This window comes from Clostridia bacterium (assembly GCA_035628995.1).
Taxonomy (GTDB): Bacteria; Bacillota; Clostridia; order Lutisporales; family Lutisporaceae; genus BRH-c25.
The window spans coordinates 1-115343 of the sequence record DASPIR010000026.1; the positions used below are offsets into that span (position 1 = coordinate 1).

Consider the following 115343-nt stretch of genomic DNA (forward strand, 5'->3'; position numbering starts at 1 on the left):
ATATATCTACTTTTACAACTATGAGCGTATCCAATTAAAAACTAAACTGACACCATACGAAAAACGGTGTCAGTCTGCTTAATTTTATGAAATTCTGCGATAGGGCTTTTTATTTGTGTCCGATTAACGGGTATCAGTTCAATAATTCAGCAGGGGGTTTTGTTATGAAAATAAGTGCGTAGGGTCTATATTTGGAGCAATTAAAAAGTGTTTGACTTAGAGTTAACTCCAAGTGATAAGCTATTAAAGAGAGAAGTTAATTCAATTAAATAAAAATATAAAAGAAGAGAGGAATATGAAATGATGAATCTGAAAGATAAAAAGGGTTTGATAGCCTATTATTCTCGAAGGGGAAATAACTATGTCAGTGGAAGGATTGTAGATTTACCAATTGGCAATACTAAAACAGCTGCAAAGATGATTCTGGAAATAACTGAAGGAGATATGTTTCATATAGAAGCAGTCAAGCCATATCCTAAGGATTATACAGAAACAACAAAAATAGCACAAGACGAACTACATACCGATGCCAGACCAGAGCTTACCAACCATGTGCAAAACATGGATTCTTATGATGTGATATTCTTGGGCTATCCCAACTGGTGGGGAACGATGCCGATGCCGGTATTTACGTTCCTAGAACAATATGATTTTTCAGGAAAAACAATTGCTCCATTCTGTACCCATGAGGGAAGCGGATTAGGTCATAGTGAGAGAGATATTAAGAAGCTATGTCCTGAAGCAACTGTGCTGAAGGGGCTAGCTATTAATGGCTCCCGTGTGAGTGAAGCAAAAAAGGATATCGCAAATTGGCTGGATAAAGCGGAAATTCTATAGGAGCTGTAAGGCTTGACATATTTCAATATGAATATCAGGAGGAAAAAGCAATGACAATTGCTGAAGTGAGTAAGAAATTTGGCCTTTCACAAGATACACTGCGTTATTATGAGCGCATTGGATTGGTTCCCAGCATTGGCCGGAGCAAAAGCGGAATTAGAGATTATTCGGAAGAGGACTGCAGATGGATTGAATTTATCAAATGCATGAGGAACGCAGGTCTTCCGATTGAAGTGTTGATTGAGTATGTTACGCTGTTTCAAAAGGGTGATGAAACCATTGCTGCTAGAAAAGAACTTTTAACTGAGCAGCGTAAGCTATTAGCGGAAAAAATGGACGAGATGAAGAAGACGTTAGAACGCTTAGATTATAAGATTGAAAGTTATGAACGATTGGTGGTTGAAATTGAAAAAGAGCTAAAGAAATAGTCTACACACAAGGACATACCATCCCTGTGGAGTATTTTGCTGTTGGGTAGAGTAAAAATTAGAGCGAAAACTTTAAATTTTTTTATAAGATGTTAATATTAAATTAGCCACACTTATAATAAGATTATTGGTATAGTTAATCGTGATTGATAATCATCCAGTGAATAATGGCAGGTCTCATGACTTATACAATCAGACACCAATCCTGCCTTTGTTAATTTAGTTGCATAAATAATAGCTTCGATACCTCATTCTAAAAAGGTTAAGCTATCATAATCGCATATGAATAAAAAATAAAGCAAAACAGTCTATGTAAAAGGAAGGTGCAAATTTTGAGTAAAGTATACCTAATCAGAAATTCAGAATCCAATTATGAACAGCTTGGAAAAGACGCCTTGGAACTACTGAAAAAAATAGTATCAGAAACTGGGCATAGGTTTGAAAAAGAAGTGCCTATCAAGGTGCATTTTGGTGAAAAAGGGAATAAGACTTTTACTCCGGCAAGATGCTATGATGAAACCATAAACTATCTGAAAGAAAACGGAGTGTCTCCGTCCTATATAGAAACAAATGTCTTATATAGAGGGTCAAGGACTACTACAGAGAAGCATATTGAGACAGCAAAATCTCATGGCTTCACACAGATTCCAATTATCATAGCAGACGGAGATATTGGAACAGAGTACCATGAAATAGAAATTAATAAAGAGTATATACATAAATGCAAAATAGGTAAGGAATACGGAAATTACAAACAGTTTATTGTTATGAGCCATTTTAAAGGGCATGTAGCAGCGGGATTTGGTGGTGCGCTAAAGCAGCTTGCTATGGGCTTTGCTGCTAGAGGCGGGAAACTGGAACAGCATTCCGGAATATCCCCTGTGATAGATGAAGAAAAATGTATCTCTTGTGGTATTTGCGTGAATAAATGCAACTATGGTGCTATCCAAACCCCAGACACTGCCGTAATTGATGAAAGCAAATGCATTGGCTGCGCAGGAGGTATTGCTGTTTGCCCTCAAGGTGCAATTGAAAACACTTGGGGAGGATCATATTTTCTTGAGAAGCTTTCAGAGTATGCCTACGGAGCTTCAAAAGATAAGGATATCATATACATTACCTTCGTTCACAATATCACCAAGGAGTGTGACTGTGCTGGTACGCATATGAAGCCAATTGCGGCTAATATTGGCATTCTTGCCGGAAAGGATCCTGTTGCCTTAGATACAGCATGCCTGGACATGGTTCAGAGAAACAGCGGAGAGAAGCTATTTGAAAAAGGTAGAAAATCTCTTCAACATGCAGAAAAAATTGGATTGGGCACAATGCAATATGAGCTTATTGAAATCAATGCCTGCTAATGGTTGCAGGTAAGATGTTTAAAAGGTTATTCAGTCTGAATATAAACATATGCTAACAAGAACACACCATCCATACAGAATCTGTCGCGAGGCTTGAGAGGCTGTAAGGCTTATAAATGAAGGGTTGCGGTGAATTGACGTCTTTAAGGTTTATTTCTTTGAAAAAAAAATTGCAAATGCAGACTATTTGTTCTCTTTTTCTACTGCTATAATGCAATAGTACATTAATCTGATTTGGAGGGGTATTATATTATCAAAGAAGGAATTGCCAAAGGAGGTAAACATATGAGCTCCTATGTGCTTGGTTTTCGGGACATTGACAAGACAAAAATCATGGTTGTTGGGGGGAAAGGCGCGAACCTGGGGGAACTTTCCAGGATTGAAGGAATACGCGTACCAGATGGCTTTTGTATTTCTACTGAAGCCTTTAAAAGAATCATTGGGGAAACGTCGTCGATTAACGAATTACTTGATCAGTTATCGCATCTTATGGTGGAAGACCGGGATAAAATCGGTGAACTTAGCGGTGAGATTCGCAGGGTCATGGTCGGGATAGCCATTCCTCAAGACATTAATGAAGAGATCACTCGCCTTCTCTCCAGGCTTGGAGAAAAAAATGCCTATGCAGTACGATCCAGCGCAACTGCAGAGGATTTACCGACGGCTTCCTTTGCAGGCCAGCAGGATACGTATTTGAACATTATCGGAAAGGAGGCAATCCTAAAGCATATCAGCAAGTGCTGGGCCTCGCTATTTACCGAGAGGGCAGTAATTTACCGCATTCAAAACGGCTTCGACCACCGTAAAGTCTACCTGTCTGTGGTTGTTCAGAAGATGGTCTTCCCGCAGGCGGCAGGAATTTTGTTTACTGCCGATCCCGTCACTTCTAACAGGAAGGTATTATCCATTGATGCCAGCTTCGGACTTGGTGAGGCCTTGGTCTCCGGCCTGGTTAATGCTGATATCTATAAAGTGCGTAACGGCAAGGTTATCGATAAGAAGATATCAGCCAAGAAGCTGGCTATTTATGCCTTAAAAGACGGCGGCACGAAAGAACAGGATATTGAGCCTGAGCAGCAGAATAGGCAAGCGCTGAGGTTTGAGCAGATTTTGCAGCTTGAGCACATGGGTAGAAAGATCGAAGAACATTTCGGCTGTCCCCAGGACATCGAATGGTGTTTGGCTGAGGATGCATTTTATATTGTCCAGAGCCGGCCAATCACTACCTTATACCCCATCCCTGAAGCGAATGATGAAGAAAATCACGTTTACGTATCTGTAGGGCATCAACAAATGATGACAGACCCCATGAAACCATTGGGACTGTCTATATTCCACTTAACATCTGTTGGACCCAGGTTTAAAGCTGGTGGAAGGTTGTTTGTTGATGTCACACATATGCTGGCTTCACCTGACAGCAGAAAAATGTTATTAGATGGCATGGGACAACACGATCCCCTCATGAAAGACGCACTCATGACCATAATAGAGCGAGGAGATTTCATTAAATCTTTACCAAATAATAAGCAAGAACAGAGTTCCGGTAAAAGCAATAAAAGTGCGTTGTCTGCAGACTCTCAAGCACAAATCGAAAACGACCCGACAATCGTTTCTGATTTGATTAAGAATAGTCAAACATCCATAGAAGAGTTAAAACAAAATATCCAAAGGAAATCAGGATCAGAGTTATTTGATTTTATTCTGGAAGATATCCAGATATTAAAGAAGATTTTATTTGACCCACAAAGTACAGCTGTATTTATGGCTGCTATAAATGCTTCATCATGGATCAATGAAAAAATGGACGAGTGGTTAGGTGAAAAAAACGCAGCAGACACGCTTTCTCAATCTGTACCAAACAATATTACGTCGGAAATGGGACTGGCGCTATTGGATGTCGCAGATGTGATTCGTCCTTATCCACAAGTAATTGATTATTTACAGTATGTAAAAGATGATAAGTTTTTGGATGAACTGGTTAAGTTTGATGGTGGACAGGAAACCCAAGACGCTATCTATGCTTATCTTAACAAATACGGAATGCGATGTGTGGGAGAAATCGATATTACTAAAACTCGTTGGAGCGAAAAACCAGCTACACTTGTCCCCATGATTCTCAGTAACATCAAAAACTTTGAGCCTAATGCCAGCAATCGGAAATTTGAACAAGGGCGACAGGAAGCTTTCAAAAAAGAGCAAGAGTTATTAGATCGATTGAAGCAATTACCGGATGGTGAACAAAAAGCCAAAGAAACAAAACGAATGATCGACCTAATCCGGAATTTCATCGGTTATCGTGAATATCCAAAATACGGCATCGTTAGTCGCTACTTTGTTTATAAGCAGGCTTTACTGAAAGAAGCCGAACAACTCGTACAAGCCAACGTTATTCAAGAAAAAGAAGATATATACTATCTCACTTTTGAAGAACTTCGCGAAGTCGTACGCACAAATAAACTGGATTATCCGATCATCAGCAAAGGTCAAGATGAGTACAAATTATATGAAAAACTAACTCCACCACGTGTTATCACGTCTGACGGTGAAATCGTTGCAGGTGAGTACAAACGGGAAAATATTCCGGCTGAAGCTATTGTAGGCCTGCCTGTTTCTTCCGGAGTTATAGAAGGACGGGCACGTATCATCTTAAACATGGAAGATGCTGATCTGGAAGATGGAGATATATTAGTCACCTCCTTTACTGACCCTAGCTGGACACCATTGTTTATATCCATAAAAGGCCTAGTCACCGAAGTTGGCGGACTGATGACCCATGGAGCAGTTATCGCACGTGAATATGGCTTACCAGCAGTTGTTGGAGTGGAAAATGCTACCAAACTGATAAAAGATGGACAGAGAATCCGGGTGAATGGAACGGACGGATATGTAGAAATACTATAAAGTGGGGAAGATGTTATCTTCCTCCTGGAGAATTAAATAAAAGATGAAAGCTAGGAAGGCGGCCCAATCAGGGTCGCTTTCTCAGACGGAAAAAAGTAATTACATGAGTCAATTTCATAATGTTGTCAATAGCTAAAGATTAGTCCTCCAGAGCATCTAGATGGCGGGATAATAAGCCCAGTTTAACTTTTTACACGCAAACGTTTGAAATTAAAAAGCATTCCGCCAAGGCCCTACCAGACTCTAGCGGCATCTTTTTTGTATCCTCAAGGCATGTGGAGGTGACAGTGAAACTTGTCAGAGGGTAATAGGTGATATGTTTTCGTGTTTACTCTATCCATGTGGAGACAGTTGTACTTTTACGCAAAACTAATTAAGGAAAAGCTAGTAAAATTAAAGAATTCTGGTTCTACCGCGTGCATCTTGAAAACTTCAAATAGCCAAAATGATAAGAAATCCATATATGAGTTAACTAATCAATTTTATTTTTATAAGATAATTCATGAATTTTCTAAGGCAAATATTCCAGATGCTCGCGTAAACAAGTGAAAATGAGAAAAAAATTAAAAAAGTTAAAGGAGTTGATAACGAACTGGTTAAATCTACAAACGCCGAAATACCTACTATATAAGTTAAAAATATCATCCCAAGAGATAATGTTATGCTTGAAAATAATATAGAAATTATTATTCCCTTACTATAAAGCAATGTTCCGATAACAATACCTAGTAGCCCGGTGGTAAAAAGCAGGATTATTGTCTCCTGCACACTAACTATAGCAAGAATTAATGCGGAAGATAAAAATACAGTAAAACCAAGAGAAATATTAGAAACAGCAGCTATCGCAATAGGTAATGTACTTAATGGACTTAAGGCCAATCCAATCGCGGGTAAAAATATAGGTGCTGATTGGAATAGTACAGCTATTGCTGTTAATATGCCTCCAATACATATAAACCTGCCTATATTCATTTTTTTCAATTTAATATACCTCCAGTAAACGCTTTCATCATTTACATTAAATCAGTTTCAAAATTGACGATGGAACATGATTACTCTCTCTTATTTGTTTTATATTTCGATTCAATAAATCCTAGAAAGGGATTTATATGGTATTAAGTCTAATTTTATAGTTATGAATTATGGAACAATTTCAAAAACAGTACCTTGGTTAAAATCAGTCACATTCATAGAGCCATAAACCCCTAAATATAGTCTGGTTTGATCCGGATTCGTTCCCAAACTAACATAAAAAGCTGATTGAGACGCAAAATTATAATCGGTTTCAATAACACTAAGATCATTTAGTTTACAATCTGTTCTTACCCTGGTATAAGCTAAAACCCCTCTAACGGTCGGTTGAGATACTCCATCCCGGGCAAGATCGGTAAACACAACGCTTCCCTTTAAATCGGGGATTCCATTCCCCATATATGACTGGACTCCTGTAAGTGCAGTTCCTCCAAACTTATTGGGTCGGGGATCTTTATGAAAATAACTAGTTAGAGGCTGAAGACGATGCACTGAAGTTTTTACTGCTTCATTGTAATAAGCAATTGTTTTCTCATCCAAAGTCGGACTTGCAGAGCAGCCCCTTATAATCGAAGCAGGAAAAGCGCCTTCCCACCCTCGCCAGCCAAAGTTAATAAATCCTTCTTGGTCAGGTTCAGATTTCATTAAAGAAGCTTGAATAAGCTGAGTAACCGGTATTGGTTTATAATGAACGAATGAAAAAATCGACTCTACCAGATCCTGTCCGACATTTCCCACATATTTGATATACTGATCATAAAACCTTTGAAATGAAATGCCAGGTATATTGCGAACCCCTTTGGCAATTACCGTAAGCGTTTCCTGAATAGGTACGGGGAGTTCATTAAAACGTGTAACTACTGGTGGATTATCGATAAATGTATTCTTAACTACATCAATTTCAATTATTTTACCGGCGATTTCCATATCATCCTGGCTTAAATTAAATGGATCATAGCCTAATCCACCATCTCCGGTTGTTAAAATAAGTTTTCCTGTTTCAGGTGAAAAGTTTAAGCTATTGACACCATTATGATTAAAAAATGGTCTTCTTAAATTAAGTAATGTCCGCCGTTTTTGAGGTTGACCATTCGATTGTAAAATCCATTCTTCAACTGTATCAATATGATCATATTGAATTTCTCTATTTAGCCACTTTAGGTTTAAGGTTCTGGGGTCACACGGATTAGGCTTAAAAAATTCAGGAAGAGCACCTGGACCTTGTGTTCCAGCTACTGAATAATGAAGATAAAACAGACCGTTATAATAAAATTCGGGATGAAACGCTAGCCCTATCAATCCCCGTTCATCATATCCACCACCAGAAACACCTAGTTTAATGATTCGCGGGCGAATATCTAAAAAAGTCCCTATAACTCCGTTTCCTATGTAAAAGATCTCTCCTACCTGGGTTGCAATAAATAATCTTTCGATTGAGTCACCCGGAAGTATAGTTGCTTTCAAAACAGTGGGTAAATTTATCTTACTAACAATGGGCCGTAAACTAACTTTAACTTTTGCCAACTAACTTCACACTCCTTCTTATTGTTTTCTTTTATAACGAGTAGGGGCATCTGTTCCACATTAATTTGTTATGCCCCGTAAGCGAGTTTCATAAAAGGCTTCCTTAATCGTTAAAATGCTTAAATAGAAGCCTTTTTTATAAGAATATGATTAGAACTGTTCTATTAGTACCAAATTGGGGCAGGGGAATCTGATAATGCATCGCACCATTTTCCGCATCAGCATCGGAGGAATCCAGGGCGTTCATCATTTTTATCTGCTCAAGGCACGTAGAAGTGATAGCGAAACTTGTCAGAGTGTAATAGGTGGTATGTTTTCGTGTTTACTCTATCCACATGGAGTGCGTAGTGTTGATAGAGAAGGCATAGGGCTGGTAGTAAGCTTCGGGGCAGGGGAAGTCTGTCTTTTTTAGGCAAATAAAGTGCCGAAAATTACAAATCATGCTTTTATAGCCCAACGCAATTTAGCAGAACGAGCACGGCTATTGGTATTACATTCTTCTGATGATGGCCGAATAGGATCGGGAGCTATTTCACGATAGACGCCTTCACGAAAAAAGCGTTGAAAAGATTTTTTAACGAGACGATCTTCTCCTGAATGAAATGAAAGTATAGCAACGCGCCCACCCTCAGCAAGGGTAGCGGGAAGTTTTTCCAAAAATTCATATAACACTTCAAATTCATTATTGACATCAATTCGCAACGCTTGAAAGCATCGTTGACAGGATTTTTTAATCTCATCGTTCCTATTATTTTCTGGTATAAATTTCAGAGCATCTTTGATAATTTGTTGGAGCTGCGTTGTTGTTGATATGTCTATTCCTTTTTTTATTTCGGAAATAATAGCACGAGCGATTGCTGCGGAATGAGGCTCGTCTGCGTTTTCTATCAACATACCTTGTAATTCATCCTGCGAAATAGTTTTTAAACGAGCTGCGGCAGATTTACCTCTATTAGGATTCAGCCGTAAGTCTAATGGTCCTTCCCTCTTATATGAAAATCCTCTTTCAGGATTGTCTATTTGCATAGAAGAGACACCCAAATCTGCCAATACAAAATTCAATGGCCCTGATTCGAAAGCAATTTGATCTATATCGGAAAAGTTCATTTGATTGATCGTTAAAATTTCGGAGCCATAACCTAAGCTCTTTAAACGCTCTTGGGTGCGCGGTAATTCAATAGAATCTACATCAATTGCATACAAGTGCCCCTTTGAATTTAAACATTTAAGCATCTCTAAAGTATGACCACCATAACCTAGTGTTGCATCTAATCCAGTTTGTCCAGGAGTAATTTGTAAGAATTCTAATATTTCTTTAACGCAAATTGAACGATGCATACCGGCAGGAGTACTGCCCTTTTGAATAACTTTTGCCACAGTATCAACATATTTTTCTGGTTGCAGTTCCTTATATTTTTCTTTATAAGTTTTGGGGTGAGTGCCTTTATATCGAATACGTCGCTGGTGTTTTTGCTCTTGATTATCCATTATCTTTCCCCCACCTTTTTTAATATCTCTTTGTAATATTGTTACAAATCATATGATATCAAATACAATTCATGATAGCAAACTTGCAAAGAAGAAAATCTGTTAGAAAAATTAAAGCCAATAGTTGATGGAAATTTAAAAATCCCAATTGAAATTTCTCCAACTCAATTTCGGTCTTGCGGATAAAAATACAATTTTACGATGGTAAGGATTGACACGTACTAAAACAACTGGTATTATAAAAACATACCAAACGGTCGGTTTTTCAAAATTAGGAGGAATAGAATATGAAAATTAACCTAACAAGTGTGTTTGTTGAGGACACAAATAAGGCACTGAGATTTTATACAGAGGTATTAGGTTTTGTTAAAAAAGTACATATTCCAGAAATTAATTGGATAACAGTCGTATCCCCTGATGATCAAGAGGGTACTCAGCTGCTTCTAGAACCAAATGACAATCCAGCTGCTAAGATATATCAGCAGTCTATTTTTAATCAAGGGATTCCTGCAACGTCCTTTGCTGTTGAGGATATTGAAACAGAGTATGAAAGATTGACAAAGCATGGCGTTGAGTTTACTATGAAGCCTACTAAGACAGTAGGCGCAATTATTGCTGTGTTTAATGATACCTGCGGCAATCGCATACAGATTCATCAACCAGTGATTGCTTAACATAATGACACCCAAATCATAGTTCGTACATGAGGAGAGTAGGTAGATTATGAGTAATAGCAGAGAACATATATTAAACGTTGCATTTCATCTTTTCCTGCAGAAGAGCTTTAAAGAAGTAACACTAAGGGAAATTGTTGAAAAGACTGGGATGTCAAAAGGCGCTTTCTACCATTACTTTACCAGTAAAGAGCAGCTTTTTCTTGAGCTTGTGAACGATGTGTTTGCCTCTGTCCTGGATATTCCTTATGACAGTTTTAGCAAGGATTCTCTCTATAATTTTTATATTGATTATATCAGCTATTATACTGAAAATTTAAAACGGCAGAATAATGAAGAGGTTGGCCGTATGGCAAACTTCAATTATATATCTCTTATTTTTGATGCGATTAAACTTTTTCCGGATTTTCAGGAAAAGCTGCTGGAATCTAAACAAGTCCAGCTAGATGCTTGGAAGGAAATCATACATGCCGCCCGAAGCAGAGGGGAGATAGAATCTTCCATGAGTGATGAACAAATCGCAAATATGTTTATAAATTCCTCAGGCGGTATTGAGATGAACAATATATTTAAAGGCAGCAGTGAGGATATTGGTATAAGTTTAGTAAATCTATGGGATAGTTTTTATAAACAATTAAAAGCATGATGCTACTTACAAGATAGACCAACAAAAGAAAGGATATTCTATGAAAAGTGAAGGTTTATTTACAATCGCAGATGTTATAAATTCCCTGAATGATATGAATCGTGCAACTGTATTAGAATTTCATCAGTTGGGAGTTTCTTTAGGATGTAAGGAAGCAATTAGCAGTATGGGGAAGAAAGTCGATGATTGGAAATGTGAGTATACCACGAAAAAGCCCAAAAGAGCATTGTTTATTTTAAGGGTCAACAAAAAAGGTTGGAGCATCAGATGTAAACTATTCAATATTGCAAAATATGAGGAAGCTGTTGCGAATTGTACAGAACGAATTAAGCATGTGCTTAGCTCTATACCCGATTGTGAAATGCATGGCGGGCAATGCAAGGGACCTGTCCAATTTTCGATTAATAATGATAAGCATTCAAAATGCAGGCACTATTTTCTTTTTCAGGATTTACAAGTTGAGGATTGGGCTTGTGTACAGACATTGATCAAGCTTGAAAGCAACTATGAAGAATAAGGATATTTTCGATATGCTAACTAGAACACAGCATCTACGTTGAGTCCGTAGCGTTGGCGATAAGGGAGTAGAACAGAAATAAATCCTCAACTGAATTAATTCAGTTGAGGATTTTTGCTGTAGAAATAAGTTTTTATGTGCTGTGTCTGGCGCTATTTTAAAAAGTGTTTGACTTGGAGTTAACTCCAAGTGATAAGATATTATTCGGAGGTGGATCTATGACTTTTGCGGAAGTACGGAACAATTCTATATCTCATATGATATTTTACGCTATTATGAAAGAACTTAAAATGTCAATTAAATACTAGATACTGACTTAGCGTCAACTATATGTAACAAAATATAATTTAAAAAGGATTATTGATTGGAAAGGAAGGAATAAGAAATGGCAAAGAGTCTTATCGCTTATTTTTCACGCGAAGGAAATAATTATGTGGGAGGCAGCATTGTAAATCTGCCAATTGGAAACACAGAAGTAATAGCAAAGAAACTACAGGAACTAACAGGAAGCGAAATGTTCCAAATCAAAACCGTAAAATCTTATCCGGATGATTATACGGAGACAACAAATGCAGCACAGGACGAACTGAGCGAAAATGCCAGACCTGAGCTTACGAAAACGATAGATGATATGGATTCATATGATGTGATTTATCTCGGATATCCGAACTGGTGGGGAACGATGCCGATGGCGGTATTTAGATTTTTAGAGTCTTATGATTTTTCAGGAAAGACCATTATTCCATATTGCACACATGAAGGCAGTGGAATGGGGAGCAGTGAGCGAGATATTAAGAAATTTTGTCTGAATGCAAAGGTGTTATCTGGTTTGGCGATCAGGGGTGGCAGTGTTGGTAGAGCAGACAAAGAGTTGGAAAACTGGCTGAAAAAACTTGGAATGTTCAGAATCTGATGGAAGAAAAGGAAGGAAATACAGATATGCAAAAGAAAAAATTAGGCTTTGGATTCATGCGTTTGCCAGTAAAGAGCCAGAATGATACATCAAGCATCGATATGGGTATTTTAAACAAAATGGTTGATACTTTTTTGGAAAGAGGCTTTACTTATTTTGATACAGCTTATGTGTATCATATGGGTAAGAGTGAAATAGCTATGAAAGAGGCTTTAGTAAAACGTCATAAAAGAGATAGTTTCACTGTAGCCACAAAATTACCAGTGATGCTCTTAAAAACTAAGGAAGATCAGGAAAGAATTTTTAACGAGCAATTAGAAAAATGCGGTGTGGATTATTTTGATTACTACCTGCTTCACAACCTTGGTATATCGAACTATGAGAAAGCTCAAAAATTTGATAGTTTTGCTTTTATTGAGGAAAAGAAGAAAGAAGGGAAAATCAGACATATTGGATTTTCGTTCCATGATACTGCTGATTTGCTGGATGAAATTCTGACAGCGCATCCTGAAGTGGATTTTGTCCAGTTACAGATTAATTATAACGATTGGGAAAATGAAAGCATTCAGTCAAAGAAATGTTATGAAGTAGCTAGAAAGCATAATAAACCAATTATAGTTATGGAGCCGATCAAAGGAGGCACGCTTGCGAAAGTACCTGAAAAAGTAGAAAAGTTGTTTAAAGAATATTATGCAGATATGTCCGCACCATCATGGGCAATCCGTTATGCAGCAAGCCTTGAGGGCGTCATGATGGTATTAAGTGGGATGTCTGATATGTATCAGTTATTGGATAATACGGGATATATGCAGGAATTTAAACCTTTTGTACATGAAGAATATGATATTGTAAAAAGAGCAGTAAAAATTATTAATGAATCAATTGTGATTCCATGTACAACCTGCCAGTACTGTGTAGAGGGCTGTCCGAGAAATATAGCAATTCCTAAGTATTTTACGTTGTACAATGCGGAAAAACAATCCCTGAACTCCGGTTTTTCCATACAAAGAGTATATTATGATAATTATACAAAAACATATGGAAAAGCATCAGATTGTATCGGATGTAAACAGTGTGAAAGACATTGTCCGCAGCATATTGAGATTATAAAATGCTTAACTGAGGTAGCAAATACTTTTGAAGAAGAACATTCATTCCGCAGGTAGAAGATATAAGCGAGGAGATAAACATAAAAGTAGTATTAGTAATAGAAGTCCTCATGAAAAGGGATGTATTTATACAGCATGGCAGAAGTGGGGAAAACACTAAAGCAGAAGAGGTGATATGCAATGACAATTGCAGAAGTGAGTAAAAAATTCAATCTTTCACATGATACACTACGCTATTATGAACGCATCGGACTGATTCCCCGCGTGAATCGCAATAAAAGCGGAATCAGGGATTTTACAGAAGAAGATTGCAGATGGATCGAATTCATCAAATGTATGAGAAGTGCAGGCCTTCCGATTGAAGTATTGATTGAGTATGTTACGCTGTTCCAGCAGGGTGATGAAACTACTGAGGCTAGAAAAGAACTCTTAACTGAGCAACGTAAGCTGTTAATAGAAAAAATGGAAGAAATGAAGAAAACGTTAGAACGCTTGGATTACAAAATAGGAAGTTATGAACAATCGGTGGTTGAAAAAGAAAAAGAGCTAAAGGGATTGGATAATTAGTCCAGGCACGACGTTAAGAAGATGATTAAGTGGTGGTGCTGACATATGCTAGCAAGAACACACCATTCACGTGGAGAGTGCAGCGGTGATAGAGCGGATGTAACCCTTGGGTTTAAAGAGTTTACGGGTCTGTTGTGATGAATGCCAAGTTTAGGTGTATATTAGGGTGTAGAATTAAATATATTTAAAGTGTACCGGTTGAGGTGAATTTTACTTTGACCGGGTTTTATTTTTAAGGATGAGAGGATAAAAGTCTATTTGCTAAAGTATTAGGAAGGCTCCATCTTTGTGTGAAAAGGTATAATAAATTGGCAGAAGCAGACTCTAAAAAGGGCTGCATTGTGTTGGTATAGGAAGCAGATAACTTAAAATATCATAGAAAACCTATTCTTTTGTTTTATGTAAAAGAAAAAGCTAGGATATAAAAATATATAAGAAGAAAAGGAGAAACGATGACAGAGGAAAAAACAATAATAGAAACAGGATGGAACTTAGATAACAGTTATGCTCGTCTGCCCGAATTGTTTTTTACCAGCCTCAATGCAACCCCGGTACGCTCACCTAAGTTGATAATCCTCAATGAGACCCTGGCAACATCCCTGGGGTTGAAGGTTCAGGAACTGCAAAGCAATGATGGCGTTGCGGTATTTGCCGGCAACCAGGTTCCCGAAGGCGCTTTGCCGCTTGCTCAAGCTTACGCAGGGCATCAATTTGGACATTTTACGATGTTGGGCGATGGCCGGGCTCTGCTGCTTGGCGAGCAGATTACTCCCACAGGTGAGAGGTTTGATATTCAGCTCAAGGGGTCAGGCAGAACTCCGTACTCCCGCCGGGGTGACGGCAGGGCGGCACTTGGACCGATGCTGCGCGAATACATCATCAGCGAAGCAATGCATGCCCTTGGAATTCCTACCACCCGCAGCCTGGCAGTGGTAATAACCGGTGAGCCGGTATTCCGACAAGACGAGCAGCCTGGTGCAATTCTGACCCGCGTGGCCGCCAGCCATCTGCGCGTCGGCACTTTTCAATATGCTTCAGAATGGGGCACTGTTGAAGATCTCCGGGTCCTGGCTGATTATACACTGCAGCGGCATTTTTCAAACTTTGACGCTGCCCCGAACCGTTATCTTTTCCTGCTCGAGGAAGTAATCAAGCGTCAGGCTGGGTTGATTGCAAAATGGCAATTGGTTGGCTTTATTCACGGGGTGATGAATACCGACAACATGACCCTTAGTGGGGAGACCATTGATTATGGTCCTTGTGCTTTCATGGATGCCTTTGACCCTGCAACGGTATTCAGTTCCATTGACATACATGGACGCTATGCCTATGGCAATCAACCGAGTATTGCCGTGTGGAACCTCACAAGATTTGCTGAAACTCTATTGCCGCTGCTGCATGACAATCAGGAGCAGGCTATCAAACTGGCACAGGATGCGATTTCAGATTTTACTGAATTGTATCATTATAATTGGCTCGCGGGAATGCGAGCAAAACTGGGAATATTTAACGAAGAGCTGCAGGATGAATCCCTGATTGAAGGGCTCCTACGCATGATGCAGAAGTATCATGAGGACTATACCAATACCTTCCGCGCATTAACTTTTGATAAACGGTCGGATACGGTACTGTTTGACACCCCGGAATTTACTCAGTGGCATGCGCTATGGCAGGCGAGACTGGGCAGGCAGCAGGAGCCAAAAGCCTCCTCCTACGAGTTGATGCAAAACAGCAATCCTGCGCTAATTCCTCGCAACCATCGGGTAGAAGAAGCATTAGAAGCCGCAGTGAAGCAAGGAGACTATAGCGTGATGAAGCAGCTTCTTGATGTGCTTTCGAGACCCTATGCCCACTCCCCCGAACAGGCTGATTACTCCACACTGCCTGCGCCATCAACCTGCCCTTACCAAACATATTGCGGTACCTGATATAGAAGCATTGAATAAGTGCCAAGTACGACGTTTAAACGGTTACTAAGTGGCAAGTACTACCGTATGCTAACTGGAACACACCATCCACGTGGAGTGCCTTGCGTTGGTGGTTACATAATTGATATAATTATTAAGTTCCTAAACAAGAGATAAAGATGATAATTGGATTATCTTTAACTAGGTAAGATTATAGATTTAACTTAGCTATTGTTATGTTATTATAGTAATTGGCACATATTTATAATATGATAGCTATAACACACCATCCATTGTGAGGCCGTAGCGTTGGTGGTTAGGGAATAATTGAATCAAGGGAGCAATTTGATATATGAATTTTTATTTCGCACCTATGGAGGGTTTGACAGGGTACATTTATAGAAATGCCCATAATGTTTTTTTCAATAATATAGATAAGTATTTTTCTCCTTTTATTGTTCCAAATCAAAGTAAAAGTTTTAAAACTAAAGAATTAAATGATGTTTTGCCTGAAAATAATCAGGGGCTAGTTTTGATTCCACAATTACTGACCAATAATGCAAAAGATTTTATGCATACTTCAAAGAAAATTAAGCATCTGGGATATAATGAGATAAATTTAAATTTGGGATGTCCCTCCGGTACCGTAGTTTCAAAAAATAGAGGGGCTGGATTTCTTGCAAAAAAAGAAGAGCTTGATGTATTTTTAGAAGAAATTTTTTCTCAATCCATAACTAAAATCTCAATCAAAACCAGAATAGGCAAAGAACAGCCTGAAGAATTTTATGATTTAATACAGATATTTAACAAATACCCAATAGAAGAGCTTATCATTCACCCTAGGATTCAAAAAGATTTTTATAAAAATAAGCCTAATCTAGGAATTTTTAATGAAGCCTTGGTGATGAGTAAAAATCCTGTTTGCTATAATGGTGATATTTTTACAGTCAAAGATTGCAAGGAGTTTTCCGCTGATTTCCCTGGCGTAGATAAGCTAATGCTAGGCAGGGGGTTAATTGCCAATCCTGGATTGATAGGTGATATCAAAAACAATACTAAACTCGAAAAAGATTTACTGAAAGAGTTCCATGACAAAGTATATAGCGACTATAAAAGCATACTTTTCGGAGATCGGAATGTCTTGTTTAAAATGAAGGATCTATGGTTTTATATGATTTTGCTGTTTTCTAACAATGCAAAATATGCAAAGAGAATTAAGAAGTCAGAAAGATTATCTGATTATGACGAAGCTGTATCTAGCTTATTCAAGGAACAGGACGTTGTAGAAAACTACGAAAACAATCTTTTTAAAGTTCAGTAGGTTCATAGGAGGAATACATGGCTTGGAGTAAAGAGAAGCAGCTTCTGGAGAGCTTCCTTTGTCCTGCATTATATGGCAGAGTGGAGTACCTTGCAACCAGCTACCGTTATTTACCTGATAAAGCTGGACGGTGTTATATTACGGCAGATAAAAAGTACGTATTCAATATGAGTGATGAAACTACCTTGATCAGGTGGTATCAGACAGAGCAGGAAATAAAGAATAATCCGGATATTCTAGTTCCTATCAATAATGAAGAAATTGAAGCTATCAGAAAAGATATCAAGGGGACAGTCCCGGAGGATCGCCTAATAGTCATTGCAAGAAATAGAAAAATATCAGAACATGCAAAGGAGCTGTTGTCAGCACAGTCAGTATTAAGCAAATCGGATTTTAACGTTGTTGCCAACAAGTTTTTATCTATTTCTATAGAGGAAAGTTTAGAGAGCAATGATATCTTATTGAATGTGTTGGCTTTGGTGGACAGACGAGTCGGGAAAAAGAGGCTCTTGAACATGGCTGAGATGATGAAGCTAAAGCACCCGATTGTGCAGTATTTTTATACACTACGCCTTAGTACGCTATAATAACGGGTCTGCTTACTTATTGCTTGACCTTTGGAGCAGGACAACGGCAAGTCAGGATGAAATATTTGTCATATGCTAACCAGAACACGCCATCCATATGGAGTGTGTAGGGAGTAAAATATAAACTGAACCCCGCTACAGAGTTAAACTCAGTGGAGGGGTTTTGTTGTATAATTAAATTAGGTTCTGTATTAAATGTATTTTATGAGTAAATTAATCTTAATTAAGCATATCTGATTAAAAGTATTGAAATGAGGTAGTGAAGTGGACAACATCATTATTAAGGGTGCTAAAGAAGGAAATTTGAAGGATATCTCATTTGAGATACCTAGAAACAAACTTGTTGTTTTTACTGGTCTATCTGGCTCCGGAAAATCCACATTGGCTATTGACGTTATTTTTCAAGAATGTCAAAGACAGTATTTAGAGGCAATGGGACTTCAGGGGATTAATAAGCCTAAAATTGATTTTATTCGCAACTTGTCACCGGCAATCCTGATTACACAAAATGAGTATAGTAAAAACCCACGTTCATCCGTTGGCACAGTCACTGACATTTATACGGATCTTAGGATGATTTATGAAAAACTGAGTAAAAGAGTTTGTCCCAATTGCAGCAGGGAAATAATATCTTCGGAATGTAAAGAAGAAGTTGAGAAGTCAGAAGGTGATTTTAAAGTTTATATGTACTGCAAGCATTGCAATCATAGAATGGAAAAGATTACACGAACACACTTTTCTTACAATACCAGGGAGGGCGCCTGCAAGACATGTCAAGGGTTAGGAAAGGTCTTAAAGATAAACGAGAATAGTGTAATACACGAACATTTATCATTGGAAGCTGGAGCAATCGACTTTTGGGAACAAAAATATAAGGATTATCAAATCTCTTCACTATACAATGCTTTCAAGTATTATGGTATTCCAATTAAACCGGATACTCCAATATTAGGTTTTAACAAAGGCCAAAAATCAATACTTCTTTATGGTGTTGAAAGCGACGAAGTTAAGAAAGTATTTCCGGGTATTGTTCCTCCTAAAACAGTAGCAGCGGGCAGATTTGAAGGTATATTCCCTGTCCTTTGGAGGAGATTATCAGAAAAAGATGGTGAATCAAAGCAGCTGGATACTTATTTTGACTCTGATATTTGTGAGGATTGCAAGGGGGAAAGATTAAATGAGTTAAGCCGCAGTGTAACCGTACTGGACACTAGACTGACCGAATTGGTTTTTTTATCCTTAGAGGAGTTATATCAGTGGGTACTAAGGCTTGAAGACTTTGTCAGCGGTCCAACTGAACTTATGGTAGAACCATATTTGTTGGATTTGAAAACAAAGATTCAAAGAATCGTTAATGTTGGACTTGGTTATCTTTCTCTCGACAGGCAGACCATGACTTTGTCCGGCGGTGAAGCGCAAAGAATAAAACTAGCCGCAACTTTAGATTGTACTCTAACAGGGATTATCTACATAATGGATGAACCAACAATCGGTCTTCATCCAAAAGATACTACTGGAATTATAAATATACTAAAAGAATTAAGAGATATGGGAAACACGGTTATAGTCATTGAACATGACATAGATGTTATGCAAGAGGCTGACTATATTGTAGATATTGGTCCCGGTTCCGGCAAATATGGCGGAGAAATTATTGGGAAAGGGTCTTTAGAAGAACTTAAGAGACAAGATAATTCTGTTACAGGTTCCTACCTAAAGAGAATAATACAAAATCGTAAAGAGTTCCGCAAAGGAACGGGAGACATTATAGAAGTAAAAAATGCGAATTTATATAATTTAAAAAGTATTAATGTTGGATTTCCTGTTGGTTGCTTGATAAGTGTTACTGGAGTTTCTGGTTCCGGAAAGTCAACACTGGTATTTGAGGTACTGGCAAAACCAAGTTTAAAGAATCAAACAGACTGTAATAAGGTCTCCGGTACTGAGGGTTTTGATCGGATTATAACAGTCGAGCAATCTCCGCTTACTAGAATGAAACGCTCAAATGTGGCAACCAATTCTGGGGTTTATTCTGAAATAAGGAAAATTTTTGGTGAGTTAATGGATGCAAAAGATAAAGGATTAACCATTAAACACTTTTCCTTCAACACGTCAGGAGGACGTTGCGAGAATTGTGAAGGCCTTGGATATGTCACAAGCAGCATGTTATTTTTTAAGGATATAGAAGTGCCTTGCCCGATTTGCAGTGGAAATCAATTTAATGATGAGGTGCTATCTGTAAAGTACAAGGGATATTCTATTAAAGACATTCTAGGAATGTCTGTTGAAGATACGTTGGACATCTTCAATAATCATCCCAAAATTCTTAAGATCTTAAGGTTGCTTGTAGATGTAGGATTGGGTTATCTGGAGCTTGGACAAACATTGACTACTTTATCTGGCGGCGAGGGCCAGAGATTAAAGCTTGCGAAAGAATTAATCAATAACGAGGGTAAGAATAATCTTTATCTAATCGATGAACCGACAGCAGGATTGCATCCAATTGATGTAGAAAACTTTCTTGTGCTTCTAGATCGAATAGTAGATTCAGGAAGTACAGTAATTGTAGTAGAACATAATCAACAGGTTATAAAAGCTTCCGACTGGATAATAGACCTTGGGCCAGAAGGCGGAGTCAATGGGGGTAAGGTAATTGCCGTGGGAACTCCTGATAAGATAATACACAATAAAAATTCTGTAACAGGAAAATTTTTATAAATATAGGTATTGACCATGTTTATTTAGTATTATCAACACCATTGACATGAAGTGCGTGGCGTTGGTAGTGAGGAGTGATTGAATTGATTGATATTCTGATAAAAAATGGATTAATAGTTGATGGGACAGGCCGTGCTGCTTATGAAGCGGATATTGCAGTTAACGATGGAAGAATTGTTGATATTGGAAAGAATTTAAGCTATGAAGCCGGAGAGATTATTGATGCATCAGAGTTGGTAGTAGCTCCTGGATTTATTGACGTACATAGCCACAACGATCTGGTACCTTTTATGGATCAGCAAATTGGGAATTTGAAACTGCTGCAGGGTGTTACTACTGAGCTAGTTGGTCAATGTGGTTTAGGCGTTGTACCTTGTATGGAAGATGAAAGCAAAGTATGGAAGAATTATATCAGGGGTGTAGTGGGAGACCCAGGTATTAGATGGGAGTTCAGCGATTTAAATGAGTACTTTAATAGTATAAATTCAAGAGGATTAAAAAATAATTATGCAGCACTTATATCACATGGAGCAGTCAGGACATATGTAATGGGGTTTGATAACAGAATGCCCGATAGAGGCGAGCTTGAGGATATGTGCAAAATTGTTGATGCAGCAATGGAAGCAGGGGCTTTTGGCATGTCTTTGGGACTGCAATATATGCCGGCCATTTTCAGCTCAAGAGATGAACTTATAGAAATATGCAAGGTTGTGAAGAAATATAATGGGGTGGTTATGGTTCATCTTAGGAACCATGATAGCTCCATAGTCGATGCCTTGGACGAAATAATCGCTATTGCTGAAAGTTCAAAAGTAAGACTTCATATTTCTCATATGCGGTCTTATAATTCCAAGGAACTTGGATGTAGTGCTGAAGTACTTATTGAGCTTATAGAAAATGCAATTAAGAAGGGCATAAATATTACATTTGATGAACATCTATATCTTTCAGGAAGTACATTAATGACACAACTTTTACCTCCTTGGATTACAGAGGAGGGAAGTGATAATTTAATAGCTAAGCTAAAGGATAAAGAAGTATTAGGAAAAGTAAAGATTGAGCTTTCCAATAAGGAAACTCATTATAAAGGATGGGACAACTATAGTGCAATTAATGGCTGGGACGGAATACTTATAACCTCCGTAAAAACAGAAAAAAATAGAATTTATATTGGCAAAACTGTTGGGTCTATTGCTAAAAACTTAGAAATACATCCGGTAGATTTTGTTGCAAATCTATTAATAGAAGAACAAACCGGAGTAGGAATAGTGACTTTAAATGTATTTTCAGAGGAGGATACTATAAAGCTAATAAAGCATCCATTGCAAATGGTAGGCTCTGACAGTATACCTGCTGGTGTGCCGCATCCACGTTTGTATGGCAATTATCCGCTTTTCATAGGTAAATTTGTAAGAGAAAAAAAGGTTATTGGCTTGGAAACTGCTATTAATAAGTGCACATTACTGCCAGCAGCAACCTTGGGCATTCAGTATATAGGGGAACTATCAACAGGAAAAACAGCAGATATTACAATATTTAATTTTAATGAAATCACTGGCTTTGAGGATTATAACAATTCAACTTTACCACCTATTGGTATAAAGCATGTTATATTAAGGGGTAAAGTTGCTGTTAGAGACGAGAAACCATGTGTGGAGAGCTATGGAAGAGTGATTAAAAAGCTGTAAGGAAACAGTATCAATGCTTCCTTACAGCTTTCATTTACTCCAGATTCAGTTTTCTCTTCAAAATATAATTGGTTAATATGAAATACCCAGCGCTGATGGCTACGAAGTATAAGATAGAGACCAACAGAAAGTTATTAACTTGTAAAGCACTGGGAATGGAGTTAATTTCTATTCCAAAGGCAGCTTTATTCCAGAAAATGAAGCTTATTAACGTCATGAATACTTGTGAAATCGTCTTCAGTGCGATATACATACCGAAGGAGGCCAGCAGTTTATGCTTGTTGAAAAGGTGCCCCAATGCAATGGCTGCATAAATAGTCAATATAGTAGAAGCAATGGCCAATAAACCAAGGATGATGGCTTCAAAGCTCACTAGATAAGTGGATGCTCCAAAATATTGCCTGAACTGGTTAAAAACCATTGACAGTCCATTATAAAGCTCTATAGTGGAAATATCCTTTGAGGAAATGAACAAAATGGAGCATAAAGCAACACCACTGCTCACAACCGTCCAAAGCATTGAAACGGCTAACTTGCTGAGAATATGACTCCACGATTCAACCGGAAGAGTAAACATCAGATAGCCTTCGTCGCCCAAAAGGTTTTTATAGAATCGCTGTATCAGTACAATGAATGTCATCAACACCATACCTACCACCAAAGTTACATAAACAACCATACTGATGGTCATAGCAAGACTGCTAAAAGAAAATGATCTTTCACCTATATTGGGCACAGCAAAGAAGAACCGATTTATCGCCCCAAAGATCAGAATGGTAAGATAAAGAGGTAGAAACAGACGGGCTGTTGCCTTTACCTCATATTTTAAAAGTTTGCCTAACATTTGAAAACCTCCCTGAATAAAGCATCAACTGATTTTCCGTTTTCATCGCGGATTTCATCCACCGTTTTTGTGAGCACCACTTGACCATCCTTCAAAAAGATGATATCGTCAAGGATCTTCTCAATATCAGAAATCAGATGTGTCGAAATAATGATAGTTGCATTTTCCTGATAGTTGCCCAGTATGGTATCTAGAATATAGTCCCTGGCTGCCGGGTCCACACCACCGATGGGTTCATCAAGCAGATATAGCTGCGCCTCACGGCTCATTACTAGAATCAGCTGTACTTTTTCCTTTGTTCCCTTCGACAGTGTCTTTAATCGCTCAGAAGGGTTGATATTTAGTCTTTTCAACATGTCATAGGCCTTTTCTACATTGAAATCTGTGTAAAAATCCTGGAACATCTGAATAATCTCGGAAACCTTCATCCAGTCATTAAGATAGGTTTTCTCCGGTAAATAGGAAATAACTTTTTTTGTTTCGATTCCCGGTGTGTTTCCCGCTATTTGAAGTTCGCCGCTTGTTGACGTCAGAAGATCATTACAAAGCTTTATGAAGGTGCTTTTTCCACTGCCGTTAGGCCCAAGCAAGCCTACTATCCGACCTCTCTCTATGTTCAAGTTAATGTTACTCAAAGCCTTTTTATTACCAAAGCTTTTGCTTAAGTTCTTACATGTTAGAATGGAACTCATTTTTTCGCCTCCTCCAGCATTGTTGAAATTATGGAAAGGGTCTCTGTTTTGCCAAAGCCCAAGCTTTTCATTTTTTCAAGAAATTCCGATATTTGATCCTGAGCCAGTTTATGTTTTGCCTGTTGAATCATTTTAACATCCTCCGTTATAAATCTTCCAGTTGTGCGGTTGGTATAGAGCAGCCCATCTTCCTCTAATTTAGAGAGAGCCTTCTGCATGGTATTTGGGTTCACTGCAGCCTCCTGCGCCAACTCTCTGACTGAAGGAAGCTTTGAGCCTGGTGCAAATATCCCAGAGCAAATTTTGATCTGGATTTGCTCAATTAACTGCGAATAAATAGGTCGGTCTGATTTTAAATCCCAAGACACACGATCACTCCTTTCTGAAACACGTCATTGTATTATTGTATTAAGTGCTTAATACAATAATACAATGGTAAATTTAGATTGTCAATAGATTTTGAAGATTTTGGAGTTAAGATCTTCATGGGAGGTAGCAGCTTATACAATAAAATCCCCTGTTATTTAAATAATAACAGAGGATTTTTGTTACACAAATAAGTTCTAAAGTGGTGTATCTGGCGTCATGGATTCGCGTAAATGTTATAAATAATTAATTATTTCTGAAAGTTATTTCATCTTCTTCCAGAGAATCTATAATAGCTAATGATTCGATATTTATGCCAGCTTCTCTTAACAAGCTTCCACCCTTTTGGAATCCTTTTTCTATAACAATCCCGACTCCCACTAAATTTGCATTAGCAGCATCAACAATTTCCTTTAGGCCTAAGATTGCTTGGCCATTAGCTAAAAAGTCGTCAATAATTAAGATGTTGTCATCTTTACTAATATATCTTTTTGAAACTCGTATTTTATAATGCTGAGCTTTAGTGTAAGAGTAAACACTACCTTCATAGACCTCTTTATCTAAATTTTTCGATTCAGTTTTTTTTGCGAAGACAACAGGTACATTGAAGTATTGAGCTGCAATAACTGCGATTGCAATACCGGATGCCTCTAATGTTAGTATTTTGGTAACATTTTCATCTTGGAATCTTTTTTTAAACTCTTTTCCTATCTCATTTAACAATTCAATATCAATCTGGTGGTTTAAAAAACTATCTACCTTTAATATATTCCCTTCTAATTTTCTACCTTCTTTTAATATCTTTTCCCTTAAAAGCTGCATAATATCCCTCATTTCTTCCTAAATATTAAATAACAAAAAAACCTGCAGAGATTATCTACAGGTTCATAAAATTCAAATATTATACTAGTATAAAAGTACTACTTAAGTATAAATCTAAATTAATTCCCCGTAGTCAGACTGTTTACGGTAGTCTGGTAGAAACTTATGGACCATATCTCCATGATTATACGAGCTTCGATTAATTTTTCAAAAGTATAGTTTATTGTAACTTATGTAATATTAAAAATCAAGTTAAAAAAGCATACGGAAAACAATGATACGTTATTTGTCTATATTCTTCAGGGTTGCAGCGATGCAACTCATTCATAGTTGCAGTATCATCGAACTGGTCGGCAAGGTGGGAACTACTTTCCCTTTGTGTTGCCAATATTAATATTATCTAGTAAAATGTAAGTGTTTACAATGCGCAAAAGTTTTTACATGCTGTCTGTTAAAGGAGGTAATGGGGTTTGGATAACAACACTAATAACGCTGTTCCATATATTGAGACAGAACGTTTGAGATTAAGGAAATTTAAAATTGAAGATTCAGCAGAGTATTTAAAATATCATAACATTAAAGAGTCTCTTACATTTTATGATTGGAAGCCGGATACTTTAGCTGATGCACAACAAGACATCAGACTGATGATAAGCGATTATGATGAAATGAGCCGTATCCAATGGGCGATTACCAATAAGGAAAACAATACTTTAATCGGTGATTGTGGAGTTCTTATTGATACTTTTGGACTAAAAGGCGAAATCAATTATATACTCTCAAAAGACTATTGGGGATTGGGGCTAATGGCAGAAGCTCTAAATTCTGTTATTTCATACTGCTTTAATGAAACAAAAATTTTACGGATACAGGCACTTACTCGACCGGATAATGACTCTTCCAGCAGGCTTCTAAAGCGGCTTGGATTTTCATTGGAAGGCCTATTGAGCAAGTATGGATATAGTCTTGTAACGAATCAGCCTGTTGATCTTAATATGTGGTCGTTACTAAAGGATTAATAGAAAAGAATATAATAATCCCCTGCTTATAGTAATATAGCAGGGGATTATTTTTATTTGTGCTTAATTCCATAAAAGCATAAATCACATTAACTATCCGAAACTTGGTACCCTTACTTGCCCAATATGCGCTGCAGTACACGCTGAAGGAATGGTTCCTTAGTTATGGAAGCTTGACTCTGCTCGGGCTCTGCGGGAGCTTTGACATGGGCTGCAGCGACTTCCACGTTATGTGGGGGTACGGGCTTGGGAATTGTATTGATTGGTTTTACCTGCTCGATTGGTCGACTTTTGTGCGCATTGACAACAGCCTCCGAGGGCAATTCCGCCTCGGCAATCATAGCACCGATATGCTCTTCTATCGCATAAAGGCTCATGATGTCTTCGCCTGTAACTAAAGTAATGGCGCGGCCGGCCTTCCCGGCTCTGCCGGTACGTCCGATTCTGTGTACGTAGCTGTCCTTCTCCATAGGGACATCATAATTAATCACCAGAGATAAATCATCAATGTGAATACCGCGGGCAGCAACATCTGTGGCTACCAGCAAACGGCACTCTCCCTGCTTAAATTGCTGTATAGTCTTCAGCCGCCTGCCTTGGGGGATGTCCCCGTGCAGCGCCTGAGAAGCATAACCCTTTCGGGATAAAAAGGTTTGAACCTTATCAACAGCGATTTTTGTGTTGCAGAAAATCATACAGCTTTCCGGCTGCTCAACCTGAAGCAGGCGATTCAACTGTATGTTCTTTTCGTTATGATTCACACGGTAGTACACTTGTTGAGTTGTATCCACTGTCATGGTCTGCGATTCAATCTCAATAGTTACTGGTTGCTTCATATACTCCCTGCAAATCTTACGGATTTCAGCAGGTATGGTGGCTGAAAAAAGGAGGGTCACCCTATCTTTGGGGAGACTTTTGACAATTCTCACCACCTGATCATAAAAACCCATGTCCAGCATCCTGTCCGCTTCATCGAGCACTAAAAAGCGTACATGTTTGGTTTCAAGATTTCCATGACGAATGTGATCATATACTCTGCCGGGTGTTCCAGTAACAATGGAAACGCCCTTTTTAAGAGCTTGGATTTCAACGTTCATATTGTGCTGTCCGTATACAGCTGTTGTCTTGTGTGGAAGATGCTTTGCCATCTGTTTGAGATCACTGTCTATCTGTACCGCCAGTTCGCGCGTCGGTGTGAGAATCAGGCCTTGAGGTCCTGCCGCAGCCTGATCAGTCATTTGCAGCATGGAAATGCCAAAAACAGCAGTTTTGCCGCTGCCCGTTTTAGACATGACAATCAGATCTTCCTTATTCAGAATATGAGGAATTGCCTTGCTCTGCACCTCTGTAGGTTCCTCAAAGCCCATCTCTTCTATGGCCTTTAAAATGAGAGGCGAAATGCCCAGGTCATTAAAACTATTTTTCATAATTATCTTCTTTCATTATTACGAGATGCTTTAATTATATCATTTTCTTCTAATTTGTTCTATATGATAGAAGAAGGGACCGGCTAAAGGCTCAGAATATTGCTAACCTTTGTCAAAAAGAATATAATGGAGGTAATGCTTTAACTTGATGCTGCAGGTCGTTGACAGTTTTTTTTATAAAATGAAAAACAAACCCCAAACAGTCCGAATTTTGTGTATAATTTATATAAGTGACAAATTTTTATAAGCGAGGTAGCACTATGTCAAAGTTTGCACAACGTATGACAACAATGGAGAAATCGGCAACAATTATCCGAAACTTATTCGGTGCCATGAATGATCCGGAAATCATCTCTTTTGGCGGCGGTGCCCCGGCCAAAGAAGCGCTTCCCATTGATATTGTCCGTGAAATTACAAATGAAATTATGAGAGTTGACAAAAGGGGTGTGGAAGCCCTTCAATACGGTGGCGTCATGGGTTTGGCAGATCTTCGTGAAGTCGTTGTTAATGAATTGCTGGCACCTAAGGGAGTTAAAGGAAAAGTTGATAACGTTTTGATTACCAATGGTGGTTTGGAACCGATGAACTTAATCTGCCAGTTATATATTGAGCCTGGTGATGTGATTTTAGTTGAATCACCTACCTTCGTTCATTCTGTAGAAATATTTGAAATGTTCCAGGCAAAATGCATCGCTGTAGACATGGATGACAACGGTATGGTTCCGGAAGATTTGGAAGTAAAGATCAAAGAATACAAACCTAAAATGGTTTATGTTATTCCCACTTTCCAGAATCCCACAGGCAGAACCCTGTCTCTGGACAGAAGGCAAAAGATCGCTGAATTGGGCAGCAAATACGATATTGTAATTTTGGAAGATGATCCATATCGTGATATTCGCTACAGCGGAAGCGATCTGCTGCCGATTAAAGCGTTTGATAAAACCGGCCATACAATTTTAGCAAACAGTTTCTCCAAGATATTCTCACCGGGCAGCAGGCTTGGCTATATCCTTGCCAATGATGAAGTGACGGCAAAATTGTTTGATGCCAAGACGGCAACAAATTCCCATACATCTATGCTGCCGCAGATAATCTGTGCAGAATTCTTTAAACGAGGATACTATCCAGCTCATCATAAGATGATTTGTGACTTGTACCGTGAAAGAAGAAATGTCATGATCGACTCTATTGACAAGTTCTTTCCTAAAGGAACTAAGAGGACCTTCCCGGATGGAGGCCTGTTCACATGGGCAGAATTGCCGGGCGGCATTAATACCACTGAGCTGCTGGCTGAATCCACCAAGAATCCGGACGTTAAGGTTGCTTATGTAGCCGGCGAGAGCTTCTTCACAGAAGGCGGCGGCATGGGCAATAACTGCATGAGAGTTAGCTTCGGTGGTGTTGTTCCTGAAAAAATCAGAATAGGCATCGAAAGATTAGGCAACTTGATTTGCTCTAAACTTACATAGAAATTGATATTTTACCAACCTTCTGTTATTATGATATAAGCATTATAATAGAAGGTTTTTTGCATTTTATTTATAAAGGGTGAGATTTTGAGCAAGCAATTATACATAACTGAAAAACCGTCTGTCGCTGCCAGTTTTGCAAGTGCGCTGGGCGTGCAGATTTCAGCAGCAGATAGAGGCAGGGGTTATGCTGAAACAGCAAATACCATAATATCCTGGTGCTTTGGGCATCTTGTGACAATGGCATATCCCGATGTCTACAATCCGGAGTATAAGTCCTGGCGGGTGGAGCATCTGCCAATCATTCCCAAGGAATATAAATATATTGTAATAGATAACAAAGGAACTGTGAAGCAGTACGAAGTAATAAGATCTCTGATGTGCAGGAAAGATGTAGATATGATTTATGCTTGCACCGACAGCGGGCGTGAGGGTGAGTATATTTTTCGATTGGTCTACAATCAAAGTGGGTCGGACAAGCCTGCAAAAAGAGTCTGGATTTCTTCTCAGACTGAAGATGCAGTTAAGAAGGGAATCAGCGAAGCAAAGAGCATCAATGAGTACGATTCTCTTGCAAAAGCCGCCTATTGCAGGGCAAAAGAGGATTGGCTCTTTGGCATGAATTTCAGCAGAATGTATACCTGCCAATACGGCAAGAAATTATCAGCTTTATTAAAAGAGGATAAATCCTCAGTCATCCCTATCGGCAGAGTAATGACATGCGTATTAGGCTTGATTGTAGACAGGGAGTTGGAAATCAGAAATTTTGTGCCAAAGCCTTATTATGGAGTTATGGCTAGCTTTCTTTCAAAAGACAGCGGTATCCCCTATAAAGGCAGATGGCAGCAAAAGAAAAAAGAAGATAAAAATCCGGCTGATGATCCGGAGAATGAAGATAAATATATCAGCAAAGAGGAAGCGGAAGAAATCATTAAAAAGCTGGAAGGCAGTGAGGCTGCGGTCAAAAAGGTTGAGGTGAAGGTAAAGAAGGAGCAAGCCCCTTTACTTTTTAATCTTGCCGAGCTGCAGTCGGAGGCGAATAAGAAATTTAAGCTTCCCGTAAATCGAACGTTGGAAATTGCTCAAGGACTCTATGAGAAGAAGATGATATCCTATCCCAGAACTGACAGCAGAGTGCTTTCCACCGACGTTATACCAGAGCTGCCGAAGGTTCTCAATGGTTTATATGGCAATACTGATTTTAAGGAATTTATTTCAAGGATTAAGGAATTTGGAAAGCTTGGAATTGATAAGAGTACTAAGCGATATGTGGATGACAGCAAGGTCACAGACCATTACGCCATCATCCCAACCTATGTTACAACTGAGCTGTCCAAGTTGGATGCAGACACAAGGAATATTTATAATCTGATTGTTAAAAGGTTTCTTGCCATTTTTTATCCTCCGGCAGAGTATAATACTGTCAGGGTGGAGACGTCCGTTGGCACAGAAATTTTTGTGACCAATTCAAAAACCTTGAATGTACAGGGCTGGAAGGAAGTTTATGATATCACTTCTTCAAAAAAAGAAGAAGAACTGTCCGATTCCCCTATTCAAAAGCTAATCAAGAAAGAGAAGTGCGATGTGACTAAGTTTGATTTGGAGGAGAAGGAAACTAAGCCTCCATCTCGATTTACCGATGGTTCATTGATCATTACAATGGAAAAAGCGGGAAAGTATATCGAAAATGAGGAACTCAGGGAGCAGTTGAAAACGTGTGGTATCGGTACTTCCGCCACCCGCTCGGGAATCATTAAAAAGCTGGTCGATATAGGACATATTAAAATTAACGATAAGACCCAAATCGTGACCCCGGAGCCAAAAGGGGAGGCTATTGTGGAACTGGTTCGCCTTACAGCAAAGGAACTATTGAATCCAACCCTCACTGCCAGTTGGGAGAAGGGTCTGTTCATGATAGAGAACCATGAGACAACAGCCGAGGTTTTCGAGGAGAAATTGACACAATATATAACAAAAACCATTGGAAAGGTAAAAAGCACGGGAGACGCGCAGCAATTTAACTTCAAATCCAAAGTTTAAGCACCCTGCTGTAATATTTTCAGCAGGGTGCTTATTAATAAGTATCTAAGTGCAATGTATTGGAGTATTCTTCCATATCACTATCAGAAGGAATGAATTTGACCGTTTTTAGTAAAAGGAAACAGCTTCAGCTTAACAAGCATATATAATGCTATTGAACTTTCAAGTAAACCTATAAGAAAGAAAATAACATGTAAAATATTAATCGCATGCAATATATAGCATTGTATCAGAATCCAGCCCATCAATATGCAGCCTGCGCCGCCGCTAATATATGCATGAAACCTTAGTCTGCGTTTCACAAATATAAATGAAACTAGATGCCCTATGCCTATCGCAAAGAACAAAAATAAGCCTGGAATCAGGAAACTAGTAAAAGGGCCTGTTTTCAACATATCAGTTGATGCCCCGAATGAAATCCCAGTAGGATCAGATAGAGCCAAACTGCCTCCCAACAATGCCCCTACTCCAACGAAGCAAAGAACAGCTGATTGAATCCTATACAGCTTCTTCAAATTAAATCACTTCTTTCATTTAACTATTGATACCATTATATAACAGATATGGATAACTTCAAAGAAGCATATATTGAACAAATTTTATTCTGAAAAGGTAAATATAAAAAGTAGATTAAGTATTATAATTTGTATACAATAAATTCAGGAGAGTTATAACTAGTTGTATATATAATTACTGTTTGAAAGTGTAAGGATAATAAATATGGACAAACTATTATTTGGAATATCAGGCTTGCCAATAGACAGTGGGTTAAAAAAGATAAACTATGCTTCTGGCATTGACTATATAAAATCAATAGGGCTTGATGCAATGGAGCTTCTTTTTGTGAGAAGCGTCAATGTGACAGATAAAAATAAGAATATAATATTAAAAACTAAGTTAGACAATGATTTTTATCTGTCGGCTCATGGGTCGCATTATATAAATTTAAATGCAGATGAATATGAAAAGCAAGGACAATCAATGAAAAGAATAACAGATGCAATGGAAGGATTGTCAAAGGTTAAGGGGAAGAGTTTAATATTTCATCCGGGTTTCTATTTAAAGGATTCAAAGGAGACGGCTTATGATACTATAAAAGAAAACCTGCTAAAGCTTCCATATAAGGAAATAGATTATAGGCTTGAAACCACAGGAAAAAGAACTCAGTTTGGAACCCTTGAGGAACTAGTTTCTCTCTGTAAAGAAGTAAGTTCCTGTAAGTTATGTATTGACTTTTCTCATATACATGCAAGACAAAACGGCAGTTTAAAAGGTTATGATGATTTTGCAAAAATACTGCAATACGTGCTGGATAAACTGGGCAGGTCTGCTCTAGACGATTTACATATTCACATAGGTGGGATAAATTATAATGAAAAAGGCGAGAAAAACCATCTTCCCCTATTAGAGAGTGATTTCAATTATGCAGCGTGTTTAAAAGCTATAAAGGATTTTGGAGTCAAGGGATGTGTAATTTCAGAGGGACCGCTGGTAGAGAAAGATGCATTGTTATTGAAGAATACTTTTGAACGATTATAAATATCGCGAAATATATAGGAGAAAACAATGATTAAAATAGCTGACTTAATAATACCCCTAACGTATGATTTCAAAGTTCTTGAGGACATTGTTGCAAAAAGGCTGCAAATTGAGCACAGCCGCATTGAATGCATTAACATTGCAAAACGCTCGGTAAATAACCTCAATAAGCAGGACATATATTTCAATATGACCGTTATTGTGTATGTTTCAGGAGATGAAGATGAAGTAATATCACTTAACAGGGATAAATGCATATCCAAAGAAGGAGAGTTAATTTACACTGTGCCGAAGAAGAAGCTAAAAGAGAGACCTGTTGTTGTGGGCTGTGGTCCGGCGGGAATGTTTGCGGCGCTGATACTGGCACAAGCAGGGGCCAGACCCATACTGCTGGAGCGAGGTCTTGACGTGGATAGCCGCAGGCAAAGCGTTTTAGAATTTTGGAGGACAGGAGTTCTTGATACCAATAGCAATGTCCAGTTCGGAGAAGGGGGTGCGGGTGCCTTTTCTGACGGCAAAGTAAAAACCGGAAAAAAAGATTCTCGTAAGATGAAGGTTTTTAGGGAACTTGTAGAGGCTGGAGCTCCGCCTGAAATAATGTATTTAAGTAAACCGCATATCGGGACAGACCGCTTGAATGAAACGGTTAAGGGGATCAGGGAAAAGACGATAAGTTTAGGTGGAGAGGTACGATTCGGCGCAACCGTTACAGAGATACTGCGCAAGGACGGGCAAGTGACTGGTGTAGGCTTTGTTGAAGATGGGAAGTATGCTGAGCTTTCTACAGATAATGTAGTTCTGGCTATCGGACACAGTGCACGTGATACCTTTGAGAGATTACTGGTCAGCGGCATTTATATAGAACAGAAGCCCATTGCGGTGGGAGTACGTATTGAACACTCACAGGAGATGATCGACAAAATCCAATACGGAGACTTCGCCGGGCACCCTGCACTTGGTGCAGCTGATTACAGAATGGTAGTGCATTTGAAGAACGGAAAGGGTGTATATACTTTCTGCATGTGCCCAGGGGGAACAGTTGTCGCGGCGACATCCGAAGAAAATGCTCTAGTTACAAATGGAATGAGCGAATACGTGAGGGATGGCAGGAATGCCAACACTGCACTTTTGGTGACTATTGAGAAAAAAGATTTTGGAAGCGACCATCCCTTGGCGGGTGTCGCGTTTCAACGTAAGATTGAAGCAGCAGCATTTGAAGCGGGCGGCGGAGGCTATAAGGCACCAGTGCAAAGACTGGAGGATTTCCTTCATAAGCGCAATACAACAGCCTTCGGGGATGTACTGCCTACCTACCTGCCTGGAACCGGGTTCAACCAGGTGGATTCTTATTTGCCGGACAATATCACAGATTCACTGCGTCAAGGTATCTCGGAGATGGGTGAGTGGATGCCGGGCTTTGCCTACCCGGATGCGCTGCTGACGGGGGCTGAAACTCGCAGTTCCTCTCCTGTGCGCATTACAAGAGGGAACAACCTGGAAGCCATTGGCATCAAAGGTCTTTATCCTTGCGGAGAGGGAGCGGGATATTCGGGAGGTATCGTTTCCGCTGCCGTGGACGGGGTGCTTTGTGCTGAGAAGATATTAGGCAGTTGAAAGATTTAGATTTATATATTTTGGAATACTTTTCAATTTGTTGATTTTGAGATAGAATAAGAAAATGGATTATAAAAAAGGATTTATAAAATGTGTTTAAGAATTAATTACCAATGGGGGTGAGGATATGTTCCGTACGATAGCTTGGTTCGGTTACTTCTGGCTTTATCTTATAAAGATTATGCCTGAATATTTTAAAGTGAACCGTCTTCTAAAAGAGGGGAAAATCAAAGAACGGGATTTGCTGGTGGATTCAGTAGCTTCGAAATGGGCTAAAGCCTTATTAAGATTTGCGGGTGCCAGGGTGAAGGTTATTGGTGCTGAAAATGTACCTTCAGATCGTGCGGTTTTATTCGTGAGCAACCATCAGGGAAATTTTGATATACCGATATTCTTGGGATGTATTAATAAACCCAAAGCATTTATTGCAAAAGTTGAAATGCTCAAGATGCCAATAATCAGCACATGGATGAAGCAAATGAATTGCGTATTTTTGGACAGGCAGGATTTGCGTCAAAACTTGCGGGTAATGAATGATGCCACAGAATACTTAAAAAAGGGATATTCAATGGTTATTTTTCCTGAAGGCACGCGCTCAAAAGGGAAAACGATGGGAGAATTTAAAGCCGGCAGCTTAAGAATGGCAATAAAAGCAAATGTCCCTATCGTTCCTGTTACTATTAATGGAAGCTATAAATTAATGGAACAAAACGGATTTATAATAAAGCCGGCAGAAGTAGAGATTGTAATATCAGAGCCTATTGAGACTATCGGCCTCACAAAAGAGCAGACTAACGAGCTGAACGAAAAAGTGCAGTCAATTATAGCAGGCAATTTAGAGGCAGGTCTGCTCTAGACGATTTACACATTCACATGGGTGGAATAAATTATAATGAAAAAAAAGCACTAAATTGGAATATTACCAATCTAGTGCTTTGTCACTGTTCTGAGGGAGCATAAGCTCCCTCCAGTTTATCCGGCTACTTGTTAAAGATTTACAGCGTAGTTTGCACCTTTCGGATGCAGTTACCGCATTAGGTGGTGCTGCAGGTTATAGATTCACATTTGCCGTGTTCGAGTAAGCTGACAATCCTGCCTCATTCACGGACGCTACCCGATAGCTATAGCTATTGCCAGGCACAACAGTACTATCAGTGTAGTTTACATTACCTGTAAAAAGTCTGGGTCCAACTGTAACGAGTGTGAAATAGGCTCCACCATTATCAGAGCGTTCGATCACAAAACCAGTCTCGTTACTGGCGTTGTCCCGCCAGGTCAGACGAACTCGTGATCCGGTTAGCCGTATTGCGGTCAAGTTGGTTGGGGCCGCTGGCGGCAGAATCTGAATTTGACCAACCTTTACGATGTTTGAAGAATCAGAGTCAACTGTCACCGTTGGGAAGCCAGGAGTGGCAGTATCACCCACAGTGTTGGAGGCAACCACTCGGTAGTAGTAAGCATTGTTCGTGTTGCCAATTGGATCGCGGTATGAAGTTGAACCGGATGGCAGAGTTGCTATAGTAGTCCATGGCCCGATATTATTGACCGATTTTTGAACAGTGAAGCCAGCCTCGGTTGTCGAGTTATCTGTCCAGGTTAAAACCACACGCCTGTTGAAAAGAAAACCGATAATATTGGCAACTAGATTGGATGGTGCTTTCGGTGGAACGGCGAACGCCATCGCATGCATCATATCCATCTCTTCGTGGGCGAGAATATGGCAGTGATACACGTACTCCCAGCCAAAGTTCACGTAGTGGTTGGTAACTTGATTAATTGGATTTCCCAATGGGTCGAACCATCCTGCAGGTGGTGGTGGTGTTAGTATAGAACCCAGGGGCATTGCCGGGTCGATTAGGCGAACACTGTTTGGTACCTCGAATGGTACCTGCGCAGGGGTAGGAATATTCGGCCTCAGCGCAATAATTGTATGCTCGAGCGGGTTCACCCTGAAGGTTTCCTTCCAACCCAGTTCGTTAGGATCAGGCGGTATCATAGCCCCGTCCCAGGCGACCCGGTTGATGAGCTGTGCCGAAAACAGGTGGGTGTGAATGGTATGGGTATCCACACCGTTATGAGTGATCTTCCAAATCTGAGTTCCGTCATTAAGAGAGCCAATAGGAGTTGCATTAAGATTTACGGTACCTTTGACAATCTCAACGGGTGGACTGGCATAGCCGTACACTACAAATTGATTGAAGGCGGAACTGGTGACCGGGAATTCAAGTCCAAGCATACCACTCATCCGTCCATATCCGGTGTCGTAAACTTCACCCATTTCGTCTTGCAAAGCCTTCGGTCCGATCTGTAGGGTAACAGGTGACAGAAGAGCTCCGTTCGCATTTATCGGTCGAAAGGTCTTGGAAAACTCTTGAAGTTGCACATAGGCACTGGCAGCATCAGCAGGTAGATTAGTAACGTTATAGGCAGAGTTGTAAGCGGCCTGTGGTATAATGATCGGATCATGGGTAGCTTCAAAGACGCCTCTTTTTATATTTGTTTTAGCAAACACTGTTTCTAACAAAGTTATGTCGTATACAGGAGCGGGAGTAGAAGCTGCCACTCTTATCTGCATGATCGTACGGATGTTGGGTCCGTAACCAGGCTGCGTGGTCGGCGCACCACCGTCAGCAGTAAGATCCGGGTTACCCGTGTAGTAGTCATAGCGTGGGTCGGCCGCCGGGAAAGCTGCGGGAGCGTCATTGTAAAGAATGAGGGTTTTTCCGGCATACTGGGAAAAGTCAACGATAACATCTGCTCGTTCTGCGGTTCCAAGCAGCAGCGAGTGTTGATCGACATTTCCGAAGTTGAAGTTTGTTGGATTCAGGTTCCAGGTGATGGGCTGGCTGGGTATTACCACAGGTGCTGGCAGGAAACCGCCTTCGGTACCAATCTGAATCCAGTCCGGTCCCTTTAAGGCAGGATCGGGTATGCCGCTTGGCCAGTCTGCAGGAATGCCCGGTGTTCCACAAGCTGACACCATCTTGACTTCTGTAGCATATCCCGTGTCAATTGAGATATGACCGGCAGAGTCAGCTACATACATCTGCAGGTTGAAAAAACGGTCATCAGCAGCATTTAGGATGCGGAAACGGTAAGCCTTGGGCTCCACTTCCAGATAGGGGTAGGCAGTACCGTTGACAATGGGAGTGTCCATAAACGCTTCACCCGGCATCGAGGGGTAAGGCATCGCAGGCATCATCGGCGGTTGCTCGGGCGCATTTACAGGGTCGTAGTAAGGGTTCGGAATCGGCCCATGTTGAATATTCGTTGTGGGTGGCCAAAACCACGGACCATACATCCAGCGGCCAAACGGGTTTGCTCCGCTGGGATCCCATGGATTCTGGGCAGGGCTATAGACATGAGGATACCAAAGGTCGCCGGTATAGGGTGTGCCTGGCGTCGTTCCCCATGCCCAAGTAGGGTCAGTATTGAGAATGGTGTTAGTATCAACGAAGGTCTTATCTTGGATAACCAGGGGAATACCAAGTCCGGGAAGAATCTTTTCCAGGCCTGGATTGACCCCGGTTTCGTTGGTGCCATTCATAAGATCCTGTTCGACCCGGTCTGTCAGTAGATAAGCTGCGGCTTCTCCGACATAGACATTAAGGCGAGTGATACCATAGGAGTGATCATGATAGAACATCAACCTTGCACTTTGTGCATTGGTGTAGTATAAGGTCTGTATGCCATCGCGGGGGTTGTCTACATTCTCCATATCAGGGACATTCACTACACTGACACCCTGAGGGTAGGGAGTGTTTTCTCCCGCCGGGGTAATCCACTGATGCGGTGTCCCATCGCTGATCCAGACGGTATTATTACCATGGAGATGGACATTGGCTCGGTTTTGCGTATAATTCATAGACATGGCATCATGTCCTAGCGGTCCATGCCCTGCTCCCATAACGGTTGTATCCACCGGCACGAAGAGGTCACCTCCAGCACCTGTAGGAAGCAGATTATAGAACTTGATGCGCACTGGTATGTCACGGGTGGCAATAATAGCAGGTCCCATATAATGGGGCGCATCTACAGCGTAAGCCTGAGTACCATCACCTTTTAAAACCGGCACACCATTATGGGTCAAAGCAATATGAGCACCGGGAACGACTGTTGTAGACAATTGCACATAGCCCCGGAGCATGGTGGGTGGCAGATCCGAGTGCATCTGTTCTTTAAACTCAACCACGGCGATTTCGTAGTAGTCGGAACCCGGATAGGTTGTCGTATCGGCGACAGCAACCGGGATATACTGACCTAATGCGTTTGCGCTTATAGGTCCCAGCCCCGGCATTGCATCAATGAATTTTCTCAGGGTTGGACTATAGGCCCAGTTGGCAGTACCAAAATAGTCCGGAACCAGGTATCCAGTATCCGGATCGGGCACGAGAGCCTCTCGGACTAAAGCTTTGTTAGCCTGCATTTTTTCTCCTCCTTTTAAATTTATTTATGCAGCGATGTTTCTACTGGCATTTGGCATCTTTTGAGCGTTTCTACTTTTTATCTATTTTCAGTACATATTATTAATTATTTGCACTATTTGTGAGTGTATCATCATAAAAGGTAGATCGCCGGTTGTCAACTTTTAGTATTCGTTCTCAAATATTTATTGATTTGACAAAATTATTGATATAGACTATTCTTGGAAATAATATCAATTGTTGATTATTTAATAGGGTTTTTTGGAGGAAGTATATGGTAACTTTAAAAGACATTGCTAAAGAAGCAAATGTTAGTGTTACTACTGTGTCAAATGTCATACACGGAAATCATAAGCGTGTTGCACCGGAAACGGTTGAGAAAATAAAAATGATAATTGAAAAAACTAATTACGTTCCAAATATGACTGCCAGATCTTTAGTAAATAAGCTATCGAAGATAATTGGTGTAATTAATCATGTAGTACCGGAAAAAAGCGGCAACTTTATTTCTGATCCATTTCATAGTGTTGTGATTGAAGGGATCGAAGAGAAGCTTCGGGAAAAAGGCTATTATTTAATGGTACGTACCGTATATAGTGAAGATGAATTATTTTCATTGCTTCGCAACTGGAATATAGATGGTTTGATTTTAATTGGACTGTTTCAGGATGAGTTTTTCGAAAAGCTGATGAATGCTGATGTACCCTTTGTATTGATTGATAGCTACATAGATAACCATAAGGTACTGAACATTGGACTTGAGGACTGCAATGGAGGGTATATGGCTACCAAGTATCTTATTGATAAAGGGCACAGGAATATAATTTTTGCATCTCCCATAATTAAGTACAACGGAGTTGTGGAAGAACGTTTTAAAGGATATAAGACGGCACTTAAAGAAGCGAATATTACATTTGAAAAGAAGAATGTATACCAGCAGGAGATTACTATTACGGAAGGTATAGAGCTAGGGCATAAATTAGCCTATAGAACCGATGTGTCTGCTATATTTGCAACTGCAGATATATTGGCTGCGGGCATTATATCCGGTCTCAATGAGCAAGGGAAAAGGGTTCCGGATGACTTCTCAGTTATAGGCTTTGATGACCTGTATATCAGCTCTCTTACAGCGCCAAGGTTAACTACAATACATCAAGACGCACAGGAAAAGGGCAAGGTTGCAGCTGAGTCATTGATTAGAGTTATTGAAGGAAATCCAGTTGAAAATAATAATATAATTATGCCGGTTACATTAGTAGAAAGGCATAGTGTGAAAGATATTTCAAATGTAATATAGAAAAAAATAATAGAAAGTTGATAATTAGGGCTAAGCATATATTTTAATAGGGATGCTTAGCTTTTTTAAGTGTAAATTGTCATAAAAATCAAATTATTCCATATTGACAAATAATACAAAAATGATATAGTAAAAATAGGTTTAACGTTAAACCTATTTTATCAATGTTTGACGTTTAACCTGGAAATAAATATTTTATTAGGGGGAAATTAAATGAGAAAGAGCATTCAAAGACTTATTTCCTTAGGTTTAATATTATTGATGCTTCTATTGGCAGGCTGCGCGAAGAGTGGCACAGAAGCCAGCAAACCAGCAGATGCTCCAGCGCCAACACCGGAAGAAATAACACTTAAGCTTGGTATTTGGCCGGAGGATACATTAACTGATGATATCAAGATGCATGAAAAATGGGTAGAAACTTTTAACGCTAAGTATCCCAATGTTAAAATTGTACCGGCATACTATAAGTATGCAGTAGATACCTTTGTATCCTTGGCAGAATCAGGAAATCTCCCTACAGTATTTGAATCCTGGTACACAGAACCACAGAAGCTCATTGAAGGTGGATTTGTAAAAGACATTACTGCCGAGCTTCAAGAACTTGGATGGGATAAAGCTATGAATCCAACCATAAAAGATTTACTGTCAAAGGATGGCAAAATTTATGGTATTCCACGAGATGGATATGCATTAGGATTAATGATAAATATTGAGTTGTTTGAAAAAGCGGGATTAGTAGACGCTAATGGCATTCCAAAGTACCCGAAGACATGGGATGAACTTGCACAAACAGCTAAAACAATAAAAGATAAAACTGGAAGTGCCGGTATATGTATATTAGCTAGAGATAATGCCGGTGGATGGCATTACTCCACTATAGCCTGGGCTTTCGGCGCACAGATGGAAGCGCAGAAGGACGGCAAATGGATTGCACAGCTTAACTCGCCTGAAAATATAGCAGCAATGAGCTATGTAAAGGATTTAAAATGGAAATATGATGTTATGACAGCTGATCCGACAAATGTAGATTGGAGTGGAGGCCACAAGGCTCTTGGAACCGGCGAGGCTGCAATGCATATTGGAGCAAATGACGCTGTAAACCAACCAACTCAAGTTAATGGATTAAACATTAAGAAACTTGCTCTTGTACCTCTACCTGCTGGTCCTGGTGGACAATATTCATTAATGGGCGGTACACCTTATATGTTCTCTGCTAAAGCTACTTCTGAAGAAGTTAAAGCAGCACTTAGATACTTGGAAGTTATGGGAAAGGCTCCGGTAGTAACACCAGAATCTTTGGCCGGTATAGAAGCTGATGCAAAAAATAAAGTTACAGCGGGAGTACCTGTTATTCCTGACTTTCCAGCATGGATTGCACCGGATTTCGTAAAAGCTAAAGAGGAAGTTATTGCAAAGAACTCAAATGTTGACATGGCACTCTATAATGACTACTATAGCATTTTAAAGAAGCAGGGCAATCTGCACCTTGAAGAGCCAAAGCTCACCCAGGATATGTATGCAGAATTAGCTAAGGTGCTTCAAGCTGTCGTTACTGACAAAAATGCAGATGTTAAGAAGCTTCTTGATGCTGCAAATACTAATCTCCAAGACCTGCTAGACAGTCAAGTGAATAACAAATAATCAGATTACTATAATTGCATTATTAAAATTTATTTATACACCGTGAAAGGAAGGGATACTCTATACTTTCACGGTGTATACTCTGAATACCAAAATTGCTGGTTAACTACATAAAGGCAGGGGGGGATTCGATTGCTTGATCGGAAGTTTGAATTGAGTAGAGAAAGAGTTATAAAGTATAAATCGCCAGGTGTCATTAAACAAAACATTTCCGGATGGATGGTCATGGCACCTACCCTTCTTTTATTTGCTTTTTTCGTTTGGGAACCATTACTGGCAAGTATCCGCCTTTCATTCTATAGTGCAAAAGGCATGAGGGTTATAGAATTTGTAGGTTTTAAAAATTATATTGATGTACTCCATCATCCCGACTTTCTGCCTGCTATAAGAAATACGTTTTCTTATACCATATGGTCTCTGGTAATTGGTTTTTTAGTGCCAATCGTTTTGGCCATCATAATCAACGAAATGGTACATGCCAAATCATTTTTCAGAGTGGGGACTTATTTTCCCAATATTGTACCTGGTTTGGCTACAGTTTTAATGTGGGGATTTATTTTCAGACCTGGCAAGACCGGTGTGCTTAATATCATTTTAGGCCAGTTGGGGATTGAGCCGATGGTTTGGCTTAGTAACCCAAAGCTAACGATACCTTTGATAGTTGTTACCATGACCTGGAAGGCTGCAGGAGCCACCGCACTCATTTATCTGGCTTCACTTCAAGGAATAAACCCTGAGCTATATGAAGCTGCCATTATAGATGGAGCTGGCATATGGGATAGGATCAAGCATGTAACCATACCCGGTCTTCGCAATTTAGCCCGTACTCTTCTGATCCTGCAGGTAATATCCGTTTTCCAGATTCTTTATGAACCATTGGTTATGACTAATGGCGGTCCAAATAATGCTTCTATTTCAATAATGCAGCTGGTCTTCAAATATGCATTTGAGAAATTTGACTATCCAAAGGCTGCTGCAGTTTCGGTTATTATCAGTATATTCTTAATCATATTGACAGCAGTTTATAATAAATTCAGCAAAGTACAGGACATATAGAAAGGAGTGAGTTTATTGTCAAAATTGCAGAACAAGGATAATGGCATTATTACACGGTCAGATCTGAAAAGGCCTCAAGTACGGATTCTATACTATGCTTTGTTTACTATCTGCTTGATTATTACGATAATTTCAATTGCTCCTCCTTTATGGGTGCTGCTTTCCAGTTTTAAGGATATCAAGGAATTTACCATAGAGCCAACCATACTTCCAAAAGAATATGATTTGAATAGATTTATAAAAACATGGAATGACCTTAAATTCTTCAAGTTTTATGTAAACTCATTTTACTCTGTAGCCGGCAGTGTTGTATGTGCAATAGTATTCAATGGTTTGCTGGCATTTGCGCTTTCCATAATCAAACCAAAGGGATCAAAATTTATCTATGCACTTGTGCTGGGAAGCCTTATGGTTCCTGCAACTACAAGCATAGTGCCTTTATTTATTAATATTAATAAATTGGGCTTGAGTGGAACCTTCTACCCGTTGTGGTTCTCTATCGGAGCCAATGCTTTCTATGTAGTTTTGTATAAGCAGTTTTTTGACACACTTCCAAAATCAATTATAGAAGCAGCCAGGATAGATGGGTGTAATAATCTTCAGATATTTACCAGGATAGTAATGCCGCTTAGCAAGCCGATCACAATGGTAGTCGCGATGTATGCAGTTAATTATGCATGGTCTGATTTCTTACTTCCTTATCTGGTGCTTAATAATTCAGGACTCGAAACGGTTATGGTACGTTTATTCCAATTCAGAAATGGCAAGACAGCGGATGTTGATATACTGAGAGCTATTGTATTTGCAATAATTCCACCAATTATATTATTTACAGCCTTCCAAAAACAAATTACTCAAAGCAATACTCATTCAGGGGTAAAGGGTTAGTAGAAAACACTTTAAACTTTATAGCAAGGCGGGGGTTACTATGGCAAAAATTGCAGATGTATATTATAAAATTGATCCATGGAAAATTATAGAGGAGGGCTTTGATCCAAATCGGAATATGGTATCTGAGTCAATATTCTCATTGGGAAATGAGTATATGGGAGTAAGAGGATATTTTGAAGAGGGTTCATCCTGCGATAGTCTTCTTGGGAGCTATTTTAATGGCGTATATGAATTTTCCTATGATAAAAACAAATCAGCCTATAAGGGAATCGTAGATCATACCCACTTTATGGTTAATTCAGTAGACTGGCTTTATACCAGAATATTAGTTGATGGCCAGGAGCTGAATCTAAAAACCGCTAATTTTGATAACTTTATTAGGGTATTGGATCTTGGAGAAGGCACACTTACACGTGAATTTGTTTGGAATACCCAATGTGGCAAGAGTATAAAAATCAAGTTTTTAAGATTCTTAAATATGGACAGAACTAGTGAAGGCTTTCAAAGAATTGTATTTGAGCCTATAAATTTCTCGGGAAATGTTGGGCTCATAATGGGGTTGGATTTTGGCGCCATTCATGCTTCTGAACAGAGAAATTTTTGGAATGTAATTAAAAAAGAAGCAACTTATGACATTGCTGCAATTATTGGGAATACCCTTACTTCAAATCAAAGGGTTTTTTCAGGTTTCAAGCTTATAGCTGATAATATCATAAATAAGAGCATTTACGAGAGGGATAAAGCCATTGGTTATAAGTTTTCTTTGGCGCTTACACAAGGTGAAGCAAGCTCGGTGGATAAGCTTATATCTAATATTGTTCTAAAGGACTCGTCTTTGGATAATGAATATCTTTGGAGCACTGGCATCAGCCAAGTTTTGGCTCAGTCAAATAAAGGACTGGATTTGGCTCTGAAAGACAATAAGGCGCTATGGAATAATATTTGGGATAGGTTTGATATTCAAATCGATGGTGATGAAAAAAACCAGCAAGGTATTCGTTTCTGCATTTTTCAAATGCAGCAAACATATAATGGACATAACCCTAATAATAATATTGGTGCAAAAGGCTTAACAGGTGAGGCATATAACGGGCATGCATTCTGGGATACAGAAACTTATTGCCTGCCGTTTTATATATTTAACAATTTAAAAGCTGCTAAAAATCTGTTGGAATTCAGATATAGCAATCTTGACAGGGCTATGGAACGCGCAAAGATGCTCGATGGTCAAGGGGCTTGCTATCCAATTGCAACGTTAAATGGGGAGGAGGCTTGTGATCTTTGGCAGCATGCCAGCCTTCAATTTCAATCCAGTACTGGAGTTGCTTATGGTATTTGGCACTATGTGCATATAAGTAATGATAAGGAGTTTTTATTTACGCACGGAGTAGAGATGCTGGTTCAAATCAGCAGATTCCTAAAGTCTCGTGGAGCATGGGGCCAAACCAGCAACCAATTTGGGTTCTTCTCAGTCATGGGGCCTGATGAGTTTCACATGATGGTGAATAATAACTGTTACACCAACTATATGGCAAAAAAAACCTTCGATTATACATTAGATGTTCTAAAAGAAATGAAAGAAAAATCAGTGCTTCAGTATAATGAATTGAAAAAGAAAACGGGATTTACTGAGACTGAGCTTCAAAGCTTTGAAGACTGTTCGAAAAATATGCTTATACTGTTGGATGAAGATAGCAGTGTTTACGAGCAGCATGAAGGATATTTTAATCTGCCTCATATTGATGTGGATTCCATACCTGTTGAGGAATTTCCGCTCTACCACAGTTGGTCCTATGACAGGATATATCGTTCCGATATGATAAAGCAGCCTGATGTTTTGATGTTTATGTTTTTATATAATCAAGAATTTAGTCTTAAATGCAAAAAGGCTAACTATGAATATTACGAGCCCAGGACTATTCATGAGTCCTCGCTTTCCCCATCTGTTCATTCGATTTTTGCATCAGAGCTCCAAAGACATGAAGAAGCATTCAACTTCTTTGGCTTTGCAACTCGCATGGACCTTGACAACTATAATAGAAATACTAAAGAGGGGCTGCATACAACAAGTCTGGCCGGAGCTTGGGTAAATATTGTTTATGGCTTTGGCGGAATGAGAAGCGATGGTGAGATGCTTAAGTTTAATCCATCCATCCCTAAGGCCTGGAACAGCTATAGCTTTAGGATTGTATACAAGGATGCAGTACTATCTATAAAAGTTAATAAGCGGAGTTTAAGCTTCAGGGTTATGAATAGTAAATCTGTAACAATAGAGATATACGATGAAAAATATGAAATCGGCCCTCGGGGACTAACTATAGCGATACCGGACTGTTGGAGGGGATAGTATGTCATGGACTGTTTATGAAGAAGGGTATAACAGTAATAATATAGTTGGCAATGGAAACAAGTTTATTACTGGCAATGGATATATGGGCTTCCGCGGTACTATGGAGGAATATACTAAAAATGAGCTTGTTGCCTGCAATATCTCTAATCTTTATGACAAGCAGGGTGATAATTGGCGTGAGCCAATCAATTCCCCTAATGGTTTTTTTACTACCTTAACTGTTGAGGGCAAAGAAATTGGACTTCTGCAGCAGGAACCGGCAGAACATGTACAAACACTTGATATTAAAGAAGGGCTTCATAGAAGGAATACAGTGTGGAGTACAGAATGTGGTGTAGTAAATGTTAAGGCAGAGCGGTTTGTCAGCCTATCTGATGTCCATCTGATGTGTCTCAAGTATGCCGTAGCTGTAGAAAAAGGTTGTAAATTAGTCATTAAGACGGGTATAGATGGAGATGTATGGGATATTAACGGTCCTCATCTAGAAGATTATATTTTATATGAAGCAGAGGGAATACTGAGGGTTTCCACCAGGACTCAGGAATTAAAGGTTCCTGTAGTAGTAGCAGAAGCCTGTATAAAAAGCTTTGAAGCAGAGGAAGTTATTGAAAAGAGCGAAAAGGGTATTTTCCGCATTATAAAAATCAACGCAGAGCCTAAGGTAGAATACACCATTTATAAATATATTTCAGTGTATACTGGAAATGATGAAACTTCCAATATTCAGGAGGACTGTGCAGCTTTAGCTTTGAAGGCTGCTGCAGCGAGTTATGCTAAGGTTTATAATGAGCATAAATTAAAGTGGAAGGCTAGATGGGAAGCTTCCGATGTAATTATTGAGGGAGATGAGGGCGATCAGTTAGCCCTCCGATATAGCATTTACCAGCTTCAAATTATAGCACCTTTGCATTCACAAGGACAATCAATACCTGCCAGAGGACTTTCAGGACAAACCTATAAAGGCGCAATATTTTGGGATACTGAGATGTTTATGCTCCCATTCTTTCTTCATACAGCTCCTGAGGTAGCCAGAAATTTAATAAGCTATAGAATAAAAACCTTAGATGGAGCCAGAAAAAAAGCAGCCCATTATGGTTATAGAGGAGCCTTCTATGCCTGGGAAAGCCAAGAAAGCGGCGAAGATGCCTGCAGTGATTTTAATGTTACTGATGTTTTCACAGGGCGGCCTGTCAAGACTTATTTCAAGGATAAGCAAGTCCACATAAGTGCTGCTGTGGCCTATGCAATATGGGAAGTCTATGAATTTACCGGGGATATAAGCATACTTATAAATGGGGGTGCTGAGGTAATCCTTGAATGTGCAAGATTCTTTTACTCTTATGCCTACTACAAAGAGGATAAGGATAGATATGAAATATTGGATGTCATAGGTCCGGATGAGTATCATGAAAGAGTAAATAATAATGCTTACACAAATAAGATGGTTTATCATACATTAGATGTTGCATTGCAAGCTTTAGAACTACTAAAAAGTGAATATCCCAGGGAGTATGAAGTGCTTATTTCGAAGCTTGATTATAGTAAGGAAGTTGCAAACATCATTAAGCTTAAAGAAAAGCTTTACATAGTGGAGCCTGATGAAAAAACACTTATAATAGAACAGTTTGATGGTTATAACAGACTGGAAGAATGCTGTTTAGCTGAAGTTAAAAGCAGGATGCTTGACCCTAAGGAATACTGGGGTGGTGGACATGGGGTTGCAACAAACACTAAGATTATTAAACAGGCTGATGTAGTGTTTATGCTTTATCTATTTAGGAATGAGTATTCTCAAGAAGTTTTGAGGGCCAACTGGACTTACTATGAACCAACGACAGAGCATGGCTCCAGTCTAAGCCCATGTATATACTCACTTCTTTCCTGTGAAATAGGAAATGAAGAGTGGGCATATCCATTTTTTGTTAAGAGCGCAAACGTTGACTTGAGTGGTGAATCCAAGCAGTTTGCAGGCTCAATATATATAGGTGGTACACATCCTGCAGCTAGTGGAGGAGCTTGGATGGCAGCGGTTTTAGGCTTTGCAGGGTTAAATGTCCGCGCTGGCAAAATTACTGTCAGCCCTAATCTGCCTAAAAAGTGGAGCAGACTTGCTTTCAACATCACTGTAAGAGGAGAAAAATACTTTATAGATATTACCCATGATAATCAGCAAATTCAAAAAATATGTCCTACCATATTTTTTGAATTTGCTGTATAATATAATAAACTGTTTTAACTAACAGTGGTTTAGTTGGAAAGTCTATACAGAAACAGCAAATTTGAGGCTTATTGATTAAAATTATAGGAGGGAATATCATGGGAGATAAGAATCCAAAACCAAAAAGCGAGGACAAGAAAAAGCCAAAAGAGGACAAGGTAAAGAAGGAAAAAAAGAAATACGCTTAAACAAAAAAAGAAGAGTGCCAGGTGCAAAAGTTATTAGGGTATTTGAACCAAAAGAAATTATAACTTAATAACTTTTACACCTGGCACTTATTATTATAGAAATACTAGAGATACTGTTTATCTCAGAGAACACACTCAAGATTCTAAATTTTAAAATTATTGATAACTGCATAAAACAATATATTGCAAATGTATAGCTGAAATGATATCCTAATATGCAGATGGTGTTGGAAAATACCCATCTGTTAAAGGGGAGTAACTACCTAGTATAGGAGATAAAGTCAACAACCGGTAGAGTGATAACACTACCTGGCTTTATCCTTTGATTAGTCAAAGATGTAAGACCTTTAGCAATATTTTATCTTTTGGGATAGAATGCTGCTAAAGGTCTTTTTGTATAGGTTTTGGATTTTTAGAATGATTAAATCTATTATAAGGAGGTGGATAATATAAAGGGAATATGTTGAGCATATAAATAAGATTTAAATGAATTTATAAGATTAAAAAGTATTAAGTTAAATTATTATTCACACTGAAGGGAGAGGGACTGTATATGTGGTTTTCTATATCAAAGGAAGAAGTACTCAAAGAACTTAATGTAAACCCAGTCACGGGGCTGTCTAAAGACGAAGTGAAGGCAAGGCTTGAAAAGTATGGTGAAAATAAACTTAAGGGGAAGCCAAAGAAAAGCTTAATTTCATTATTCTTCGCACAGCTCCAGGATATGCTTATATATGTTCTATTGGGTGCAGCGGTGATTACTGTAGTAATTGGAGAATATGTAGACGCAATTATTATACTGTTGGTTGTAGTTTTGAATGCGGTTATAGGTGTGATTCAAGAGTATAAGGCTGAAAAAGCTATTGAAGCTTTACAAAAAATGACAACCCCTAAAGCTTTAATAAGACGAGACAGTGAAGTTAGAGAGATTAACTCTGAAGAGATAGTACCGGGGGACATTATAGTTTTAGATGCCGGAAGATATATACCTGCGGATATCAGACTTATAGAAAGCGCTAACTTGCAGATTGAAGAATCAGCCTTAACAGGTGAATCAGTACCATCAGAAAAGAATGCAAATGATATTCATGAAGATCCGAAAACGCCAATAGGGGATAAATCAAATATGGCATTTATGTCTACCCTGACTACATACGGCAGAGGTGAAGGTGTAGTAGTCGGAACGGCGATGGAGACTGAAATAGGGAAAATTGCTAAAATACTTGATGAAGATATCGAAGAAATGACCCCCCTTCAAAAGAGACTGGATGAGCTGGGCAGGATACTGGGATTCTTAGCTATTGGCATATGTGTACTAATATTTATAATAGCTCTATTCCAGAAGAGAGATTTATTTGAAATGTTCCTTACTGCAATAAGCTTAGCTGTTGCCGCTATTCCGGAAGGACTTCCTGCAATAGTTGCAATAGTTCTTGCTCTTGGTGTAACAAGAATGTCGAAGATAAATGCCATAGTTAAAAAACTGCCTGCTGTTGAGACCTTGGGTTCTGTAAACATAATATGCTCTGATAAAACAGGCACGTTAACTCAAAATAAGATGACAGTTGTGAAATTCTATACGTTAGAAAGCCTGAAGGATGTTCCTTCAGAGGGAAAAGGATTTGATGCAGGAAAAGATGCCAGGGAATTAATGAAATCCTTCGTGCTATGCTCAGATGCTACCTATGAAAATGGACAGAGCACAGGAGATCCTACTGAAGTTGCTTTGGTTATACTGGGTGACAGATATAATCTGGAAAGAAGAACACTGCACTCCGAATATAAAAGAGTTGGCGAAAAGCCCTTTGATTCAGATAGAAAACTTATGTCAACGTTAAATGAAGAAGAAAGTGGATATAGGATTCATACTAAGGGTGCTATAGACAATATTCTAAAGATTTCAAAGAATGCTTTAGTTAATGGTGTTATTGTTCCATTAACTGAAGAAATGAAAGCAAGCTACCTGAAGGTGGCAGAAGAAATGTCAGATGATGCATTGAGAGTTCTGGGTGCAGCATTTAGAGATGTTGATTGCATAATTGATCCGAGCGAAATGGAAAAGGATTTAACTGTTATTGGAATAGTCGGTATGATAGATCCTCCGAGACTTGAAGTTAAGGACTCAATAATTGAAGCTAAGCGGGCTGGTATTACCCCGGTAATGATAACCGGAGATCACAAGAATACAGCGGTTGCCATTGCAAAGGAGCTTGGAATTGCAGCATCTATAGAACAGAGTATTACTGGTGCCGAAATAGATGAATTATCAGAGGTCGAGTTTTCAAAAAGAATAAATAATTATAGAGTATTCGCGAGAGTATCTCCTGAGCATAAGGTTAAGATAGTTAAGGCTTATAAGGCACAAGGAAATATTGTTTCTATGACAGGAGACGGAGTCAATGATGCACCTTCATTAAAGAATGCAGATATTGGTGTTGCTATGGGTATCACAGGCACTGACGTCTCTAAGGGCGCTAGTGATATGATACTTACTGATGATAACTTTACAACTATAGTTCGTGCTATAGAAGAAGGAAGAAACATTTACAGCAACATTAAGAAGTCAGTAATATTCCTTCTTTCATGCAACCTTGGAGAAGTTATTGCAGTATTTGCTTCAGTACTGTTCTTCTGGCCGGTACCACTAATGCCAACACAGATTTTGTGGATAAATTTAATAACCGATACACTTCCAGCTATTGCCCTTGGTATAGACCCCGGTGATAAGGATGTTATGAAAAAGAAGCCAAGAGATCCAAAAGAAAGCTTCTTTGCAAAAGGTGCTGGATATAGAGCTGTAATTGGTGGTACATTAATCGGGGTGCTTACTCTTGCTGCCTTCTACTTTGGATTAAGTGAATATGGATATAGCTTAGGCTCGGAGAATATACCGGAACATGTATTAACATATGCCAGAACAATGGCATTTGTGGTTCTCGCAGGTTCACAGCTATTCTATTCACTAACAATGAGAAATTCAACCAAATCAATATTCAAGGTAGGATTATTCTCTAACATATACCTGGTTGGTGCTATAGTAATCGGTTTTATACTACAGCTTGGAGTCATTTCAGTGCCTTTCCTTGCAAGCGCATTTAAGGTTCAAATGCTTTCGGGAAGAGACTGGATACTAGTTATACTATTTGCTTTAGTGCCTCTTGCAGTAAATGAAGTAATTAAGCTGTTTGCAAGACTAAAGGAAAGCAATAATAAGAGTTAAATATTAATCTTTAGTATTCAGGGAGCCAGCTTCTTTACATTTCACAATTGTAAGGAAGCTGGCTCCTTGCAAGTTTTTGGGACGGTTGCTTTTGCTTTGGCTTTTTCAAAATGGTATAATATTACTTGAGGTGGATAATATGTCAGGCAGTAAAGAATTCAGAGCCTGAAGGATTATTGCCATTAAGAAATATTAAATGGGCAAAGAGGATATATTAAATACAATTAATATATAAGTAAAGGAAGGTACATAATGATAGAATTAGGTGAAATGCAAAAGCTTGAGGTAATTAGAACGACTAAAATTGGCGCGTTTCTGAATACTGAATATGGAAGAGATCAGGAAGATATTCTGCTGCCGATGAACCAGGTGCCACAAGGCATTGAAATAGGAGACGAAATTGAAGTATTTGTTTATAAGGATTCGGAAGACAGAATGATAGCAACTATGAAAAAGCCAAAGATAACAATGGGAGAGTTTGCGCTGCTTGAGGTAGTAGATAATTCGAAAATTGGTGCTTTTATGGATTGGGGTTTGGAGAAGGACTTGCTGCTGCCTTTTAAGGAACAGACATATGAAGTGGAAAAGGATGGGTCCTATTTAGTGGGATTATATATAGATAAGAGCAGCAGATTATGCGCTACTATGGATATATACAAGCTATTGAGCACAGAATCACCTTATAAGGAAAATGACAGGGTTAATGGAACCATCTATCAGATCAATGAGGACATGGGAGCTTTTGTAGCTGTGAATAATAAATACAGCGGGTTGATACCTAAAAAGGAATTCTATGGTGAATATAAGTGCGGGGATAGCGTAGAGGTTAGAATAAAGAAGGTCAGAGAAGACGGAAAATTGGAATTGAGTTTAAGAAAAGAAGCTTATAATCAAATGGATGATGATGCCATAATGATTTTAGACAGACTGGCATCAAACGGGGGTAAGCTGGCATTAAATGATAACAGCCGGCCAGAGGATATAAATGCGGAGCTGAAGATGAGTAAAAGTGCGTTTAAAAGAGCTGTTGGAAAACTTCTTAAGGAAAGAAAAATCAAAATAACCGAACAAGGTATTGAAACAGTCTAAGAAGTGCACTCAAAGCTAACCTATGTAATGGACAAATGTGGTATAATTAGTGTGTACAGCACTTGAAGGTGACGGATTATATAGTTGATATTGAGAAAGGGAGAGTAAAAAATGTCAAATAAAAATATTGAAGCTATGAAAAAGATAATTGAAGAAAAGAAAAAAAAGAGCTCAGAACAAGGTGGAATTCCTAGAGCCAATGCGGATATAACGGAAATTAGAGAAAGTTACAAAAAGAACAAAAAAGGCGGGTTATTTGATAAATAGAATTACTCCGGAGGAGATAGACCATGGATGGAACTAATCGTGAAAATATAAAGCCAGGGGCTCATGTTTCTATTGTACAAAAGCAAGATCAACGCTCCGGGGAGTTAACAGAAGGTATAGTAATGAAAGTACTTACAAATTCTCAGACTCATCCCCACGGAATAAAGGTGATGCTTGAAAACGGTATAGTTGGCAGAGTAAAAGAAGTATTGCGCTAAAAGCAAAAGAGACGGTTTTCTAAAAACAATATTCTTATAAATAATTGCTTATAAGAGTATTGTTTTTGTGTTTTGTGCGAATATAAAAGCATGGAACCAAAAACATAATATTTCCGTCTATAAACTTAAAGAAATTTCTCAGGAGGCAGCAACATGAAAAAAATATTATTGATTGCACTTGTTTTGTTGCTGAGTGTTTCTCTGTTTGGTTGTACAAGTAGAGTAAATGGGGCTCAGCCAAAAGAAGAAGGGCAGAACAAAGCGGAGCCGCAGCAGACAGATAAATCTGATGAGGAGGCAGCTGCAAGTCTGGTTGAGGGTTTTGGCAGCAAGCTCCAATTAGTCTCGCTGCTAGCCCCCAAAGATATAGTGGAAAAGAGCATGAAAGAGAACTATGGTAATTTTGTCTCTGAAGCACTTATAGCAAAATGGATAAGTGATCCGCTGAATGCTCCGGGGCGACTGACTTCGAGTCCATGGCCGGATCGTATAGAAGTTCTAAGCATTGTGAAGTTATCAGAAGATACATACGAAGTTAAAGGCAAAATAATTGAAGTAACGAGCACTGAGAAGGAAAGCGGCGGAATTGCCGCAAAGCGCCCTATTACTCTTATGATAAAAAAATTCAACAATAACTGGCTTATAGACGATGTGACTCTCGGCGCTTATGAGGAAACCGATTCAGTCGTCAACTGATTTAAGATAACCAATGGAAAGTAAGTGTCAGTCGCTTACTTTCCATTGGTTATATAATTACTAAAATTTATTAATATATGGTTGACTAAATATTCTTATTCTAGGTATAATCTAGATTGTGTGTAAATTTACAAGGAAAAATTACTTAGGAGGAAATGAATAGGATGGATAAGGGCAACCATAGCCAGACAAGCATTATAACAGCTAGCTTAAAGGATGTTTCAGCAAATCCGGCACCATTGGGATTATTGGGATTTGGCATGACAACGGTATTACTTAATTTACATAATGCAGGTTTTTTCCCGCTTAGCGCCATGATATTGGCAATGGGCATTTTTTATGGAGGCTTGGCTCAAATTATCGCAGGAATTATGGAATGGAAGAAAAACAATACCTTTGGGACGACGGCTTTTATCTCATATGGTTTCTTCTGGCTATCCTTAGTGGGGCTGCTTGTTATGCCCAAACTAGGATTGGCAGAAGCAGCAACAGGTCCAGCGATGGCGGCATATCTTTTCATGTGGGGAATATTTACTTTCGGTATGTTTATTGGAACACTCCGAATCAGTCGTGCCCTGCAATTTGTTTTCGGTTCACTGACTATTCTCTTTTTCCTTCTTGCACTAGGAGATTATACCGGTATTGAAGGAATTAAGGTAGTTGCTGGATATGAAGGCACTGTCTGCGGTCTTTCCGCTATTTATACTGCGCTTGCTCAGATTCTGAATGAGGTTTACGGCAAAGCAGTGCTGCCTCTGGGAACTGTGAGAAAATAAACTTGTAAGGACGTGAAAAAATGCAGCTCTCAAGATTAAGAAACATGAATGATCAGGGCAGCCGGAAAGGGCACGGTCAGGATGAGGAATATCAACGATGTGAACTCTGCAATGTGCCTATATTCAATAACCCTTGTTGTGATGTAAGAAGCAGTGGCGTTTTTAAAGGGAAAGGGAAAATACTTTGTAACAAGTGTGCAGCGACACTTGCAAAGATACCCACACAACAAGCTATTCAAGCTTTGAATAATGCGTATGAGACTTACCCCAAAAAGTAACGCATGAATTAGAAGATGGAATAGTAAACAAAAATATCATATATTTGATACTAACATTGCTACATTTTCCATTACATGTTATGATATATATGTAATATTGTTTTTTCAACTGCCGAACTCCGGTATCATTATGAAGAATTTCGGGATTATAGAGCGGGAGACTCAATTAATTATGAGTTGACTGCTCTTTTTATATTTGTATAGCGCAAAGTGAATATAATGAATAACGTTAATCTGCAAAAGTTAGTGGACAAAGCTCGAGAACAGATAAAATTAATAATAAGCAGTGGCTTGCCACTTTTAAAGGAGAACACAAATTGAATTTTGAAGAACTGAACATCATTACGCCTATAATGAAGGCTTTAAAAACTGAAGGATATACCATGCCTACTCCTATCCAGGAACAGGCGATTCCGGTTATACTAGAAGGAAAGGATCTGCTTGGATGTGCGCAAACCGGTACAGGAAAGACGGCAGCATTTGCCATTCCCATGCTGCAGATGCTTCATGAAGAAGCGAAAAATGAAAAAGGACCACGAAGGATCAAAGCTTTAATATTAACACCAACACGTGAACTGGCAATTCAGATAGACGAAAGCTTCGCCGCCTATGGAAGATATACCGGAATTAAGCATACTGTGGTTTTTGGCGGGGTTTCACAAATTCCCCAAACAAACGCATTGAAGTCGGGAGCGGATATTCTTGTGGCAACTCCAGGTAGACTGCTTGATCTTATAAACCAGAAGTACATCAGTCTGAGTCATGTAAAGATGTTTGTGCTTGATGAAGCAGATCGTATGCTTGATATGGGGTTTTCCCACGATGTGAAAAAAATCATAGCACAATTGCCGATTGCAAGGCAAACACTATTGTTTTCTGCAACCATGCCGCCGGAGATTACAAAACTGATAGATACCATTCTGTCAAACCCGGTTAAGGTTGAAGTGACTCCTGCTTCATCAACGGTGGACACAATACAGCAAACAGTATATTTCGTCGATCAGAAGGACAAGAAATCCTTGCTTATAAAGCTGTTGAAAAGCAGGTCTATTGATTCAGCTTTGGTATTTACACGGACAAAGCATGGAGCTGATAAGATTGCGAGAGATCTGGCAAAGGCAAGTATAGCTGCCCAGGCAATACATGGAAATAAATCGCAGATGGCTCGCCAGCTTGCTCTGGAAAATTTCAAATTAAAGCGTACAAGGGTGCTTGTGGCAACCGATATAGCAGCGAGAGGAATCGATGTGCAGGAGTTATCCCATGTAATTAATTTCGACCTTCCAAATGTGCCTGAAACATATGTCCATAGGATAGGGAGGACCGGAAGGGCAGGAATGGGAGGAACTGCTGTATCATTTTGTGACAGCGAGGAAAGGGCATATCTGAGGGATATACAGAAGCTCATATCTAAAAAGATACCTGTCAGTGTGAATCAACCATAATGTCAATGAAGAATAAAAATTAAAAATAAATGTTTAAGGAGAACTATCTTATGATGAACCCTACAATAAGTGAATTGTTAACGAAAGTAGACAGCACATATACACTATGTAATGTAGTAGGCAAGAGAGCAAGGCAGCTAGTCGGTGGAGATCATCCGCTTTCAAAGTGCAATTCAGGAAAACCTGTTTCTATTGCGACTAATGAGGTTAATGACGGAAAACTTATTTATACTCGAAACAAAAGCGAGATTTAGTTAAAATGAGTTAGTGAAGTAAAGATTATTTGGTCTTTGAAAAGGCATATCCATTGTGGTAAAGTATATGTACCATAATGGATGCGCCTTTTCTGTCATATTTGAGATGAATGGCATATATAAGGACATAAACCTATTGACATGAAATTTGGTGTGTGGTATATAAAAAATTGAAACTTCTTAATAACGAAAGGAGAGATACACTTGGCAAAAAAACAATTTAAGGCAGAGTCTAAAAGGCTGCTGGATATGATGATCAACTCAATTTACACTCATAGGGAGATTTTTCTTAGAGAGCTCATTTCTAATGCCAGTGATGCAATTGATAAAATCTATTATAAAGCTTTAACGGATGACTCCTTGAGCTTTGATAAAGACAATTATTACATCAGAATAGCAGCTGACAAGAAAAACAGGGTATTGAGAATCTCTGATACCGGAATTGGAATGACAAAAGAGGAGCTTGATGATAACCTTGGAGTTATTGCAAAAAGCGGATCGTTATCATTCAAAAAAGAAAATGAATTGAAAGATGGGTATGACATAATAGGACAGTTCGGTGTAGGTTTCTATTCAGCATTTATGGTAGCTGATACTGTTACTGTCATAAGCAAAGCTTTTGGCAGCAGCGAAGCTTTCAAATGGGAATCAAAAGGCGCGGAAGGCTATACAATCGAGCCCTGTGAAAAGGATTCTGCCGGTACTGATATCATACTAAAAATAAAAGAGAATAATGAAGATGAGAAATTTGATGAATATCTTGAAGAATATAGAATAAAATCCATTATTAAGAAGTACTCCGATTTTATCAGATACCCGATAAAAATGGAGATGACCGGAAGAAGACTCAAAGAGGGCAGTGAAAAAGAATACGAGGACTATGCAGAGGAAAAGACTATAAATAGCATGGTTCCTTTGTGGAAAAAGAATAAAAGTGAGCTTACCCAGGAGGACTATGACAATTTCTATTCAGAGAAGCACTACGGCCATGATAATCCAATAAAGCACATACATATCAGCGCTGATGGTGCTGTAAGCTACAATGCTATTTTATTCATCCCAGAGAAAATGCCATTTGATTTTTATACAAAAGAATTTGAAAAGGGCTTAGAGTTGTATTCAAATGGCGTATTAATTATGAATAAATGTGCAGACTTGCTGCCCGACTATTTCAGCTTTGTAAAGGGAATGGTGGATTCAGAAGATTTGTCACTTAATATATCCAGAGAGGTGCTGCAGCATGATAGGCAGTTGAAGCTTATCGCTAAAAACATTAAAACAAAAATAAAAAGCGAGTTGGAAAATTTACTAAAAAATGGTAGGATTAAGTATGAGGAGTTTTACAAATCCTTCGGAAGGCAACTGAAGTACGGCATATATAGTGATTACGGAAGCAACAAGGATGTACTGCAAGATTTGCTGATGTTTTATTCATCAAAAGAGAAAAAGATGGTTACTTTAGATGAATACGTTTCCAGGATGCCTGAAGAGCAAAAATATATTTATTATGCGGCAGGGGAAACAAACGAAAGAATTGAGAAAATGCCGCAGACAGAATCGGTATCAGATAAGGGCTACGAAATCTTATACTTTACTGATGATGTGGATGAGTTTGCAATAAGAATGATAATGACATATAAAGAAAAGGAATTCAAATCTGTATCAAGCAGTGACTTGGGTATAGAAAATGAAGAAAATGAAAGCTCATCCGACTCAGATGAGAAGGAAAGCAAAGAGCTGTTCGAATACATGAAAGGTATTTTGTCGGGTAAGGTTAGCGATGTTAGAGCATCTAAAAGACTGAAAAACCATGCTGTATGTCTATCCAACGATGGTGAGCTTACGATAGAAATGGAGAAAATACTAAACGCCATGCCTAACAATCAGAATATAAAAGCAGACAAGGTTCTGGAAATAAACGTTAACCATGATGTGTTTAAATCCTTGAAGGAAGCTTATGAAAAAGATAAAGCTAAATTGAATTTATATACAGATTTATTGTATAGTCAAGCTCTTCTTGTCGAGGGGTTAACCATAGATGATCCGGTAGAATTCACGAATAACATATGTAAGCTAATGATGTAAACAGAAGTTGATTCCAGCATTTATGTCAATTTGCCTTCGAGTTTTGGAGTGTATGCGGGTAATGTAATTATTTTTTTAACAATCCTGTACACATGTATTAATATACATTAAAATATATATTAATAGTAGCGCTGCAATAGTGCTATATAAAAAAATAAGGGGGCAAGTGTATGGATGGAGGAAGTTTACAGATTTTGATTGCCATGGCTTCATATGTGGCAGTGGTTATCGGTATAGGAGTGTATTACTCAAAGCGCGCCAGTGAAAGCAGCGACAACTATCTTATCGGTGGCAGATCCCTGGGTCCATGGGTTGTTGCAATGGGTGCTGAGGCCTCTGACATGAGCGGGTGGCTTTTAATGGGACTCCCTGGAGTTGCATATTTCTTCGGTTTCAGTGATGCGGCATGGACTGCAATAGGACTTGGTATAGGTACTTATTTAAACTGGTTGTTTGTAGCTAGGAGACTTCGTACATACTCACACATTGCCGGAGATTCAATAACAATTCCTGATTTTATCAGCAACAGATACAAAGAAGAGAAAAAAGTTATAATGACAATAGCAGCACTTTTCATTTTGGTATTCTTTAGTGTTTATGCTGCAAGTTGTTTTGTTACGGTAGGAAAGCTATTTAGTACATTGTTTGGCGTAAAATATGTATATATGATGATTGTAGGGGCTTTATTCGTAGTTTTTTATACCTTTATAGGCGGCTTCTTAGCTGAAAGCGCATCGGATTTTATGCAGGGTATTGTAATGTTCTTTGCCTTGACTTCTGTGTTAATAGCCGGCGTTTCCGCTGCTGGAGGCATTTCTGCTGTTGTTGAAAATGCAAAGGCAATACCGGGGTTCTTTGATTTCTTCGGAATTGCTCAGCCTACGCTTGTAAATGGGGTTCAGCAAATTGGTGAGGCGGGCAAGCCTTTGTTCGGCGAAGCAGGCAGCTATGGGTTATTAACCATAATATCAACACTTTCCTGGGGACTGGGCTATTTTGGCATGCCGCAGGTTTTATTGAAATTTATGGCTATCAAAAAAGCAAGTGATCTTAAATTATCCAGAAGGATTGCGATTATATGGGTTATTATTTCCCTTGGTGCTGCTGTAGCAATTGGCATGATTGGAAGAATATTGTTTCCGGCTGCTCTGCTTACACAAAGCGCGTCAGAAAGTATATTTATACTAATGTCTACTAATTTCTTCGTTCCATTATTTGCTGGAATTGTTATGGCAGGTATTCTGGCAGCAACCATTAGTTCATCAGATTCGTACTTGCTTATTGCAGCTTCTGCATTTTCAAAAAATATCTATCAAGGCATTATGAAAAAAGAAGCTAGTGATAAAGCAGTTTTATATGTATCCAGGGTTACATTAGTTGTAATAGCTGCTATTGCAATGTTTATTGCCATAGATGAAAACAGTATTATTTTCAAAGTGGTTTCATTTGCATGGGCGGGCTTTGGGGCAACCTTTGGACCGGTTATGTTGTTTTCACTATTTTGGAAAAGAACCACAAGAAGCGGTGCAATTGCGGGCATGCTGGCTGGCGGCGGAATGGTCTTCATATGGAAGCTGATTCTTAAACCTATGGGAGGAGTTTTTGGAATATACGAATTGTTCCCAGCATTTGTAGTATCCTGTATTGCCATAGTGATATTCTCTCTATTATCCAAAGAGCCATCGAAAGAAATACAAGATGAGTTCGAGCTTGCAAGGACACAAACCAAAGGGTAATTGTAAGATAGGGAGAAGAGTGGTATAATATGCTATAAATTCTTGAATTAAGAAAGGTAGGATAAAAAAAGTGGATAATTATGATGTAATTCTGGACTTTTTCAGCAAGGCGGAAAAGCCGGTCGGTGCAGGGCAGATTGCAACTGCAACAGGCATAGACAGGAAAGAAGTTGACAAAGTGATGACTAAGCTCAAAAAAGAGGAAAAAATAGTTTCTCCTAAGGTTTGTTTTTGGGAGTTAAAAAGAATATAGTAAAGAATTGCTTTATTAATAACTGCCACAGATTGAGATGCTGGAAAGTATCTTGAACTGTGGTTTTTTATATAAAAGCATATTATTTCATATTGTCTATTGTAAATATAAATCATATTATATATAATTTATATATAATATGATTTATGGAGGAATATCATGGAGATTGCTGAATTCAAAAATATTGTTTGGGATTATACAAGGAAAATTGCAGAAAGTATGAATTGCATATTCGCACCTGTAAGTGAAGAATATGGATTAACTATGATACAAACAAGAATTCTTATGGAATTGTATAAATATGAGTCTCACACAATAGGCAGTTTAGCAGACAGCACGTGTATTGCAGGTGCAAATATTTCCGCCATGTGTAAAAAGCTTGAGGTTCAAGGTTTATTAGAACGTGCTAGAAACCGAGAGGATGAGAGAGTAGTGCTGGTGGCACTTACAAAGCTGGGGAAAGAGACTACGTTGGAAATAGATAGGCTTTGCAATGATAAGATCTCACAGCATCTGGCAAATGAGGCAGAAGAGACTTTTGAAGATATTATAGCAGGATTGCAGAAACTGGATGAGCTATTAAAAAAAATCAACTGTGTTGAAAAGAAATAGATTCAAACCCTATAAACGGAGAGAATTGAAATGGAGAGAATAATATGAAAGAAGAAAAGAATCCTAAAAAGTCAATTGTTTATTTTTATATTGCTACAATGATTATTGTACTAGTATTAAATACATTTGTTATTCCATCACTATTTAAGCAAGAGATCACCCAAGTAGACTATGGTACATTTCTGTCACAAATTGAAAGCGGGAAAGTAAAAACCGTAGAAATTCAGGAGAACCAAATTGCATTTACTCAAGTAAATGGCGCAGGTGAAGATAGTATTTATGTGACAGGGCGCGTAGATGACCCGGAGCTCGTGAATCGTCTTCATTCTGCTCATGTTGAATTTTCCAGGGTTATTCCAAAAGAAAATTCACCTTTAGTAAACTTTATATTTTCTTGGATTCTTCCAATTATTATTTTCATAGGAATTGGGCAGCTTCTTACCAACTCCATGCAAAAAAGAATGGGCGGCAATGCCATGACCTTTGGGAAGAGCAATGCCAAGGTATATGTCGAAGCGCAGACCGGCAAAACCTTTGCGGATGTGGCAGGACAAGATGAGGCAAAAGAGGCTTTGACTGAAATAGTGGATTTTATGCATAACCCGACGAGATATAAGGAAATTGGTGCAATCATGCCGAAGGGTGCATTGCTTGTAGGCCCTCCGGGTACTGGTAAAACGCTTCTTGCAAAAGCTGTGGCAGGTGAATCAAAAGTACCGTTTTTCTCGATTTCCGGTTCAGAATTTGTGGAGATGTTTGTAGGTATGGGCGCGGCGAGAGTGAGAGACCTTTTTAAACAAGCTCAGGCAAAGGCTCCTTGTATTGTATTTATCGATGAAATTGATACTATTGGTAAAAAACGTGACAATGGAGGAATTGGTGGTAATGATGAGCGGGAACAGACATTAAATCAGCTGTTGGCTGAGATGGACGGTTTTAATGGGGAAAAGGGTGTAGTAATTCTTGCAGCAACCAATAGACCTGACTCTCTTGACAAGGCTTTGCTCCGCCCCGGTAGATTTGACCGTCGTATTCCGGTAGAATTGCCGGATCTTGCGGGTCGTGAGGCTATTCTAAAGGTACATTCAAAAATAATAAAGTTAGGCAATGATGTAGATTTTAATGGAATAGCAAGAGCAACCTCCGGCGCATCCGGTGCTGAACTTGCCAATATAATAAATGAAGGAGCCTTGAGGGCGGTAAGATGCGGCCGCAAATATGTGGAGCAGATAGATTTGGAGGAAGCTGTGGAAGTTATAATTGCAGGATACCAGAGAAAAGGTGCTGTCATATCAGCAAAGGAAAAGAAAATTATTGCATATCATGAAATTGGACATGCAATTGTTGCGGCGAAACAGACTGAATCAGCACCTGTGCACAAGATAACAATAATACCTCGTACCTCAGGAGCACTAGGTTATACTATGCAGGTTTCAGAGGGCGAAAATGTGCTGATGACGCGAGAAGAGGCCTTGAATAAGGTTGCTACCTTTACTGGTGGCCGTGCCGCAGAGGAGCTGGTTTTTGAAACCTATACCTCAGGAGCATCCAATGATATTGAGCAAGCTACAAAAATAGCAAGGGCAATGGTCACTCGCTTGGGCATGAGCAAGGCCTTTGATATGATGGCGTTGGAGACAGTGACCAATCAGTATCTTGGAGGAGATTCTTCATTGGCATGCTCTTCAGATACAGCAGCTAAGATTGATGAAGAAGTATTGTCCATTATAAAAAATGCTCATGAGAAAGCAATCAATATTTTGAAAGATAATATGGACAAGCTTCACTTATTGTCCTCACACCTGCTTGAAAAGGAAACTATATCTGGTGATGAGTTTATGAAGATTTTGACTGCTTAGTGCGTATTAACATAACAGAATTCCAAAAGCAAGGTCGATGATTATGTTGGCTTTGCTTTTGCTTTTGTATCGACAAGTAAGGTTGTCAATGCTATCATTTGGATATAGCGACGGATAAGGACAAATAAGTTTGCGTTATTCACAAATGCTAATTAGAAAGAAAGGGGTGAAAGCAATGAAACAGATTTTTAATTTTCAAGATAGGCTCCGGGGATTGAACGATGCTATTGCGCGGTATCCGTTAACGACTGCATTTCTTTTGGCGGCTGCAGTCATTAATGCTTTTGATATCAGCACATCAAAGGACTATTCGAAATATCTTATAACCTTTGTGGTTGGTGCATTTCTGGGTGCAGTGGTGCAGGTAGCTTATGAGCGATTTTTTTGTAAATCTGTCAGCCGCGTGATTTTAATGGGTACGGCAGTCTTGCTAACTGCAGGTTATTATCTTATAATCATGACAGCGCCCAAGCTGGGTATGGAGATCGGCATCAGGACGTCGGTTGCGCTGTTTGCCCTGCTTATTGCATTTATATGGGTGCCTGTGATAAAAAGCGAAATAAGCTTTAATGAAAGCTTTATGGCAACATTTAAAGCCTACTTTAATTCTCTGTTTTTCTCCGGTGTAATTCTGGGGGGTATATACATCATCATAGCAGCAGTTGACCAGCTTCTCTTCCCTGTGGATTATAAAGCCTATTCACATGCTGCCAATATTGTTTTCATTCTGTTTGCACCGATGTATTTTTTATCCCTTATACCTGTTTATCCTGGAACAGCAGATAAAGAAAAAATTGAAAGTGCAGCTCATTGTCCGAAGTTTTTGGAGATTCTCATCTCTTTTATTCTCATTCCTTTGATAGCGGTGTTTACAATAATTTTATTGATATATATAATCCGAAATATCGGAGGAAAATTCTGGACGGATAATCTTCTGGAACCGATGCTTGTATCTTATTCAATCACTGTTATACTATTGTATATACTGGCTAGTCGGCTGGAAAACAAATTCGCCATATTCTTCAGAAGAATATTTCCCAAGGTGTTGGTTCCGATTGTACTCTTTCAAATTGTTTCCTCTGTGTTAAGCCTGGCGGGTACAGGGATAACACACACCCGCTATTATGTCATACTGTTTGGTATTTTTGCCGCTGCTGCGGGCGTTATATTGAGCATTGTTCCGGTACGAAAAAACGGTATTATTGCTGCAATGCTTATCGCTTTTGCCTTGGTTTCCATCCTTCCCCCGGTGGATGCATTCACGATAAGCCGGAGAAGCCAGACAGTTATGCTTAAGAATGTGCTTTTGAAAAACCATATGCTTGATAACAACATTATCAAACCAAATGCATCAATCCCTGAGGAGGACAAAAAGACAATTGTAAAAGCAATTAATTATTTAAACATGATGGAGTATACCAATAGGATTGAATGGCTGCCGGGCGATTTCAGCAGATATGATGATTTTTACAAAACCTTTGGCTTTAATGAATATGAAGCGCCGGGGAACATCAACCAGCAAGTCTACCTTAGCATTGAGCAGGAAACCCCCATTGATATCACAGGGTATGACAGCTTTGTTCATTTCAATGTCAATATACCCGGTGACAATATTAACGACAACATCGGTAATATTGTGAAATCGGGTAAAAACTACACCCTGACAAAAGATACAACCAAGGATCAATGTGATATATATTTGATGGGAGAAAACAAAAAAGAGTTAATACGATTTTCAACCAGGGAGATTTTTGACAGGTTCAATAATTATAATACAAGCAAGGGGTCTATCCCGACAGTTCAAGCCTCTTTCACAAAGGAGAATGGCTTAGCTAAAATTACATTTGTGGTACAAAGTTTGAATATGGATAAAACGCCAAATCAGGTGTATTATGGGGCTGATATTTATGCCTTTGTCAAGATTAAATAGATTGAGTGTTCTTTGTTGAAATTAATAATCTTACTAAAAGTTAGGAGTAATATAAATGAATATATTTAAAAAATTTATGGTGGGAAGGTATGGCAGTGACCAGCTCGCTGTAGCGCTGATCATATTTTCGCTTTTAATAACTTGGACAGCTGAGCTAATCAGACTGCCATTATTGACACTTGTGGGCTATGTTACCTTGGGGGTATGCATTTTCAGAATGTTATCAAAGAATCTGACTAAGCGCAGTATGGAAAACTATAAGTTTAACATACTTATAAGCCCTGCATATTCATGGTTTAAGAAGAAACAGAAACATCTTATAGATTCAAAAACTCATAGGTATTTCGAATGCCCAAATTGCAAGACTAATTTACGTGTTCCAAAAGGTAAGGGGGATATTGTTATTACCTGTCCCAAATGTAAAACAGAATTAAAAAAGAGAACTTGATTCATATTTTCCCAAGGAACTCTTCAAGCGTAATATTTCTACTGGCTATTTCAAGTGAAGCATTTTTCCCTACATAGCGGATGTGCCAGGGTTCAGATTGATAACCGGTAATATGTTCTTTACCCTTAGTATAACGCACGATAAACCCATATTTCGGTGCATTATCCTTTAGCCACTTTCCTTCGCGGGTTTGTGCATAGGACTGGGTAAGGGTAAAATTCACAGATGGACTGCTGACATCCATTGCCAGCCCGGTTTGATGTTCGCTTTGCCCTGGTCTTGCACTGAATTGATTGGCTGCAGTTGCAGAGCCATATTTGTTGATGTTGGATGCAAAAATCGAGCTTTGACGTTCATAAGAACGATAGCCTGAAATAGCAGTAAGCTTTATGTTCTCCTGCTTTGCCCTTGCAAAGAGGGCTTCAAGTGCTTCGGCAGCCTCCGGTGTCATCATTGTTTTGGATGTGTTCGCAGATGATACCTTGGGAGCCGCTAAGCTCTTTGGCACATAACCGGCGGGCAGGTTATGAGTTTTATTTACGAGTATCAGGTTGTTTGTCGTTACTGCCGGTGGCTTAGACACGCTGTTATCTTTTGGATCTTGGGTTTTAAGCTGTTGCCCAGGGTATATTGTATTATTTATTAAGCTGTTCAGTTTCTTTAATAGATCCACTGTTGTTCCTGTTTTTTTTGAAATACCATATAGGGTATCACCAGCCTTGACAATATACATAGTACTTGTCTGAACCTGTACCTTCCTTGCAGGAAGGGCTGAGGGTGAGTAAGCAGCAGCAACTGGGCTGTAGGCAATAGATGCGATCAGTAAGGAACCAAGCATTATATTGACAGTATCTATTTTTGTATCTCGGTAGTTTTCGTTTATGTAGTTCCTGATATAATCCAGAGTGCCTTTTTGCAGTTCTTTTCTTTTGCTGTCAAGCATGCTGAAAAAGTCTTCTGCAAATTCGCTTGTTTGCTTATCAACATGCAATACCAGGGTATATCCATCATTAACTTTTATTAATTCGTGGCGTGAAAATATATCCATTTTATATACCATCTTTCTATACATGCTAATTTCTATTTTTAGCGTTTTCCCGAAGCTTATACCTTGATTTGGAATGTGAGATGAAAGGGGATAAAAAAAGCATGAGTATGATAAAAAACCCAAATATAAAATTAAAAGAAAAATTAGATAAAAAAGACTATGAAGATATCAGTAATCTTCAAAAGCTTTGCATAGAAGCAGATAAAACAACGCTAAAGCTGGAGATTGATTACAAATTGAGCGGTGCAGAAGAGAAAGGTGAAGGTTTAAAGAATATCAATGAATTTATGTTCTATGAGGGAAACAAGCTTATTGGCTATATTGGCATATGCCAATTTGGCGGAGCTGCTATAGAAGTAAATGGCATGGTGCATCCTGAGTATAGAAAGAAGGGTGTATTTAAAAGACTGTTTCCTTTAGTAAAAGACGAGTGGAGCAAAAGAGAGTCACAAAAAATGCTTTTGCTAAGTGATCACAATTCTGTTTCAGGATTGGGGTTTATCAAGTACACGGGTGCTGACTATGATTGTTCAGAATATGAAATGTATTTAAGAGGCAATGTGAAGCAAGACTCAATGTTGAGCAATGTGGTTTTAAGGAAAGCTACCAATAAAGATGCAAAATGGATTGCATTGCAAAGCTCCATAAATTTTGGCGGGGGGTACGAAGAAGAAGATGTTTTATTGCCGGAGGAAGAAGAAGAGCGTGGCATGTTTATATACATAGCAGAGGTTCATAATAGAACAATCGGGAAAATTCATTTAGAAGTAAGTGATAAACTTGGTGCAATTTATGGCTTTGTAGTGCTTCCAGAGTACCGTAGGAAAGGCTATGGAAGAGAGATTTTAACCAAGGCAATAGAAAAGCTAAAAGAATATAACTCGAAGGAAATAATGCTTCAAGTGGCTGTAAAGAATAAAAACGCTTTAGGCCTTTATATATCCTGTGGCTTCCAGGAGACTTCCACGATGGATTATTACAAGTTAGATAAGAAATAGAGGTACGATAAGGAGAAGTAGGATGACTTCAGATATAGTAATTGGGAAACCTGAATTATTAAAAAGAATAAATCGCAATATCATTATAAAATTGATTATCAAGCATGGTGTTATCAGCCGGTCTGAGCTTTCAAAGATTACTAAACTAGCTCTTCCGAGCGTTATGAGAATAGTTCAGGGCTTAATAAGTGAGAACCTTCTGAAAGAAGTGGGCAAGGGGGATTCCACCGGTGGACGCAAACCTAGCTTAATTACACTCAATCAGGAGGCGCTATATATAATCGGCGTTGAAATTGCAATTAAAACTACCATGGTTCTTACCGATCTAGGCGGAAATGTAATTGACAGATGGGAATCGCCGCAAGAGACATACGTGTCACCGGTTGAAATGCTTGAAAGGATTAATGTGAATATTGAAAGGCTGATAGCCAGTCATCAAATTGACCGTAAGAAAATTGCCGGAATTGGTATTGGTACACCGGGTTCTAATTTCAAGCATATTAAGGATGTCGAAAACTCTATCCTGAAAGGGTGGGAGAAAATAGATGTTAAAGCGTGGTTTGAGTCAAAAACGGATTTGCCTATATTTATCGACAATGTAGCCAGAACAAGAACACTAAGTGAGCTTTGGTTCGGTATCGGCAAACGTATTAAGAGTTTTATTTATGTTTTTATCGATAAAGGCGTAGGCTGCGGAATTGTAAACAACAATACAATACATGAAGGTTACAGCTCGGTAGCTGGAGAATTCGGGCATACAATTATAGAATATGATGGAAGAGAGTGCTATTGCGGCAACCGGGGGTGCGTCGAAATGTATGTTTCGGCTGGTGCGATAACAAATGAAGTTATTAAAGCTCTGAGCATATCAGAGGAGGATTTTAAGTTCAAGAACGTGATAGAGCTGGAAAGTGAGCCAAAGGTTCAAAAGGTTTTATCCGATAGCGGCAAAATATTAGCTGCTGGTGTAGCAAACCTGATTAACATTTTCAATCCTCAGGCAGTAGTACTCGGGGGTATTGTCCCAAGTGAGAGCCGGTACTTTGCTGAGGCAGTCATGCAAGCTATTGATGCAAATGTATTTTCTAACAATGCTATGAAGACTCCGGTTTTTATAAGCGAAGTTGATCAAGAGAGGATTTGTATTGGAAGTGTTGCACTGGTAATAAATGAAGTGTTTAAATCTGTAGAGCTCAGTTAATATAGCAACTACAAAGCATACAAAATATATTATTCATGTCATCCTGAACAGAGTGAAGGATCTAGAACCTTAAGGAATACTTAAAAGTATTTGTCCGGGTCATACTTATAGGTATAAGATTCTTCGTAAACTCAGAATGACATGGGTGAAACTTTAAAGCAATTTTTCGGAAATTAATTTTCAGGAAAATTGCTTTTCATTTTGACCTTTAAGTAAAAAAGTGGTAGAATTTAATCAGTTAGTAACATATAGTAACAAAGTATATTTATGACAAGGAGGTCGTATGAAGCTAGTTGTTAAACCAATTAAAGCGACAGAATCACTTATGGCATTTTTAGAGGAAAAGAAAGTGATTACTAGAATTTGTCCGGGCCATGATCAGCTAAATACACAAAAAGGTGAGTCCAGATGTGAGACGGTGTATTCAACAAACCCTCAATTTGGTCCGCATAAACTTATCTGCGTAACGATAAATACTACTGAACCAAGAAATTTCTTGTACCATAGCGATAAGGAGGACTTTATGCTTATTGATAAGCTTGGAACAGCAGAGCTGATTTTAACAGTAAGCTTGCTTCACAAGGATGAACTGCTTCATAAGATAGATGCTAATACTCTTTCAGCAGAGGACTTCGTTTCTGTCATTTGTGAAATGAACGATTCTTATCTGAGCTTTTTCACAATGAACCCATACTATCCCCATGTAGAGACCTGCAGAGTTACCTCGGAAAACCCGCCAAGTTTTTATGTCGGCGAACCAAGGGATTTGGACGAAAACCTGATAGATTTTAAAAACTATCAGCTCACAATTGAGCAGTACTAAAAATAAGCTGTCCATAATATATTAGGATAAGCACAATTCGCTAATAGGAGGTTAAATATGAAGCGTTCACAAATAAATCAGGAAATTAAGTGGGCAAAGGAATTATTGGAGAAAAGCAATATTAAATTGCCCCCCTTCGGTTATTGGACTTTAGAAGAATGGAAATCTGGCGAAAGAAACCTGGAGATCATTAAAGAAGTCATGCTGGGCTGGGATATAACAGACTTTGGGAAAGAAAGGTTTAATGAATTTGGTGCTGTCTTGTTTACATTAAGGAACGGCTCTTTAAGGGATAGCCGAATTGGTACCCCATACGCGGAAAAGCTTATTCTTTTAAAAGAGGGGCAGAGACTCCCGCTTCACTATCATGCAAACAAGACTGAAGATATCATAAACAGAGCTGCCGGAGTTATGGCTATAAAGCTATATAATTCTCTGGAGAATGGCGAGGTGGATTATGAATCAAAGGTCAGCGTTGATTTAGACGGAGTAACATATATTTTTGCAGCTGGTGAAGAAATAGATATATACCCCGGCAACAGCATCACGCTGAGACCTTATGTATACCACGTGTTTTGGGCTAAGAAAGGCTGCGGGGATCTGGTATGCGGAGAGGTGTCCTCCATTAATGACGACAATACAGACAATTTTAATGCAGAAGATGTAAGCAGATTTTCTAAGGTGGAAGAGGATGAGCCTATTTTATATCCCCTTTGCAATGAATATACTACTGTATTATATTGAACGCACAAAAGTATTCCTATTGGGTATAGTGCGAATTCAACAACAATCAAGGAAGCGTATTTGCATAATATGATTGAATAATATATGGATATTATGCAAAACGCTTATTGAACGCACAAAAGTATTCCTATTGGGTATAGTGCGAATTCAATGAAAATTAAGGAAATATTTACGCGAAATTTGAATAAAGAATGTTAAATGATTTTCGCGAAATATATAGGAGGATGAAATGTTTGATATAATTGCTGTAGGGGAATTGCTGATTGACTTTACACCTATAAAAAATGAAGACGGTATATTCTTTAAAGAAAACCCGGGGGGAGCACCTTGCAATATGCTCACCATGGCTCAAAAGCTAGGTTCAAAAACGGCTTTTATCGGCAAGGTAGGCAATGATCAGTTTGGGATTCAGCTGGGGAAGGTTCTAAAGGCTCAGGGTATTGATATATCGGGGCTTGTATATTCTGAAGAATACAATACAACACTAGCCTTTGTCCATCTTGATGAGGGTGGGGACCGCAGCTTTAGCTTTTATCGAAATGGCTGCGCAGATGTTATGCTTGAGAAATCTGAAGTGGATTATACATTGTTGGATAAGACAAGGGCATTGCATTTTGGTTCGCTTTCCTTTACCAATGAACCCAGCAGATCTACTGTTTTGGATATAGTCGAATATGCCAGAAAAAAAGACAAGCTGATTTCCTATGACCCGAATTATCGGCCAGCATTATGGGCATCTGAGGCAGCAGCTGTTAAAGGCATGAGAATGGGGCTGGAATATGCGGATATTATTAAAGTCTCAGAGGAAGAAGCAGTGCTTTTAACTGGTGAGGATGATTTTTACAAAGCAGCGGAGAGATTGTATAAAGATGGAATAAAGCTTGTATGTGTGACACTTGGGGAAAAAGGTTCGTTTTATTATCATAAAAATGGACATGGAATTGTAAATGGATATAAGAGCACGGTAGTTGATACTACCGGGGCAGGGGATTCATTCTTTGGGGCAGCTGTGCATCAGATTTTACAAAGAAGCGGTTTGGATGAACTCACAGCGCAAGATTTAAATGAGATTTTTTCCTTTTCCAACGCTGCGGCTTCAATATGTATAGAAAACTTTGGGGGAATCCCTTCCATTCCTTCAAAAGAGGATGTTTTGAAGAGATTAGTGGTGTAATTAGTTAATCTAAGCAATTGCAAATAGAGGGGGACCATATGTATAGAGTTATTATTGCTGACGATGAGCCTAAAGTATCTCAACTTATCAAAAACCTCATAGAGTGGGAGAACCTGAATCTTGAGCTTGCAGCAACAGCGACCGATGGAATAAATGCTCTGGAACTAATTAAAAAACATAGGCCGGACATTGTCATTACAGATATAAGAATGCCGGGCTATGATGGGATTGAATTGATTAAGTATGCAAAGGAAATCAATCCTAACATTGACTTTATCATTATCAGCGGATATCAACATTTTGATTATGCTCACAATGCAATTAAATACGGCGTCAAGGATTATTTGCTAAAACCCCTTAGCAAGAATGAAATCAATGCAACACTATCAAAAATGATTGATAAGTATTCTGAAAGATCACGACAAGAAATGCATCACCTGGAAGATATTAAAAGGCAGAAGAGTGAGTTCCTGCAGAATATTTATCTTGGTTCGAATACACTGGTGCTTAAAGAGACGAGTTTATTTCAAATAAATGAGGATTACAATGTGAGCTTTATAGAAGGCTGTTATCAGGCACTTATTATTAAACCTGATTTTGAGTATCAACCCAATAATCAAGATACAATGAGAATGCTTCTTTGTAAAATTTCTAAAATTGTAGACCAGAGCCTTGTAGATATATGTTCAGAAATCCTTTGGCTTTTGTTAGAGGATCGGATATATATCATAGTTAATTATAAAACTGAGAATAAGAAGATGTTCAGAAAAGCATTAAACAATATTATTGATGAAAGTCATTTGTTTAGGGATATTGTAAAGAACCTTACGATAACAATCAGCGTTGGCAATACTCAGACAACCCTTGTAGACATGGACCAATCAACTAATGAAGCAAAAGAAGCTCTTGCTGATAGAATCGTTATAGGGAGCGGGAGAATCATCCAATATAATACTGAACTACATATGAAGAGGTCAGTCGAATCCATTGTATCCTTTGAAAAAAGAAGGAAGCTTATAGATTTGATAGAGATTTTTGATGCTATAGAAATTAAAAGATGGATTGAAGAGATAGAGGTGGAGATTTTAAGGCTCCCCAATATATCCGGACAATTTATCCTGGATACCATTAATGAGATTATTGAAATCATTTTATTCGGCTTAAAGAACCATGCAAATATAAGTACAATTGATAAAAGTGTAATCAATGAATTTCATGAAGCTCTTCTTATGCAGAACAATACTCGGGCAGTTTTTGAAGCAACTAATAAATATGTGGGTAAAATGCTTCAGCAAATCGCAGACGATCGGAAGAATGAAAGCAACCGCCCAATTAAGGAAGCTCAAAAGTATATTAATGAGCACTATGCATCTGCTGTAAATCTCGAGGAAGTAAGTGCTGTTATTGGTTTTAATGCTACTTATTTTTCAACACTGTTTAAAAAGGAAACTGGCATGAACTTTTTAGAATATGTGACAATTGTAAGAATTAAAGCAGCCAAGCAGCTGTTGTCTGATTCAAAGAAAAGTATTTTGGATATATCTCACGAAGTGGGTTATAACGATTTCAAGCATTTTACAAAGCAATTCAAAAAAGTCACTAGCCTTACCCCATCAGAATATAGAAAACTATATTATTAAGTGCTTATTAACATAACAGCTTTCTAATTCAATCAGAATGTTAATAACGCACTACCTTAATGTCGTGCTCTGCTGCTGGAGGCGAATTCTATTACAGAGCACTTGAGAGGGATTATATGTTTAGATTAAGGATGCATAGCTCCAAAACTATGAAAACTTATTTGCACAGCACTGTAGTCAGAGCAATAAAGACTTTGCTGATATTATATCTGCTAAGCTTAATTACGATGGTTTTTATATTCCTCACATCTAAAGTTCACTATTCACTCTATATCGCCTGCGCAGCGAGCTTCATAATATTTATCATCAGTCTTATATGGATGTATAAAAAGCTATATTTGCCATATAAGAATACAGAGAAAACTCTCCAAAGCTTCAATCTAGGGTATAATTCAAATGCGCTGAATGAAATAGACACCTATTATACTGAAGAAATGGAAAAAGCATTTTCTAAGTTTTTTAGTCTCTTTGAAAGTATGAACGCTATTAAGCTGACCAATACCCATGCGGAATATAGAGCTCTCCAGAATCAAATAAACCCTCACTTTTTGTACAATACTTTAGAAGCCATTAGAAGTGATGCCATTTGTGAAGGTTCCGAGAATATTGCCAATATTACTGAGGCTCTTGCTACATTTTTCAGATATACGATTTCAAATGTAAACAGCATGGTAACCCTTGAAGCCGAGATAAATAATTCTGAGAATTATTTTGCGATTCAAAATTTCCGCTTTGGAGATAAAATTAATCTAAAAATAAATTTAGACGATGAGGACATGTCGATATTAGAGTATGAAATTCCTAAATTGACACTCCAGCCAATTATAGAAAATGCAATCATACATGGTCTGGAGCGTAAAGTGGGTCGAGGTACAATTGAGATTGATATAACATTAACAGAGGATAGACTTCTAATTAAAATCACGGATGATGGGGTTGGAATGGATGAAAATGTACTAAGCAGTATTAACAATCAATTGCATGAAATTTCCGGACAGGGACTTAAGCAAAATAACGCTCAAAAGGGCGGTATTGCCTTAATCAATGTCAATAATAGAATCAAGCTGCAGTTCGGTGAAAAATATGGTCTGAGGATATACAGCATAAAAGACTTTGGGACAAGAGTGGAAGTTACACTGCCTCAAATAAAAGAAAATGACGGGTGATCCTATGAAACGAGAAATATTGAGGATTGAAAACATTACAATTAAAGAAAAAGGAATAAAAACACTTAATGACTTTTTTTTGAACTTATATCAAGGGGAGTTGTTAGGTGTTTTTGTTAATAATGCAATTGAGAAAAAGCATCTGATTGACTTGATTTATGGCAATGTGGAGGTTGAAAGGGGCAGGATATGCTACGAAAATTTACCAATCAGTTATGAAGATTATGTTGGCATAAGAAAGAATAAAATTTCATTGATACAATCAACCAGTAAATTAATTGATGATCTCATTGTCGCAGATAACATTTTTGTTATTCGCGATAAATTTGGACGTTATCTGATTGATACAAAAGTTATATGTGAGCAAACAAAGAACCTGCTAAAGGAGCTTGATTTGGAAATAGACCCCGGAAAACTTGTGCACCTGCTTTCCAGCTTTGAAAAAACAGCAGTGGAAATTGCCAAAGCTTATGGACTGGGAGCAAAGATTATTATTCTGAAGGACCTGTCCAGCTATCTGTCAGACTTCGAGTTGAATCAGCTTATAGAAATCATTGACAAGCTAAAGAGTAACGGTATTTCTTTTATAATGATTGACAGCTTCACGGATATTTTAAAACAGTTCTCTGATCGGATGTTTGTTATGAAAAATGGACGGAATGTATGGACGCTGAAGGGTGAGCAAATCAATGATGACATTTTAGAAACATATTTTTATAGCCCCAAGCATGAAATATCAAGCAATGCTGCTGCAAGACATACTATAGCACTGAGGTTTGATCGTGTCTCAACTGATAAATTGGAACCCTTAAGCTTCGAAATCCATTCAGGGGAAATGCTGAGTATACTTGATCACGATGGATCCTATATAGATGAAATAATTAAAGTACTAAACGGGGAAAACAATTCGTACAAAGGAGAGGTATTCGTTGGGGATCGATTATTCAGCTCTCGAAAGCCATGGGAGGCAATAAGAAATGATTTGGCATTTGTTGTGGAGAACCCGATAGAATCGATGCTTTTTAAAGATATAACAGCAATAGATAATCTTTGTTTTGCTTCCAGCAATAAAGTAAACACATTTTGGATGAATTCAAAGTTCAGAAGAAGCTGTACCGATAATTACGAAGGATTTTTTAAAGGAGCGTTGAATGCTCAAACTGAATCCCTGTCAGTATATGATCAACAGAAATTAGTATACCTGAAATGGCATCTGTACAACCCAAAGGTAGTTGTTTGTACAAGGCCTTTCAGTTCAATAGATGTTGAATTAAGGGAAATCACTTCTGAAATGATGGGGCTGCTATTGGAAAAAGGTATAGGAATACTCGTGCTGGCATCCAATTATTCTGAAATAAACAACACCGGGACAAAAATTGTATTAAGACCCAAAGAATACCCCTTATAATCATAAGAATGACCTTAGAAACGCAGGTTTAACTTTGATAAGATTATAAATAAGGATAATATTATTTACTGCAAATTAGACCTTGCTCATCTAAGGGGGAATGCATGTGTCAGACTATTTGATAGAATTAAAAGGAGTCAGCAAAGTATTTCCAGGTGTTAAAGCACTGGATAAAGTTTCTTTCTTATTAAAAGCTGGTGAGGTGCATGCTCTTGTAGGTGAAAATGGAGCAGGGAAATCAACTTTAATGAAGATTATAAGCGGGATTTATAATCGTGATGAAGGCGAATATTTGATTGATGGTGTTAATATAGGTGACTTGACACCGAAGAAAGCACAAGAGCATGGAATCGCTATTATTCATCAGGAGTTAAATATGTGCCAGGATTTGACGGTTGCAGAAAATATGTTTTTGGGCAGGGAGAAGAGCAAGCTTGGCTGTGTTCAGCAAAATGAAATGAACAGAGCTGCTAAAGAGATTCTTGACAAGCTTAAAATCGATATAGAGCCGGACACAGTACTTAGAAAATTGCCGGTATCAAAGCAGCAAATGGTTGAGATTGCTAAAGCGTTATCAACTAATGCCAGAATTCTAATAATGGATGAACCAACTTCTGCACTATCAGATAGAGAGATAGTGGAACTGTTTGATATTATCAAGCATTTAAAAGGGAATGGATGCGCCATAGTATATATATCACACAGATTAGAAGAGCTTGAGCACATTACAGACCGTATTTCAATATTCAGGGATGGCAGGCATATAGTCACGAAGGATTATAAAGATACAAACCTGAATGAGATAATATCATATATGGTTGGCAGAGAGATAAAAGAGAAATTTCCAACAATAGAATGTAAAAGAGGACAAAAGCTTTTAGAAGTAAAAAACCTATGTTCAGGTATTGTCAATAATGTAAGTTTTGATTTGTCCCAGGGTGAAATCGTGGGGTTTGCAGGACTGATTGGGGCGGGAAGAACTGAATTAGTCAGAGCACTGTTTGGAGCGGAGGATATAACAAGCGGCGAAATATACCTGAAGGGGAAAAAGCTGAATATAAAGACTCCTAAGGATGCCATCGTTGAGGGAATTGTACTTGGGCCGGAGGATCGAAAAAAGGAAGGCTTATGTACAAAACTATCAATTCGAGAGAATATAGGACTTGCAAACCTTGACCAGATTTGCAGCAAGGTTGGAATCGTCAATAGACGGAAGGAAAACAAATTAGCTGAGGAAGCTGTTGAAAAGCTTAAGATTAAAACACCATCTCCAGAGCAAGTTGTAAATAATCTATCAGGTGGGAATCAGCAAAAAATTGTAGTAGGAAAATGGCTGGTAAGAAGTGCTGAAGTGGTGATATTTGATGAGCCCACTCGAGGTATTGATGTAGCGGCAAAAGTAGAGATATATAACATTATGAATGAACTTAAGAGGCAGGGAATCGGAGTTATCTTTGTCTCGTCGGAAATGCCTGAAGTTATGTGTATGAGTGACAGAATTCTGGTAATGTGCAATGGAAGGATTACAGGAGATCTGGTTTCCAGAGAAACAACACAGGATGAAATCCTACGTTGCGCAACTAAATACAGTCATTAATCAAAGAGCTTGTAAAGATTTAGAGATAAAGGAGAAGAGTCATGCAGAATAAAGAACACAGCTTTAATGGCATGTGGAGACAAATAGTATCAATCAGAGGCATGGGGCAGGTAATTTCAGTATCAATCGCACTAATAATCATGACGATTGTATTTGGTATTATAAACCCCTTGTTTTTTTCGCCTGATAATACGACTAACCTTCTGCGCCAAGTTGTTCCAATTATGATAATTGGTATGGGGCAATCCTTTGTATTAATAACAGGTGGTATTGACCTATCCATTGGTTCGGTTGCAGGAATGTCATCCATGATATCTGCAACATTAATGACTGCCGGTCACATGAACCCTTGGCTGGCAGCACTTATAACCATTTTGGCCTGCTGTGTTGTCGGGCTGTTTAATGGACTCCTCGTGTCCAAGGCAAAGCTTCCTGCATTTATAGCAACCTTGGGAACAATGATAATTGCAAGAGGTATTGCTCAATTGGTAAATGGCAACATGAATACTGATGGAATTCCGGAAAGTGCCAAAGTCTTTAAGGACCTGTTTTACTATGGTGATACCTTTGGACTGTACAATCCAATATGGATTGGGTTGATATTATTCATATTCTTCAATTTTATCTTATCCAGAACCAGAACCGGGAGGCATACCTACGCTATCGGGAGCAACTATGAGGCAGCAAAGCTTTCGGGAGTCAATGTCATTCTGGCTGAAAGCAAGGTATACATTTTTAGTGCATTCCTTGCAGGAATTGTAGGATTGATGCTGACCGCACAAAGTGGCATGGGAACTATGAGTGCCGGAAACATGTATGAACTGAATGCTGTGGCTGCATCTGTCATAGGTGGTGTAAGTACGATGGGAGGCCAAGGCTTACTGTTTGGAACAGTAATTGGTTCTTTCATCTGGGGAGTATTAAACAACGGACTTCAATTTGCCGGGGCTCCATTGGCTCTTAGAAACCTGGTAATAGGAGTTGTAGTTATAATATCAGTCCTAATTGACAGGGTGGCTAGAAGTGGAAAATTTGATTTCAGAAAAGTGTTAAAAAGCAAAGGAGTTAATATTTCCAGCTAGTTTCAAATTGATTTTTATCATGGTGTAACGTGCGCCATGAATAAATAATAATAAATATGAGGAGTGGAGAGAATGAAAAAAATCTTAGTATTCCTACTGATTTTAACAATGGCATTTGCCTTTACAGCATGTGCGCCTAAAGTGGAAACACCAGTTGCAGCGGCAGCTCCTGAAGCTGCAGCCCCAGCCCCAACCCCAACTAAGACCGTTTACTTAATCACAATGGACAAAATGGACCAGCACTGGGTGAATGTTGATGCAGGCGCAAAGACCATGGCTGAAGCCTTGGGACTAAATTACAAATGGGATGCACCAGATGTAAAAGACAATGCTAAACAGATTGAAGCAGTTAATAATGCAGTTGCAGATAAAGCAGATTTAATCTTGCTTGCAGCAAATGATCCGAAAGCTATTTCAGAAGCAGTCAAAACTGCAAAAGCAAAAGGCGTAAAAATTATATATGTTGACTCAGCAGCAGACGAACCAGCTATTGCAACATTGTCAACAAACAATCGTCAAGCAGGAGTACTGGCAGGACAGACAATGGTAGATGAGTTAAAAGCTGCTGGTAAAACAAGTGGCAAAATAGGTATCATAAGTGTTAATACTGCAACAAATTCAACAATGAATAGAGAAAATGGCTTTAAAGAAGTTGTTGCGGCTGCTGGATATACTATTTTGACAACAGAATATAAAGATGGCGATGCTGCTGCTTCCCAAGAAGCTGCATATGGCTTTATTGCCGGAAATGAAGATCTGGTTGGATTATATGGAACAAACGAAGGTTCAACTGTAGGCGTAGGAAATGCAATAAAAGCAGCGGGCAAGAGCATTATAGGCATTGGCTTTGATAAATCAGACGCAATTCTGGGACTGCTGAAAGACGGTAGTTTAAAGGCAGCAATGGCACAGAATCCATTTACAATGGGCTATTTGGGAGTTGCACAGGCTTATGCAGCGTTAAACGATAAAAGCACAGGTCCTGCAGTAATAGATACAGGCGTAGCAATTCTTAGAAAATAGAATAATAGTCGAAAACCTCTGGGGTGAATCTTCAACCCAGAGGTTTTTTTCTGCTGCGATTATTATCTTTTAACATAATGGCTGCCTGAAGAATATTATGAAATTGAATAATATATTTGGAGTGAGTTTTTATGCTGCAGTTCCTGGAAGGAATAAATTTATACCTATGGATTCCAATTGTTCTGGCTTTTATCTTGGCAATCGCAGCGTTGTTTTATCTCATGACATACCGGCATTCTGCTGCCGGTAATAGATTAAAAAAGGGGGCGGATATTGATACTATGTATGAAGCAATAAAAAATGCTGGGTATTCCTATGATCCAAATCAAGACATATTTTATTCCAATATGGATTCATGGCAGAGGAAAATGGGATATTGCCGCCTGTATGATGAAGCATTAGCACCGTTAAACATGATTATAGATTGCGAACCGATTTACTTTGAGTATGGTGGTAAAAGGTGGCTGATTGAATTTTGGAAAGGGCAGTATGGTATGACCATCGGCGGCGAGATAGGGGTATATACGACAGAAGGACCTGATTTAAATATTCCTGGCTTTTTCGATGGTACCTTTTATAATTGTGCAAGCAATGCAGATCGATTGTATATATCTTATTCTCTAGTAAAGGACGGTGAACTACTCTTTAGAAGAAAAGATAGACACTGGTGGCTTACAGGCTTTAAACTGGGTGAGTTTTCAGAGCCGTCAGATTTAAAGATGTATTTGACTATTACCTTAAAAGATGCAGCTATGCGTAAAGCATTAGTAAAAGGATTAATGGAAGCAGGATATTCAAAGAATGAAATTTTTATAGATGGGACTGCAGTAAGTCTGATATTTGATGAACCACATACACCACAACCGATTACACGAATAGCAGAAACAGATTGGCTAATACAAAGGAAAAATGAGCTGTTATGCGATAAGTATCAGGAAATCACCGGAGCATATGATAATTTACCGAATAAAATGAATGCAATCAGGGATCAGGCACCTGAAATCTATGATGCAATTCTGAACATAGGCAAGAGTAAAGCATTATTTGAGATATATGAAAAAATCAAGGATTATTTGAATTAGTATAATAAAAATCCCGCAAGAAATTGTGGGATTTTTGCTATAGCGATAGCATTCTAACTTCAAAACACCTGGCGATGTAAGAAATTTACTTTTTTAGACTTTGTTAAAAAATAGATTATGAAACAATTGTCAGAGTGTTCTTCGGACATTAATATGCGGTTCCTTGTATGGTAAGACAAAAGGATTGGGAGATAAAGCTAAGTAGTGCCTAAACAGAGATACTTCAATACAAACAAGGTAATTTGTCATAATTTGATGTTTTTTATATATTTGCGAGCATTTAGCAGAGTTGCATTATTAATTTTAAGTGCTATATTTACATATGTAGCAATATGAGCACAGCTTTTATCTTTAGCATCTGCAATAGTTTAAGCTATTTAGATATTGGGTTTATCGATGGATACAATTACTAACCCAGCTACTTTTTTTGATCAAATGATGGGATTGGTGTTTCTATATTCCATAATTGGCATCGTCTAAAAAGGTGCAATTATTATCATTTGTGTATACAATATGCAAAGCAAACATATAATGTTTACAGAAAGGAGAAAGGGAAATGGATCAGAATTTTGGAACGCTAGGTATATTCTTATTAGGGGGAATTGCTTTTGGGTTCATTGTAATAATCACCAATTGGTTCGTCAGACCAAAGCGGCCTAACTATGAAAAAGAGAAGACCTATGAATGCGGATTGGACACTGTAGGACCTACATGGGTACAATTCAGGATCAGCTATTTTTTATATGCACTTATATTTGTAATATTTGATGTGGAAACAGTATTTCTTTATCCATGGGCTGTAGCATTTAAAGCTGTTGGAATTTTTGGATTTGTAGAAATGTGTATATTCGTTGGAATGCTTTCAGCGGGATTATTGTATGCATGGAAGAAAGGAGCATTAGAATGGAAGTAAATAATAATGATAAAGAGCAAAATATAGAAAAAGTATTTGATGAAGAGCTGTTCCAAAAAGAAATGGAATTAAATGAGATAGATAATAACAGCTTGAGAGATTTTTTGACAAACCACGTGGTTTTTACTACATTGGAAAAGGGTATAGATTTCTGTCGTTCCAATTCTTTATGGCCCCTTTCCTTTGGGCCTGCATGCTGTGCAATAGAGATGATGGCGTCTGGTGGTGCGAGATACGATATATCACGTTTTGGCTATGAGGTTTTCCGTCCATCACCACGTCACGCGGATGTTATGATAGTTGCAGGAACAGTAACCAATAAAATGGTTCCTGTTGTAAAGAGACTATATGATCAGATGGCGGAACCCAGATATGTTATAGCCATGGGCAGCTGTTCAATTACAGGAGGGCCTTTTGCAGATTCCTATTCAGTGCTGAGAGGAGTGGACCGGATTCTCCCTGTGGATGTAATAATTCCGGGATGTCCACCGAGACCTGAAGCATTAATAGAAGGCTTTTTGAAACTCAAAGCCAAATTAAATAAACCGGAGATTGCGAAGGTGAATAGAAATGATTGATATTGTAAGCCTTGTAGAAAAGCTAAGTGTCACTTTTAAAGATCGGTTGGAGCTTTCTGAAACTGGACAGGCAATATATGTTAAACGGCAAAGTATTATAGATGTTCTCAAAGCCTTGAAGGATGAGTTTAATTTTATAAGGCTCATGGATGTTACATCAGCTGATTATGAGGACAGGTTTGAGGTAGTGTATCATTTGATGAATGATGAGGTAAAGCTGCTTGCTGTGAAAGTGAAGCTTGAAAAAAGTGACAGTATAATACCTTCCATTGTTTCTGTCTGGAGATATGCTGAATCAATGGAAAGAGAAGTCTACGACCTGATGGGTGTAGTATTTGAAGGTCATGAAAACCTTAAGAGAATCTTGAATCCCGAGGATTTTGTAGGCCATCCCCTTCAAAAAAGCTTTAAATTAGATGTAGTCAGCAGATTTTAGGGTAAATTGTTTAGAGAGTTTACCCCAAATTAATATCTAAGCGAGGAGGAAGAGTTTGAGATGGCATTGATGGAAGAAAATTTTGAGACCCAGGAATATAAAATTAACTTAGGGCCTGCACATCCAAGTACCCATGGGGTATTTAGAGCGGTTCTCACACTTAACGGAGAGGAAATTATAAAATCCGAGAATCATATAGGATACCTTCATAGAGGGATAGAGAAGCTTGCTGAAAGCCGTACCTATGCTCAATTTGCTGCATTGACCCCAAGGATCGATTACTTGGCAGGAGCTTTAAATAACTGGGGATATGTAGTTACGGTTGAAAAATTAATGGAAATTGAGGTTCCTGAAAGGGCAGAATATCTTCGAGTTATAATAGGTGAACTTCAGAGAATAGCAAGTCATCTTATTTTAATATCGAGTACATGTATAGACTTAAATGCGACTACTGCATGGATGTACGGCTTTTCTGCCAGGGAAGGAATATTGGACCTGCTTGAAATGGTCACAGGCTCAAGAATGATGCCGGCCTATTATACCATAGGGGGAGTAATGGACGACTTGCCTCTGGAATTCATCCCTGCAGCAAAGAAAGTAATAGCAGATTTAAATGACAGGCTCAATGATGTAGATGGAATGATTTCAGGAAATGAAATATTTCTGTCCAGGACAAAGGGGGTAGGTGTCATAACTCCCGAGAAAGCCATTGAGTTCGGCATTACAGGACCGAATTTAAGAGCTGCAGGAAATGCATATGACCTTAGAAAAATAGCTCCATACAGCGTTTACGACAAGTTTGATTTTGATGTACCGGTACTTAAGGATGGAGACTGCTTTGCCAGATTTAGTATGCGTATATTGGAAATCAGACAGAGCATAAGGATAATTGAACAGGCAATCGCTTCATTACCTGAAGGACCTATAACTGCAAAGGTCCCAAAAATAATAAAGCCTCCAATTGGAGAGGTCTATAACCAGATTGAAAGCGCAAAGGGAATACTGGGCTACTATATAGTAAGTGATGGAAGTACAAAGCCATATAGACTGCATGTACACTCACCTTCATTTGTGAATATAGGGATTTTCCCGGAGATTGCAGTAGGGATGTATGTGCAGGACTTTATTGCAACACTTGCTTCCTTTGATATTTGCCTGGGTGAAATTGACCGATAAAGTCTCCGGCGAATGCATACGATTTTGAAAATACGGCTTTTGAGAAGGAGAATCTAAATGGAATTGATAAATAATATTTTTATTAGCGGCGCTAACTTAATAAGAAATATTTTGCATTGGATTGGTTTTGGCGACGTATTTACCAATCTGATTATGTCAGTGGTATATTTTGTTGCAATTGCAGCAGTAGTAACTTTTAACATAATAATAATCCTATGGATAGACCGCCGTGTTTCCAGCTTTTTTCAGGAAAGACTGGGACCAAACAGAGTTGGGCCATTTGGACTTTTACAGTCAATGGTTGATGCAGCAAAGCTGATTGGTAAAGAGTCAATAATTCCTGATGCGGTGGACAAGGTTGTTTATAAAGCGGCACCAATTTTTATATTTACTGTAACTATGATGCTTTATGCATTGCTTCCTTATGGACAGGGAATGTCTGCAGTTAACATAAATGTAGGAATATTATGTTTTGCAGCTATATCCTCAACTTCCACAATAGCAATTCTTATGGCAGGATGGGGTTCAAACAACAAGTATTCACTAATAGGAGGCATGAGAACCGTTGCACAGGTTATAAGCTATGAAATACCTCTTTGTTTTTCAATGCTTGGTGTTGTTATGATTGCAGGAACATTAAATTTAAATGAAATTGTACTTTCTCAGGGTAAGGTATGGTATGTGTTTCTCCAGCCTGTTGCATTTGTAATATTTATAATTTCTGCACTGGCTGAATTAAACAAATCTCCCTTTGATATGATGGAAGCCGAACAAGAGATTGTAGCAGGTTATCATACTGAATATACAGGAATGCGTTTTGCATTATTCTTCATGGCGGAATATGCCAACCTGTTTGTTTTGGCTGGACTTGGAGTAACACTGTTCTTTGGTGGATGGGATGGACCATTCCTGCCATCATGGATGTGGTTTATGATTAAAACCTACTTAATGATTCTCTTCCTAGAGTGGGTTAGATGGACTCTGCCAAGAGCGAGAGTTGATAAAATGATGCAGTTTAATTGGAAGGTTCTTATTCCAATATCCATAGCAAATATATTCGTTACTGGAATTATAATAAAGTTGTTTCACATTATTTAATAGTTTGGAGGTGCTCACATGTACGGTTTCGGTATATTAAAAGGAATGGGCATAACAATGAAAAGATTCTTTATGAAGAAGGTTACACAGCAGTATCCGGAAGTAAAGCCCAATTTACCTCCACGCTCCCATGGCTCCTTTGGTTTTGACTTTGATAAATGCATATCCTGCAATCTGTGCGTAAATGCATGCCCTAACGGAGTAATAAGGGTTGATTCTGAAAAGGATGAAAATGGTAAAAAGGCTCTTCAACAATATAACATGAGTCTTGGATATTGCTTGTATTGTGGATTTTGTACAAAGGCATGTCCCACAAAAGCGATTTATTTCAAAACTGATTTTGATACTATATGCTACAACAAGACTGACGTAATTCGTCAGTGGAAAAAGAGTGAAAAGGTAAAGGAAGACTATTTTGCTGAAGTAGCAGCAACAACCTCGGAAGAGCCTAAAATAGAGCAGAAAGAGCGGGGGGTATAATTAATGGTTACATCTATAGTATTTTATGCAGTAGCTGCTCTCATTATATTTGCAGCCCTCAAAATGGTACTGTCAACAAACCTTGTACACAGCGCACTTTTTATGGCGATTGCCTTTGCATGTATCGCTATAATATATTTACTGCTTAATGCAGACTATCTGGCTGTGGTTCAAGTAATGGTGTATGTAGGTGCTATAACCATACTGTTTGTTTTCGGAGTCATGCTCACTAAGAGAGAATATATAGAGAAAAGCAGTCAGTTCAATAGGTACAAAGTATATGGAGCGATTGTGGCAGCAGCACTTTTTATAGTTTTCGCATTAAACATATTTAATGCAAAATTTACTTTATCTACAGCTGTTCCGCCTGATTCCACAATAAACGCTATATCATCACTTCTACTTAACGATTACTCAATTGCATTCCAGGTGGTGGGTGTGCTGCTTCTGGTTGCAACCATAGGAGCAATTGTAATCGGGAAAGGGGTGAAGAGTACAAGATGATTACTCTACAGCATTATTTAATTTTAGCAGCAATTCTCTTTTGCATAGGACTGTATGGTGCAGTTTCGAAAAAAAATGCCATATCGGTTTTTATGTGTATCGAGCTTATGCTTAATTCGGTAAATATTAATCTTGTAGCTTTTAATCGCTTTCTAAATCCTGATGTGCTGGCAGGGCATACATTTGCAATTTTTGTAATTGCTGTTGCTGCCTGCGAAGTGGCTGTGGGACTTGCGATAATTATATTACTGTACCGCCACAGAACATCCACTACCATAGACGACATAGACCTTTTAAAATGGTAGATTATACAATAAGGCAGGTGAATATTAATGGCTGAAAATGCGTTGTTTATTATATTATTACCACTATTATCTTTCATATTAATTGTGTTTCTGACCAAGAAGGCTAAGATGCTAAGTGCAATGATAGCTTTGGCTGCAGTTTTAAGCTCTGCTGTTCTTTCAATAAAAATATTTATTGAAATGCTGTCAGGAGCAGAGGCACAAGAGGTGGCTGTAAACTGGCTCAATATCCCGTCAGTGGGCTCCTTCAGGGGCCTTGAGATACAGATGGGGATATTGATAGATCCCCTATCATCATTAATGCTAGTGATAGTAACCTTCGTTGCAACCCTGGTAATATTGTATTCTTTAGGATACATGAAGGGTGATGAAGGATTCTCAAGATACTTTGCATATATATCCTTGTTTACCTTCTCTATGCTTGGTCTTGTAGTAGCTAATAACTACTTCCAGATGTTTGCATTCTGGGAGCTGGTGGGGCTTTGTTCATATCTTTTAATAGGCTTTTGGTTCCACAAACCAGCTGCTGCCGATGCGAGCAAAAAGGCATTCATTACTAACAGATGGGCAGACTTTGGATTTATGACTGGCATTATTCTATTATTTGTAAAGTTTGGTACCTTTAATTTCGGAGAGCTTTCAGGTTTAATATCTGGTGCAAGTGGAGCCGGCTTTTTAGCACTTATAGCTGCTCTGATATTTGTTGGACCGATAGGTAAATCCGCTCAATTTCCACTTCATGTCTGGCTTCCGGATGCCATGGAGGGTCCGACCCCGGTAAGTGCTCTTATACATGCGGCAACAATGGTTGCAGCGGGTGTTTATTTAATAGCAAGAGGTTTTATACTTTTCGAAAGTGTACCGGAAGTTCTTACTACAATGGCTTATATTGGTGGATTTACTGCAATTTTTGCAGCTTCAATAGCCCTTGTGCAGGATGATATAAAAAGAATTCTTGCTTTTTCAACATTAAGCCAGCTTGGATACATGGTTATGGCTATGGGACTTGGAAGCTTGACATCAGGGATGTTCCATTTGACAACCCATGCATTCTTCAAGGCTCTGCTGTTCCTCGGTGCAGGAAGCGTTATTCATGCAGTTGAAGAACAGAACATATTCAAGATGGGCGGTCTTAAATCCAAAATGCCAATAACAACATGGACCTTTGTAATAGGTTCCCTTGCATTAGCCGGTATATTCCCACTGGCAGGCTTCTGGAGTAAGGATGAAATATTAAGTACTGCACTATCAAGCGGGCATATAGGACTTTATATTTTAGGAACTGTAGTAGCATTTATGACAGCCTTCTATATGTTCAGATTGATTTTTACAGCTTTCTTTGGAAAGAAGCTTTCAGACTATCATGCCCATGAATCAGGCTGGGTTATGACATTACCGCTGATACTATTAGCAATTATGTCAGTACTCACTGGTTTTGTAAATTCACCATGGTTTTATAATACATTTGGAAAAAGCTTCGGTACCTTCATATTCTTTGGGGAAGCTGAGGCTCCACATATTAATATGGCAGTAGCAGGCGTATCAACAATGGTAGCCCTGGCAGGAATATTTACTGCATGGCTGCTTTATTCTAAAAAGATTGTTAACACTGCAGCCCTTGCTAAGAAATGGAATGGACTGTATATGCTTTTATACAACAAATTTTATATTGATAATTTGTACAACTGGGCCTTTGATAGTATAATGCTTGTTTCAGGAAGAGCATTCGATTGGATAGACCATAAGGTTATTGATGGTATGTTTGATGGATTTGCAAGGCTTCTCGGGATTGCAGGCAGGAAAGCCCGTGTTACTCAGACAGGCTATCTGCAAAGCTATGCTTTAGTAATATTCACTGCAGTGGTTATAATTGTTATAGTTATGTCCACTCCTTTGATGGGAGGTGCTCTGAAGTAATGGGATTTCATATACTTTTTATAATAATGTTAGCTCCAATCATAGGAGCAATATCACTTTTATTTGTGCCTGAAAAGCAGGACAAGGTAATTAAGACTATAGCCGCTCTGGCAGCTGGAATAGCTTTAGCGCTTTCCTTTGTTGCTTATTTGAATTACAGCAGCCAGGCTGGTGGAATGCAGTTTACTGAACAGTACACCTGGGTCAAGGGCTTTGGAATAGACTTTAGTCTGGGAGTAGACGGATTAAGCATGCCTATGGTTTTATTGACCTCAATAATACTTTTCAGTGGAGTATTTGTTTCCTGGAAGCTTGAAAACAGAGTTAAGGAATTCTTCTTCTACATGCTTGTACTTGTAGGTGGAGTATTCGGAGTGTTCATGTCAAGAGATCTTTTATTAATGTTCCTGTTTATAGAGATGGCGGTTATTCCTAAGTTTATACTGATCAATGTTTGGGGAAGTAAAAACAAGGAATATGCTGCAATGAAATATACCCTCTATTTACTTGGAGGAAGTGCAGTTGCACTTATTGGCATTATAGCAGTTTATGTTTATGCGGGAAATGCATCAGGAGTATACACTCTTGATATAGCAAAGCTTGCAGTTATTAACTATGATGTTGATTTTCAAAGGTTCGCATTCCTGCTTATGATGGTTGGCTTTGGAGTATTGGTTCCGATATTCCCTCTTCACAGATGGACACCGGACGGTCACTCCGCAGCTCCAACAGCAATAAGTATGCTTCTCGCAGGAGTAATAATGAAGCTTGGAGGATATGCACTTATCCGTGTAGGAATAAACTTTTTCCCACAGGGTGCAGCATTCTGGGGACCAATGATTGCAGTTCTTGCAACAGTTAATGCAGTTTACATTGCCTTTGTTGCAATGGTTCAAAAGGATATTAAATATGTTGTAGCAAATTCTTCTGTAAGCCATATGGGATATGTTCTAATAGGTATTGCATCCTTTAATGCAGCATCTATAAGTGGTGCAGCAGCTCAGATGTTTGCACACGGTATAATGGCGGCACTGTTCTTTGCGCTTGTTGGTTTAATCTATGACAAGACTCATACAAGAATGATTTCAGACTTTGGAGGGCTTGCCCACCAGATGCCGAGAATTGCTGCAGCATTTATGATTGCAGGGTTGGCATCCCTTGGGCTTCCCGGATTATTTAACTTCATTGCTGAATTTTCAGTATTCATTGGTTCAATACAGGTATATCCGGTGCTTGCTGTGATTTCAATATTTGCGGTAGTAATAACTGCCATATATATATTAAGGGTTGTACAGCAGGTATTCTTCGGTCCCCGTAATGCTAAATGGGATCACATAAAGGATGCAAAGGGTGTTGAAATGATTCCAATAGTATTACTCAGCGCTGTATTATTTATCTTTGGAATTTTCCCGGGGCTGATAATGCATATGATTAACAGCGGAATTGTTCCTATAGCTCAGAAGTTTATTACTTTAAGTATAGGGGGGCTTTTCTAATGAATCTTAATTCTGTTCTAGTAGAAATACTTGTTGCTGCACTTGGGGTATTAGTTCTGGCAATGAGTTTGGTGCTGCCTCGTGCTAAAAAGTCTCTCATAGGATATTTTTCAGCTTTTGCACTGCTAGGCATACTGGTTTTTACCTTTGTTTACAGCAGTGGGGACAGCATAAGCTTTTTCAAGGGCTTGTATGTAAGCGACAGTATATCAACCTATTTCAAGCAGCTTTTCATAATATCTGCTGCTATGGCTTCCTTAATGTCTATAAGTTATGTTAAAAAGCTTACTGACAGCAGAAGTGAATTCTTTATAATAATGATTTTTGCAACTCTGGGTATGATGGTAATGGCATCAGCCAATGATTTAATTACACTGTATATTGGACTTGAGCTTATGTCCATATCCTTCATAATACTCACTGCCTACGACAAGAAGAGCATTAAGTCAACTGAAGCAGGCACAAAGTATGTACTCTTAAATGCAATGTCCACAGCAGTATTATTGTATGGAATGAGCTTGTTATATGGACTCAGCGGTTCAGTTAATTTCCCTGATATTATCAGTTATTTAAGTTCAGGAAGCAACCATTCCATGGTTGTATTAGCAAGCGTACTTGTTATTGCGGGTTTTGGATTTAAAATATCCGCAGCTCCATTTCATATGTGGTCACCGGATATATATGAAGGGGCTCCAACACCTGTAACAGCATTTTTGGCAGGAGGATCTAAGGTTGCAGGCTTTGCAGTTTTAATAAAGATGCTCATGCAGGTTATGCAGTCAAACCAGAGTAGTGTTGTAGTGCTGATAATTGCACTTTCTATATTATCCATGATGATAGGTAACATTATAGCAATTCCTCAGACCAACTTAAAAAGGATGCTTGCCTATTCAGGTGTTGCACATGCAGGGTATATACTTATCGGTATAGTATCCTATACTACAGCCGGAATAAGTGCAATGCTATATTATCTGCTGCTTTATATATTCGCAAACATTGGGGCCTTTGCTTCAATCACTGCTTTTTCAAATCAGACCGGTAAGGATGACATACAGGATTTCAGTGGAATGTGGAAGCGTTCTCCCTTGCTTACAGCAGTGCTCTTAATCAGCCTCTTAAGCCTTGCCGGAATTCCACCTGCTGCAGGCTTTATCGGAAAGTTCTATCTCTTTACGGCAGCAGCACAGCAGGGATACCTGTGGATGGCATTTGTAGCAATGGGAATGAGCGTGGTTTCAATATACTACTATATAGTAGTCATAAGAGTAATGCTCATGGGTGAAGCTTCAGATACCACCAAAATTAAAATCCCGGCTTCTTTAAAGCTTGTAATGATAGTTTCAGCTATAATGATTTTGGTAATGGGATTGTACCCGGGACCAATAACAAACTGGACAACATTGGTTGGAAGCACATTTATGAAATAAAACAAGAATAAACCATTACTTGAGATGTATGAAAAATTCAAAAATTATTTAGTTTAAGATTACTTCGGCAGGAATTAAATTCCTGCCTTTTTTTATGAGTCTCGAATCGTGCTTTAACCGAATATATTATATATAAAAGGGGTCAGTGCCTTAGTGAGGTGAGGTTAAAGGTGGATGCATTAAAGCATGTATCTCAAGTTTTTGAAGCAGCGGAACAAATTCCTTTCGATGATTCCTCAAGGATTGTTCTAATGAGTGATTGCCATAGGGGTGATGGAAGCTGGGCAGATGAATTTTCCAGAAACCAAAATCTTTATTTTGCTGCCTTAACTCATTACTACAAAGAAAAATTCACTTATATTGAGATTGGTGATGGAGACGAGCTTTGGGAGAATAGCCGGTTTACAGACATTAAGCAGGTTCATAGTGATGTTTTTTGGCTTCTGTCCAGATTTTACAATGAAGACAGGCTATATTTAATATTTGGAAATCATGATATGGTGAAGAAAGACAATAGGTTTGTAAAGAATAATCTATATCAATATTTTGATGAGTCTGGAAAGAGACATGTTTCTTTATTCAAAAATATAAAGTTTCATGAAGGGTTGGTTTTAAATCATAGGGGCACAGGTGATAAAGTTTTTCTTGTACATGGGCATCAAGTGGATTTCTTAAACTATAGACTGTGGAAGCCAGCCAGATTTTTGGTCAGATACTTATGGAGGCCCCTTACCATATTTGGGGTAAATGACCCTACAAGAGCAGCTAAAAACTATAAAAAGAAAGATGCAGTAGAAAAGAGACTTACTGAATGGGTAATAGAGGAAAAGCATATTCTTATTGCCGGACACACCCATAGACCTATGTTTCCTGAGGTAGGTGAGCCCCCGTATTTCAATGATGGCAGCTGCGTCCATCCTCGTTGCATTACGGCAATTGAAATAGCAGATGGGTGTATAGTACTTGTCAAATGGAATGTTAAGACAAAGGATGACGGCACATTGTTCATAGGCAGGGAAGTACTTGCAGGACCTAGAAGATTAAGGGATTACTTCGGCAGAACGGGAGAGCAGCTCCATAGTAACTATATAAGTATATTTGTATAGGAAAGTGGGTGCATTGTCCCTTTTGTTTATTATTGTTTTTATTCCCTTTATAGAATATAATGTAATGGCTACTCAGATATATGGGATTGGATGTCTTTTTCTTATGGATGCGGTATATACTGGGTTGGACAAACAAAAATAGAAGCGGCAGGCTAAACTAAGAAAGCAAGTGGGTGTAAAAATGTATAACGATACTCTTTTCCCTGATATAGAAACAAAAAATCTATTATTAAGAAGAATGAGCTATAATGATATTAATGATTTATTTGAAATGAGAAATGACCCAAAGATGAATGAGTATATTGATACGATACCAGATGCAACCACTTATGAAACAAAAGCATATATTGAGAAGATGAATAAAGGCATAGATGATGATAAGTGGATTAACTGGGCGATTGAATACAAGCAGTCAAATAAGTTAATTGGAACCATTAGCATATGGAATATCAATAAAGAGCAGGAAAGTGGCGAATTAGGGTATGGGATTAGCCCTGCTTATCAAGGCAAAGGCTTAATGAAAGAAGCATTATTTAGTGTAATTGAATATGGCTTTGAGGTGATGAAACTAAGGGCTTTAGAGGCATACACAGAAGAACAGAACATCAATTCAATAAACCTTTTAAAAAGATGTAATTTTATTGAGGTTAATAGAGTCGATGATGAGGGATACTTTAGTAATCGAGTTTATCATATGGTAGAATACAGAATAGAGAAAGTAATTTGAATACATAAAGAGGTGCAATGTAAAAATGTATAAGTTTGTTTATAACAATAAGGAGTACGAGCTTGGTGAGGAGAATTGCAGCTATATAATCAATGATAAAGAGCATCCTGTTGAAGGAATCAAAGAATCTGACATAATAGAGCTGCTAGGGCAGCAAGAGGCAGTTGATTTTGGAATAGAATACTATGATCATCCATGTCAAAATTGCCTTGCGGGTAAAAAAGAGAAGGATAAGTTTTTTAAATTCCTGGAGTATCACTTTTTTATATTCACAAAGAAAGGCAGATATGTAATAAGCAGCATTTCAAAAGAATATAAAGACTCATCATTTACGAAGCTGTTAAAGCAAGGCGCTGTGGATAACAGTTATATAGTAAGCATAATGGTATGTTTTGAGTGTGGAGATTACGCTATAGAAATTGAACAGTGTGATGTGTAGACTCGCTTTTTAAAAAATCATAAGTCATATAGAATAATATTAAGGGATGGTTAATAAACATTTATTGATTACTAACCATCCCTTAATATATATTATTTGGCGTTTTATGAGCAAAAGCGAGATACAAAGACCTGCAGCTATGCTCAAAAAGATAGGATAACAGGTTTAAGCAATTTAAACCAAATGAAATTAAATCAACTAGTATCAGTGCAGTATAAGACTTTCAAAGTTACCGGTCATATGATATATTTTATATTAATGAATTTGCATGGTACCGTTTTAGATTCAGAAAAATAAAAGAAATAAAAGTGAGGTAAAAAAATGAAAAATAAGACTCTGGTAATTGTTATAGGTATTGCTGTAATATTGGCTGTTTATTTCGTGGGTGTACAGAGAGGCCTTGTGAATTTAAGCGAGGATGTAAGCGCTTCATGGGGTGATGTTGAAGTACAATATCAAAGAAGAGCTGATCTGATACCCAACCTTGTAGAAACAGTAAAAGCTCAAGCTATAAAAGAACAAGAGATTTTCACTCAGCTTGCAGAAGCACGGGCAAAATTGTCAGGTGCAGCAACTTTAGAGGATAAAATCAATGCAAACGAAGGAGTTTCTTCGGTATTGGGAAGACTTTTGGCTATAACTGAGAACTACCCTGAATTGAAGCAGAATCAGGGCTTCCAAGATTTAAGGATAGAGCTTGAAGGCACCGAAAATAGAATTGCAGTGGCTAGAAAATACTATAATGATAATGTAAAGGTATACAACAAGAGGATTAAGGTATTCCCGACAAACATTGCAGCAAACATATTGGGATTTAATGATGAGTTCCCGTATATTAAGGCAGAAGCTGGCGCTGAGAAGGCATATGAAGTGAAATTTTAAAAAATTGGAGGCATGTGAGTGAAACTACTAAGGCTGCCAGCAGCGTTTCTTATAATATTGCTTTTAGTTACAATGGGCTTGGGAATAGTCGATGTACAAGCAGCAGAGCCTAAAATACCAAATCCTACAGCAGAGTTTTACTTCAATGACTTTGCTAAGATGCTGGATTCAAGCACAGGCCAAGATATCGTAAGGCTTGGCGAAAGCACCTTTAAATCCACTGAAGGTGGCCAGGTGGTGTTTGTTAGTGTCGACACATTAAACGGCAGCACTATCGAAGAATATTCCAATGCCGTTTTTAATAAGTGGAAAATAGGCACTAAGGATAAGGGGATTCTCTTTATACTAAGCAAGCAGGAGCGAGAATCCAGAATCGAAGTAGGATATGGCTATGAAGGGGTCTTAACTGACCTGGAAAGTAATAAGCTCCTTACAAAGTTTTCTGAGCTAAATAAAGAAAAGGGTATGGATGAGGCTGTAAAGGCAATATATTTGGATATTTGCAGTATAGTCAATGGCGATGGAGATAGCGTTCAATACCCGAATAGCAGCGAAACAAGACGACAAACAAACATAGAGAACAGCTTTGTCGAAGAGCATCCAATATTGGCAGCTATCGCAGGGATTATAATATTGATACTGATAATTTTGGATTTTATATTAACCGGAGGACGAGTTACGTTCTTCATTTTAAGGATGGCAGCAGCTTCTGCGAGAAGAGGCGGAGGCGGAAGGAACTCAGGTGGCGGTGGCCGCTCTGGAGGCGGAGGCTCATCATCGAGGTTTTAATAGCAATCAGAGAGACAAGGACTGTATCTTGTCTCTTTTTATTTTTAATGTTTCAATAAAATAAATAATAGGAGTTCCGTCTTGCCGGCAGACAAGAATTTACAAATTGTTATGGTAGACTTGATGTGTTATATTGTTAGTTAATAATAATTTTCTAAGCTTATTTAATATAACACAGAAAGGAATTTGCGATGAAGGGTAAATCATACATCTTTGTCATTATCGCAGCAGCATTATGGGGCACAATCGGGATTTACAGCAAACAATTAAGCACATTTGGATTTAGTATTCTGCAAATAGTTTCAATTAGAGCAATTTTTTCAACTCTAGCCATATTGACGTTTATACTGTTTAAAGATAAACGGCTCCTTAAGATAGAAATTCGGGATTTTACTTACTTTGTAGGTACCGGAATAATAAGTTTTGTTTTTTTTAACTGGTGCTATTTTATTGCTATAAACAAAACATCCTTATCTGCTGCAGCAATATTATTGTACACTGCACCTGTTTTTGTCATGGTTTTTTCCTCGATACTATTTAAGGAAAAAATGACAAAAAGAAAAATAGCAGCCTTAATTCTTACCTTCATTGGATGTGTATTTGTTACTGCTTCTGCTAAAGGTACAGCTCAGAATATCTCTGCATTGGGGATATTGGCAGGATTGGGTTCTGGATTAGGATATGCGCTGTACAGTATATTTGGCAGGTATGCACTAAAGAAATATGATTCTATAACTGTTACTTTTTATACTTTTGTATTTGCAAGCGTGGGTTTAATTCCAATAAGTAATATCAAGGGGTTTATAAGCTTATTTTCGAATATTAATGCTGTATATTATGCAATTTTATTAGGTCTGCTTGCTACGGTATTGCCCTTCATGCTATATACTAAAGGCCTCTCACACCTCGAGACAAGCAAAGCTTCAATAATAGCAACATTGGAGCCGGTTGTTGCAACAGTAGTCGGAATTGCCTTGTTTAGAGAACCTATTACCATATTTAAAATAATCGGTATACTGGTAGTTGTACTTGCTGTATCTATGTTAGTAGAAAAATATGAAGATAACTTTGAAGAAAAATATGAAGATAACTTTGAAGAAAAATAGCAGTGTAAAAAAGTTAAATGAAGATAAAAAAACAAAAACCCGCAATTGTCTGAGGGTTTTTGTTTTTTTAAAGGCTCTGTTAAAGACATGTGTTGAGTTATAAGTTAAAAATAGGAAGTGCTTTTACACCTCCCATTTTTATTTGCTACCTTCGTAGTTCTTTGAGCAATTTATTGAGTTCTTGCTGTTTTGCAACATATCCTTTATTTATTTTAGGTATACAAAGGATGATGTAATCATTATCTTTTTCTAAAATATACAAAAACTCTGTATGTGGAGTAAATTTGGGAAAAATTTGTATATCACTAGGTACAGGTCGACCGTTGCTATTCTTAGGAATTTCAATTTCACTATCATATTCTTCTATACTGTTAAGCCAACCAATTATTTGAGTTATTTCTTGTTCTGTAGCCTCTCTATTATTACTATGCTTTCCTTCTTGGCTATATCCATATAATCCAATATATGAGATATTATCTACAGAAATTGGCAAATATGGTATCTCCCCATTTTTATTTTTATCTTTTTCACATCCGCATAAAGGAATAGCCATTAATATCGTTAAAAGTACAAAAGATATAAACCTTTTCACAACAATACACTCCTATAAATAAATCTTTACCCCACTATACAGTAAACTTAGACAGTCTTAAACTATTATAAGTTTCCTTAATTTGGAATTGACAAGCAATAACCAGCATATCTTTTAAGTTTTTCTTTGTAATTTCATTAGTGATGCAAAATCATTAGTATCCATGATATAACTCCTCTAAATATCTTTATATGGATATTTTACTATATTAGGAAGATTATATGCAATTATCAACATTTATCTTTAACAGAGCCTTTTTAAAAAATACCCATTGACACTTAACAGTAAATGGATTATATTTAACATTGTTAATAAAATTAACAGTGTTAACAAAATGTATTATTTTAATGAATAGGAGATTATCATGAAAATAGGTATTATAGTTCATTCCAAAACCGGAAACACTCTTTCTGTTGCTCAGGAGCTCAAGGAGAAGCTTCTGAAGGATGGACATTCAGTAAATTTGGAGAAGTTAACAGCAGTCAATGATGATCAAACAGAAGCAGGAAAAATACAGCTTAAGAGTATCCCTGACATAACTGAATACGATGCGCTGATATTTGGTGCCCCAGTGAGGGGATTTTCCCTCTCGCCGGTTATGACAGCTTATTTAATACAGCTTTCATCCCTCTCCAATAAAAAGGCTGCATGTTTTTTAACTCAATTCTTCCCTTTCCCATCAATGGGTGGAAACCACGCAATGGAACAGATGAAAGGACTCTGCAATTACAAAGATATCAGAGTTTGTGAAACAGGCATTGTAAACTGGTCAAACATACACCGCAGAAAAAAAATCAGCGATGTGATAGAAAGCTTCAGTAAAGTCATCATTGGGAACGACTTCATTAAATTATAATTCGGGGAGGGAAATATATGAAAAGAAAGAAAATAATAATCCTATCTATACTTATAGTACTTATAGGATTTATTATTGCTATAATAGGGACTAAGGCATATATAGAAGCGAAGCTGGAAAGGTTGGCGGACCAGAGTATATCGAATGTGGATTTGTCAAATGCGAAGGATGGGATTTATATTGGCAGCTACAAAGCATTTCCGGTTGCTGCAGAAGTTGAAGTAACAATTAATAATCATAGGATAAAAGAAATTGGGCTGAAAAAGCACAATAATGGTCAAGGCTCAGCTGCTGAGATAATACCAGGGAAAGTTGTTGAAGCACAAACTTTAGAGGTGGATATAGTAGCAGGAGCGACATATAGCAGCAAAGTGATTTTGAAAGCAATAGAAGACGCACTAAATCAAGCAAGCAGATAATAGGAAAAGCTAATTGGCAGTGAAAAGAGGGCATTATGGAGAACGAGAAAACAATGGATGATAAAAAGAGTCTTAAAAGAGAGAGAGTAAAAATGTACTTTTTAGAAGCAGCTAAAGAAATCATTATTAACGAAGGTCATGAGAAGGTTTCTGTAAGAAAAGTGGCTGATATGGCAGGTTATTCATATGCAACTATATATAACTATTTTGAGAATCTCAATGAATTGCTGTGGGAAGTTAAAGGGGTTATGGTAGAAGATCTTTTTAAAGCATTGCAGAAAAAAATGCATCGGGTAACATATGATATTGCAGAAGTAAAAGAAGGCTTTAAAATATACATTGAGTATTATTTTGAGAATCCCAATGTTTTTAAATTCTTTTATTTCTATCCACTGAGAAAACCAAGCAAAAAAACTGTAGATACAGAGGCCGGACCCGATTTCAATGCAATGTGGAAGGAAACATTCAAGGGGCTGATACTTGAGGGAAGACTGCTGGAGAAGGACATTGAAGCAGTAGCTAAAACATTCATATATGCAATACATGGCTTGATAATGCTATGTCTTTTTAATAACGGAGATTTGACTGAAGAAAATGCGTATAAGGAACTAGATAAAATTGTTGATTATATATTGTAAAAAGCATATGAAAGACCAGGGGTATAAGATATAACCCCTGGTCTTTTCTTCATTCAGGCTTATGAGCCTGCTATTCTTGAATATGAATCAGGCTTCGGCGGGCAGTGAACTATCAGGATGCTTGGCATTCCGACTGATCACTGGTGCACACTCTATGGCAACCCATATTGCAAGGAAGATATAAATCAGACACAGAACCGGGACAATAATATTCGTTCCAACTGGCATCACGAATGCACCTTCTTTGAATGTGTAGGATTTGAAGGTGTTGATCAAAGCCCAGGTGCTCATGATGAACATGAATATAGCAGGAATCAACGTTGCCAGCCAAGCTTTTCGGTTTTTAGCGGTTCTTTGCAGCCATACTGTGATCCCTATGAGTGCCAGAGCAGCCAGCAACTGGTTGGATGAACCGAAGGTCTTCCAGAACAGACTCCAGATTGCGATCGGTTTTCCAGCCGGATCTGTCAGGTTGATTGACATCAGGATCAGCGGAACTCCGCCAATCAAGAAGGCTGAAATAATACGTCCACCCCAGCCTTTCCAGCCTGTGAGTTCCTGAACGATGAAACGGCCCAGTCTTGTGCAGACGTCCAGTGTGTCATATACGAAAGTCGTGAAAGCCATTAATCCGAAGGAAATACCAAATGCTTTGCCGAGTCCGATTAATTCCATGAAAGAACCAAGACCATTAGCATAGATGAAGTTTGGTGATTTGGCCAGTATTGGATCGCCCTTTGGAAGAATCATAACTGTTGACAAAGCAATCAGAGCAACAACTGCTTCAGCCAGCATCATGCCATAACCGATAGGTTTGGCGTCACTTTCTTTAGCCAACTGTTTGGAGGTTGTTCCGGAACCGACCAAGCTGTGGAAACCGGAGCAAGCACCGCATGCGACGGTAATGAAGAGCATTGGGAACATTGGTGACCAGAAGTTTGAATCACCGAACGCATGAGTCCAAGCTGGGTATTGTGTGGGGAAACCACCGAATATGATTCCGATGAACGATACAACTAGTGTTGCGTACAAGAAGTAACCACCCAAGTGGCCACGTGGCTGCAGGAGAGCCCATACAGGCACAATTCCTGCGATGAAACAGTATGCTATAACGACAAAGTTCCATATCTTCTGAGCGTCCTTAGGAGAAGCTAGTCCTAGAACATCTTGCAGACTGAACGGGATGTATCGACCGATCCAAATCGAAATCGCAACCAACGGCAAGAAGATGATCGTTGCCACACTGAGCTTCATTTTCGTGTATTTCAGTATAAAGCCCATGATCACAGGCAGAATCAGGTACAAAATGGAAGATGTAGCGGTTGCGCCGCCACCTACGACTGCACCGTCAGCCAATTCGATAGTGTTGACGAAGGACGAAGTTGTAATATCCGTGAAAGCAACAATGATCATTACCAGTGTAAAGAAGATGAAAACATTGAATAGAATCCAGACTCGATTGGAAACATAATTTTTCATCGTGTCTGCGATACCAGCCGCTTTATGGCGAATAGAAGCGACTAAAGAGCCCATGTCATGAATACCACCAATAAAAATAGTACCAAAAATAATCCAAAGAAAAGTTGGAAACCAACCAAAGGTCATACCTGCAATGACCGGACCTGTTACCGGGCCTGCAGCTGCGATGGCGGAGAAGTGCTGACCTGCCAAGTATTTTGCATCCGCCGGGACATAGTCCACACCGTCTTCCATTTCAACGGCTGGGACCACTCTCGAATCGTCAAGTTCGAACACCTTCTTGGAGACGAACTTTCCATAGGTGAAGTACGCTAAAACAAGAATCAGCGTTCCAATACCAACAAGAACAAGAATATTCATACCTTACCTCCTCGCGCGCATTTCTGCGCAATTATTTTGTAGCGTATTAATATTAATATAGATTATTACTTTACCGCTATAATTATATAGGAAATGTACAAGCTAACATTTAATATTGCACTAAATAACAAAATGGGCACATAAAATGCATTTATATGCCCATTAGTTGTTTGAATGATAATATGTTTTGCCTGCTTACTGGAATCTCTGAATCCAATCCTTGCAGCTTAAGCATATATGTATTATTGAACCAAGGGATTATCTCAGTAATTTTATCGGTATTTACGATATATGACCGGTGGCATCTAAAAAAAGTATCTTGGGGGAGTTTCTTATAAAAGTCAGAAATGCTTGTGGAAACTATGAATTGATCATTCTTTGTATATATATGCACCTCATGCTCATGAACTTCACAATAATATATATCATTCATATTTAATACGAACAGCTTATTGTTTTTCCACAAAGTAATTTTGCTGCTGCTGCACTTGGCAGATGTATAACTTTCAAGTCTCTTCAGCGTGCCTATTATTCTGCTTTCCGAGTAAGGCTTTAAAATATAATCAAAAGCAGCAACCTCGAAGGCTTCAAGAGCATGCTCACTATAAGCACTGATAAATACGAGAATGGGTTTAGCTGCTAACGTGTTTATCACTCTGCTGAAGGTTAACCCGTCTAATTTGGGCATGTTTATATCCAGAAAAATCACATCTATAGGGTGTTTCTGCACATATTCAAGAGCTTTTATGCTGTCATCAAAGGTTTCCAGTATTTTAATTGAACTGAAATTAGTAATAAAATAACTTAACTCCTCGATTGATGGGCATTCGTCATCAACAATAATACAATACATAGGTTCACCTCTATTTCAATATAAATAGGGTATATGGCGTATCAATCATCATACTCATTAAGGATAAAACTAATTCTTGTTCCTTCGGCAAGACGCTCTATCACAAGTCCTGCACCGTATAAATGCCGCAGTCTCATATCTACATTGGACATGCCGATTTTATTCTCACTGACATTTCCGGCACATATGCTGTCAATAATGGCTTGAGGGATGCCCATACCATCATCCTCTATTGTTATTTTAGCGCCTTCTAAGTTATGTTTTTTTACTTCAATCTTAACATTCCCAGAACCGCGGCCTTCTAAAATTCCATGTTTTATTGAGTTTTCCACTATAGGCTGTATTATTAGCGAGGGTATTTTAATGTGTATACTTTCATCTATTTCATAGATTACATTAAGCTTATCTCCGAACCTCGCCTTTTCTATCTCCACATAGGATTTAACCTGCTGCAGCTCCTTGCTGATATCTACGAAAGTGCTTGTCTCTTCTATGTTGTATCTTAAATAAGTCGAAAGGTTGACGATGAGCTCTCTGGCACTGTCCGAGTTAATCCTCAAAAGAGCTATTATTGTGTTTAATGCATTGAAGAGAAAATGCGGGTTTATTTGTGCCTGAAGTGCCTTGATTTCTGCTTTTGCAGCCAATTCCTTCAGCTTACCTACCTTGCTTATTTCCATCTGGGTTGATATCAGCTGTGATAAGCCGATAGCCAGCTTTTCGTCTGTATAGGATGCACCATTTTCTTTAGCATAATATAATTTCAGGGTTCCATTAACTTCCTCACCCTCTTTAAGAGGCAATAAAAGCGCAGATTTTAGCTGGCAGTTTTCTGAAGAGCATTCTATCTCCTCTGGGGAATTTAAAATACGCATTTGTCCATCTTTAATTACTTGCACTGTAGCGGTGGTCTGGATCGGCTCACCGCTGATATGATGGTCCGAGCACAGGCCTACATGTGCCAATATTGTAGTCTTATCAGTGATCGCAACTGCGGCAGCTCCTGTGGAGTCCTTTATTATTGAGCATATCTTTTTTAATGAGTCATTGTTTATATCTCTAAAATAGGGGAGTGTTTTATTTGCAATTTCCAGAGCAAGCTGGGCCTGTTTTGCGGCTATTTGCTCTTTTTCCTTAAAAGCTGACTGTATCAGCAGTATCAGTATGCATATACCCAGAGCGTTTGTTAGGCTCATGGGAAAATAGATGCTTTTTACTATAAAAAGAGCACTGGAGTAGGGTTTTGAAATAAGCAAAATGAGAAGCATCTCGATACTTTCTACAACAACGCCCCCGATAAGCCCATATAGCCATTTTTCGTGCCTGATGCCTTTCTTATATATAAGGGCTGAGACAAAACCTGCAATAATAGTAGCTATTGCACAAGGGACGGAGGTTATGCCGCCAATATCATAAATAAATCTATGAACACCTGCAATAATACCGGATACAATACCTACAAAAGGTCCGCATAGAATACCGCCGGCCATTACTCCAATGATCCTTGTATTAGCTATAGCACCGTTCACATCTGTGCCGCTGTATGTACCTATGATGCCAAATACGGCAAAGGTTATGGACAGTACAACAAGGTCAAATCTTCTGAATTCATCCTTCTGTATTATCTTTTTAAATACGTGCAAATTGGAAATAATGAAAGCGACTATGACTACGTAGCTTAGATTGTTTAAAAGGTTTTTAAATAAGTCTATCATATATACCAATTATCCCCTTGTTCTTTCACTTAGGATATCTATTCTATTCTATACTATTTTAACTTTTCTTTTTCATATCTGCAAGTTAAAGTATGGAATAGAAAAATCCCTGCTACGAAGTTCATAGCAGAGATTTTCGTCTAATTTTGGGGAAGACTACTTCCTTACTTCCTGTTTTCCGGTCACTTTGCTTTTGTCATCCATTTTGAATCCGGACTTAGCGTCAGCGCTAACAAAATATATGTTTCCGTCGACAGTAGCATCCACTAAAGAAAAGTCCTTAGTTGTAACATAGACATCACCTTTGAAGGTTCCATGCTGAATACTGGCTTTTGGACTATTAACGGTCAGCTTTGGTGCTGTTAATGTGAATCTGGCCGTTACATTACGTTTATCGTCCTGAGTGTATAGAGCGATTTTGCGCTGTATAACATCTTTGCCAGCATCATCTTTCTTACCATTCTTAAATTCGCCATCCACTACCAGATCTTTTGTAAAGGTTAAATCCTTTAATGTAGCAATGATCCATGTACCAGTGTTGCTTATGGCTTTCTCAAAAGCAGCTTCATTATCTACTATTGAAGCTGTTGTTACAACATCCGGCGTTGTTTCAGGCGGTGTTGTCTGTGGTGGTGTCGGTGAAGGTGTTGTTTGCGTTGGTGTCGGCGTTGGTGTTGGTGTCGCTGGTGGAGCGGGTTGTGCGCACCCTACCAATGCAACTATCAATGCTAATGCTAGTATTATGACTTTAGCCTTCATAAGAAATCCTCCTTGGTACAATTTTGGTATTTTTATTGGTTATATTTCATACTTAATTTTTTATCACCTAAATACATTATTACCTAAATGAAAAGAATTAATGTACAATCAAATATCTATAATGAAAAATATTAATTTTTTTTTGTTATATTTATGTAAAAAAAATGATAATAAGATATTTACAATAGTGTGTGTCGTACAGTATAATAAAAATAGAGTTCTGCAAGAGTATTCGTTTGAGGCAGCAGGGCATTACATTAAGGATGTGTGTTATTAATATTTTGAATGAATTGAAATATGGTATGTTAATAAGCACTTGGAGGTGATAGTGTGAGTGTTGATAAACAGGATGCACTTTTCGAGGGTTTGGTATTAGAGCTGAGAAGAGGTACTATAGCGCTTAGTGTCATGAGCCAGCTGAAGTCACCGCAGTACGGATACTCCCTTGTCGTACAGCTTGAGAAGAAAGGAATAACGGTTGATGCAGGTACCTTATATCCGCTTCTTCGAAGGCTTGAGGGGCAGGGCCTCTTGGAGAGCAGCTGGGATGTAGAAAGTGCTAAGCCGAGGAAATACTATAAGCTTAGTGAGTATGGCGGAATAATATTTGAGAGGCTGTGCGCCCATTGGTTTGATATAGTGGAAAATATGAATAGTATAATCAATTGTGAGGATGTGAAATAAATGGATATAATCGGCAGGTATATATATGCTGTTACAAAAGAATTGCCTGGTAAACAGCGGGAGGACATAGAGAAGGAGCTAAGGACTCTTATAGAAGATATACTGGAACAATACGAAGAAAATGAGCCCTATGAGGCTAAAGTGGAAAAAGCTCTGTTGAGCTTGGGTGACCCGAAGATACTTGCAGAAAACTATCGTGGCTCCAAGCAATATTTAATAGGCCCACAGAATTATGAAAACTATATAAATTTGCTGAAGATTGTTTTAGGGGCTGTATTCTTAGGAGTTTCAGTGGCTGTAGGAATAGGCAGTATTTTTGCTGGACAGCAAAGTGCAGCAGCTATCTTTACTGATTATCTTGCAACATTATTCTCAGGACTTCTTCAGGGGTCCGCCTGGGTAACAATAATATTTGCTATTGCAGAACGCAAGGGTGTGAATGTAATGGACGGTAAATCAGTAAAGGCCGATTGGAGCATAGCAGAGCTGCCTGTTGTACCGGAGAAAAAGGCAGTAATATCACCAGCAGAATCAATAGCTGCTATACTGTTTTCCACGATATTTATAACTATTATTTACTTTGCACCACAGATTTTTGCAGTGTATATCCCTGGTAATACTGTGGGTCCGACTGTGATACCCATATTTGACATAACTGTGATAAGTGGATACAGGTGGCTGTTTGCAGCTGTATTTATTCTGAGTATCTGTAAGGAAGTTTTAAAGCTTGTTTCGGGCAGGTGGACACTTAAGGTTTCCTTATTGTATTCGGCTCTGAGCGTTGTGGCAACGGTGCTAGTATTGATAGTATTTTCAAATCCAAGCATATGGAATCCGAATTTCTCAGCCGAGCTATTAAAACACCTGGATTTCAGTTTTGGTTTCATTAACATACTGGGTCAAACAAATACGGGGATGATACTGATCATATTAGCTGCCAGTATCTTAGACATTTCAACCGTCTTATATAAAGGCATAAGATATAATATTAAATAAGAGGAGCTTGAAGAGAGAGCTGTTGTATTGAGAGCGTTAATGAAAGTTCCCGGGAAATACAAACGCAGGTCGCAGGAAAACAAAAACTTCTGATAAACTTGATAATGTTCCGATTGAATGATTTATATATATAGCAGTGGGTACGGTTCCTTTTGGGGAATTGTCCCCGCTGCTTTTGCATCTATTGGATTACTTTTGCAAAGAGGAACATTGGAATTGGGTGTCGAATATTAGTGCGTTAGGTCTATATTTAAGAATCTACAATCAGGTATCTTAGGAGTGTGTTATTTTGAAACGAGTAATAATAGGAATAGAAGCTATATGCAGCAATACTTCAGCATTATATTTTATATTTTTTGCTGTACTGCTGATACATATTATCATTATTATTACGCTGATTAAAGCAAACGCCAGACATAAAGAGGTAATGCATGAACTAGAGAAAAGTGAAAACAAGTATCGAATGATGTTTCAATGTATGCAGGAGGGCTTTGCTTTATTTGAGATTATTACCAATCAAAAGGGAGAGCCAAAAGATTATTATTTAATTGATACAAATCCCGCATTCGAATATATCACAGGAGTAAGCAGAGAAGAAGCTACGTATCAAGCATTTTCAGGATTGTTGCCTCAAACAGAAATAGATAAACTTGAAAAGTTTAACAAAGTGGCTTTGACAGGAGAGCCTGTTAAGTATGAAAATTATTTGGAGGATTTAGGAAAGCACTTATTGGTTAATGTATATAAACCGGAACAGGATAAACTTGCCCTTATATTTTCAGATATTACGCAGAAGAAGGCAGCAGAAGAGCTGGTGCAGCGACAGAATCTGAGCTTTGAGGCTTTATTCAAGAATTCCTCTGATGCCATTGTTCTCTTCAATCAGTATCATGAAGTTATTGCAATTAATGAGAAATTCACAACCTTATTTGGATATTCCATTGATGAAATCCGTGGTAAGGAAGTAGATAGTATAGTAGCACCAGGAGAAAAGTTGGATGAGGCAAATCAATTGACAAGTAATTTGTTTGACGGGCATGAGGTCAGTCTGGAATCCGTTCGTTTCGGTGCAGACGGGCAGCCCCGAAATGTTAGCGTAAAAGGGGTTCCTATTATCTTGAACAATAAAATTATTAGTGGTTATGGGATATATGCAGATATCTCCGAGAGGAAAAAAGCAGAGAAGGAAATACTATATATGAACTACCATGACCAACTTACAGGTCTTTATAACCGGAGGCTTTTTGAAGCAGAATTGAAGCGGCTCAATATCGAAAGGAACCTCCCAATTTCTGTTGTTATGGCAGATGTTAATGGGTTAAAGCTTATCAATGATGCATTTGGGCATGCTGCGGGGGACAGACTGTTAATAACAACTGCGAAGATAATCAAAAAGGAATGCAGGGCAGATGAGATTATAGCCAGACTAGGTGGAGATGAATTTGTTATTTTACTGCCTAAAACGAATTCAGAGGAAGCGGAGAAAGTTATAAAGCGAATAAAAGCAGCAAGTTCAAGCATACGTCTGCAATCTATGGAATTGTCAATTTCCTTCGGGTGGGATACAAAGAATAGCGCCGCTCAAGATATCAATGAAATACTTAAAAACGCAGAAGACAATATGTATAGGGATAAATTATTCGAAAGTCCCAGTGTCAGAGGAAAAACAATACAGGCCATTATTAAGTCCCTTCATGAAAAAAATAAAAGGGAGGAACAACATTCCCAGAGAGTAAGCTATTTATGCGAAACTATCGGCATCGCAATGGGATGCAGCGAAAGTGAAGTGAACGAACTTAAGACTGTAGGACTGCTTCATGACATTGGTAAAATTGCCATTGATGAGAAAATACTAAATAAGCCGGGTCAGCTTACAGTCGAAGAATGGAACGAAATAAAGCGACATCCGGAGATTGGGTATAGAATATTGAGTTCAGTGAATGATATGGCAGAATTAGCAGAATTTGTACTTGCACATCATGAGAGATGGGATGGAAAGGGTTACCCCAAGGGATTAAAAGGAGAAGAGATACCGTTGCAAGCAAGAATTATGACGGTCGCAGATGCTTATGATGCAATGACAAGTGAAAGAACCTATCGTAAACCCTTAGCTGAAGAGGGAGTTATAGAGGAGCTAAGAAAAAATGCAGGCAAACAATTTGATCCTGAAATTGCAAGGGTTTTTATTGAAAAGGTGATGCATAAAAAAATTGTATAAAACTTCTGTTGACATTGACGTTACGTAAAGGTGTATAGTTATTTTACCGAATAGAAAACGATAGTTGACTATTCGGTGGGGGATGCAAGGGGGAGAATCCCCATGCCGTCCAAGGAGGGTGCTCAGGATGGTACATCCGTCGAAGGGAACCATAGGGTTCCCTAGCGAAAAAATCGCGTTAGTCGATTTTTGTCAGGAGGTGAAAGCATGGAATATACAGTGCAAAAGCTAGGAAAGATGGCAGGTGTCAGCACAAGAACACTTAGATACTATGATGAAATTGGAATTCTTAAGCCGGCTAGAATCAACTCATCAGGGTATCGTATTTATGGTCAGGCAGAGGTTGACAGACTGCAGCAGATTTTGTTTTATCGAGAGTTGGGTGTTAGCCTGGAAAACATTAAGGATATGGTGACAGCACCTTCCTTTGATGGAGCTAAAGCACTGCATGAACATCGCGAGAAGCTTCTTGAAAAAAGAAAGCAATTGGATTTGCTGATAACTAACGTGGACAAAACGATAGCGTTAACAGAAGGGAGAATAAAAATGAGTGATAAAGAAAAGTTTGAAGGCTTTAAGCAAAAGATGATTGATGATAATGAGAAAAAGTATGGTAAGGAAGTCCGTGAAAAGTACGGCAGCGACACTGTTGAAAAATCAAATAACAAGTTGAAGAATATGACTCAGGAAGAATATGATGCAGTTACAAAACTGGCGGAGGAGCAGATGGCGACCTTGGCAGAAGCTTTTAAGACTGGCGACCCCGCAGGTGAGTTGGCACAGAAGGCTGCAGATTTGCACAAGAAATGGCTTACCTTCTATTGGGACAGCTATTCTAAAGAAGCCCATGCGGGACTAGCTCAGATGTATGTGGATGATGAAAGATTCACTGCCCACTATGATAAAGAGCAGCCGGGCACCGCAGCATTCCTGAGGGATGCGATTCTCATATACACTGGAATGAAAAAGTAAAAAAAGTTTTCTGAGCATGGCATCTAATTCAATGGATGTCATGCTATTTTTTTTCGATATGATTCTAAACAATTCCATAATGCATAATTATTTGATAGAATTAGATTATATCTGGAAAACAATAAGCCAGGGGTCAGGGTAGACAAAGGGGTGGAATGCTTGTTTAAGTATCATAAAATTAAATCGTTAATTATATTCTGCATTGCAATTACATTAGCCTTAGTGATTCTTTCTGCAAGTGCAGCAGCAGGGCAGGCTGATCCCTTTTCGGAAATCAAGGAAAAATTGTCCGGAATTTCTGATAAGGAAAAGGAAATATTACAAAAGTTATTTACTCTCGCTCAAGAGACAGAATTAATGGAGACGGAGGAAAAGGGGCTGGCTTTAGAGATAAATGCAATGGACGGAGAAATTAAAAGTCTTGAAACTGCAATTGCAGCGGGAGAGCTTGCCTATGAAAAAAAACGCAGCAGTCTTGAGCAGGCTCTTAAGAGCTATCAGAGGATGGGGCCGGGATCTTATGTGGAAATAATCTTGGATTCGGACGATCTCAATACGTTTCTTCAAAGGGTAAATATACTTCAAGATCTTACGCGCAACACGGGAGAGCTCCTGGATCAGTTGGAGGCAAGCAGAGATAAGCTGTCAAAGGAGAAAGCCGTACTGTCTGAAAGGCTTGTGCGGATAAAAGAGAAGAAGGAACAGTTAAGAAAGGCCTTAGCTAAAAAAGTGAAGCTTAAGCATGAAGCAGAAGAATATCTGGCATCACTTAAGGGAGAAAAGGAGCATTATCAGGAGCAGTTGAACGGCATACAGATAATGTGGGGCGAGCTTAAGCCTTTATTTGCTGATGCTGCAAAGGAATTTTCCCGTATAATAGGGGAAGGCAGCTTACCAACAGATGCATTGAGGATAACCTTCTCCCTCTTTGATATAAAGGGAGCTATTGATGACAAGGTTATTAATGAGGTAGTTGCAAAGCAAAGCAAGCTTCCTAAGATGATTTTTGCTTTCCATCCGGGAAAGGTTGAAATAAGCTTGCCTGATAAACAACTAGTCTTGTCGGGGACATTTATTATTGTGGAAGGACACATTCTCAAATTTCAAGCGCAGGAAGGCAGTTTTTTCGGGATGCCGCTTGAGTCAGGGTCCATAGAAGAACTGTTTCATAAGGGTGACCTGGTGCTGAACCTTGAGCCGCTTCTGGCAGGAAACGTTATACATTCCATAGAAATTAAAGAAGGATATTTGGAATTAATTAATAAGCTTGATTTATTTTAAGTCAATAGGGGGTCGGGGAAATAATGATTGAGGCTAAAGGAGTTTGCTTGAAGTACCCTGAAGGTACAATGGCTCTTCAGAATATAGACCTGCAGATAGAACCTGGGGAGTTGGTGTATATAACTGGTCCCAGCGGCTCGGGAAAGACCAGCTTGTTAAAGCTCTTGATGGGGGTTGAATATCCTACGTCAGGCGCATTAACTGTGCTGGGACAGGCTGTGGCCAAAGGTCAGGCAGCGGGTATCAGACAGCTTAGAAGGTCAATCGGTCCGGTTTTTCAGGAATTCAGGTTGATAAAAGGGAGAACCGCAGTGGAAAATGTTATGCTGGGCATGCGGTTCTTGGATGTCCCACAAAGGCGCATAAAGGAAGACGCAAATAATGCACTGATAAAGGTGGGTTTAGGGCAAAAGAAACTTTCGCTGGTTGAACATCTTTCCTGGGGTGAGTGCCAGAGGGTGGCCATTGCCCGGGCAGTAGCAAGGAAACCGGCATTAATAATTGCGGATGAGCCCACAGGCAATTTGGACAAGGATAACGCTTTACACATACTGGAGCTTTTGAAAGCTTTCAAGGATAGCAAGACAACAGTAATCATTACTACTCATGCAACCCACTTGATTGAAAGTGAAAAAGAGGCCAGGCATTTACGGATGGATAACGGGAATATGAACTGGGAAAGGCTGGTATAAGCTTTATGAAGAATATTATATATAATGTTGGCTATTTTCTAAGGGAAGTAAAGACTATAATCCAACTTAATCTATTGTCTAATGTGTTTTCCTTCTTAAGTACAGGACTCATTTTCTTTATACTTGCCATGGTGATTTCCGGCTGGTGGATAAGCAACCAGGTTGTTGAAGCAATACAAGGTGAAGCTGAAATAAGCGTATATTTTAATGAAGATATTGACAAAACTGGGGCAATCAAGCTGGTTGAAAATATCAAGAGCATTGAAGGTGTAAGAGAGGCAAGATTGGTAGATGAGGCTGAGGCCTATGGCAGGATGGAGGAAATTCTTGGGAAGGAAGCACGTGTCTTGGCTTATTTCGATGGGAATCCATTCAGTCCGTTCATAGAGGTAAAAATCCATATAGAAGAAATCGACCCAATTCTGAAAGGGTTGGAGCTCATCTCGGGAATTGAGCATGTAAGGGATAACCGAGAGGTGCTGGAGCGATTGAGCAGCATCGCAGGAGCACTGAAAGTGTTAGGTTATCTAGTTGTAACCGCCGTAGGCATATCAACTATGGTCATAATATCTCATATAATAAGGATGGGAATCTACGACAATAGGGAACAGATAAACACGCTGAGGCTTATGGGAGCACCTGAGCCATTCATTGCATTCCCGTTTTTACTGGAGGGGCTGGTGCTGACCCTTGGGGGAGGTGCCCTTGCATCCGCTCTGGCGGTATTCTCACTAAAATATTTATATGCCCAAATGGCTGGACCGCTTCCTTTCATTCCGCTTCCACCGCTTGGAACCTTAGTGTCGCACCTTGTCATTTTGGTAATGTCCTTAAGCGCAGCGATGGGAGTTGCCGGCAGCTTTTTTGGATTGTCTTCGGCAAAAAGCAGTTAATAGGGGTGGTACACTATTGTTACTTGCTGGTGGTTAATGTAGAATTAGAATGTAAGTTAATATTTGATTATCCCAAGAGCAATACTATAAATATGAGAAATATTATAATAAGGAAAGTGGTGTGGAATGATGATAGTAACTACAACACCTTCGGTAGAAGGAAGAAGAATTACTGAATATAAGGGTATAGTTTTTGGTGAAGTAATATCCGGAGTAGACTTTATTAAGGACTTTGCCGCAGGACTTACCAACTTTTTTGGTGGAAGGTCAGGGTCATATGAGGGTGAACTGATTCAAGCCAGGGAAAAGGCAATTTCTGAAATGGTAAGCCGGGCTGAGAGTATTGGAGCCAGTGCTATCGTTGGCGTAGATATTGATTATGAGGTTCTCGGGCAGGCAAATAATATGCTTATGGTCACAGCCTCAGGTACTGCAGTAGTTGTGGAGTAGGCAAACTTAAGAGAGTTACAAAGGAGGTATATATAATATGAGCTTTAAAATGACTGACAAGGTAACATGGGTAGGTAAAATTGATTGGGAGTTAAGGAAATTTCATGGGGATGAATATTCGACCCATAGAGGTTCTTCCTACAATTCCTATCTGATAAAGGATAAGAAAAATGTTCTTATTGATACAGTTTGGGCACCATTTGCAAAGGAATTTGTAGAAAACCTGAAAAAGGAAATTGACCTTTCAAAAATTGATTATATAATAGTAAACCATTGTGAAGTAGACCACAGTGGAGCACTACCGCTGCTTTTGAAGGAAATACCGAATACGCCTGTTTACTGTACAGCTAATGGAGCGAAGATGTTGAAGGCCCACTATCATGAGGATTGGAATTTTGTGGTGGTTAAGACGGGGGATACCTTGGATATCGGGGGGAGCAAGCTTACATTTGTAGAAGCCAGGATGCTTCACTGGCCGGATACTATGTTCACTTACATGGCGGGGGAAAATATTCTGTTCAGCAACGATGCTTTTGGACAGCATTACGCCTCGGAGATGATGTATAACGATTTGGTAGATCAGGCTGAGCTTTATCAGGAAGCTATAAAATACTATGCCAATATATTGACACCTTTTAGTATTTTTGTAGCAAAGAAAATAGAAGAAGTATTGAGCTTTAACCTGACCGTTGATATGATAGCTCCAAGCCATGGTATAATTTGGAGGGATAACCCCACCCAGATAGTAGAGAAATACATGGACTGGGCTAAGGACTATCAGGAAAACCAGATCACTATAGTATATGATACCATGTGGAATGCTACAAGAAAGATGGCAGAAGCTATAGCAGAAGGAATTAGATCCACGGATAATACAGTAGTAATTAAGCTGTATAATGCTGCTCATGAGGACAAGAACGATATAATAACAGAAATATTCAAGTCTAAGGCAGTATTGTTTGGGTGCTCCACTGTAAACAAAAGCATAATGTTTGCAGTAGGAGGATTATTGGATATGATAAAGGGTATGGGCTTTAAGAATATGAAAGCAGCAGCCTTTGGCTCTTATGGCTGGAGCGGGGAAGCTGTTGCTATACTAAATGAAAGACTTAAGGATGCAAAGCTTGAAATGGTAAGCGACGGGTTAAAAGAGTTGTGGAATCCGGACAAAGAAGCATTGGAAAGATGTAAGCAGTTCGGAACAGATTTTGCAGGAAAACTTTAATAAATATTGAATGAGTATGGTGCCGGAAACTAAGGTAAGATTTTAGTTTCCGGCACCATTTGTTTTCTCAAACCTAATAATAACATTTATCACTTGGAACTTTTCGTGGAATTTTGCGTCTGATATTATGTAATAATGCAGAAGCATATCAAATTTATAATATGCGGTGTTTTTTCAAAATCACCTGCTAAGGGAGTTGCAATGATTAGAATGTTTAACAAGAAGACGGTAATCAGATTCATTTCACTGGGTATGTCCACGGTAGTGCTTGTTGGTGTCGGACTGCTTGCAGGCTGTACAACTATGACAGGCAGCGGTACCGCAGAAAAGGATAAGCCTGAAGATAAGAACCCGCCTGTTGTGCAGGAAAATAAACAGGATAAGATAATGCCTGAGTTTATGGCACTTGTTGAGGGAAATGCCAAGCCTGATGCAATCATAGGATTCATAGGCAATTACATTGCAAGTGTTTCTAGGGATAATGCAGCAATAATGCTTGGAGAACTGGAAAAAGTCCAGAAGAACTACTTAGTAAATATGGAAAAAAAATATTACGATGGGGATACTATACAGAACAGCTTGAACAAAGTATATAAGCCCGGATTCGATTTGAATAAAATTGATGATATACAGGATGCAGAGTTGAAAAACCTTTTGATAGAAACCAGAGACATGGGCTATAAGGTTGAAACATCAGAGGGAATGTATTACCCAATAATGAATTATGAATACCTTAAAAAGTATAGCATATATGCTCTCGAAGATATTATGGAATACATTGATATTATGGCAGTAGAGACCAACAAGGTTCCTGCAAAGGATGCAGCCCTTGTGATTGGCTGGGATGAAGTCATCGAGAGGGCATTGGCCCAAGAAAGCTTCATAAAGAAATATGGAAGCTCGGCAAAAATAGAAAGTATGAAAGAATTGCAGAAAAGATATGTTACTTTTATGTTGTATGGTCTAAACAATACTCCGCTTTTCAGCTATGATACAAATACGATGGAGCCAGAAGCAAAGGAAACATATGCAAAAGCTGTTAAGGACAATGGAAACAGTGAGTTGATGCAGATGCTGGGCAAATATATGGAGCTATTGGAGAAATCGAAATATAAATTTTCAGAGGAAATAGATACATTCAGAAAAAATGCGGTTGGAAGCAACTAAACTAGAGTAAATCAAGTGCAGGTAAATGAAGGGTGTTGCGGTTAATAGGTAAAATCCTTATAATAAATTGTGGACTAAATATATTATAGTTATTAGTATAAGGAGGATTTCTATGTGGAAAGAGTTTAAGACGTTTGCGATGAAGGGAAATGTCATCGATTTAGCGGTTGGTGTTATCATTGGTGCAGCCTTTGGGAAAATCGTCTCGTCACTGGTTAACGATATCATTATGCCTTTAATTGGTTTAGTACTTGGCGAGTTGGATTTTACGAATCTTTTCATCGCCTTGGGCGATGGAAGCTTTAAGACCTTGGAAGAGGCCCAAAAAGCCGGTGTTGCAACTTTGAATTACGGATTGTTTATCAATAATATTGTCGACTTCTTAATCATAGCTTTTGCAATATTTATTGTAGTAAAGCAAATAAACAGAATACCAAGGAAAAAGGCGGAAGAAGTTGTTAAGACCAAAGCATGCAAGTACTGCTATAGCGAGATACATATTGATGCAAGCAAGTGTCCTCATTGCACTTCAGAATTAAGTGATTAATGAATAGTGCAGCAATATGCAACGCTTGAAAAGATGAATAATCCGTGTTAGAATAATATAGAAATAAATAGCTTTTGTACTAGGGGGGCTGGATAGGCCAGCTGAGATAGAGAACCGATAAAGTCTCTGACCCTTCTACCTGATCTGGATAATACCAGCGTAGGGAAGTAGAGTGTTTATACAGATATATAAGCATAAATCCTTATTAGTGGATTTATGCTTTTTCTTTTGGCTCCCTCTAGTGCAAAAACAATTGGAGGGATTTTTTATGCAAACCAAAAAACTTACATTTTCAGCATTACTTGTAGCAATAGGTGCAATGGCAGGCAATATAATTTATATACCTGTCGGAGCAGCAAAATGTTTTCCGGTGCAGCATACAATCAATGTCATATCAGGGGTGGTGTTGGGTCCATGGTATGCTGCAGCAAATGCTTTTCTTATTTCCTTGCTAAGAAACATGCTGGGTACAGGTTCACCTTTAGCTTTTCCGGGGAGCATGATAGGAGCTTTTTTAGCAGGGATCCTATATTTGAAATTCGGTAAAAAATCATTTGCAGTGCTGGGCGAGATATTTGGGACAGGTATATTGGGCGGCCTATTGGCGTTCCCAATAGCGAAATTCATGTTAGGGAAGGATGTTGCAGCTTTCTACTTTATAATACCTTTCCTGATCAGCACTATAGGGGGTAGTATCTTAGGATACTCCATTCTAAAGGTTATGGAAAAAAGTAATGTATTAAAGAAATTTGATGCATAGAGGGGATGAGATTATGAAAAACGTTTTAACTATAGCAGGCTCGGACAGCAGTGGTGGCGCAGGAATACAGGCGGATTTAAAAACATTTTCTGCTCATGGGGTTTATGGAATGAGTGTTATAACTGCAGTCACTGCCCAAAA

General features: G+C 38.6%; 104 protein-coding genes and 2 riboswitches (1 of these 106 running past the window's edge). Of the genes, 88 read left to right on the forward strand and 16 right to left on the reverse strand.

The window, feature by feature from the left end:
- Nucleotides 1-300 precede the first annotated feature (300 nt).
- The 4 genes from VEB00_11195 (at nt 301) to ppsA (ending at nt 5527) form a co-directional block, all read left to right on the forward strand.
- Nucleotides 301-837, forward strand: a complete 537-nt coding sequence (locus VEB00_11195; protein ID HYF83577.1) for a flavodoxin — start codon at nt 301-303, stop codon at nt 835-837.
- A 50-nt stretch (nt 838-887) separates the two neighbouring features.
- The gene (locus VEB00_11200) at nt 888-1265 is read left to right on the forward strand and encodes a MerR family transcriptional regulator (GenBank protein ID HYF83578.1); all 378 of its coding nucleotides are present in this window, start codon (nt 888-890) and stop codon (nt 1263-1265) included.
- 332 nt (nt 1266-1597) lie between these two features.
- On the forward strand, nt 1598-2626 hold the full coding sequence (locus tag VEB00_11205) for a DUF362 domain-containing protein (protein HYF83579.1): 1029 nt from the start codon (nt 1598-1600) through the stop codon (nt 2624-2626).
- 285 nt (nt 2627-2911) lie between these two features.
- Complete coding sequence (gene ppsA / locus VEB00_11210; GenBank protein HYF83580.1) at nt 2912-5527, forward strand: phosphoenolpyruvate synthase; 2616 nt, start codon at nt 2912-2914, stop codon at nt 5525-5527.
- Nucleotides 5528-5995: 468 nt separating this feature from the next.
- On the opposite strand, the gene VEB00_11215 is transcribed toward ppsA, so the two are convergent.
- The 3 genes from VEB00_11215 to rsmH form a co-directional block, all read right to left on the reverse strand.
- Complete coding sequence (locus tag VEB00_11215; protein HYF83581.1) at nt 5996-6499, reverse strand: hypothetical protein; 504 nt, start codon at nt 6497-6499, stop codon at nt 5996-5998.
- A 168-nt stretch (nt 6500-6667) separates the two neighbouring features.
- A complete protein-coding gene (locus tag VEB00_11220) occupies nt 6668-8083 on the reverse strand; it encodes a PQQ-dependent sugar dehydrogenase (protein ID HYF83582.1) in 1416 nt (471 codons plus the stop codon).
- A 438-nt stretch (nt 8084-8521) separates the two neighbouring features.
- Nucleotides 8522-9571 carry a 16S rRNA (cytosine(1402)-N(4))-methyltransferase RsmH gene (gene rsmH / locus VEB00_11225; GenBank protein HYF83583.1) on the reverse strand — a complete coding sequence of 350 codons (1050 nt, stop codon included), beginning with the start codon at nt 9569-9571 and terminating at the stop codon, nt 8522-8524.
- 287 nt (nt 9572-9858) lie between these two features.
- On the opposite strand from rsmH, the gene VEB00_11230 reads away from it, so the two are divergent.
- The 11 genes from VEB00_11230 (at nt 9859) to VEB00_11280 (ending at nt 22218) form a co-directional block, all read left to right on the forward strand.
- On the forward strand, nt 9859-10245 hold the full coding sequence (locus VEB00_11230; protein HYF83584.1) for a VOC family protein: 387 nt from the start codon (nt 9859-9861) through the stop codon (nt 10243-10245).
- 49 nt (nt 10246-10294) lie between these two features.
- Nucleotides 10295-10891 carry a TetR/AcrR family transcriptional regulator gene (locus VEB00_11235; protein ID HYF83585.1) on the forward strand — a complete coding sequence of 199 codons (597 nt, stop codon included), beginning with the start codon at nt 10295-10297 and terminating at the stop codon, nt 10889-10891.
- Between the two features lie 40 nt (nt 10892-10931).
- Nucleotides 10932-11408 (forward strand): hypothetical protein, encoded by a 477-nt coding sequence (locus VEB00_11240; protein HYF83586.1) that lies wholly within the window; start codon nt 10932-10934, stop codon nt 11406-11408.
- 385 nt (nt 11409-11793) lie between these two features.
- Nucleotides 11794-12321, forward strand: a complete 528-nt coding sequence (locus VEB00_11245; GenBank protein ID HYF83587.1) for a flavodoxin — start codon at nt 11794-11796, stop codon at nt 12319-12321.
- 26 nt (nt 12322-12347) lie between these two features.
- A complete protein-coding gene (locus tag VEB00_11250; GenBank protein HYF83588.1) occupies nt 12348-13487 on the forward strand; it encodes an aldo/keto reductase in 1140 nt (379 codons plus the stop codon).
- Between the two features lie 123 nt (nt 13488-13610).
- Nucleotides 13611-13997 carry a MerR family transcriptional regulator gene (locus tag VEB00_11255; GenBank protein HYF83589.1) on the forward strand — a complete coding sequence of 129 codons (387 nt, stop codon included), beginning with the start codon at nt 13611-13613 and terminating at the stop codon, nt 13995-13997.
- 452 nt (nt 13998-14449) lie between these two features.
- Nucleotides 14450-15925, forward strand: coding sequence for a YdiU family protein (locus VEB00_11260; GenBank protein ID HYF83590.1), 1476 nt, complete (start codon nt 14450-14452; stop codon nt 15923-15925).
- A 331-nt stretch (nt 15926-16256) separates the two neighbouring features.
- Nucleotides 16257-17225, forward strand: a complete 969-nt coding sequence (locus VEB00_11265; protein ID HYF83591.1) for a tRNA-dihydrouridine synthase family protein — start codon at nt 16257-16259, stop codon at nt 17223-17225.
- A 17-nt stretch (nt 17226-17242) separates the two neighbouring features.
- A complete protein-coding gene (locus tag VEB00_11270) occupies nt 17243-17812 on the forward strand; it encodes a hypothetical protein (GenBank protein ID HYF83592.1) in 570 nt (189 codons plus the stop codon).
- A 264-nt stretch (nt 17813-18076) separates the two neighbouring features.
- Nucleotides 18077-20530, forward strand: a complete 2454-nt coding sequence (locus VEB00_11275; GenBank protein ID HYF83593.1) for an excinuclease ABC subunit UvrA — start codon at nt 18077-18079, stop codon at nt 20528-20530.
- Between the two features lie 83 nt (nt 20531-20613).
- Nucleotides 20614-22218: a D-aminoacylase gene (locus VEB00_11280; protein HYF83594.1), complete on the forward strand. Its 1605-nt coding sequence runs from the start codon at nt 20614-20616 to the stop codon at nt 22216-22218.
- 34 nt (nt 22219-22252) lie between these two features.
- On the opposite strand, the gene VEB00_11285 is transcribed toward VEB00_11280, so the two are convergent.
- From VEB00_11285 to VEB00_11300, 4 genes are all read right to left on the reverse strand, one after another.
- A complete protein-coding gene (locus VEB00_11285; protein ID HYF83595.1) occupies nt 22253-23062 on the reverse strand; it encodes a hypothetical protein in 810 nt (269 codons plus the stop codon).
- A complete protein-coding gene (locus VEB00_11290; protein ID HYF83596.1) occupies nt 23056-23754 on the reverse strand; it encodes an ABC transporter ATP-binding protein in 699 nt (232 codons plus the stop codon). The genes VEB00_11285 and VEB00_11290 overlap by 7 nt, the downstream gene beginning before the upstream one ends.
- Nucleotides 23751-24122, reverse strand: a complete 372-nt coding sequence (locus VEB00_11295) for a GntR family transcriptional regulator (GenBank protein ID HYF83597.1) — start codon at nt 24120-24122, stop codon at nt 23751-23753. Before VEB00_11295 ends, VEB00_11290 begins: the two co-directional genes overlap by 4 nt.
- A 244-nt stretch (nt 24123-24366) precedes the next feature.
- Complete coding sequence (locus VEB00_11300) at nt 24367-24942, reverse strand: xanthine phosphoribosyltransferase (protein HYF83598.1); 576 nt, start codon at nt 24940-24942, stop codon at nt 24367-24369.
- A gap of 110 nt (nt 24943-25052) precedes the next feature.
- A riboswitch (purine riboswitch) is annotated at nt 25053-25154 on the reverse strand.
- Between the two features lie 258 nt (nt 25155-25412).
- Here VEB00_11300 and VEB00_11305 point away from each other — a divergent pair.
- The gene (locus VEB00_11305; protein ID HYF83599.1) at nt 25413-25961 is read left to right on the forward strand and encodes a GNAT family protein; all 549 of its coding nucleotides are present in this window, start codon (nt 25413-25415) and stop codon (nt 25959-25961) included.
- Between the two features lie 113 nt (nt 25962-26074).
- Here VEB00_11305 and VEB00_11310 read toward each other — a convergent pair whose 3' ends face one another.
- Nucleotides 26075-27388, reverse strand: a complete 1314-nt coding sequence (locus VEB00_11310; GenBank protein HYF83600.1) for a DEAD/DEAH box helicase — start codon at nt 27386-27388, stop codon at nt 26075-26077.
- A 260-nt stretch (nt 27389-27648) separates the two neighbouring features.
- Between VEB00_11310 and VEB00_11315 the strand changes: the two genes are divergently transcribed.
- Together VEB00_11315 and VEB00_11320 are read left to right on the forward strand one after the other, a co-directional pair.
- On the forward strand, nt 27649-28857 hold the full coding sequence (locus VEB00_11315) for a PLP-dependent aminotransferase family protein (GenBank protein HYF83601.1): 1209 nt from the start codon (nt 27649-27651) through the stop codon (nt 28855-28857).
- Nucleotides 28858-28944: 87 nt separating this feature from the next.
- Nucleotides 28945-30897, forward strand: a complete 1953-nt coding sequence (locus tag VEB00_11320; protein ID HYF83602.1) for a DNA topoisomerase 3 — start codon at nt 28945-28947, stop codon at nt 30895-30897.
- A gap of 83 nt (nt 30898-30980) precedes the next feature.
- Here VEB00_11320 and VEB00_11325 read toward each other — a convergent pair whose 3' ends face one another.
- Nucleotides 30981-31412 (reverse strand): hypothetical protein, encoded by a 432-nt coding sequence (locus VEB00_11325; GenBank protein HYF83603.1) that lies wholly within the window; start codon nt 31410-31412, stop codon nt 30981-30983.
- Nucleotides 31413-31617: 205 nt separating this feature from the next.
- Between VEB00_11325 and VEB00_11330 the strand changes: the two genes are divergently transcribed.
- The 3 genes from VEB00_11330 to VEB00_11340 all read left to right on the forward strand — a co-directional run bounded on the left by VEB00_11330 (nt 31618) and on the right by VEB00_11340 (nt 34906).
- Nucleotides 31618-32436, forward strand: a complete 819-nt coding sequence (locus VEB00_11330) for a TIM barrel protein (protein HYF83604.1) — start codon at nt 31618-31620, stop codon at nt 32434-32436.
- Between the two features lie 27 nt (nt 32437-32463).
- Nucleotides 32464-34050 (forward strand): FAD-dependent oxidoreductase, encoded by a 1587-nt coding sequence (locus VEB00_11335; GenBank protein ID HYF83605.1) that lies wholly within the window; start codon nt 32464-32466, stop codon nt 34048-34050.
- Nucleotides 34051-34177: 127 nt separating this feature from the next.
- Entirely contained in the window at nt 34178-34906 is a 729-nt protein-coding gene (locus tag VEB00_11340; GenBank protein HYF83606.1) for a lysophospholipid acyltransferase family protein, read from the forward strand.
- A 195-nt stretch (nt 34907-35101) separates the two neighbouring features.
- Here the strand turns inward: VEB00_11340 and VEB00_11345 are convergent, their stop codons facing one another.
- Nucleotides 35102-38476: a hypothetical protein gene (locus VEB00_11345; GenBank protein ID HYF83607.1), complete on the reverse strand. Its 3375-nt coding sequence runs from the start codon at nt 38474-38476 to the stop codon at nt 35102-35104.
- Nucleotides 38477-38748: 272 nt separating this feature from the next.
- On the opposite strand from VEB00_11345, the gene VEB00_11350 reads away from it, so the two are divergent.
- The 22 genes from VEB00_11350 (at nt 38749) to VEB00_11455 (ending at nt 65281) form a co-directional block, all read left to right on the forward strand.
- Entirely contained in the window at nt 38749-39771 is a 1023-nt protein-coding gene (locus VEB00_11350; protein HYF83608.1) for a LacI family DNA-binding transcriptional regulator, read from the forward strand.
- A 213-nt stretch (nt 39772-39984) separates the two neighbouring features.
- Nucleotides 39985-41412: an extracellular solute-binding protein gene (locus VEB00_11355; protein HYF83609.1), complete on the forward strand. Its 1428-nt coding sequence runs from the start codon at nt 39985-39987 to the stop codon at nt 41410-41412.
- Between the two features lie 219 nt (nt 41413-41631).
- Entirely contained in the window at nt 41632-42468 is an 837-nt protein-coding gene (locus tag VEB00_11360; GenBank protein ID HYF83610.1) for a sugar ABC transporter permease, read from the forward strand.
- 6 nt (nt 42469-42474) lie between these two features.
- Nucleotides 42475-43356 (forward strand): carbohydrate ABC transporter permease, encoded by an 882-nt coding sequence (locus tag VEB00_11365; protein ID HYF83611.1) that lies wholly within the window; start codon nt 42475-42477, stop codon nt 43354-43356.
- A 40-nt stretch (nt 43357-43396) separates the two neighbouring features.
- A complete protein-coding gene (locus VEB00_11370; protein HYF83612.1) occupies nt 43397-45706 on the forward strand; it encodes a glycosyl hydrolase family 65 protein in 2310 nt (769 codons plus the stop codon).
- Between the two features lies 1 nt (nt 45707).
- A complete protein-coding gene (locus VEB00_11375; GenBank protein HYF83613.1) occupies nt 45708-47927 on the forward strand; it encodes a glycosyl hydrolase family 65 protein in 2220 nt (739 codons plus the stop codon).
- A 741-nt stretch (nt 47928-48668) separates the two neighbouring features.
- Entirely contained in the window at nt 48669-51335 is a 2667-nt protein-coding gene (locus tag VEB00_11380; GenBank protein HYF83614.1) for a calcium-translocating P-type ATPase, PMCA-type, read from the forward strand.
- 252 nt (nt 51336-51587) lie between these two features.
- Entirely contained in the window at nt 51588-52424 is an 837-nt protein-coding gene (locus VEB00_11385) for a S1-like domain-containing RNA-binding protein (GenBank protein HYF83615.1), read from the forward strand.
- A gap of 111 nt (nt 52425-52535) precedes the next feature.
- On the forward strand, nt 52536-52691 hold the full coding sequence (locus VEB00_11390) for a hypothetical protein (protein ID HYF83616.1): 156 nt from the start codon (nt 52536-52538) through the stop codon (nt 52689-52691).
- Between the two features lie 23 nt (nt 52692-52714).
- Nucleotides 52715-52909 (forward strand): YwbE family protein, encoded by a 195-nt coding sequence (locus VEB00_11395; GenBank protein HYF83617.1) that lies wholly within the window; start codon nt 52715-52717, stop codon nt 52907-52909.
- A gap of 153 nt (nt 52910-53062) precedes the next feature.
- A complete protein-coding gene (locus VEB00_11400; GenBank protein HYF83618.1) occupies nt 53063-53605 on the forward strand; it encodes a hypothetical protein in 543 nt (180 codons plus the stop codon).
- Between the two features lie 164 nt (nt 53606-53769).
- Nucleotides 53770-54381: an acetate uptake transporter gene (locus tag VEB00_11405; protein HYF83619.1), complete on the forward strand. Its 612-nt coding sequence runs from the start codon at nt 53770-53772 to the stop codon at nt 54379-54381.
- 20 nt (nt 54382-54401) lie between these two features.
- Complete coding sequence (locus tag VEB00_11410; protein ID HYF83620.1) at nt 54402-54659, forward strand: hypothetical protein; 258 nt, start codon at nt 54402-54404, stop codon at nt 54657-54659.
- 317 nt (nt 54660-54976) lie between these two features.
- Nucleotides 54977-56104: a DEAD/DEAH box helicase gene (locus tag VEB00_11415; protein HYF83621.1), complete on the forward strand. Its 1128-nt coding sequence runs from the start codon at nt 54977-54979 to the stop codon at nt 56102-56104.
- Between the two features lie 50 nt (nt 56105-56154).
- Nucleotides 56155-56358 (forward strand): DNA-directed RNA polymerase subunit omega, encoded by a 204-nt coding sequence (gene rpoZ / locus VEB00_11420; GenBank protein ID HYF83622.1) that lies wholly within the window; start codon nt 56155-56157, stop codon nt 56356-56358.
- Nucleotides 56359-56562: 204 nt separating this feature from the next.
- Nucleotides 56563-58443 (forward strand): molecular chaperone HtpG, encoded by a 1881-nt coding sequence (htpG, locus tag VEB00_11425; GenBank protein ID HYF83623.1) that lies wholly within the window; start codon nt 56563-56565, stop codon nt 58441-58443.
- Nucleotides 58444-58613: 170 nt separating this feature from the next.
- The gene (locus VEB00_11430) at nt 58614-60179 is read left to right on the forward strand and encodes a sodium/proline symporter (GenBank protein ID HYF83624.1); all 1566 of its coding nucleotides are present in this window, start codon (nt 58614-58616) and stop codon (nt 60177-60179) included.
- 70 nt (nt 60180-60249) lie between these two features.
- Nucleotides 60250-60432, forward strand: coding sequence for a MarR family transcriptional regulator (locus VEB00_11435; protein ID HYF83625.1), 183 nt, complete (start codon nt 60250-60252; stop codon nt 60430-60432).
- A 159-nt stretch (nt 60433-60591) separates the two neighbouring features.
- Nucleotides 60592-61044 carry a MarR family winged helix-turn-helix transcriptional regulator gene (locus VEB00_11440; GenBank protein ID HYF83626.1) on the forward strand — a complete coding sequence of 151 codons (453 nt, stop codon included), beginning with the start codon at nt 60592-60594 and terminating at the stop codon, nt 61042-61044.
- A 44-nt stretch (nt 61045-61088) separates the two neighbouring features.
- The gene (gene ftsH, locus VEB00_11445) at nt 61089-62903 is read left to right on the forward strand and encodes an ATP-dependent zinc metalloprotease FtsH (GenBank protein HYF83627.1); all 1815 of its coding nucleotides are present in this window, start codon (nt 61089-61091) and stop codon (nt 62901-62903) included.
- Nucleotides 62904-63078: 175 nt separating this feature from the next.
- Entirely contained in the window at nt 63079-64833 is a 1755-nt protein-coding gene (locus VEB00_11450) for a DUF4153 domain-containing protein (GenBank protein ID HYF83628.1), read from the forward strand.
- Between the two features lie 55 nt (nt 64834-64888).
- On the forward strand, nt 64889-65281 hold the full coding sequence (locus VEB00_11455) for a hypothetical protein (GenBank protein ID HYF83629.1): 393 nt from the start codon (nt 64889-64891) through the stop codon (nt 65279-65281).
- Between the two features lies 1 nt (nt 65282).
- Here the strand turns inward: VEB00_11455 and VEB00_11460 are convergent, their stop codons facing one another.
- A complete protein-coding gene (locus VEB00_11460; protein HYF83630.1) occupies nt 65283-66329 on the reverse strand; it encodes a D-alanyl-D-alanine carboxypeptidase family protein in 1047 nt (348 codons plus the stop codon).
- A gap of 101 nt (nt 66330-66430) precedes the next feature.
- Between VEB00_11460 and VEB00_11465 the strand changes: the two genes are divergently transcribed.
- The 29 genes from VEB00_11465 (at nt 66431) to VEB00_11605 (ending at nt 95646) form a co-directional block, all read left to right on the forward strand.
- Complete coding sequence (locus VEB00_11465; GenBank protein ID HYF83631.1) at nt 66431-67327, forward strand: GNAT family N-acetyltransferase; 897 nt, start codon at nt 66431-66433, stop codon at nt 67325-67327.
- A 22-nt stretch (nt 67328-67349) separates the two neighbouring features.
- Entirely contained in the window at nt 67350-68528 is a 1179-nt protein-coding gene (locus VEB00_11470) for an ROK family protein (GenBank protein HYF83632.1), read from the forward strand.
- Between the two features lie 283 nt (nt 68529-68811).
- On the forward strand, nt 68812-69351 hold the full coding sequence (locus tag VEB00_11475; GenBank protein HYF83633.1) for a hypothetical protein: 540 nt from the start codon (nt 68812-68814) through the stop codon (nt 69349-69351).
- A gap of 57 nt (nt 69352-69408) precedes the next feature.
- Complete coding sequence (locus tag VEB00_11480) at nt 69409-70095, forward strand: D-lyxose/D-mannose family sugar isomerase (protein HYF83634.1); 687 nt, start codon at nt 69409-69411, stop codon at nt 70093-70095.
- Nucleotides 70096-70324: 229 nt separating this feature from the next.
- Nucleotides 70325-71269, forward strand: coding sequence for a carbohydrate kinase (locus VEB00_11485; GenBank protein HYF83635.1), 945 nt, complete (start codon nt 70325-70327; stop codon nt 71267-71269).
- Nucleotides 71270-71307: 38 nt separating this feature from the next.
- Nucleotides 71308-72909, forward strand: coding sequence for a response regulator (locus tag VEB00_11490; protein HYF83636.1), 1602 nt, complete (start codon nt 71308-71310; stop codon nt 72907-72909).
- A 116-nt stretch (nt 72910-73025) separates the two neighbouring features.
- Nucleotides 73026-74075: a histidine kinase gene (locus VEB00_11495; GenBank protein ID HYF83637.1), complete on the forward strand. Its 1050-nt coding sequence runs from the start codon at nt 73026-73028 to the stop codon at nt 74073-74075.
- Nucleotides 74076-74079: 4 nt separating this feature from the next.
- On the forward strand, nt 74080-75483 hold the full coding sequence (locus VEB00_11500) for an ATP-binding cassette domain-containing protein (protein ID HYF83638.1): 1404 nt from the start codon (nt 74080-74082) through the stop codon (nt 75481-75483).
- A gap of 106 nt (nt 75484-75589) precedes the next feature.
- Nucleotides 75590-77080 carry a sugar ABC transporter ATP-binding protein gene (locus tag VEB00_11505; GenBank protein HYF83639.1) on the forward strand — a complete coding sequence of 497 codons (1491 nt, stop codon included), beginning with the start codon at nt 75590-75592 and terminating at the stop codon, nt 77078-77080.
- A gap of 41 nt (nt 77081-77121) precedes the next feature.
- Entirely contained in the window at nt 77122-78162 is a 1041-nt protein-coding gene (locus tag VEB00_11510; GenBank protein HYF83640.1) for an ABC transporter permease, read from the forward strand.
- 72 nt (nt 78163-78234) lie between these two features.
- Nucleotides 78235-79185 carry a substrate-binding domain-containing protein gene (locus tag VEB00_11515; GenBank protein ID HYF83641.1) on the forward strand — a complete coding sequence of 317 codons (951 nt, stop codon included), beginning with the start codon at nt 78235-78237 and terminating at the stop codon, nt 79183-79185.
- 131 nt (nt 79186-79316) lie between these two features.
- Nucleotides 79317-80267, forward strand: a complete 951-nt coding sequence (locus VEB00_11520; GenBank protein HYF83642.1) for a DUF4474 domain-containing protein — start codon at nt 79317-79319, stop codon at nt 80265-80267.
- A 556-nt stretch (nt 80268-80823) separates the two neighbouring features.
- Complete coding sequence (locus tag VEB00_11525; GenBank protein HYF83643.1) at nt 80824-81180, forward strand: NADH-quinone oxidoreductase subunit A; 357 nt, start codon at nt 80824-80826, stop codon at nt 81178-81180.
- 62 nt (nt 81181-81242) lie between these two features.
- Nucleotides 81243-81758 carry an NADH-quinone oxidoreductase subunit B family protein gene (locus tag VEB00_11530; GenBank protein ID HYF83644.1) on the forward strand — a complete coding sequence of 172 codons (516 nt, stop codon included), beginning with the start codon at nt 81243-81245 and terminating at the stop codon, nt 81756-81758.
- Nucleotides 81751-82194, forward strand: coding sequence for an NADH-quinone oxidoreductase subunit C (locus VEB00_11535; GenBank protein ID HYF83645.1), 444 nt, complete (start codon nt 81751-81753; stop codon nt 82192-82194). The genes VEB00_11530 and VEB00_11535 overlap by 8 nt, the downstream gene beginning before the upstream one ends.
- A gap of 60 nt (nt 82195-82254) precedes the next feature.
- A complete protein-coding gene (locus VEB00_11540; GenBank protein ID HYF83646.1) occupies nt 82255-83370 on the forward strand; it encodes an NADH-quinone oxidoreductase subunit D in 1116 nt (371 codons plus the stop codon).
- 57 nt (nt 83371-83427) lie between these two features.
- Entirely contained in the window at nt 83428-84468 is a 1041-nt protein-coding gene (nuoH, locus tag VEB00_11545; protein HYF83647.1) for an NADH-quinone oxidoreductase subunit NuoH, read from the forward strand.
- A gap of 18 nt (nt 84469-84486) precedes the next feature.
- Complete coding sequence (locus VEB00_11550) at nt 84487-84948, forward strand: NADH-quinone oxidoreductase subunit I (GenBank protein ID HYF83648.1); 462 nt, start codon at nt 84487-84489, stop codon at nt 84946-84948.
- A gap of 3 nt (nt 84949-84951) precedes the next feature.
- Complete coding sequence (locus VEB00_11555; GenBank protein HYF83649.1) at nt 84952-85452, forward strand: NADH-quinone oxidoreductase subunit J; 501 nt, start codon at nt 84952-84954, stop codon at nt 85450-85452.
- Nucleotides 85449-85757, forward strand: coding sequence for an NADH-quinone oxidoreductase subunit NuoK (gene nuoK / locus VEB00_11560; protein ID HYF83650.1), 309 nt, complete (start codon nt 85449-85451; stop codon nt 85755-85757). Before VEB00_11555 ends, nuoK begins: the two co-directional genes overlap by 4 nt.
- Before the next feature lie 27 nt (nt 85758-85784).
- A complete protein-coding gene (gene nuoL, locus VEB00_11565) occupies nt 85785-87674 on the forward strand; it encodes an NADH-quinone oxidoreductase subunit L (protein ID HYF83651.1) in 1890 nt (629 codons plus the stop codon).
- On the forward strand, nt 87674-89170 hold the full coding sequence (locus tag VEB00_11570) for an NADH-quinone oxidoreductase subunit M (protein HYF83652.1): 1497 nt from the start codon (nt 87674-87676) through the stop codon (nt 89168-89170). The genes nuoL and VEB00_11570 overlap by 1 nt, the downstream gene beginning before the upstream one ends.
- A complete protein-coding gene (locus VEB00_11575) occupies nt 89170-90597 on the forward strand; it encodes an NADH-quinone oxidoreductase subunit N (protein HYF83653.1) in 1428 nt (475 codons plus the stop codon). Before VEB00_11570 ends, VEB00_11575 begins: the two co-directional genes overlap by 1 nt.
- A 170-nt stretch (nt 90598-90767) precedes the next feature.
- Nucleotides 90768-91703: a metallophosphoesterase gene (locus VEB00_11580; protein ID HYF83654.1), complete on the forward strand. Its 936-nt coding sequence runs from the start codon at nt 90768-90770 to the stop codon at nt 91701-91703.
- A gap of 181 nt (nt 91704-91884) precedes the next feature.
- Nucleotides 91885-92430 (forward strand): GNAT family N-acetyltransferase, encoded by a 546-nt coding sequence (locus VEB00_11585; protein HYF83655.1) that lies wholly within the window; start codon nt 91885-91887, stop codon nt 92428-92430.
- Between the two features lie 25 nt (nt 92431-92455).
- Complete coding sequence (locus tag VEB00_11590; GenBank protein ID HYF83656.1) at nt 92456-92869, forward strand: DUF3785 family protein; 414 nt, start codon at nt 92456-92458, stop codon at nt 92867-92869.
- Between the two features lie 321 nt (nt 92870-93190).
- Nucleotides 93191-93751, forward strand: coding sequence for a LemA family protein (locus VEB00_11595; protein ID HYF83657.1), 561 nt, complete (start codon nt 93191-93193; stop codon nt 93749-93751).
- 18 nt (nt 93752-93769) lie between these two features.
- Complete coding sequence (locus tag VEB00_11600; GenBank protein HYF83658.1) at nt 93770-94540, forward strand: TPM domain-containing protein; 771 nt, start codon at nt 93770-93772, stop codon at nt 94538-94540.
- Between the two features lie 191 nt (nt 94541-94731).
- Complete coding sequence (locus VEB00_11605; protein HYF83659.1) at nt 94732-95646, forward strand: EamA family transporter; 915 nt, start codon at nt 94732-94734, stop codon at nt 95644-95646.
- Nucleotides 95647-95791: 145 nt separating this feature from the next.
- Here VEB00_11605 and VEB00_11610 read toward each other — a convergent pair whose 3' ends face one another.
- A complete protein-coding gene (locus VEB00_11610; protein HYF83660.1) occupies nt 95792-96238 on the reverse strand; it encodes a hypothetical protein in 447 nt (148 codons plus the stop codon).
- Nucleotides 96239-96602: 364 nt separating this feature from the next.
- Between VEB00_11610 and VEB00_11615 the strand changes: the two genes are divergently transcribed.
- Genes VEB00_11615 through VEB00_11625 form a run of 3 tightly spaced genes read left to right on the forward strand, consistent with a single transcriptional unit; the run spans nt 96603 to nt 98151 of the window.
- Nucleotides 96603-97094, forward strand: a complete 492-nt coding sequence (locus VEB00_11615; protein ID HYF83661.1) for a flavodoxin domain-containing protein — start codon at nt 96603-96605, stop codon at nt 97092-97094.
- Nucleotides 97095-97111: 17 nt separating this feature from the next.
- Complete coding sequence (locus VEB00_11620; GenBank protein ID HYF83662.1) at nt 97112-97513, forward strand: FMN-binding protein; 402 nt, start codon at nt 97112-97114, stop codon at nt 97511-97513.
- Between the two features lie 35 nt (nt 97514-97548).
- On the forward strand, nt 97549-98151 hold the full coding sequence (locus VEB00_11625) for a TetR/AcrR family transcriptional regulator (GenBank protein HYF83663.1): 603 nt from the start codon (nt 97549-97551) through the stop codon (nt 98149-98151).
- 87 nt (nt 98152-98238) lie between these two features.
- On the opposite strand, the gene VEB00_11630 is transcribed toward VEB00_11625, so the two are convergent.
- From VEB00_11630 to VEB00_11645, 4 genes are all read right to left on the reverse strand, one after another.
- Complete coding sequence (locus VEB00_11630) at nt 98239-99990, reverse strand: carbon starvation protein A (GenBank protein ID HYF83664.1); 1752 nt, start codon at nt 99988-99990, stop codon at nt 98239-98241.
- 151 nt (nt 99991-100141) lie between these two features.
- Entirely contained in the window at nt 100142-100843 is a 702-nt protein-coding gene (locus tag VEB00_11635) for a LytTR family DNA-binding domain-containing protein (GenBank protein ID HYF83665.1), read from the reverse strand.
- Nucleotides 100844-100884: 41 nt separating this feature from the next.
- Nucleotides 100885-102558 (reverse strand): sensor histidine kinase, encoded by a 1674-nt coding sequence (locus VEB00_11640; protein ID HYF83666.1) that lies wholly within the window; start codon nt 102556-102558, stop codon nt 100885-100887.
- 156 nt (nt 102559-102714) lie between these two features.
- Nucleotides 102715-103317: a hypothetical protein gene (locus VEB00_11645; protein ID HYF83667.1), complete on the reverse strand. Its 603-nt coding sequence runs from the start codon at nt 103315-103317 to the stop codon at nt 102715-102717.
- A 330-nt stretch (nt 103318-103647) separates the two neighbouring features.
- On the opposite strand from VEB00_11645, the gene VEB00_11650 reads away from it, so the two are divergent.
- The 13 genes from VEB00_11650 to thiD all read left to right on the forward strand — a co-directional run.
- Nucleotides 103648-104001, forward strand: coding sequence for a PadR family transcriptional regulator (locus VEB00_11650; GenBank protein HYF83668.1), 354 nt, complete (start codon nt 103648-103650; stop codon nt 103999-104001).
- Nucleotides 104002-104997 carry a hypothetical protein gene (locus tag VEB00_11655; protein ID HYF83669.1) on the forward strand — a complete coding sequence of 332 codons (996 nt, stop codon included), beginning with the start codon at nt 104002-104004 and terminating at the stop codon, nt 104995-104997.
- A 289-nt stretch (nt 104998-105286) separates the two neighbouring features.
- On the forward strand, nt 105287-107215 hold the full coding sequence (locus tag VEB00_11660) for an HD domain-containing phosphohydrolase (GenBank protein ID HYF83670.1): 1929 nt from the start codon (nt 105287-105289) through the stop codon (nt 107213-107215).
- A 207-nt stretch (nt 107216-107422) separates the two neighbouring features.
- Nucleotides 107423-108187 (forward strand): MerR family transcriptional regulator, encoded by a 765-nt coding sequence (locus VEB00_11665; GenBank protein ID HYF83671.1) that lies wholly within the window; start codon nt 107423-107425, stop codon nt 108185-108187.
- 159 nt (nt 108188-108346) lie between these two features.
- Nucleotides 108347-109468, forward strand: coding sequence for a hypothetical protein (locus VEB00_11670; protein HYF83672.1), 1122 nt, complete (start codon nt 108347-108349; stop codon nt 109466-109468).
- Nucleotides 109469-109491: 23 nt separating this feature from the next.
- Nucleotides 109492-110160, forward strand: coding sequence for an ATP-binding cassette domain-containing protein (locus tag VEB00_11675; GenBank protein ID HYF83673.1), 669 nt, complete (start codon nt 109492-109494; stop codon nt 110158-110160).
- A gap of 5 nt (nt 110161-110165) precedes the next feature.
- Nucleotides 110166-111053 carry a permease-like cell division protein FtsX gene (locus tag VEB00_11680; GenBank protein ID HYF83674.1) on the forward strand — a complete coding sequence of 296 codons (888 nt, stop codon included), beginning with the start codon at nt 110166-110168 and terminating at the stop codon, nt 111051-111053.
- A 129-nt stretch (nt 111054-111182) separates the two neighbouring features.
- On the forward strand, nt 111183-111503 hold the full coding sequence (locus tag VEB00_11685) for a putative heavy metal-binding protein (GenBank protein HYF83675.1): 321 nt from the start codon (nt 111183-111185) through the stop codon (nt 111501-111503).
- 37 nt (nt 111504-111540) lie between these two features.
- Nucleotides 111541-112728 (forward strand): anaerobic nitric oxide reductase flavorubredoxin, encoded by a 1188-nt coding sequence (locus VEB00_11690; GenBank protein HYF83676.1) that lies wholly within the window; start codon nt 111541-111543, stop codon nt 112726-112728.
- Between the two features lie 201 nt (nt 112729-112929).
- Nucleotides 112930-113895, forward strand: a complete 966-nt coding sequence (locus tag VEB00_11695) for a hypothetical protein (protein ID HYF83677.1) — start codon at nt 112930-112932, stop codon at nt 113893-113895.
- 112 nt (nt 113896-114007) lie between these two features.
- Nucleotides 114008-114442 (forward strand): large conductance mechanosensitive channel protein MscL, encoded by a 435-nt coding sequence (gene mscL / locus VEB00_11700; GenBank protein ID HYF83678.1) that lies wholly within the window; start codon nt 114008-114010, stop codon nt 114440-114442.
- 71 nt (nt 114443-114513) lie between these two features.
- Nucleotides 114514-114625, forward strand: a riboswitch (TPP riboswitch).
- 85 nt (nt 114626-114710) lie between these two features.
- Complete coding sequence (gene thiW, locus VEB00_11705; GenBank protein HYF83679.1) at nt 114711-115202, forward strand: energy coupling factor transporter S component ThiW; 492 nt, start codon at nt 114711-114713, stop codon at nt 115200-115202.
- 13 nt (nt 115203-115215) lie between these two features.
- Nucleotides 115216-115343, forward strand: the beginning of a protein-coding gene (thiD, locus tag VEB00_11710; GenBank protein HYF83680.1) for a bifunctional hydroxymethylpyrimidine kinase/phosphomethylpyrimidine kinase. The gene runs 679 nt beyond the window's last position; 128 of the gene's 807 nt are visible here — the first part of the coding sequence; it begins with the start codon at nt 115216-115218; its stop codon lies off the right edge, out of view.

Bases quoted from the DNA above. Each gene is read 5' to 3' on its own strand.
- VEB00_11195 (HYF83577.1), top strand. From the start codon at position 301: ATGATGAATCTGAAAGATAAAAAGGGTTTGATAGCCTATTATTCTCGA.
- VEB00_11200 (HYF83578.1), top strand. From the start codon at position 888: ATGACAATTGCTGAAGTGAGTAAGAAATTTGGCCTTTCACAAGATACA.
- ppsA (HYF83580.1), top strand. From the start codon at position 2,912: ATGAGCTCCTATGTGCTTGGTTTTCGGGACATTGACAAGACAAAAATC.
- VEB00_11215 (HYF83581.1), bottom strand. From the start codon at position 6,499: ATGAATATAGGCAGGTTTATATGTATTGGAGGCATATTAACAGCAATA.
- rsmH (HYF83583.1), bottom strand. From the start codon at position 9,571: ATGGATAATCAAGAGCAAAAACACCAGCGACGTATTCGATATAAAGGC.
- VEB00_11230 (HYF83584.1), top strand. From the start codon at position 9,859: ATGAAAATTAACCTAACAAGTGTGTTTGTTGAGGACACAAATAAGGCA.
- VEB00_11235 (HYF83585.1), top strand. From the start codon at position 10,295: ATGAGTAATAGCAGAGAACATATATTAAACGTTGCATTTCATCTTTTC.
- VEB00_11240 (HYF83586.1), top strand. From the start codon at position 10,932: ATGAAAAGTGAAGGTTTATTTACAATCGCAGATGTTATAAATTCCCTG.
- VEB00_11245 (HYF83587.1), top strand. From the start codon at position 11,794: ATGGCAAAGAGTCTTATCGCTTATTTTTCACGCGAAGGAAATAATTAT.
- VEB00_11250 (HYF83588.1), top strand. From the start codon at position 12,348: ATGCAAAAGAAAAAATTAGGCTTTGGATTCATGCGTTTGCCAGTAAAG.
- VEB00_11255 (HYF83589.1), top strand. From the start codon at position 13,611: ATGACAATTGCAGAAGTGAGTAAAAAATTCAATCTTTCACATGATACA.
- VEB00_11260 (HYF83590.1), top strand. From the start codon at position 14,450: ATGACAGAGGAAAAAACAATAATAGAAACAGGATGGAACTTAGATAAC.
- VEB00_11265 (HYF83591.1), top strand. From the start codon at position 16,257: ATGAATTTTTATTTCGCACCTATGGAGGGTTTGACAGGGTACATTTAT.
- VEB00_11270 (HYF83592.1), top strand. From the start codon at position 17,243: ATGGCTTGGAGTAAAGAGAAGCAGCTTCTGGAGAGCTTCCTTTGTCCT.
- VEB00_11285 (HYF83595.1), bottom strand. From the start codon at position 23,062: ATGTTAGGCAAACTTTTAAAATATGAGGTAAAGGCAACAGCCCGTCTG.
- VEB00_11290 (HYF83596.1), bottom strand. From the start codon at position 23,754: ATGAGTTCCATTCTAACATGTAAGAACTTAAGCAAAAGCTTTGGTAAT.
- VEB00_11300 (HYF83598.1), bottom strand. From the start codon at position 24,942: ATGCAGCTTTTAAGGGAAAAGATATTAAAAGAAGGTAGAAAATTAGAA.
- VEB00_11310 (HYF83600.1), bottom strand. From the start codon at position 27,388: ATGAAAAATAGTTTTAATGACCTGGGCATTTCGCCTCTCATTTTAAAG.
- VEB00_11315 (HYF83601.1), top strand. From the start codon at position 27,649: ATGTCAAAGTTTGCACAACGTATGACAACAATGGAGAAATCGGCAACA.
- VEB00_11330 (HYF83604.1), top strand. From the start codon at position 31,618: ATGGACAAACTATTATTTGGAATATCAGGCTTGCCAATAGACAGTGGG.
- VEB00_11335 (HYF83605.1), top strand. From the start codon at position 32,464: ATGATTAAAATAGCTGACTTAATAATACCCCTAACGTATGATTTCAAA.
- VEB00_11340 (HYF83606.1), top strand. From the start codon at position 34,178: ATGTTCCGTACGATAGCTTGGTTCGGTTACTTCTGGCTTTATCTTATA.
- VEB00_11345 (HYF83607.1), bottom strand. From the start codon at position 38,476: ATGCAGGCTAACAAAGCTTTAGTCCGAGAGGCTCTCGTGCCCGATCCG.
- VEB00_11350 (HYF83608.1), top strand. From the start codon at position 38,749: ATGGTAACTTTAAAAGACATTGCTAAAGAAGCAAATGTTAGTGTTACT.
- VEB00_11355 (HYF83609.1), top strand. From the start codon at position 39,985: ATGAGAAAGAGCATTCAAAGACTTATTTCCTTAGGTTTAATATTATTG.
- VEB00_11360 (HYF83610.1), top strand. From the start codon at position 41,632: ATGGTCATGGCACCTACCCTTCTTTTATTTGCTTTTTTCGTTTGGGAA.
- VEB00_11370 (HYF83612.1), top strand. From the start codon at position 43,397: ATGGCAAAAATTGCAGATGTATATTATAAAATTGATCCATGGAAAATT.
- VEB00_11375 (HYF83613.1), top strand. From the start codon at position 45,708: ATGTCATGGACTGTTTATGAAGAAGGGTATAACAGTAATAATATAGTT.
- VEB00_11380 (HYF83614.1), top strand. From the start codon at position 48,669: ATGTGGTTTTCTATATCAAAGGAAGAAGTACTCAAAGAACTTAATGTA.
- VEB00_11385 (HYF83615.1), top strand. From the start codon at position 51,588: ATGATAGAATTAGGTGAAATGCAAAAGCTTGAGGTAATTAGAACGACT.
- VEB00_11390 (HYF83616.1), top strand. From the start codon at position 52,536: ATGTCAAATAAAAATATTGAAGCTATGAAAAAGATAATTGAAGAAAAG.
- VEB00_11395 (HYF83617.1), top strand. From the start codon at position 52,715: ATGGATGGAACTAATCGTGAAAATATAAAGCCAGGGGCTCATGTTTCT.
- VEB00_11400 (HYF83618.1), top strand. From the start codon at position 53,063: ATGAAAAAAATATTATTGATTGCACTTGTTTTGTTGCTGAGTGTTTCT.
- VEB00_11405 (HYF83619.1), top strand. From the start codon at position 53,770: ATGGATAAGGGCAACCATAGCCAGACAAGCATTATAACAGCTAGCTTA.
- VEB00_11410 (HYF83620.1), top strand. From the start codon at position 54,402: ATGCAGCTCTCAAGATTAAGAAACATGAATGATCAGGGCAGCCGGAAA.
- rpoZ (HYF83622.1), top strand. From the start codon at position 56,155: ATGATGAACCCTACAATAAGTGAATTGTTAACGAAAGTAGACAGCACA.
- VEB00_11430 (HYF83624.1), top strand. From the start codon at position 58,614: ATGGATGGAGGAAGTTTACAGATTTTGATTGCCATGGCTTCATATGTG.
- VEB00_11440 (HYF83626.1), top strand. From the start codon at position 60,592: ATGGAGATTGCTGAATTCAAAAATATTGTTTGGGATTATACAAGGAAA.
- ftsH (HYF83627.1), top strand. From the start codon at position 61,089: ATGAAAGAAGAAAAGAATCCTAAAAAGTCAATTGTTTATTTTTATATT.
- VEB00_11450 (HYF83628.1), top strand. From the start codon at position 63,079: ATGAAACAGATTTTTAATTTTCAAGATAGGCTCCGGGGATTGAACGAT.
- VEB00_11455 (HYF83629.1), top strand. From the start codon at position 64,889: ATGAATATATTTAAAAAATTTATGGTGGGAAGGTATGGCAGTGACCAG.
- VEB00_11460 (HYF83630.1), bottom strand. From the start codon at position 66,329: ATGGATATATTTTCACGCCACGAATTAATAAAAGTTAATGATGGATAT.
- VEB00_11465 (HYF83631.1), top strand. From the start codon at position 66,431: ATGAGTATGATAAAAAACCCAAATATAAAATTAAAAGAAAAATTAGAT.
- VEB00_11470 (HYF83632.1), top strand. From the start codon at position 67,350: ATGACTTCAGATATAGTAATTGGGAAACCTGAATTATTAAAAAGAATA.
- VEB00_11475 (HYF83633.1), top strand. From the start codon at position 68,812: ATGAAGCTAGTTGTTAAACCAATTAAAGCGACAGAATCACTTATGGCA.
- VEB00_11480 (HYF83634.1), top strand. From the start codon at position 69,409: ATGAAGCGTTCACAAATAAATCAGGAAATTAAGTGGGCAAAGGAATTA.
- VEB00_11485 (HYF83635.1), top strand. From the start codon at position 70,325: ATGTTTGATATAATTGCTGTAGGGGAATTGCTGATTGACTTTACACCT.
- VEB00_11490 (HYF83636.1), top strand. From the start codon at position 71,308: ATGTATAGAGTTATTATTGCTGACGATGAGCCTAAAGTATCTCAACTT.
- VEB00_11495 (HYF83637.1), top strand. From the start codon at position 73,026: ATGTTTAGATTAAGGATGCATAGCTCCAAAACTATGAAAACTTATTTG.
- VEB00_11500 (HYF83638.1), top strand. From the start codon at position 74,080: ATGAAACGAGAAATATTGAGGATTGAAAACATTACAATTAAAGAAAAA.
- VEB00_11510 (HYF83640.1), top strand. From the start codon at position 77,122: ATGCAGAATAAAGAACACAGCTTTAATGGCATGTGGAGACAAATAGTA.
- VEB00_11515 (HYF83641.1), top strand. From the start codon at position 78,235: ATGAAAAAAATCTTAGTATTCCTACTGATTTTAACAATGGCATTTGCC.
- VEB00_11520 (HYF83642.1), top strand. From the start codon at position 79,317: ATGCTGCAGTTCCTGGAAGGAATAAATTTATACCTATGGATTCCAATT.
- VEB00_11525 (HYF83643.1), top strand. From the start codon at position 80,824: ATGGATCAGAATTTTGGAACGCTAGGTATATTCTTATTAGGGGGAATT.
- VEB00_11530 (HYF83644.1), top strand. From the start codon at position 81,243: ATGGAATTAAATGAGATAGATAATAACAGCTTGAGAGATTTTTTGACA.
- VEB00_11535 (HYF83645.1), top strand. From the start codon at position 81,751: ATGATTGATATTGTAAGCCTTGTAGAAAAGCTAAGTGTCACTTTTAAA.
- VEB00_11540 (HYF83646.1), top strand. From the start codon at position 82,255: ATGGCATTGATGGAAGAAAATTTTGAGACCCAGGAATATAAAATTAAC.
- nuoH (HYF83647.1), top strand. From the start codon at position 83,428: ATGGAATTGATAAATAATATTTTTATTAGCGGCGCTAACTTAATAAGA.
- VEB00_11550 (HYF83648.1), top strand. From the start codon at position 84,487: ATGTACGGTTTCGGTATATTAAAAGGAATGGGCATAACAATGAAAAGA.
- VEB00_11555 (HYF83649.1), top strand. From the start codon at position 84,952: ATGGTTACATCTATAGTATTTTATGCAGTAGCTGCTCTCATTATATTT.
- nuoK (HYF83650.1), top strand. From the start codon at position 85,449: ATGATTACTCTACAGCATTATTTAATTTTAGCAGCAATTCTCTTTTGC.
- nuoL (HYF83651.1), top strand. From the start codon at position 85,785: ATGGCTGAAAATGCGTTGTTTATTATATTATTACCACTATTATCTTTC.
- VEB00_11570 (HYF83652.1), top strand. From the start codon at position 87,674: ATGGGATTTCATATACTTTTTATAATAATGTTAGCTCCAATCATAGGA.
- VEB00_11575 (HYF83653.1), top strand. From the start codon at position 89,170: ATGAATCTTAATTCTGTTCTAGTAGAAATACTTGTTGCTGCACTTGGG.
- VEB00_11585 (HYF83655.1), top strand. From the start codon at position 91,885: ATGTATAACGATACTCTTTTCCCTGATATAGAAACAAAAAATCTATTA.
- VEB00_11590 (HYF83656.1), top strand. From the start codon at position 92,456: ATGTATAAGTTTGTTTATAACAATAAGGAGTACGAGCTTGGTGAGGAG.
- VEB00_11595 (HYF83657.1), top strand. From the start codon at position 93,191: ATGAAAAATAAGACTCTGGTAATTGTTATAGGTATTGCTGTAATATTG.
- VEB00_11605 (HYF83659.1), top strand. From the start codon at position 94,732: ATGAAGGGTAAATCATACATCTTTGTCATTATCGCAGCAGCATTATGG.
- VEB00_11615 (HYF83661.1), top strand. From the start codon at position 96,603: ATGAAAATAGGTATTATAGTTCATTCCAAAACCGGAAACACTCTTTCT.
- VEB00_11620 (HYF83662.1), top strand. From the start codon at position 97,112: ATGAAAAGAAAGAAAATAATAATCCTATCTATACTTATAGTACTTATA.
- VEB00_11625 (HYF83663.1), top strand. From the start codon at position 97,549: ATGGAGAACGAGAAAACAATGGATGATAAAAAGAGTCTTAAAAGAGAG.
- VEB00_11630 (HYF83664.1), bottom strand. From the start codon at position 99,990: ATGAATATTCTTGTTCTTGTTGGTATTGGAACGCTGATTCTTGTTTTA.
- VEB00_11635 (HYF83665.1), bottom strand. From the start codon at position 100,843: ATGTATTGTATTATTGTTGATGACGAATGCCCATCAATCGAGGAGTTA.
- VEB00_11640 (HYF83666.1), bottom strand. From the start codon at position 102,558: ATGATAGACTTATTTAAAAACCTTTTAAACAATCTAAGCTACGTAGTC.
- VEB00_11645 (HYF83667.1), bottom strand. From the start codon at position 103,317: ATGAAGGCTAAAGTCATAATACTAGCATTAGCATTGATAGTTGCATTG.
- VEB00_11655 (HYF83669.1), top strand. From the start codon at position 104,002: ATGGATATAATCGGCAGGTATATATATGCTGTTACAAAAGAATTGCCT.
- VEB00_11665 (HYF83671.1), top strand. From the start codon at position 107,423: ATGGAATATACAGTGCAAAAGCTAGGAAAGATGGCAGGTGTCAGCACA.
- VEB00_11675 (HYF83673.1), top strand. From the start codon at position 109,492: ATGATTGAGGCTAAAGGAGTTTGCTTGAAGTACCCTGAAGGTACAATG.
- VEB00_11680 (HYF83674.1), top strand. From the start codon at position 110,166: ATGAAGAATATTATATATAATGTTGGCTATTTTCTAAGGGAAGTAAAG.
- VEB00_11685 (HYF83675.1), top strand. From the start codon at position 111,183: ATGATAGTAACTACAACACCTTCGGTAGAAGGAAGAAGAATTACTGAA.
- VEB00_11690 (HYF83676.1), top strand. From the start codon at position 111,541: ATGAGCTTTAAAATGACTGACAAGGTAACATGGGTAGGTAAAATTGAT.
- VEB00_11695 (HYF83677.1), top strand. From the start codon at position 112,930: ATGATTAGAATGTTTAACAAGAAGACGGTAATCAGATTCATTTCACTG.
- mscL (HYF83678.1), top strand. From the start codon at position 114,008: ATGTGGAAAGAGTTTAAGACGTTTGCGATGAAGGGAAATGTCATCGAT.
- thiW (HYF83679.1), top strand. From the start codon at position 114,711: ATGCAAACCAAAAAACTTACATTTTCAGCATTACTTGTAGCAATAGGT.